107 protein-coding genes, 2 tRNA genes and 1 riboswitch (1 of these 110 cut by a window edge) are annotated in these 109,475 nt (G+C 67.6%); of the genes, 60 read left to right on the top strand and 49 right to left on the bottom strand.

Annotation, left to right across the window (positions count from 1 at the left end; translation table 11 throughout):
• Positions 1-183 precede the first annotated feature (183 nt).
• Positions 184-594, top strand: a complete 411-nt coding sequence (locus FZ938_RS19660; RefSeq protein WP_109156474.1) for a flagellar basal body-associated FliL family protein — start codon at positions 184-186, stop codon at positions 592-594.
• Positions 595-641: 47 nt separating this feature from the next.
• Here the strand turns inward: FZ938_RS19660 and oxlT (FZ938_RS19655) are convergent, their stop codons facing one another.
• Entirely contained in the window at positions 642-1,949 is a 1,308-nt protein-coding gene (oxlT, locus tag FZ938_RS19655; protein ID WP_149200146.1) for an oxalate/formate MFS antiporter, read from the bottom strand.
• 373 nt (positions 1,950-2,322) lie between these two features.
• On the opposite strand from oxlT (FZ938_RS19655), the gene FZ938_RS19650 reads away from it, so the two are divergent.
• Together FZ938_RS19650 and FZ938_RS19645 are read left to right on the top strand one after the other, a co-directional pair.
• The gene (locus FZ938_RS19650; RefSeq protein ID WP_149200145.1) at positions 2,323-2,967 is read left to right on the top strand and encodes a thiamine phosphate synthase; all 645 of its coding nucleotides are present in this window, start codon (positions 2,323-2,325) and stop codon (positions 2,965-2,967) included.
• Positions 2,968-3,123: 156 nt separating this feature from the next.
• Entirely contained in the window at positions 3,124-3,813 is a 690-nt protein-coding gene (locus FZ938_RS19645) for a GntR family transcriptional regulator (RefSeq protein WP_149200144.1), read from the top strand.
• A gap of 32 nt (positions 3,814-3,845) precedes the next feature.
• Here FZ938_RS19645 and pyk read toward each other — a convergent pair whose 3' ends face one another.
• Positions 3,846-5,312 (bottom strand): pyruvate kinase, encoded by a 1,467-nt coding sequence (gene pyk, locus FZ938_RS19640; protein WP_149200143.1) that lies wholly within the window; start codon positions 5,310-5,312, stop codon positions 3,846-3,848.
• A gap of 198 nt (positions 5,313-5,510) precedes the next feature.
• On the opposite strand from pyk, the gene FZ938_RS19635 reads away from it, so the two are divergent.
• The 3 genes from FZ938_RS19635 (at position 5,511) to FZ938_RS19625 (ending at position 8,732) form a co-directional block, all read left to right on the top strand.
• Positions 5,511-6,296, top strand: coding sequence for an NUDIX hydrolase (locus FZ938_RS19635; protein WP_149200142.1), 786 nt, complete (start codon positions 5,511-5,513; stop codon positions 6,294-6,296).
• Between the two features lie 142 nt (positions 6,297-6,438).
• Complete coding sequence (locus FZ938_RS19630; protein ID WP_149200141.1) at positions 6,439-7,020, top strand: NAD(P)-binding domain-containing protein; 582 nt, start codon at positions 6,439-6,441, stop codon at positions 7,018-7,020.
• Positions 7,017-8,732: a pyruvate, phosphate dikinase gene (locus FZ938_RS19625; RefSeq protein WP_149200140.1), complete on the top strand. Its 1,716-nt coding sequence runs from the start codon at positions 7,017-7,019 to the stop codon at positions 8,730-8,732. The genes FZ938_RS19630 and FZ938_RS19625 overlap by 4 nt, the downstream gene beginning before the upstream one ends.
• Positions 8,733-8,753: 21 nt before the next feature.
• On the opposite strand, the gene FZ938_RS19620 is transcribed toward FZ938_RS19625, so the two are convergent.
• Together FZ938_RS19620 and FZ938_RS19615 are read right to left on the bottom strand one after the other, a co-directional pair.
• Positions 8,754-9,683, bottom strand: coding sequence for a histone deacetylase family protein (locus tag FZ938_RS19620; RefSeq protein WP_149200139.1), 930 nt, complete (start codon positions 9,681-9,683; stop codon positions 8,754-8,756).
• Between the two features lie 71 nt (positions 9,684-9,754).
• Positions 9,755-10,213: a CBS domain-containing protein gene (locus FZ938_RS19615; RefSeq protein ID WP_149200138.1), complete on the bottom strand. Its 459-nt coding sequence runs from the start codon at positions 10,211-10,213 to the stop codon at positions 9,755-9,757.
• 394 nt (positions 10,214-10,607) lie between these two features.
• Here FZ938_RS19615 and FZ938_RS19610 point away from each other — a divergent pair, with 394 nt between their 5' ends.
• Positions 10,608-10,829: a hypothetical protein gene (locus FZ938_RS19610; protein WP_098737466.1), complete on the top strand. Its 222-nt coding sequence runs from the start codon at positions 10,608-10,610 to the stop codon at positions 10,827-10,829.
• Between the two features lie 89 nt (positions 10,830-10,918).
• On the opposite strand, the gene FZ938_RS19605 is transcribed toward FZ938_RS19610, so the two are convergent.
• A complete protein-coding gene (locus FZ938_RS19605; protein WP_149200137.1) occupies positions 10,919-11,362 on the bottom strand; it encodes a GNAT family N-acetyltransferase in 444 nt (147 codons plus the stop codon).
• Positions 11,363-11,876: 514 nt separating this feature from the next.
• Between FZ938_RS19605 and oxlT (FZ938_RS19600) the strand changes: the two genes are divergently transcribed.
• The 7 genes from oxlT (FZ938_RS19600) (at position 11,877) to FZ938_RS19570 (ending at position 19,155) form a co-directional block, all read left to right on the top strand.
• Positions 11,877-13,184 (top strand): oxalate/formate MFS antiporter, encoded by a 1,308-nt coding sequence (oxlT, locus tag FZ938_RS19600; RefSeq protein WP_149200136.1) that lies wholly within the window; start codon positions 11,877-11,879, stop codon positions 13,182-13,184.
• Between the two features lie 275 nt (positions 13,185-13,459).
• Positions 13,460-14,203, top strand: a complete 744-nt coding sequence (locus tag FZ938_RS19595) for a sulfite exporter TauE/SafE family protein (RefSeq protein ID WP_149200135.1) — start codon at positions 13,460-13,462, stop codon at positions 14,201-14,203.
• Between the two features lie 227 nt (positions 14,204-14,430).
• A complete protein-coding gene (locus tag FZ938_RS19590; RefSeq protein ID WP_149200134.1) occupies positions 14,431-15,459 on the top strand; it encodes a 2-dehydropantoate 2-reductase in 1,029 nt (342 codons plus the stop codon).
• Positions 15,460-15,536: 77 nt separating this feature from the next.
• A complete protein-coding gene (locus tag FZ938_RS19585; protein WP_149200133.1) occupies positions 15,537-16,022 on the top strand; it encodes a CBS domain-containing protein in 486 nt (161 codons plus the stop codon).
• Between the two features lie 131 nt (positions 16,023-16,153).
• Positions 16,154-17,323: a Re/Si-specific NAD(P)(+) transhydrogenase subunit alpha gene (locus FZ938_RS19580; RefSeq protein WP_149200132.1), complete on the top strand. Its 1,170-nt coding sequence runs from the start codon at positions 16,154-16,156 to the stop codon at positions 17,321-17,323.
• Positions 17,324-17,336: 13 nt separating this feature from the next.
• Positions 17,337-17,756 carry an NAD(P) transhydrogenase subunit alpha part 2 gene (locus FZ938_RS19575; protein WP_149200131.1) on the top strand — a complete coding sequence of 140 codons (420 nt, stop codon included), beginning with the start codon at positions 17,337-17,339 and terminating at the stop codon, positions 17,754-17,756.
• Between the two features lie 4 nt (positions 17,757-17,760).
• Positions 17,761-19,155 carry an NAD(P)(+) transhydrogenase (Re/Si-specific) subunit beta gene (locus tag FZ938_RS19570; RefSeq protein WP_149200130.1) on the top strand — a complete coding sequence of 465 codons (1,395 nt, stop codon included), beginning with the start codon at positions 17,761-17,763 and terminating at the stop codon, positions 19,153-19,155.
• A gap of 200 nt (positions 19,156-19,355) precedes the next feature.
• Here FZ938_RS19570 and uraD read toward each other — a convergent pair whose 3' ends face one another.
• Together uraD and puuE are read right to left on the bottom strand one after the other, a co-directional pair.
• On the bottom strand, positions 19,356-19,868 hold the full coding sequence (gene uraD / locus FZ938_RS19565) for a 2-oxo-4-hydroxy-4-carboxy-5-ureidoimidazoline decarboxylase (RefSeq protein ID WP_149200129.1): 513 nt from the start codon (positions 19,866-19,868) through the stop codon (positions 19,356-19,358).
• 8 nt (positions 19,869-19,876) lie between these two features.
• Positions 19,877-20,794 (bottom strand): allantoinase PuuE, encoded by a 918-nt coding sequence (gene puuE, locus FZ938_RS19560; RefSeq protein WP_149200128.1) that lies wholly within the window; start codon positions 20,792-20,794, stop codon positions 19,877-19,879.
• Positions 20,795-20,990: 196 nt separating this feature from the next.
• Here puuE and uraH point away from each other — a divergent pair, with 196 nt between their 5' ends.
• The 4 genes from uraH (at position 20,991) to FZ938_RS19540 (ending at position 25,175) form a co-directional block, all read left to right on the top strand.
• The gene (gene uraH, locus FZ938_RS19555; protein WP_149200127.1) at positions 20,991-21,341 is read left to right on the top strand and encodes a hydroxyisourate hydrolase; all 351 of its coding nucleotides are present in this window, start codon (positions 20,991-20,993) and stop codon (positions 21,339-21,341) included.
• A gap of 124 nt (positions 21,342-21,465) precedes the next feature.
• Entirely contained in the window at positions 21,466-23,235 is a 1,770-nt protein-coding gene (gene gcl / locus FZ938_RS19550) for a glyoxylate carboligase (RefSeq protein ID WP_149200126.1), read from the top strand.
• Between the two features lie 162 nt (positions 23,236-23,397).
• Positions 23,398-24,318 (top strand): LysR family transcriptional regulator, encoded by a 921-nt coding sequence (locus tag FZ938_RS19545; protein WP_149200125.1) that lies wholly within the window; start codon positions 23,398-23,400, stop codon positions 24,316-24,318.
• 113 nt (positions 24,319-24,431) lie between these two features.
• Positions 24,432-25,175 (top strand): SDR family oxidoreductase, encoded by a 744-nt coding sequence (locus FZ938_RS19540; RefSeq protein WP_149200124.1) that lies wholly within the window; start codon positions 24,432-24,434, stop codon positions 25,173-25,175.
• Here the strand turns inward: FZ938_RS19540 and FZ938_RS19535 are convergent.
• Together FZ938_RS19535 and FZ938_RS19530 are read right to left on the bottom strand one after the other, a co-directional pair.
• Positions 25,056-26,144, bottom strand: coding sequence for an AraC family transcriptional regulator (locus FZ938_RS19535; RefSeq protein WP_149200123.1), 1,089 nt, complete (start codon positions 26,142-26,144; stop codon positions 25,056-25,058). The genes FZ938_RS19540 and FZ938_RS19535 overlap by 120 nt on opposite strands.
• A 1-nt stretch (position 26,145) precedes the next feature.
• The gene (locus FZ938_RS19530) at positions 26,146-26,979 is read right to left on the bottom strand and encodes an IclR family transcriptional regulator (protein WP_149200122.1); all 834 of its coding nucleotides are present in this window, start codon (positions 26,977-26,979) and stop codon (positions 26,146-26,148) included.
• Positions 26,980-27,273: 294 nt separating this feature from the next.
• Here FZ938_RS19530 and FZ938_RS19525 point away from each other — a divergent pair, with 294 nt between their 5' ends.
• The 7 genes from FZ938_RS19525 to FZ938_RS19495 all read left to right on the top strand — a co-directional run bounded on the left by FZ938_RS19525 (position 27,274) and on the right by FZ938_RS19495 (position 35,901).
• Positions 27,274-27,963 carry a GntR family transcriptional regulator gene (locus tag FZ938_RS19525; RefSeq protein ID WP_108547871.1) on the top strand — a complete coding sequence of 230 codons (690 nt, stop codon included), beginning with the start codon at positions 27,274-27,276 and terminating at the stop codon, positions 27,961-27,963.
• A 42-nt stretch (positions 27,964-28,005) separates the two neighbouring features.
• The gene (gene oxc / locus FZ938_RS19520; protein WP_211101121.1) at positions 28,006-29,769 is read left to right on the top strand and encodes an oxalyl-CoA decarboxylase; all 1,764 of its coding nucleotides are present in this window, start codon (positions 28,006-28,008) and stop codon (positions 29,767-29,769) included.
• Between the two features lie 45 nt (positions 29,770-29,814).
• Entirely contained in the window at positions 29,815-31,089 is a 1,275-nt protein-coding gene (gene frc / locus FZ938_RS19515; RefSeq protein WP_149200121.1) for a formyl-CoA transferase, read from the top strand.
• A 245-nt stretch (positions 31,090-31,334) separates the two neighbouring features.
• Positions 31,335-32,534 (top strand): ADP-forming succinate--CoA ligase subunit beta, encoded by a 1,200-nt coding sequence (sucC, locus tag FZ938_RS19510; RefSeq protein ID WP_149200120.1) that lies wholly within the window; start codon positions 31,335-31,337, stop codon positions 32,532-32,534.
• 1 nt (position 32,535) lies between these two features.
• Complete coding sequence (gene sucD / locus FZ938_RS19505) at positions 32,536-33,411, top strand: succinate--CoA ligase subunit alpha (RefSeq protein ID WP_149200119.1); 876 nt, start codon at positions 32,536-32,538, stop codon at positions 33,409-33,411.
• 122 nt (positions 33,412-33,533) lie between these two features.
• The gene (locus tag FZ938_RS19500) at positions 33,534-34,481 is read left to right on the top strand and encodes an IclR family transcriptional regulator (protein ID WP_149200118.1); all 948 of its coding nucleotides are present in this window, start codon (positions 33,534-33,536) and stop codon (positions 34,479-34,481) included.
• Between the two features lie 421 nt (positions 34,482-34,902).
• Complete coding sequence (locus FZ938_RS19495; protein ID WP_149200117.1) at positions 34,903-35,901, top strand: NAD(P)H-quinone oxidoreductase; 999 nt, start codon at positions 34,903-34,905, stop codon at positions 35,899-35,901.
• Positions 35,902-35,930: 29 nt separating this feature from the next.
• Here the strand turns inward: FZ938_RS19495 and FZ938_RS19490 are convergent, their stop codons facing one another.
• The 3 genes from FZ938_RS19490 to FZ938_RS19480 all read right to left on the bottom strand — a co-directional run bounded on the left by FZ938_RS19490 (position 35,931) and on the right by FZ938_RS19480 (position 39,071).
• Positions 35,931-37,400, bottom strand: a complete 1,470-nt coding sequence (locus tag FZ938_RS19490; protein WP_149200116.1) for a hypothetical protein — start codon at positions 37,398-37,400, stop codon at positions 35,931-35,933.
• A gap of 12 nt (positions 37,401-37,412) precedes the next feature.
• Positions 37,413-38,126, bottom strand: coding sequence for a BON domain-containing protein (locus FZ938_RS19485; RefSeq protein WP_246458033.1), 714 nt, complete (start codon positions 38,124-38,126; stop codon positions 37,413-37,415).
• A 108-nt stretch (positions 38,127-38,234) separates the two neighbouring features.
• Entirely contained in the window at positions 38,235-39,071 is an 837-nt protein-coding gene (locus FZ938_RS19480; protein ID WP_149200115.1) for an N-acetylmuramoyl-L-alanine amidase family protein, read from the bottom strand.
• Positions 39,072-39,340: 269 nt separating this feature from the next.
• On the opposite strand from FZ938_RS19480, the gene FZ938_RS30655 reads away from it, so the two are divergent.
• The gene (locus FZ938_RS30655) at positions 39,341-39,508 is read left to right on the top strand and encodes a hypothetical protein (protein WP_167393191.1); all 168 of its coding nucleotides are present in this window, start codon (positions 39,341-39,343) and stop codon (positions 39,506-39,508) included.
• Between the two features lie 265 nt (positions 39,509-39,773).
• On the opposite strand, the gene FZ938_RS19470 is transcribed toward FZ938_RS30655, so the two are convergent.
• A complete protein-coding gene (locus FZ938_RS19470) occupies positions 39,774-40,160 on the bottom strand; it encodes a hypothetical protein (RefSeq protein WP_109074646.1) in 387 nt (128 codons plus the stop codon).
• Between the two features lie 222 nt (positions 40,161-40,382).
• Between FZ938_RS19470 and purU the strand changes: the two genes are divergently transcribed.
• The gene (gene purU, locus FZ938_RS19465; RefSeq protein WP_149200113.1) at positions 40,383-41,249 is read left to right on the top strand and encodes a formyltetrahydrofolate deformylase; all 867 of its coding nucleotides are present in this window, start codon (positions 40,383-40,385) and stop codon (positions 41,247-41,249) included.
• Between the two features lie 24 nt (positions 41,250-41,273).
• On the opposite strand, the gene FZ938_RS19460 is transcribed toward purU, so the two are convergent.
• The gene (locus FZ938_RS19460) at positions 41,274-42,077 is read right to left on the bottom strand and encodes a response regulator (RefSeq protein WP_149200112.1); all 804 of its coding nucleotides are present in this window, start codon (positions 42,075-42,077) and stop codon (positions 41,274-41,276) included.
• Between the two features lie 886 nt (positions 42,078-42,963).
• On the opposite strand from FZ938_RS19460, the gene FZ938_RS19455 reads away from it, so the two are divergent.
• Both FZ938_RS19455 and FZ938_RS19450 read left to right on the top strand, forming a co-directional pair.
• Entirely contained in the window at positions 42,964-43,467 is a 504-nt protein-coding gene (locus FZ938_RS19455; RefSeq protein ID WP_149200111.1) for a hypothetical protein, read from the top strand.
• Between the two features lie 355 nt (positions 43,468-43,822).
• Positions 43,823-45,457 carry an AMP-binding protein gene (locus tag FZ938_RS19450; RefSeq protein WP_149200110.1) on the top strand — a complete coding sequence of 545 codons (1,635 nt, stop codon included), beginning with the start codon at positions 43,823-43,825 and terminating at the stop codon, positions 45,455-45,457.
• Positions 45,458-45,466: 9 nt separating this feature from the next.
• Here the strand turns inward: FZ938_RS19450 and FZ938_RS19445 are convergent, their stop codons facing one another.
• Positions 45,467-46,330, bottom strand: coding sequence for a ChbG/HpnK family deacetylase (locus FZ938_RS19445; RefSeq protein WP_149200109.1), 864 nt, complete (start codon positions 46,328-46,330; stop codon positions 45,467-45,469).
• 82 nt (positions 46,331-46,412) lie between these two features.
• Complete coding sequence (locus FZ938_RS19440; RefSeq protein WP_149200108.1) at positions 46,413-47,375, bottom strand: DMT family transporter; 963 nt, start codon at positions 47,373-47,375, stop codon at positions 46,413-46,415.
• A 401-nt stretch (positions 47,376-47,776) separates the two neighbouring features.
• Between FZ938_RS19440 and FZ938_RS19435 the strand changes: the two genes are divergently transcribed.
• The 8 genes from FZ938_RS19435 (at position 47,777) to FZ938_RS19400 (ending at position 55,779) form a co-directional block, all read left to right on the top strand.
• Positions 47,777-49,375, top strand: coding sequence for an ABC transporter substrate-binding protein (locus FZ938_RS19435; protein WP_149200107.1), 1,599 nt, complete (start codon positions 47,777-47,779; stop codon positions 49,373-49,375).
• Between the two features lie 221 nt (positions 49,376-49,596).
• Entirely contained in the window at positions 49,597-50,607 is a 1,011-nt protein-coding gene (locus FZ938_RS19430; protein ID WP_109074654.1) for an ABC transporter permease subunit, read from the top strand.
• Between the two features lie 9 nt (positions 50,608-50,616).
• Entirely contained in the window at positions 50,617-51,540 is a 924-nt protein-coding gene (locus FZ938_RS19425; RefSeq protein ID WP_174757514.1) for an ABC transporter permease subunit, read from the top strand.
• Positions 51,541-51,544: 4 nt separating this feature from the next.
• Positions 51,545-52,534 (top strand): ABC transporter ATP-binding protein, encoded by a 990-nt coding sequence (locus FZ938_RS19420; RefSeq protein WP_149200106.1) that lies wholly within the window; start codon positions 51,545-51,547, stop codon positions 52,532-52,534.
• Positions 52,534-53,559 carry a peptide ABC transporter ATP-binding protein gene (locus FZ938_RS19415; RefSeq protein ID WP_149200105.1) on the top strand — a complete coding sequence of 342 codons (1,026 nt, stop codon included), beginning with the start codon at positions 52,534-52,536 and terminating at the stop codon, positions 53,557-53,559. Before FZ938_RS19420 ends, FZ938_RS19415 begins: the two co-directional genes overlap by 1 nt.
• A 92-nt stretch (positions 53,560-53,651) precedes the next feature.
• Positions 53,652-54,602, top strand: a complete 951-nt coding sequence (locus FZ938_RS19410; protein WP_149200104.1) for a lysozyme inhibitor LprI family protein — start codon at positions 53,652-53,654, stop codon at positions 54,600-54,602.
• A 97-nt stretch (positions 54,603-54,699) separates the two neighbouring features.
• Positions 54,700-55,188 carry a YajQ family cyclic di-GMP-binding protein gene (locus FZ938_RS19405; protein WP_149200103.1) on the top strand — a complete coding sequence of 163 codons (489 nt, stop codon included), beginning with the start codon at positions 54,700-54,702 and terminating at the stop codon, positions 55,186-55,188.
• A 183-nt stretch (positions 55,189-55,371) separates the two neighbouring features.
• Positions 55,372-55,779 carry a hypothetical protein gene (locus FZ938_RS19400; RefSeq protein ID WP_149200102.1) on the top strand — a complete coding sequence of 136 codons (408 nt, stop codon included), beginning with the start codon at positions 55,372-55,374 and terminating at the stop codon, positions 55,777-55,779.
• Between the two features lie 17 nt (positions 55,780-55,796).
• Here FZ938_RS19400 and FZ938_RS19395 read toward each other — a convergent pair whose 3' ends face one another.
• Positions 55,797-56,009: a hypothetical protein gene (locus FZ938_RS19395; protein WP_211101120.1), complete on the bottom strand. Its 213-nt coding sequence runs from the start codon at positions 56,007-56,009 to the stop codon at positions 55,797-55,799.
• A 376-nt stretch (positions 56,010-56,385) separates the two neighbouring features.
• Between FZ938_RS19395 and oxlT (FZ938_RS19390) the strand changes: the two genes are divergently transcribed.
• Positions 56,386-57,681, top strand: a complete 1,296-nt coding sequence (gene oxlT / locus FZ938_RS19390; RefSeq protein WP_149200100.1) for an oxalate/formate MFS antiporter — start codon at positions 56,386-56,388, stop codon at positions 57,679-57,681.
• 13 nt (positions 57,682-57,694) lie between these two features.
• On the opposite strand, the gene FZ938_RS19385 is transcribed toward oxlT (FZ938_RS19390), so the two are convergent.
• From FZ938_RS19385 to FZ938_RS19375, 3 genes are read right to left on the bottom strand one after another with little or no spacing between them, the layout of a single operon-like run.
• Positions 57,695-58,585, bottom strand: a complete 891-nt coding sequence (locus FZ938_RS19385) for a S49 family peptidase (RefSeq protein ID WP_149200099.1) — start codon at positions 58,583-58,585, stop codon at positions 57,695-57,697.
• A gap of 49 nt (positions 58,586-58,634) precedes the next feature.
• Positions 58,635-59,369 carry a tRNA1(Val) (adenine(37)-N6)-methyltransferase gene (locus FZ938_RS19380; RefSeq protein ID WP_246458035.1) on the bottom strand — a complete coding sequence of 245 codons (735 nt, stop codon included), beginning with the start codon at positions 59,367-59,369 and terminating at the stop codon, positions 58,635-58,637.
• Between the two features lie 32 nt (positions 59,370-59,401).
• On the bottom strand, positions 59,402-59,608 hold the full coding sequence (locus tag FZ938_RS19375; RefSeq protein ID WP_109865295.1) for a putative signal transducing protein: 207 nt from the start codon (positions 59,606-59,608) through the stop codon (positions 59,402-59,404).
• A gap of 117 nt (positions 59,609-59,725) precedes the next feature.
• Between FZ938_RS19375 and FZ938_RS19370 the strand changes: the two genes are divergently transcribed.
• The 3 genes from FZ938_RS19370 (at position 59,726) to FZ938_RS19360 (ending at position 61,209) form a co-directional block, all read left to right on the top strand.
• Positions 59,726-60,742, top strand: a complete 1,017-nt coding sequence (locus FZ938_RS19370) for a polyprenyl synthetase family protein (RefSeq protein WP_109153361.1) — start codon at positions 59,726-59,728, stop codon at positions 60,740-60,742.
• A 132-nt stretch (positions 60,743-60,874) separates the two neighbouring features.
• Positions 60,875-60,951: transfer RNA gene (locus tag FZ938_RS19365), tRNA-Pro, on the top strand.
• A 181-nt stretch (positions 60,952-61,132) separates the two neighbouring features.
• Positions 61,133-61,209: transfer RNA gene (locus tag FZ938_RS19360), tRNA-Pro, on the top strand.
• A 59-nt stretch (positions 61,210-61,268) separates the two neighbouring features.
• On the opposite strand, the gene FZ938_RS19355 is transcribed toward FZ938_RS19360, so the two are convergent.
• The 3 genes from FZ938_RS19355 to FZ938_RS19345 all read right to left on the bottom strand — a co-directional run bounded on the left by FZ938_RS19355 (position 61,269) and on the right by FZ938_RS19345 (position 64,187).
• Entirely contained in the window at positions 61,269-61,673 is a 405-nt protein-coding gene (locus FZ938_RS19355; protein ID WP_174757516.1) for a carboxymuconolactone decarboxylase family protein, read from the bottom strand.
• Between the two features lie 171 nt (positions 61,674-61,844).
• On the bottom strand, positions 61,845-62,645 hold the full coding sequence (locus FZ938_RS19350; protein ID WP_149200096.1) for a metallophosphoesterase family protein: 801 nt from the start codon (positions 62,643-62,645) through the stop codon (positions 61,845-61,847).
• Between the two features lie 99 nt (positions 62,646-62,744).
• A complete protein-coding gene (locus FZ938_RS19345; RefSeq protein ID WP_149200095.1) occupies positions 62,745-64,187 on the bottom strand; it encodes a tetratricopeptide repeat protein in 1,443 nt (480 codons plus the stop codon).
• Positions 64,188-64,311: 124 nt separating this feature from the next.
• Between FZ938_RS19345 and FZ938_RS19340 the strand changes: the two genes are divergently transcribed.
• Positions 64,312-65,574 carry an ABC transporter substrate-binding protein gene (locus tag FZ938_RS19340; RefSeq protein WP_149200094.1) on the top strand — a complete coding sequence of 421 codons (1,263 nt, stop codon included), beginning with the start codon at positions 64,312-64,314 and terminating at the stop codon, positions 65,572-65,574.
• 86 nt (positions 65,575-65,660) lie between these two features.
• On the opposite strand, the gene FZ938_RS19335 is transcribed toward FZ938_RS19340, so the two are convergent.
• On the bottom strand, positions 65,661-66,305 hold the full coding sequence (locus tag FZ938_RS19335; RefSeq protein WP_149200093.1) for a trimeric intracellular cation channel family protein: 645 nt from the start codon (positions 66,303-66,305) through the stop codon (positions 65,661-65,663).
• Between the two features lie 74 nt (positions 66,306-66,379).
• On the bottom strand, positions 66,380-66,940 hold the full coding sequence (locus FZ938_RS19330) for a hypothetical protein (protein ID WP_149200092.1): 561 nt from the start codon (positions 66,938-66,940) through the stop codon (positions 66,380-66,382).
• A gap of 162 nt (positions 66,941-67,102) precedes the next feature.
• On the opposite strand from FZ938_RS19330, the gene FZ938_RS19325 reads away from it, so the two are divergent.
• Both FZ938_RS19325 and cueR read left to right on the top strand, forming a co-directional pair.
• Positions 67,103-69,556 carry a heavy metal translocating P-type ATPase gene (locus tag FZ938_RS19325; protein ID WP_281399767.1) on the top strand — a complete coding sequence of 818 codons (2,454 nt, stop codon included), beginning with the start codon at positions 67,103-67,105 and terminating at the stop codon, positions 69,554-69,556.
• A complete protein-coding gene (gene cueR, locus FZ938_RS19320; RefSeq protein ID WP_425529374.1) occupies positions 69,556-69,954 on the top strand; it encodes a Cu(I)-responsive transcriptional regulator in 399 nt (132 codons plus the stop codon). The genes FZ938_RS19325 and cueR overlap by 1 nt, the downstream gene beginning before the upstream one ends.
• Before the next feature lie 188 nt (positions 69,955-70,142).
• On the opposite strand, the gene FZ938_RS19315 is transcribed toward cueR, so the two are convergent.
• Entirely contained in the window at positions 70,143-70,340 is a 198-nt protein-coding gene (locus FZ938_RS19315) for a hypothetical protein (protein ID WP_085083897.1), read from the bottom strand.
• A gap of 3 nt (positions 70,341-70,343) precedes the next feature.
• Entirely contained in the window at positions 70,344-70,529 is a 186-nt protein-coding gene (locus FZ938_RS19310; RefSeq protein ID WP_149200091.1) for a hypothetical protein, read from the bottom strand.
• Between the two features lie 147 nt (positions 70,530-70,676).
• Here FZ938_RS19310 and FZ938_RS19305 point away from each other — a divergent pair, with 147 nt between their 5' ends.
• Positions 70,677-72,107: an MFS transporter gene (locus FZ938_RS19305; RefSeq protein ID WP_211101119.1), complete on the top strand. Its 1,431-nt coding sequence runs from the start codon at positions 70,677-70,679 to the stop codon at positions 72,105-72,107.
• A gap of 5 nt (positions 72,108-72,112) precedes the next feature.
• Here the strand turns inward: FZ938_RS19305 and FZ938_RS19300 are convergent, their stop codons facing one another.
• The 4 genes from FZ938_RS19300 to metX form a co-directional block, all read right to left on the bottom strand.
• Positions 72,113-72,688 carry a PRC-barrel domain-containing protein gene (locus FZ938_RS19300; RefSeq protein WP_149200090.1) on the bottom strand — a complete coding sequence of 192 codons (576 nt, stop codon included), beginning with the start codon at positions 72,686-72,688 and terminating at the stop codon, positions 72,113-72,115.
• 128 nt (positions 72,689-72,816) lie between these two features.
• Complete coding sequence (locus FZ938_RS19295) at positions 72,817-73,071, bottom strand: DUF3072 domain-containing protein (RefSeq protein WP_149200089.1); 255 nt, start codon at positions 73,069-73,071, stop codon at positions 72,817-72,819.
• 76 nt (positions 73,072-73,147) lie between these two features.
• Positions 73,148-73,759, bottom strand: a complete 612-nt coding sequence (gene metW / locus FZ938_RS19290; protein WP_085083887.1) for a methionine biosynthesis protein MetW — start codon at positions 73,757-73,759, stop codon at positions 73,148-73,150.
• Positions 73,760-73,791: 32 nt separating this feature from the next.
• Complete coding sequence (gene metX / locus FZ938_RS19285) at positions 73,792-75,021, bottom strand: homoserine O-acetyltransferase MetX (protein ID WP_149200088.1); 1,230 nt, start codon at positions 75,019-75,021, stop codon at positions 73,792-73,794.
• Positions 75,022-75,215: 194 nt separating this feature from the next.
• On the opposite strand from metX, the gene FZ938_RS19280 reads away from it, so the two are divergent.
• Both FZ938_RS19280 and hisC read left to right on the top strand, forming a co-directional pair.
• On the top strand, positions 75,216-76,109 hold the full coding sequence (locus FZ938_RS19280; RefSeq protein WP_149200087.1) for a chorismate mutase: 894 nt from the start codon (positions 75,216-75,218) through the stop codon (positions 76,107-76,109).
• Positions 76,110-76,259: 150 nt separating this feature from the next.
• A complete protein-coding gene (gene hisC, locus FZ938_RS19275) occupies positions 76,260-77,351 on the top strand; it encodes a histidinol-phosphate transaminase (RefSeq protein ID WP_149200086.1) in 1,092 nt (363 codons plus the stop codon).
• A 158-nt stretch (positions 77,352-77,509) separates the two neighbouring features.
• Here the strand turns inward: hisC and FZ938_RS19270 are convergent, their stop codons facing one another.
• The 7 genes from FZ938_RS19270 to FZ938_RS19240 form a co-directional block, all read right to left on the bottom strand.
• On the bottom strand, positions 77,510-78,790 hold the full coding sequence (locus FZ938_RS19270; protein WP_149200085.1) for an amidohydrolase family protein: 1,281 nt from the start codon (positions 78,788-78,790) through the stop codon (positions 77,510-77,512).
• The gene (locus tag FZ938_RS19265; protein WP_149200084.1) at positions 78,790-79,713 is read right to left on the bottom strand and encodes an ABC transporter permease; all 924 of its coding nucleotides are present in this window, start codon (positions 79,711-79,713) and stop codon (positions 78,790-78,792) included. The genes FZ938_RS19270 and FZ938_RS19265 overlap by 1 nt, the downstream gene beginning before the upstream one ends.
• Positions 79,714-79,719: 6 nt before the next feature.
• Entirely contained in the window at positions 79,720-80,769 is a 1,050-nt protein-coding gene (locus FZ938_RS19260) for an ABC transporter permease (RefSeq protein ID WP_149200083.1), read from the bottom strand.
• Entirely contained in the window at positions 80,759-82,327 is a 1,569-nt protein-coding gene (locus tag FZ938_RS19255) for an ABC transporter ATP-binding protein (protein ID WP_149200082.1), read from the bottom strand. Before FZ938_RS19255 ends, FZ938_RS19260 begins: the two co-directional genes overlap by 11 nt.
• A 17-nt stretch (positions 82,328-82,344) precedes the next feature.
• On the bottom strand, positions 82,345-83,370 hold the full coding sequence (locus FZ938_RS19250) for a BMP family protein (protein ID WP_211101118.1): 1,026 nt from the start codon (positions 83,368-83,370) through the stop codon (positions 82,345-82,347).
• A 276-nt stretch (positions 83,371-83,646) separates the two neighbouring features.
• Positions 83,647-83,826, bottom strand: coding sequence for a DUF2256 domain-containing protein (locus FZ938_RS19245; protein ID WP_149200081.1), 180 nt, complete (start codon positions 83,824-83,826; stop codon positions 83,647-83,649).
• Positions 83,823-84,707, bottom strand: coding sequence for an IclR family transcriptional regulator (locus FZ938_RS19240; protein ID WP_174757518.1), 885 nt, complete (start codon positions 84,705-84,707; stop codon positions 83,823-83,825). Before FZ938_RS19240 ends, FZ938_RS19245 begins: the two co-directional genes overlap by 4 nt.
• A gap of 188 nt (positions 84,708-84,895) precedes the next feature.
• On the opposite strand from FZ938_RS19240, the gene FZ938_RS19235 reads away from it, so the two are divergent.
• Genes FZ938_RS19235 through FZ938_RS19205 form a run of 7 tightly spaced genes read left to right on the top strand, consistent with a single transcriptional unit; the run spans position 84,896 to position 91,639 of the window.
• Positions 84,896-85,990 (top strand): ABC transporter ATP-binding protein, encoded by a 1,095-nt coding sequence (locus FZ938_RS19235; protein WP_149200080.1) that lies wholly within the window; start codon positions 84,896-84,898, stop codon positions 85,988-85,990.
• A complete protein-coding gene (locus tag FZ938_RS19230) occupies positions 85,987-86,892 on the top strand; it encodes an ABC transporter permease (protein WP_149200079.1) in 906 nt (301 codons plus the stop codon). The genes FZ938_RS19235 and FZ938_RS19230 overlap by 4 nt, the downstream gene beginning before the upstream one ends.
• A gap of 7 nt (positions 86,893-86,899) precedes the next feature.
• Positions 86,900-87,694, top strand: coding sequence for an ABC transporter permease (locus FZ938_RS19225; protein WP_149200078.1), 795 nt, complete (start codon positions 86,900-86,902; stop codon positions 87,692-87,694).
• 42 nt (positions 87,695-87,736) lie between these two features.
• Positions 87,737-88,027, top strand: a complete 291-nt coding sequence (locus tag FZ938_RS19220; protein WP_149200077.1) for a (2Fe-2S)-binding protein — start codon at positions 87,737-87,739, stop codon at positions 88,025-88,027.
• Positions 88,024-89,424, top strand: a complete 1,401-nt coding sequence (locus FZ938_RS19215) for an FAD/NAD(P)-dependent oxidoreductase (protein ID WP_425529373.1) — start codon at positions 88,024-88,026, stop codon at positions 89,422-89,424. The genes FZ938_RS19220 and FZ938_RS19215 overlap by 4 nt, the downstream gene beginning before the upstream one ends.
• Positions 89,424-90,542 (top strand): NAD(P)/FAD-dependent oxidoreductase, encoded by a 1,119-nt coding sequence (locus FZ938_RS19210; RefSeq protein ID WP_149200075.1) that lies wholly within the window; start codon positions 89,424-89,426, stop codon positions 90,540-90,542. The genes FZ938_RS19215 and FZ938_RS19210 overlap by 1 nt, the downstream gene beginning before the upstream one ends.
• 35 nt (positions 90,543-90,577) lie before the next feature.
• Positions 90,578-91,639 (top strand): ABC transporter substrate-binding protein, encoded by a 1,062-nt coding sequence (locus tag FZ938_RS19205; RefSeq protein ID WP_149200074.1) that lies wholly within the window; start codon positions 90,578-90,580, stop codon positions 91,637-91,639.
• Positions 91,640-91,695: 56 nt separating this feature from the next.
• Here the strand turns inward: FZ938_RS19205 and FZ938_RS19200 are convergent, their stop codons facing one another.
• Positions 91,696-93,087: a class II 3-deoxy-7-phosphoheptulonate synthase gene (locus tag FZ938_RS19200; protein ID WP_149200073.1), complete on the bottom strand. Its 1,392-nt coding sequence runs from the start codon at positions 93,085-93,087 to the stop codon at positions 91,696-91,698.
• 304 nt (positions 93,088-93,391) lie between these two features.
• Between FZ938_RS19200 and FZ938_RS19195 the strand changes: the two genes are divergently transcribed.
• Positions 93,392-94,756 carry an AmpG family muropeptide MFS transporter gene (locus tag FZ938_RS19195; protein WP_149200072.1) on the top strand — a complete coding sequence of 455 codons (1,365 nt, stop codon included), beginning with the start codon at positions 93,392-93,394 and terminating at the stop codon, positions 94,754-94,756.
• 30 nt (positions 94,757-94,786) lie between these two features.
• On the opposite strand, the gene FZ938_RS19190 is transcribed toward FZ938_RS19195, so the two are convergent.
• The 4 genes from FZ938_RS19190 to FZ938_RS19175 form a co-directional block, all read right to left on the bottom strand.
• The gene (locus FZ938_RS19190; protein ID WP_149200071.1) at positions 94,787-95,692 is read right to left on the bottom strand and encodes a manganese catalase family protein; all 906 of its coding nucleotides are present in this window, start codon (positions 95,690-95,692) and stop codon (positions 94,787-94,789) included.
• 247 nt (positions 95,693-95,939) lie between these two features.
• A complete protein-coding gene (locus FZ938_RS19185) occupies positions 95,940-96,422 on the bottom strand; it encodes a hypothetical protein (protein ID WP_149200256.1) in 483 nt (160 codons plus the stop codon).
• Positions 96,423-96,596: 174 nt separating this feature from the next.
• The gene (gene gor / locus FZ938_RS19180; protein WP_149200070.1) at positions 96,597-97,964 is read right to left on the bottom strand and encodes a glutathione-disulfide reductase; all 1,368 of its coding nucleotides are present in this window, start codon (positions 97,962-97,964) and stop codon (positions 96,597-96,599) included.
• 91 nt (positions 97,965-98,055) lie between these two features.
• Positions 98,056-98,550 (bottom strand): flagellar basal body-associated FliL family protein, encoded by a 495-nt coding sequence (locus tag FZ938_RS19175; RefSeq protein ID WP_149200069.1) that lies wholly within the window; start codon positions 98,548-98,550, stop codon positions 98,056-98,058.
• A 405-nt stretch (positions 98,551-98,955) separates the two neighbouring features.
• Here FZ938_RS19175 and FZ938_RS19170 point away from each other — a divergent pair, with 405 nt between their 5' ends.
• A complete protein-coding gene (locus FZ938_RS19170) occupies positions 98,956-100,164 on the top strand; it encodes a nicotinate phosphoribosyltransferase (RefSeq protein ID WP_246458038.1) in 1,209 nt (402 codons plus the stop codon).
• A 54-nt stretch (positions 100,165-100,218) separates the two neighbouring features.
• Here the strand turns inward: FZ938_RS19170 and deoA are convergent, their stop codons facing one another.
• The 6 genes from deoA to FZ938_RS19140 are packed head-to-tail and all read right to left on the bottom strand — an operon-like array spanning position 100,219 to position 105,773.
• On the bottom strand, positions 100,219-101,538 hold the full coding sequence (gene deoA / locus FZ938_RS19165; protein ID WP_149200068.1) for a thymidine phosphorylase: 1,320 nt from the start codon (positions 101,536-101,538) through the stop codon (positions 100,219-100,221).
• Between the two features lie 3 nt (positions 101,539-101,541).
• Complete coding sequence (deoC, locus tag FZ938_RS19160) at positions 101,542-102,375, bottom strand: deoxyribose-phosphate aldolase (protein ID WP_149200067.1); 834 nt, start codon at positions 102,373-102,375, stop codon at positions 101,542-101,544.
• Entirely contained in the window at positions 102,372-103,205 is an 834-nt protein-coding gene (locus FZ938_RS19155; RefSeq protein ID WP_149200066.1) for a purine-nucleoside phosphorylase, read from the bottom strand. The genes deoC and FZ938_RS19155 overlap by 4 nt, the downstream gene beginning before the upstream one ends.
• A 15-nt stretch (positions 103,206-103,220) precedes the next feature.
• The gene (cdd, locus tag FZ938_RS19150; protein ID WP_149200065.1) at positions 103,221-103,640 is read right to left on the bottom strand and encodes a cytidine deaminase; all 420 of its coding nucleotides are present in this window, start codon (positions 103,638-103,640) and stop codon (positions 103,221-103,223) included.
• Between the two features lie 3 nt (positions 103,641-103,643).
• Positions 103,644-104,630 (bottom strand): ABC transporter permease, encoded by a 987-nt coding sequence (locus FZ938_RS19145; RefSeq protein ID WP_149200064.1) that lies wholly within the window; start codon positions 104,628-104,630, stop codon positions 103,644-103,646.
• 3 nt (positions 104,631-104,633) lie between these two features.
• Positions 104,634-105,773 (bottom strand): ABC transporter permease, encoded by a 1,140-nt coding sequence (locus FZ938_RS19140; RefSeq protein WP_149200063.1) that lies wholly within the window; start codon positions 105,771-105,773, stop codon positions 104,634-104,636.
• 186 nt (positions 105,774-105,959) lie between these two features.
• Here FZ938_RS19140 and FZ938_RS19135 point away from each other — a divergent pair, with 186 nt between their 5' ends.
• From FZ938_RS19135 to FZ938_RS19120, 4 genes are all read left to right on the top strand, one after another.
• Positions 105,960-106,292: a (2Fe-2S) ferredoxin domain-containing protein gene (locus tag FZ938_RS19135; protein WP_149200062.1), complete on the top strand. Its 333-nt coding sequence runs from the start codon at positions 105,960-105,962 to the stop codon at positions 106,290-106,292.
• A gap of 131 nt (positions 106,293-106,423) precedes the next feature.
• Entirely contained in the window at positions 106,424-107,338 is a 915-nt protein-coding gene (locus FZ938_RS19130) for a DMT family transporter (protein ID WP_149200061.1), read from the top strand.
• Positions 107,339-107,371: 33 nt separating this feature from the next.
• A riboswitch (TPP riboswitch) is annotated at positions 107,372-107,486 on the top strand.
• 71 nt (positions 107,487-107,557) lie between these two features.
• The gene (locus FZ938_RS19125) at positions 107,558-108,694 is read left to right on the top strand and encodes an ABC transporter substrate-binding protein (RefSeq protein ID WP_149200060.1); all 1,137 of its coding nucleotides are present in this window, start codon (positions 107,558-107,560) and stop codon (positions 108,692-108,694) included.
• A 4-nt stretch (positions 108,695-108,698) separates the two neighbouring features.
• Positions 108,699-109,475, top strand: partial view of a branched-chain amino acid ABC transporter permease gene (locus FZ938_RS19120; protein WP_149200059.1) — the 5' portion only. The gene runs 96 nt beyond the window's last position; 777 of the gene's 873 nt are visible here — the first part of the coding sequence; its start codon is at positions 108,699-108,701; its stop codon lies off the right edge, out of view.

Raw genomic sequence — 109,475 nt, 5'->3', positions numbered from 1 at the left:
TGAGCGCCGCCGGCCCACTGGCATTGGATGGGGCATCCAATGGCATTTGACCGGAATTTGTTGCGCGCCTAACATGATTTTCGTCGGGCATGGTCCCGATGGGAATCGGACCCCCGCGATGGGGGCGGAAAGGCGATCTTGCGGCTCGTTCGTCGCAACCGGCAGGGGGAAACGGTTTCCCTGATGCCGCTCGTTCTGACCGGCCTCCTGCTGACGCTGGCGGCGCTGGGTGCGGGCGGCGCGATGATCGCCGGCCGCAACCGGGCTCCGGCCCCGCAGGCGCAGACAGGTCCCGACAAGAAATACGCCGCCCTGCCGATGATGACCTTCAGTCTTGGCGGCGGCGATGCCCGGATGGTGGATGTGAAGGTCCTGCTGGAGATCGATCCGTCGGTGGACGGCAAGGTCGCCGACCCCTATGTCCCCCGCATCACCGACCGTCTGTCCGACCGTATGCGCCAGATCGACCCGCAGCAGCTGACCGGCGCCGACGGGGCGAAGCTGATGAAGAGCACCATCGCCGGCGTGCTCGACCGCGAACTGCGCGGCGTGCGGGTAAAGGAGATCCTGCTGGACCGCATGGTGGTCAGGTAGGGCCGGCAGCGCTGCCGGCCTACCTTGGACGAGGTCATTGGACGAGGTCAGTCGGCCAGCCGGGTGGTCAGGCGCGGGGCGGTGCTGCTGGCCGCCGCGACATAGCGGGCGCGCAGCGGCTTCAGGACGAACAGGGCGAGGAAGGCGGCCAGCGCGTTGACGATGGCGACGCTGTAGAAGACGGTCTGCCAGCTGCCGGTCGCTTCCACCATCAGGTTGCCGACGGGGACCAGCAGGGCCGCCACGCCCTTGGCGGTGTAGAGCATGCCGGCGTTGGTCGCGGCGAAACGCGAGCCGAAGGTGTCGCCGCAGCAGGCCGGGAACAGGCTGAAGATCTCGCCCCAGGCGAAGAAGACCAGCCCGGTCAGGATGACGAACGCCACCGGATCGGCACCATAGGCGCTGAGCGCCATCACCCCGACCGCCTCGATGGTGAAGGCGATGAACATGGTGTTCTCGCGCCCGATATGGTCGGACACCCAGCCGAAGAAGGGCCGCGTGATGCCGTTCATCACCCGGTCGATGGACAGGGCGAAGGTCAGGGCCGGCAGGGTCAGGCCCAGGATGCTGACCGGCGCGTCGACCAGACCCATGTCGGCGGCGATGGGGCCGAGCTGGGCCGTCACCATCAGGCCGCCTGCGGCGACCATGGTGAACATGCCGTACATGATCCAGAAGACGGGGGTGCGCAGCATCTCCTGCGGGGCATAGTGGCGGCGCTGCGGGGCGGCCGTGCCGCGGCTCTGGCCGTATCCCATTTTCGGCGGGTCGGTCATGAAGCAGGCCAGCACCAGGATCACCAGCCCCTGGCCCAGCCCGAAGGTCATGAAGGTGGTCTCGAAGCCGGAGGTCTCGATCATGGTGGCGATCGGCACGACCGTCAGGGCGGAACCGGCACCGAAGCCGGCTGCGGTCAGGCCGGCGGCCAGCCCGCGGCGGTCGGGGAACCATTTCAGCGCATTGCCGACACAGGTGCCATAGACGCCGCCGGCGCCAATGCCCCCGATCACCGCCGCCAGATAGAGCAACGCCAGCGAATCCGCCACCGCGTTCAGCGCCCAGGACAGGGCGCACAGCGCGCCGCCCACCAGCACGACGATGCGCGGACCGAATTTGTCGACGAACCAGCCCTCCACCGGCACCAGCCAGGTTTCGGTGACGATGAAGATGGTGAAGGCCACCTGGATCGCCGTGCGGCCCCAGCCATGCTTGTCGTCGATCGGCTCGACGAACAGGGTCCAGCCATATTGCAGGTTGGCGATCATCGACATGCAGACGATGCCGATGGCCAGCTGCATCCAGCGCCCGCCCCAGGGTGCGACCCGGGCCGTTTTGCCGTGCGTCTCACGCACCATGTCCTTCCTCCCCAATGCACCCGACATGTTCTGAACGGCGTCTTCTGTTCGACATCTTCTATTCGGATGTCCGGACCTGTATTTTCGTCCCTGTTCTTGATTTCTGGTGTCCGGTCCGAAAAAGGCCGTGGGATGGAACCTCCCACCACCAACTTGTGGTTGCTGGCATGCCAAATGCCCCATGCCCGCCTTCACGATCATCAGTTTGACTGACTATGTCAATACGAACCATTTGCCGACGCAGTGACATGCATGCGAATTGTCCATGTGAATCCGCTGGAATTCCGCGATCCGGAAAAAGCGGCGGTTCGCGGCTGGCCGAAAGCACTACGTCATTGCGATAAAGCTCGGTCGAACAGGAGGAAGCCGTCCTATGCCGTTGCCCGACCCGCCGCTGCTGGTCATCACCGACCGCCGTCTGGCCGAGCGGCCGTTGCCGCAGGTGGCGGAACGCCTGTTCGCCTGCGGCGTGCGCTGGCTGTCGTTGCGGGACAAGGATCTGCCCGATGCCGAGCGGGTGGAGCTGGCTCGCGCATTGATGGTACGCGCCCGTCGGTGGGGGGCCTGCGTCACCCTGCATGGCGACCCGGCGCTGGCGGCGGCGGCCGGGGCGGATGGGGTGCATCTGCCGTCCGGCGGCGATCCGGCGGCGGCGCGTGCGCTGCTGGGGCCAGGGGCGCTGATCGGGGTGTCACTCCACGACTCGGACGGTGCCGAGGCGATGGAGCGGGGCGGGGGGCGGGCTGATTACGTGACGCTGTCGCCGATCTTCCCGTCCGCCAGCAAGCCGGGCTACGGACCCTGTCTGGGTGCGGCGGGGCTGCGGCGGTGGGTAGAACTGGGCGTGCCGGTGATCGGGCTGGGCGGCATCGACCACGCCGGCAGGGTGGCCGAATGCCGGGCTGCCGGGGCCGCGGGCGTGGCGGTGATGGGGCTGGCGATGCGCGACCCGCAAGCGCTGGCGCCGCTGCTGGCAGCGCTGGAGCCCAACAACGCAGCCTTGCCGTCCTCCGGTTGACCTCTGGCGCGTTCCACGCCGGTCGCCCTGGATATTTCAACGGCTTGCATGCATCTGGTATGTAGGATACGAAAATGCCGGAAGCCTAATGCGTAACCATGCTAGGGCTTACCGGGTGCGCCGCGACCGCCGGCGAGACATGAGGACATCCACTCCATGACCTTTCCCGCTCTCAACGTCCAGCCCCTCGACACCGGAACCACCTTCCGCAGTCAGGTCTACCACGCGCTGAAGCAGGCGATCACGGAGATGGACATCTACGACCATGACCGAGAGATCCGGCTGGACGAACGGCAGCTCAGCGACAAGCTCGGCGTCAGCCGCACCCCGATCCGCGAGGCGCTGACCCTGCTGGAGCAGGAGGGCTTCATCCGCCTGCAACCGCGCCGCGGCATCTTCGTCGTCCGCAAGACCAAGACCGAGATCATCGAGATGATCCAGGTCTGGGCGGCGCTGGAAAGCATGGCCGCCCGCATGGCCGCCGAACATGCCCCGGCGGAGGAGATCCACAAGCTGTGGGACCTGTTCGGCAGTTTCGAGCAGCGCAGCCCGAAGGACCATGTCAGCGAATATTCCGACGCCAACATCGCCTTCCACAAGAGCATCATCCAGCTGAGCGGGTCGAAGCTGATCCAGGACGTCACCGACAACCTGTTCATCCACATGCGGGCGATCCGCAAGCTGACCATCGGCCAGGAGGACCGGGCCGAACGCTCCATCCACGACCACCGCGCCATCATCAAGGCCCTGGAAGAGCGCAACGCCGACCTCGCCGAACGGCTGGTGCGCGAGCACACCATGGGTCTTGCCGCGCATGTGGAAAAGCATTGCGACTTCCTGGAGTGATCGCGCGGTCAGGGGGGCGTTAGCCCCCCACCTCAGACCGTCACCGCCTCTCTCTGCGCCGTCTCCACCTTCGGCGCGTCGTCGCCGTCGATGGTCACCACCCGCAAGGAATTCGTCTTGCCCGGCGTCCCGAACGGCACGCCCGCAGTGACCACCAGCGACTGGCCGGAGCTGCCGATGCCGGTTTCCGCCGCCGCGGTCAGCGCCCGCCCGACCATCTCCGAGAAATTCGCCACGTCGTCGGTCAGCACGGCATGGACACCCCAGGCCAGCGACAGCCGACGCGCCGTCGCGTGGTTGGCGCTGAGGCCGAGGATCGGCACACCCGGCCGTTCGCGCGACGCGCGCAGCGTGGTCGATCCGGTGGTGGTGTAGGTGACGATGGCGGCGGCGCTGATGGTTTCCGCCACCTGTCGCGCCGCGGCGGTCAGCGCGTCGGGGGCGGTCGCCTCCGGGTTGGGATGGTCGGCGTCCATGATGCGGCGATAGAGCGGGTCGCCCTCCACCCGCCTGACGATGCGCTCCATCATCGCCACCGCCTCGACCGGATAGCGGCCGGAGGCGGATTCGGCGCTCAGCATCACCGCGTCGGCCCCGTCATAGACGGCGTTGGCGACGTCGGAGGCCTCGGCGCGGGTCGGGGTCGGCTCCGACACCATGGATTCCAGCATCTGGGTGGCGACGATCACCGGCTTGCCCATGGCGCGGCTGAGCCGGATCATCTTCTTCTGCAGAGCCGGCACGTCTTCCGGCGGCAGTTCCACGCCCAGGTCGCCGCGCGCGACCATCACCGCGTCGGACAGCTCGATGATCCGGTCCAGCGTCGGCAGGGCGGCCGGCTTCTCGATCTTGGTCATCACATGGGCGCGGTTGCCGATCAGCTCGCGGGCCTCCAGGATGTCCTCCGGACGCTGGACGAAGCTGAGGCCGATCCAGTCCACCCCCAGGTCGAGACCGAAGGCGAGGTCGCTGCGGTCCTTCTCCGACAGGGCGCTCAGGGCCAGCGCCGCGCCCGGCACATTGACGCCCTTGCGGTCGGACAGGGTGCCGCCGGCCACAACCTCCGTCTCGGCGAAGTCGGCGCCGCAATCCAGCACGCGCAGCCGGATGCGCCCGTCGTTCAGCAGCAGGTCGAGGCCGGGTTCGAGGCTGGCGAATACCTCCGGGTGAGGCAGGCAGACACGGCGGCTGTCGCCCGCCGTGCGGTCGAGGTCCAGGCGGAAGCGGTCGCCGATGGCGAGATCCACCGGTCCGGACCCAAAGGTCCCAACCCGCAGCTTCGGCCCCTGGAGGTCGAGCAGGACGCCGATCGGCCGGCCCAGCGTCTTTTCGGCGGCGCGGATGCGGGCGTAACGCTCCGCATGTTCGGCCTGGGTGCCGTGGCTGGCGTTCAGACGGAAGACGTTCACGCCCGCCCGGGCCAGGGCCGTGATCTGGCTTTCCGACGAACTGGCGGGACCCAGCGTGGCGACGATCTTTGTGCTGCGGTGAAACGGCATGACGACAGCCTTCCTCCGCCCGGCCCTTTGTGAAAAGGGGCGGGTCTGGCGAATGATGGTGAGCGGGTGTGGTGTTGCCCGGATGCTGGAAGTCCTAGGCCGGACGGTCAAACGGCACCCGCCCCTTATTCCGCATCGTGAGAGTGGTTCTTCCCGCCGCGCATGGACAGCCGGACCGCCCGTCGGCGACAGTGGTGCATGTCCGAGACCGCCCCTCAGAACCCTGTTTCCCCCCATCCGGCCGCCACGCTGATCCTGCTGCGCGACGGCCCGGACGGGTTGGAACTGCTGGTGATGGAGCGTCATGCCGGCCTGCGTTTCGCCCCCGGCGCCACCGTCTTTCCCGGCGGCCGGCTGGAGGCGGCGGACCATCATCCGTTGTGGCGCGCCCGCTGGCCGGAGGGGGAGCCGCCCGCCGACCTCGCGCACCGCGTCGCGGCCCTGCGGGAATGCGTGGAGGAGTGCGGCATGCTGCCGACCCGCGATCCGCTTCCCTCCGCGGCGCTGGCGGACCTGCGCCGCGGGCTGGCGGCGGGGGAGGGCTTCGCTGCGGCGCTGGCGCGGGTCGGAGTCGCCCCCGCGCTCGACCGTTTGGCCGTGCTGGCCCGCTGGATCTCGCCCGAAATGCTGCCGCGCCGGTTCGACACCCTGTTCTTTCTCGCCCCGGCACCGGATGGGCAGGACCCGGTCTGCGACGGCGGGGAGGCGGTCGGCGTGCTGTGGGCCACCCCGCGCCGTCTGCTGGCGGAGGAGGAGGCCGGCCGGCGCCGGCTGGTCTTCGCCACCCGGATGACCCTGCTGCGGCTGGCGGACTGCGCCGACATGGCGGCGGCGATGGCCAGCGGGGCGGTGTCCGGCCAGGACTTGCCGACGCCGATCATGCCGCGGCTGGTGGAAACGGCGGCCGGGCCGGTGTTCCGGATCCCGGCCGGCTGCGGCTTTTTGCCACTGGAGACCTCCGCCGGAAATGTTAGGCTCGGGTAAGATTAGATAAGTCGAGGCGGGTTTCCGCGATGTGAAAATTGCGCGATCGTGCTATTGTGCGATGCGGGAAGCGCAATCAATCTCCACCCTGACGCTCGGCGCCGGATGACGGCGGTCGAAGCGGAGGCTGGAGGATCGCAGGATGGATGTCGGGTTCATCGGAGACGGGATGATGGCCGAAGCGATCATGGACAGGCTGCGGGAGGCCGGGCACCGGCTGCACCGCCACCCCCATGGCCGCGGCGACTTCCGCCACCGGGCCGGCAGGTGCGACGTGGTGATGATGCTGTTGCCCGATGCGCCCGCGGTCGAGTCCGCCCTGTTCGCCGAGGACGGCTTTGCCGCCGCCCTTTCGCCGGGCGCGCTGGTGATCGACCTGTCGGTCCTGCCGCCGGCGGAGGCTTCGGCCAACGCTTCCCGGCTCGCCGATCTGGGCGTCCCGCTGGTCGATGCGCCGGCAGGTGCCGGTCCCGTCATCGATCTCGGCGGCAGCGACGCGGCCTGTGCGCGGGCCGAACCACTGCTGCGGCTGTTTACCGATGGCGTCGTCCGTGCCGGCGGTCCCGGTTCGGGGCAGCGGGTGCGTCTGATCCGCATGTCGGACGGGAAGCCGTCGGGCATGAAAATGACGGACAGGAACATCGACGATCCGGATGGACTGCACCGGCTGCTGCGTCTGATGGCCTTCGACGGGCCGGCTGAATCCAGGTTGGGCACATCATGAACACCTCCACCGCTCCCGACATCGCCCCGATGCGCCGCCCGGCCGCCAGCCTCTTTGCGACCGCACATGACATGATCGTCCCTTTCGGGGCCGGTCTTGCCGTCGGCCTGGTCTCCGGGCGGGCCGATGTGGAGCGGCTGGGCAACAAGGGCGCGCGTCTGGTGGAGATGGCGGCGCTGGGGATTCCGGTGCCGCCGGGCTTCGTCATCGCTGCGGAGGCCGGGCACGGGCTGGGCGCGGATGATGCGCTGCCGGCGGGACTGCTGAAGCGGATCGACGACGCCGTCCTGGCGCTGGAGCGGCAGGCGGGCGGACGTTTCGGGGACGGCGACCGGCCGCTTCTGCTGTCGGTCCGCTCGGGCGCTGCGGTGTCGATGCCCGGCATGATGGACAGCATCCTGAATCTCGGTCTCAACGACAGAACCGTGCAGGGGCTGGCTTCTTCGTCGGGCGATGCCCGCTTCGCCTATGACTGCTATCGCCGGCTGGTCCAGTGCTTCGGCTGCGTGGTGATGGGGGTGCCTGGCCACCGGTTCGAAGCGCTGCTGGACGAATACAAGGAGGAGCGCGGGCTTCAGCGCGACGGCGAGCTGACGGCGGAGGACTGGCGCAGCCTGATGCCGCGCTTCCTGCGGCTGGTGGAGACGCGCTGCGGCCGTCCCTTTCCGCAGGATCCGGCCGAACAGCTGCGTCTGGCGGTGGCGGCGGTCTTCCGTTCCTGGATGAACCCGCGGGCGGTCGCCTTCCGCGCCCTGCACGATGTTCCGGAGGATCTGGGGACGGCGGTGACGGTGCAGGCGATGGTGTTCGGCAACCGCGGGCCGGAGTCCGGCACCGGCGTTCTGTTCACCCGCGATCCCTCCACCGGCGCGCCCGGCCTGTGCGGCGAATTCCTGGCCGATGCCCAGGGCGAGGACGTCGTGTCCGGCACCTGCGATCCCGACCCGCTGAGCGCCAGCCAGCCCAACCCCGACCGCTCCATGGAGCGCCGCATGCCGGCGGTCCATGCCGAGCTTTGCCGGGTGGCCGAGCGGCTGGAGCAGGCCTTCGGCGACATGCAGGACATCGAGTTCACCGTGGACGGCGGGCGCCTGTTCATCCTGCAGTCGCGCAGCGGCAAGCGGTCCTCCGAAGCGGCCGTCCGCATCGCCGTCGACATGGCGGAGGAGGGGATCATCAGCCGCGACGAGGCGGTGCGCCGCGTCGATCCGCAGGCGCTCGATGAGCTGCTGCGCCCGACCCTGACGCCCGAAGCGCTGGCCGCCGCCATCGCAACCGGGCTTCCCGCCTCGCCCGGCGCGGCGACCGGCCGGGCCGCCTTCACCACCGAGGACGCGCTGCGGCTGGCGCGCGGTGGGGCGCCGGTGATCCTGTGCCGGCCGGAAACCTCGCCGGAGGACATCCACGGCATGCAGGCCGCCGTCGGCATCGTCACCGCCCGCGGCGGCTTCACCAGCCACGCCGCCACCGTCGCCCGCGGCATGGGCCGCCCCTGCGTCTGCGGCGCCCGCGGGCTGCGCATCGACCTGGAAGAGGGGGTGATGCGGGCCGGCGAGGTGACGGTCCGCACCGGCGACCTGCTGACCATCGACGGCAGCAACGGCGCCGTCGTGCTGGGGACCGCCGCCCTGCAGCGGCCGGCGCCGGACGGTGCGACCGCCCGGCTGCTGGACTGGGCGCGGGAGTACGGGGTGGGGCTGGCGGCGGACTGAGGAAAGGCGGGCAGGCGGGCGTTATGCCCGCATCAGCGCCGTCAGATGCGCCGCGCAGCCTTCCGCCAGTCCGGTCGCGTCATAGCCGCCTTCCAGCGCCGAAACCACCCGGCCGCCGCAGACACGGTCGGCAAGTTCGACCAGCTTGCGCGTGACCCATTCGAAATCCTCGGCGGTGAAGCCGAGCTGGGCGAGCGGGTCGCGCTTGTGAGCATCGAAGCCGGCGGAGATCATCAGCAATTCCGGCTGGAACGCCTCCAGCGCCGGCAGGATGGCGCGCTCCACTGCCTGGCGGAACTCGACGGAGCCGCTGTAGGGCTCCAGCGGCAGGTTCAGGATGTTGCCGTTGACGCCGCGCTCCCACGAATTGCCGGTGCCGGGATAAAGCGGCGACTGGTGGGTGGAGGCGAAGAACAGGTCGGGGTCGTCGGCGAACATCGCCTGGGTGCCGTTGCCGTGATGCACGTCGAAATCGACCACGGCGACGCGGGTCAGCCCGTGCACCTTGCGGGCATGCTCCGCCCCGATGGCGATGTTGTTGAAGACGCAGAAGCCCATGGCACGGGCCGGTTCGGCATGGTGGCCGCAGGGGCGCACCGCGCAGAAGGCGTTGGTCGCCTCGCCGGCCAGCACCGCGTCCACCGCGGCGCAGACCGATCCGGCCGCGCGCAGGATCGCGCCGCGCGACCCCGGCGACAGCAGCGTGTCGCCGTCCAGCCGCCGATAACCGTCGGCCGGCACCGCGGCGAGCACGGCATCGACATAGCTGCGGTCATGCACGCGCGAAAGCTGCTCCACATCGGCCTCGGGGGCCGACCGGCGCTCCAGGTCACGGAACTCCGGCCGGTCCAGCACTTGCCACACCACGGCCAGCCGTTCCGGCGCCTCCGGATGACCGGGGCCGGTGTCATGCGCGAAGCAGTCGGGATGGGTGAAGATCAGGGTGGTCATGGGGCGGCCTCTCCCATAGGAAAGGCGCCGCCGGACAGGATGTGCCGGCGGCGCCATGTTCGGGGAATGGTTCAGTGGGTGTAGCTGGTGGTGGCCGGCGGCGGCTCCGCGACCGAGGCGACGGTGCCTTCAAGCTCCTGCAAATGCAGACGGGTGAAGTCGCGCGCGCTGACGACGCCGACCAGATGGCCGTCCTCCAGGACCGGAAGATGGCGGATGTGGTGCTTGTCCATCAGTTGCAACGCCTGCTGGACGCTGTCGGACGGGGTGCAGGTCACCGGCTGGCGCGTCATCAGCTGCGACACTGGCATGGACAGCAGCGAACCGCCGCGCTCCAGCAGGGCATGGACGACGTCGCGCTCCGACAGGACGCCGGCAAGCGTGTTGCCTTCGGTGCGGCAGACATCCTTGACGATCAGGGCGCTGATGTTCTCCGCCTTCATCAGCTTGACGGCCTCGGCGACCGTCGCGCTGGTCCGCACGGCGACGACGCGGGATTCCTTGGTGCGCAGGATATGTTCGACCTTCATGGCGTGACTCCTGATCGGCTGGCGGCTGGCAGGAAAACCGTCTGTCGGGCGGCTCCCCTCGGGGCGGCAGGGCGCCCGGCCGGGCGTCGTGCTATGAATATGGTATGCCAGATACAGTACGCCAAGCAAACAATTTCGGCGTCGGCCTATGCGATGGTGCAGCGCATTCGGAATCGCTTTGTCGGAACCGTAATGCGAAAGCACAAGAGGCAAAATGTTTGACATGCGGTATGTTTGTTATGCACACGAAACACCGGAGGCATGCGGTATGCGCATGTCCGGCATCGTGTACCTTGTATACCAAAAAACTTGAACCGCATGCTGCGGCGCGTCATAACGGAATGGTCACGCCGAAGCCGACCAAACAAAAAAGCACCCCCGAGACACTGGAGCGATGAACATGTTGGAAATGCTGGTTCTGGCGCTTGTGCTGTCCGTCTTCGGCGGCACGGTCCATTACATCCTGTCGATGCAGATCGCCAACGCGGGCAAGTCGCAGCGCGATTTCTCCTCCGCGCCGCTTCGCCTCGCCAACCCGACCGAAGCCGATCTCAAGGAGCCGGAAGACGAACTGCCGCCGGGTCCGGCCTGGGCAAGCTTCCCCCGCGCCTTCTGAGCTGCGGTTCCCCACCTGACAGATCGTAAGAAAGACGGCCCTTCCAGGCCGTCTTTTTCGTTTCGACTCCAGTCCGGCATGCAGTCCGCTCAGGCGAGCGGCAGCACCAGCTGGAAGCTTTTGATGGTCATCCGCTTGCGGTGATAGAAGCGGTGGGCCTCGCCACGCTGGATGCCGGAGATGATCTCCATCTGGGCGCAGCCACGCGCCCGCGCCTCGCCGGCCAGCCAGTCGAACAGCTTGTCACCCAGCCCGTAGGACCGCTTGGCGGAGCTGGTGACCAGATCCTCCACATACATATAGCGACCGCGTGACAGTGTCTCGTGGACGCGGAAGCCGCCGCAGCCGGCGATCTCGCCGTCCAGCCGCAGAAGGGCGAGGTTATAGCCGTCATCCATCTGGCGGCGAATCTGCGCCCGGTAGGCCTCGGGGTCGGTCATGTGGGTCCGCAGCTCCTTCATGATCGGGTAGCTGGCGGCGATATCGGCATCGTCACGCGCCACGACGATCTCGATGTTCTGCTGCTGGTCCATGGCGGTCGACTCCTTATCAATATGGGTTCTGCCGGGAAGGGCGTCAGCGCCGGCGGCGGAGACCATGCCGGCCGGCGGTTGCCGGGCCGAACTGTGCCGTCGGAGCTGGCATACCATATGCCAATAGATTGTCCGGCCAAAAGCTGCGCCGCCCCGCTTTCCGCGTGCCGGAAAATCGAAACGCGACTCTCGCCCCCGGCGCCTGGACGAATGCAGCCTGCGGAAACAGTTCGCCCAACCCACTAATCGCTTGTCAGGTGTCCGGCATCTGGTATACCATATTGATAATTCCAGATCGGATCAGGACTGCACCGGTCTGGCGGGAGGCGAAAACCCGTCACCCAAGCAGCGCAGCGCCCCGAGGCCGCATCCTCGCCGCGCTGCCAAGCAAAAGCGAACAACAGCGTCAAATCTCTGAAAGCATCTAAGAAGACGCTCAAAGTAAAAGCCTAAGCATCAAAACAGAAGCGACGCCCGAATCGGCAGAGAACCGCTTCCTAGGAGGAGATAGAAGATGCAGCATACGAATTCGGAGGCGCAGGGAGCACCGCTCGGCGGCCGCTGGATGCAGTTGGTTATCGGCGTGATCTGCATGTCGATGATCGCGAACCTGCAATATGGCTGGACGCTGTTCGTCAACCCCATCGATGAAAAGTACCATTGGGGCCGTGCCGCCATTCAGGTCGCCTTCACCATTTTCGTCGTGACCGAAACCTGGCTGGTGCCGGTCGAAGGCTGGTTCGTCGACAAGTTCGGTCCCCGCATCGTCGTCGTGGTCGGCGGCATTCTTTGCGCGCTGGCCTGGGTCATCAACTCGTTCGCCGACTCGCTGGCGCTGCTCTATATCGGCGCGGCGGTGGGCGGCGTCGGTGCCGGCGCCGTGTACGGCACCTGCGTCGGCAACGCGCTGAAGTGGTTCCCGGATCGCCGCGGTCTGGCCGCCGGCTTGACGGCTGCCGGTTTCGGCGCCGGTTCCGCCGTGACGGTCGTGCCGATCGCCAACATGATCCAGACGTCCGGCTTCCAGCAGACCTTCCTGGTGTTCGGTCTCGGCCAGGGCCTGATCGTCTTCGCGCTGGCCTGGTTCCTGAAGGAAGCCGACCCGGCCCTGCTGCCGAAGGGCAAGAGCAACGTCTCGCAGAGCCGTCGCAACTACACCCCGCAGGAGACGCTGAAGTCGCCGGTCTTCTGGGTGATGTACCTGATGTTCGTCATGGTCGCCGCCGGCGGTCTGATGGCCACCGCCCAGCTCGGCCCGATCGCCAAGGACTTCCACCTCGACGGCGCCCCCGTCAGCATCATGGGCCTGACCCTGCCGGCGCTGACCTTCGCTCTCACCATCGACCGCGTGCTGAACGGCGTGACCCGTCCCTTCTTCGGCTGGGTGTCCGACCATATCGGCCGTGAGAACACGATGTTCGTCGCCTTCGCCATCGAAGCGGTCGGCATCCTGGCGCTGAACCAGTGGGGCCACAACCCGGTCGCCTTCGTCGTCCTGACCGGTCTGGTGTTCTTCGCCTGGGGCGAAATCTACAGCCTGTTCCCGTCCTGCTGCGCTGACAGCTTCGGGTCGAAGTTCGCCACCACCAACGCCGGGCTGCTCTACACCGCCAAGGGCACTGCCTCTCTGGTCGTTCCCTTCGCCAACGTCATAGTGGCCTCTAGCGGGTCGTGGCAGACGGTGTTCTTCTTCGCCGCCGCGGTCAACGCCATCGCCGCCTTCATGGCCCTGTTCGTCCTGAAGCCGATGCGTGCCCGTCAGATCGCCGAGGACACCGTCCAGCCGGTCAGCGGCAAGCTGGTGACCGAAGGCGCCGACTGAAAGGGAAAGGGAGTTCCCGCCGACCGGGGGGCCGGCCGGGACTCCGGATAAAGGGCGGTGCATATCACCGCCGAACGACAAGACAAGCCGGCACCGGGACCACCGCATTGGTCCCGGTGTCGGTTTGTCGCGTTTTGGGAGGCCGCTTCATGAACCGCATCGGAGGGTGAGCGTCACAAATCACGCATCCCGGCAAAGCCCGCTTCAAAGGCTGATATTCTGTATACAGAATACGATTCGCATCGTCAACACCGATCGAAAGGGGTGGATCGATCATGCTGGGTATCGTCGTCCTGATGCTGGCGGCCTTTTCCTCGGGCGCGCTGAATGCCGTTGCCGGCGGCGGCGCCTTCATCACTTTTCCGGCTTTGCTGTTCGCCGGGGTGGCGCCGGTCGCCGCCAACGCCTCCAGCACGGTGGCGCTGTTTCCCGGACAGGCTGCCAGCAGCTGGGCCTACCGGCGGGAGATCGCGGCGGGCGGGCAGGTGAATGTTCCGGTCTTCGCCGCGCTCAGCCTCGTCGGCGGACTGATCGGCGCGCTGCTTCTGCTGCTGACGCCGAATGCGGTGTTCGCGCGCTTCGTGCCGTGGCTGCTGCTGTTCGCGACAGCCGTCTTCGCCATCGGCGCCTATGCGCCGGGCATCGTGTCCAGGCTGCGGCTTGGCGGGCGCAGCGTGCTGGTGGTGCAGTTCCTGATCTCCATCTATGGCGGCTATTTCGGCGGCGGCATCGGCTTCCTGATGCTGGCTGCGCTGACCTTGTTCGGGCTGCGCGACATCCACGCCATGAACGGGCTGCGGCTGTTGCTGGCGATGCTGATGAACGCCGCAGCCGTCGGGACCTTCATCGTCGCCGGAGCGGTGTCCTGGCCGGAAACGCTGGCGATGGCGGTCGCGGCAATGGCTGGCGGCTATGCAGGCGCGATGGGAGCCAAGCGGGTCGATCCGAAGCTGCTGAAAACGCTGGTGGTCATCATCGGAACAGCGTTGACCCTCTACTTCTTTGCGAAGGGAGCCTGATTCGGTCGGGTAGGCATCCGATTCCGCAATCTTCGACCGTGCCCCCACATTCCGCATTGACATACGGTATGTGGTATACCAAACTCCAAACACAGTTTGCGCGACAGACTGTTGGATGCCGCTGCAAAGCAACCGGTCCGCCGATGGATGCGGCCGGTGTGGGCAGGCTGGCGTCGTCCAGCCCCACAGCATTCAAAAAGTGAAATCGGGGGAGAGGGGAATCCGGCATGAAGATCTGCATCTACGGATCCGGGGCCATCGGCGGCTATCTCGGCGTGCGCCTGCACCAGGCGGGTGCCGAAGTCAGTCTGGTGGCGCGCGGTGCGCATCTGGCGGCGATGCGCGAGAACGGCGTCACCTTGCTGATGGGGGAGGAGAAGACCGTCGTCCACCCCCGTTGCACCGACAACCCGGCCGAACTCGGCCCGCAAGACTATGTGATCATCGCGCTGAAGGCCCACTCCGTCCCCGGTGTCGTGCCCGCGATGCAACCGCTGCTCGGTGACGACACCGCCGTCGTCACCGCGGTCAACGGCATTCCCTATTGGTATTTCCACGGCACCGGCGGCGAGTTCGACGGCCGCACCCTGGAGACGGTGGATCCGGGTGGGGTCCAGTGGAACGGCCTGGGGCCGCAGCGCGCCATCGGCTGCGTCGTCTATCCGGCGACCGAGGTGGTGGAGCCCGGCGTCATCCAGCATGTCTACGGCGACAAGTTCTCGCTCGGCGAACCCGACGGGTCGAAGTCGGAGCGCATCGTCGCCCTGTCCAAGGCGATGGAGGCCGGCGGCCTGCGCGCCCCCGTGCTCGACCGCATCCGCGACGAGATCTGGCTGAAGCTGTGGGGCAACCTGTGCTTCAACCCGATCAGCGCGCTGACCCACGGCACGCTGGAAGGCATCTGCGGCGATCCGGACACCCGCGCCGTCGCCAAGGCGATGATGCTGGAGGCCAAGGACATCGGCGACAAGCTGGGCGTCCATTTCCGCGTCGATGTGGAGCGCCGCATCAACGGCGCCGCCGCGGTGGGCGCGCACAAGACCTCGATGCTGCAGGATCTGGAGCGCGGCCGGCCGATGGAGATCGATCCGCTGCTGTCGGTGGTGCAGGAGATGGGCCGCATGGTGGGCGTGCCGACACCGACCATCGACGTGGTGCTGGCGCTGGTGAAGCAGCGGGGCGAGAACGCCGGCTGCTACAGCCGGCCGCAGCCCGCGGCTCCCGCTGCCGCACCGGAAGCGGTCGCGGCCCAGTAAGCAAAGCAGGTGGCGCGGCCGGCGCCCAGCCCGAAGGGACCATGGGGCCGGCCGCATCGAACAGGGGGAGGAGCGTCATGAAGGTCGAGGACATTCTCCGCAAGAAGGGCACGCGCATCGGCATGGTGCGCATCAATGAAACGGTCGCCACCGCGCTGCGCCTGATGAAGGCGGAGAACACCGGCGCGCTGGTGGTCAAGGACGTCTGCCGCACCGAAGGCAATACGGTGGTCGGCGTCATTTCCGAACGCGACGTGGTCCGCGCGCTGGTCGACCGCGGGCCGGGCATCCTGGATCAGGCGGTATCGGCGCTGATGACGCGCGATCCCTATTGCTGCAGCCCGTCGGACACGGTGCGTCACGTGCTGAGCCTGATGGACGAGCACGGCATCCGCCATGTCCCGGTGCTGGAGGGCACGACCCTGGTCGGCGTCGTCAGCGTCCGCGACCTGATCCGCCGCCAGTTGGAAGAGCTGCCGGTGGACAATCTGCCGGCTGTCGAACTGCCCATCGCGGCCTCGGCCGCCGAAAGCTGGGACTTCCCGGTCGTCGCCAACCAGTGACCGGTACCGGTGGGGCCGGCGCAGATCGGTTGCCGGCCCACCTGCCTTTGCCGCTTCGGCGCTAGCCCGCCCTGATCCGGAAGCGGGTGGATTTTGCCCGCCGCCATGGCCGGCCTTCGAAAGCAAACGACATGAAGATCGCGATACCCAGGGAGCGCCGCCCGGGCGAGCGCCGCGTCGCCGCGTCTCCCGAAACCATCAAGAAATTCAAAGCCCTTGGACTGGACGTGGTGGTGGAGAGCGGGGCCGGTCTCGGCTCCAGCATCACCGACGCGGCCTATGAGGCGGCCGGTGCCGCGATTGCCGCCGACGAGGCGTCGGCGCTGGCCGATGCCGACATCGTGCTGAAGGTGCAGCGCCCGCTGATCGCCGGTGAGGGCGATGTGGACGAGCTGGCGCTGATGGCCAAGGGCGCGCTGCTGTTCGCCATCCTCAACCCCCACAACAGCCGCGACCATGTGAAGGCCTATGCCGATGCCGGCGTGAATGCCTTCGCCATGGAATTCATGCCGCGCATCACTCGCGCCCAGGTCATGGACGTGCTGTCCTCCCAGGCCAACCTCGCCGGCTACAAGGCCGTGGTGGATGCCGCCAGCGAGTATGGCCGCGCCTTCCCGATGATGATGACCGCCGCCGGCACCGTGCCGCCGGCCCGCGCCTTCATCATGGGCGTCGGCGTCGCCGGTCTGCAGGCCATCGCCACCGCCAAGCGGCTCGGCGCCATCGTCTCGGCCACCGACGTGCGCCCGGCGGTGAAGGAGCAGGTGCAGTCGCTGGGCGGCAGCTTCGTCGCCGTCGAGAACGACGAGTTCAAACAGGCGGAGACCGCCGGCGGCTATGCCAAGGAGATGTCGGACGATTACAAGCGCCAGCAGGCCGCCTTGGTCGCCGAGCACATCAAGAAGCAGGACATCGTCATCACCACGGCGCTGATCCCCGGCCGCAAGGCGCCGATCCTGGTGACGGCGGAGCATGTGGCGTCGATGAAGCCGGGCTCGGTCATCATCGATCTGGCGGTGGAGCAGGGCGGCAACGTCGAGGGCGCCAAGCTGGGCGAGGTGGTGACCACGGCCAACGGCGTGAAGATCGTCGGCCATGCCAACTACGCCAGCCGCATCGCCGAGAGCGCCTCGCTCCTGTACTCCAAGAACCTGCTGGCGCTGTTGACGTCGCTGCACGGGAAAGAGACCGGCGTGGCCGTCAACTGGGACGACGAGATCGTCAAGGCCATCGCGCTGACCCGCGACGGCGCCATCGTGCATCCTGCCTTCGCGGACGCCCGCGAAGCGCAACCCGCGTGAGGAGGCGGATCCCATGGAACACCCGGATCCCGCAAGCAACATCGCCGCTTTCCGTGAAACGCTGGCGAACCTGAGCAATCAGGTCGATATGCTGGCCGCCCAGGTCGCGCACAGTGCGCAGCCCGTCACCGAGGCCGCCGGCGGCCATGGCAGCTTCTTCGTCACCGGCCTGACGGTGCTCGTTCTGGCCTGCTTCGTCGGCTATTACGTCGTCTGGCGCGTCACCCCGGCCCTGCATTCGCCGCTGATGGCCGTCACCAACGCCGTGTCGTCGGTCATCATCGTCGGCGCCCTGATCGCCGCCGGACCCGCGGGGTTCGACTTCTCGAAGGTCCTGGGCTTCCTCGCCGTCATCCTGGCGTCCGTCAACATCTTCGGCGGCTTCCTCGTGACCCAGCGCATGCTCTCCATGTTCAAGAAGAAGGGCAAGTAAGACCATGGAAACCTTGTCGGCCCTTCTCTATCTCGTCGCCTCTATCTGCTTCATCATGGCGCTGCGCGGGCTGTCCAGCCCGGAGACCTCGCGCCAGGGCAACATCTACGGCATGGTCGGCATGACCATCGCCATCCTGACCACGCTGGCCTCGCCCATCGTGCAGTCCTATTGGATGATCGTGCTCGGCATCGCCATCGGCGGCGCCATCGGCTACGTCGTCGCCAAGAAGATCGAGATGACGGCGCTGCCGCAGCTGGTCGCCGCCTTCCACTCGCTGGTCGGTCTGGCCGCCGTCTTCGTGGCGCTGGCCGCCTTCTACTCGCCGGAGGCCTATGGCATCGGCGTTCGTGGCGCCATCGCCAAGGGCTCGCTGATCGAGATGGCGCTCGGCACCGCCATCGGTGCGATCACCTTCACCGGCTCGCTGGTCGCCTTCGCCAAGCTGCAGGGTCTGGTCACCGGCAAGCCGCTGGTCTTCCCGATGCAGCATCCGCTGAATGCGGCGCTGGGCGTGCTGACCGTCATCCTGATCGGCTGGCTGGTGCAGTCGAACGCCGATGCGGCGCTCTGGCTGATCGTGGCGGTATCGCTCGCTCTCGGTTTCCTGCTGATCCTGCCGATCGGCGGCGCCGACATGCCGGTGGTCATCTCGATGCTGAACAGCTACTCCGGTTGGGCGGCCTGCGGCATCGGCTTCACCCTGCAGAACAACCTGCTGATCATCACCGGTGCGCTGGTGGGGTCCTCGGGTGCGATCCTGTCCTACATCATGTGCAAGGGCATGAACCGCTCGATCTTCAACGTCATCCTCGGCGGCTTCGGCGGCGAGAGCGCCGCTGCCGGCGGTCCCGCCAAGGGTCCGCAGGGTTCGGTCAAGGCCGGCTCGGCCGAGGACGCCGCCTACATCATGAAGAACGCCCAGTCGGTGATCGTGGTGCCGGGCTACGGCATGGCGGTTGCCCAGGCCCAACATGCCTTGCGCGAGATGGCCGACAGCCTGAAGCACGAGGGCGTGGATGTGAAGTACGCCATCCACCCGGTGGCGGGCCGCATGCCCGGTCACATGAACGTGCTGCTGGCTGAGGCCAACGTGCCGTATGACGAGGTGTTCGAGCTGGAGGACATCAACCGCGACTTCGGCACGGCGGATGTGGCCTTCGTCATCGGCGCCAATGACGTGACCAACCCGGCCGCCAAGACCGATCCGACGAGCGCCATCTACGGCATGCCGATCCTGGACGTGGAGAAGGCCAAGACGGTGTTCTTCATCAAGCGCGGCATGGCTGCCGGTTACGCCGGCGTCGAGAACGAACTGTTCTTCCGCCCGAATACGATGATGCTGTTCGGCGACGCCAAGAAGGTCACCGAAGAGGTCGTCAAGGCGATGGAAGCGTAACGGGGGGTTCTTACGGAAAAAGCGCGCCGCTCCGGATGGGGCGGCGCGCTTTCTTTTTTGGTGAAATATCGGCTTCGAGTGCCCCCTCCCTAACCCTCCCCCGCCATTGGCGGTGGAGGGGACTGCCGCCGCTTCGCGTAAGGCACCCTCTCCCGCGGAACGCGGGGGAGGGTTGGGGAGGGGGCAATCGTCAGCCGACGCTATCCCACCACCAGATCGTCCAGCCGGAACCCCGCGATCCTGTAGATCTCCTCCAGCGCCCGGCCGAACTCCACCTCAGGCTCGTTCGCCACGCGCCCGCGCATCGCCGCCAGGATCTCCTGCTTGCTGCTGAAGCGCACCGCCATGATGAAGGGGAAGCCGAAGCGCTCGCGATAGGCGCGGTTCAACTCGCGCTGTTCCTGCGCTTCGGCTTCCGTCAACTCGTTCAGGCCGGCCTTCGCCTGTTCGGTCTGCGAAAAGGCGGTCAGGTTGGCGGCGCGGGTCGCGCGGTCGGCAAGGTCGGGGTGGGCGAGGATCAGCGCGCGCTGCCGCTCCGTCCCGGCGTTCCGGACGATGTCGGTCATCGTCGCACGCAAGCTGTCCGCATCGGCGAAGGGGCGTTTGTCCCAGGCGGCTTCGGCCACCCAGGGGCTGTCCTCGAACACCGCGCCCAGCGCCGCGACGAAGGCGGCGCGGTCCATCCGGTTCAGATCGTCCAGGCTGTAGGGCATCGAGGGCCTCACTTCGCGATGTAGGGATGTTCGGCGATCCAGTGGCGGGCGATGTCGAGCCGGGTCGCCACCCATGCCTTGTCGTGACTGCGCACATAGTCGAGGAAGCGCGCCAGCGCGGCGGCGCGGCCGGGGCGCCCGACCAGACGGCAGTGCAGGCCGATGGACATCATCTTCGGCGCCGTCTCGCCCTCCGCATAGAGAGTGTCGAAGCTGTCCTTCAGATAGGCGAAGAACTGGTCGCCGCTGTTGAAGCCCTGGTTGGTCGCGAAACGCATGTCGTTGGCGTCGAGCGTGTAGGGCACGATCAACTGCGGCCGGCCATGGCTGTCGTCCCAATAGGGCAGGTCGTCGGCGTAGGAATCGGCGTTGTAGACAAAGCCGCCCTCCTCCGCGACCAGCCGCCAGGTGTTCGGGCTGCACCGACCCAGATACCAGCCGAGCGGCCGCTCGCCGGTCACGCGGGTGTGGACCTCGATGGCGCGCAGCATATGCTCGCGCTCCACCTCGGGCGGCAGATGCTGATAGTCGATCCAGCGCCAGCCATGGGTCGCGATCTCCCAGCCGGCGGCCTTCATCGCGGCGACCACCTCCGGATTGCGCTCCAGCGCCATGGCGACGCCATAGACGGTGACCGGCAGGTTGCGCTCGGTGAACATCCGATGCAGCCGCCAGAAACCGGCGCGCGAACCGTATTCGTAGATCGACTCCATGTTCATGTGGCGGGCGCCGGGGATCGGCTGGGCGCCGACGATCTCCGACAGGAAGGCCTCCGACGCGGCGTCGCCATGGAGGACGCAATTCTCGCCGCCCTCCTCGTAATTGACGACGAACTGCACCGCCACCCGGGCGCCGCCCGGCCAATTGGCCTGCGGCGGGGTGGCGCCATAGCCGATCATGTCGCGGGGGTAGGCGGTCTCGGTCATCGTCGTCTCGCTCTTACGCTGCGGTCGAAGCGGGGACTACGCTAAGCCATTGGCGGCAGGGGGTTCAATCGGCAGTTTGGGCGGCGGATTGGGCGCGGGACCGAAGACAGTTTCCGGATTTCGGAGGGTGGGCAGGGGAAGGAGGTTGGGCTTAAGCTGCGGCATCCAAAGATGCATCGTCCGGGAGACCGCACCCATGGGCCGCCTGACCACCCACGTCCTCGACATCGCCGCGGGCCGTCCGGCGCCGGGCATGCGCATTCGCTTGACGGCGCTGGATACCGGCGCCGTTCTCGGCGAGTTCGCAACGAACGCCGACGGCCGGCTCGATGCCCCGGCGCTCCAGGGCGGGGATTTCAAACCCGGACGCTATGAATTGCTGTTCATGGCCGGCGAATATTTCCGCCGCATCGGCGCCATCTCCGGCGACGGCCCGGACTTCATCGACGAGGTGCCGCTGCGCTTCGGCATCAAGGATGCCGCCCAGCACTACCATGTGCCGCTGCTGGTTTCGCCCTGGGCCTATTCCACATATCGCGGCAGCTGACGCCCTCTGCCCCCTTCGCGCCGCTTTCCAGCCTGTGGAAAAGGCAACCCATTGATTTGCCGCACCCACCATCCGCGCGCTTAGCTGTCCTCAGGAATAATCGCGTTTGGTGAGGAGTCGAGCGATGGCGAGAATGACGGCGGCGGAAGCGGCGGTGCGGGTGCTGGAGCGGGAGGGCATCGACGTCTGCTTCGGCGTCCCCGGCGCCGCGATCAACCCCTTCTACGCGGCGATGCAGCGGCGCGGCACGATGCGCCATGTGCTGGCCCGCCATGTGGAGGGCGCCTCGCACATGGCCGAGGGCTACACACGGGCAAATGCCGGCAACATCGGCGTGTGCATCGGCACCTCCGGCCCGGCCGGCACCGATATGATCACCGGCCTCTATTCGGCGATCGCGGACTCGATCCCGATCCTGTGCATCACCGGACAGGCGCCGCGCGCGCGCCTGCACAAGGAGGATTTCCAGGCCATCAACGTGCCGGACATCGCCCGGCCGGTGACGAAATGGGCGCTGACCGTTCTGGAGCCGGCCCAGGTGCCCTACGTCTTCCAGCAGGCCTTCCACCTGATGCGCAGCGGCCGGCCCGGCCCGGTGCTGATCGACCTGCCGATCGACGTGCAGATGGCGGAGATCGAGTTCGACGACGAGGCCTACGAGCCGCTGCCGGTCTACAAGCCGGCCGCCACGCGCCAGCAGGTTGAAAAGGCGCTGGCGATGTTCGCGGCGGCGGAGCGTCCGCTGGTGGTGGCCGGCGGCGGCATCATCAATGCCGATGCGTCGACCAAGCTGGTGGAGTTCGCCGAGCTGCTGGGCGTGCCGGTGATCCCGACGCTGATGGGCTGGGGCACCATCCCCGACGACCATCCGCTGATGGCCGGCATGGTGGGGCTGCAGACCGCCCACCGCTACGGCAACGCGACGATGCTGAAGTCCGACTTCGTGCTGGGCATCGGCAACCGCTGGGCCAACCGCCACACCGGCTCGGTCGAGGTCTACACCAAGGGCCGCAAGTTCGTGCATGTCGACATCGAGCCGACCCAGATCGGCCGGGTGTTCATGCCGGATCTCGGCATCGTCTCGGACGCCGGCGCCGCGCTGGACATGTTCATCGCGGTGGCGAAGGAGTGGAAGGCCGCCGGCAAGTTCAAGGACCTCGGCGCCTGGGTCAAGGACTGCCAGGGCCGCAAGCGGTCGATGCACCGCCGCAGCGACTTCGATCAGGTGCCGATGAAGCCGCAGCGCGTCTATCAGGAGATGAACAGCGCCTTCGGCCAGGACACCACCTACGTCACCACCATCGGCCTGTCGCAGATCGCCGGCGCGCAGTTCCTGCACGTCTACAAGCCGCGCCACTGGATCAACTGCGGCCAAGCCGGCCCGCTGGGCTGGACCCTGCCGGCGGCGCTCGGCGTCCGGGTGGCCGATCCGAAGCGGCGCATCGTCGCCCTGTCCGGCGACTACGACTTCCAGTTCATGATCGAGGAGCTGGCGGTCGGCGCCCAGCACAAGCTGCCCTACATCCATGTGCTGGTGAACAACGCCTATCTCGGCCTGATCCGGCAGGCGCAGCGTGCCTTCCAGATGGACTTCCAGGTGCAGCTGTCCTTCGAGAACATCAACGCGCCGGAGATCGGCGTCTATGGCGTCGACCATGTCGCGGTGGCCGAAGGGCTGGGCTGCAAGGCGATCCGCGTCACCGAACCCGACCGCATCCAGGACGCCTTCGTCCAGGCCCAGGCCTGGATGGACGAGTATCAGGTGCCGGTCGTCGTCGAGCTGGTGCTGGAACGGGTGACCAACATCTCCATGGGCACCGACATCGACAACGTCACCGAGTTCGAGGAGACGCTGGACCTGCCGGTGGAGGAGAGCGAGACCGTTCTGGTCTGACGATCCTATCCGTCTGACGAAAGCCGCCGGGGTGCTGACGCGCTTCGGCGGCTTTCTTTTTTGACGGATTTGCTGCATCGCGCAAATTCCTTCGCCGCGGAGTGCGTGCTAGCGTTCCTGCCGTCCCGTAACTCATCGGTCCAGCAGGGAGTCCGAGCGAGCATGGCGTTGCTTGAGAACATGCGCATCTTCGTCCGCGTCGTCGAACTGGGCAGCCTGTCGGCCGCCGGACGGAACCTGCGCATGTCGCCGGCCATGGTCAGCCACCGCATCCAACAGTTGGAAACCCATCTCGGTGTCCGGCTGCTGAACCGCACGACGCGGCAGTTGCAGGCGACCGAGACAGGCATGGACTTCTACCAGAGCTGCCTTGAGGTGCTGGAGGCGGTGGAGCGTGCGCACAGCAGCATCGCCGCCGGGTCCGGCGTGCCGTCGGGCAGCGTGCGGGTGACGGCGCCGCTGGGTTTCGGCCGCCGCATCCTGTCGCCGCTGGTGCCGGACTTCTGCGCCACCCACCCGCTGGTGGAGGTGCGGCTGCGCCTGTCCGATCATCTGCTGGACCTGCTGCGCGAGGCGGTGGACGTGGCGGTGCGGATGGCGGCGCTGAAGGATTCCAGCTTCGTCGTGCGCAAGATCGCGGACGTGCGGCGCGTGCTGGTGGCCGCCCCCTCCTACCTGTCGGAGCGCGGGGTGCCTTCGATGCCGGCGGACCTGTCCGGCCACAACTGCCTGCTTCTGCGCTTCCCCGGCACGCAGCAATATCAATGGAGCGTGCTGGCGAACGGCGAGCCGGTGAAGCTGCCGGTGTCGGGCCGCTTCGACGCCGATGACGGCGACGTGCTGACCGGCTGGGCGCTGGACGGCCGCGGCATCGCCATGAAGCCGCTGTGGGAGGTGGCCGACCACCTCGCCAGCGGCGCCCTGGTCCCGGTGCTGCCGGACTTCCCGCCGGAAGCGGTGACGCTGGCCGTGCTCTATCCCCACCGCGCGCTGGTGCCGGCCAAGGTGAGGGCCTTCGCCGACCACATGGTGCCGAAGATCAAGGCGGCGCTGACGGCGATCTCGCCCGATACGATCATATAGGGCGGTGAGTACGGTCATTTCCTGAACGATCGCGCAGATCTTGCGAACGCCAGCGCATTCAGCGTTCGGCGCCCGGCGTCTATCGTTTCCGTCCCCTACAACGGAGACGACTCATGAACACCTCGACACCCACTCCGAAGGTCGTGGCGATCACCGGTGCCAGCAGCGGTATCGGCGAGGCGACGGCCCTGCGTCTGGCCGCGTCCGGCGCGAAGCTCGTCCTCGGCGCCCGCCGGGCGGACCGGCTGGAAGCGCTGGCTCGACGCATCGCGCAGGCCGGCGGCGAAACGGTCTTCCTGCCGACCGATGTCCGTCGGCGCAATGACCTGACCGCTCTGGTCGGGCTGGCGTGCGAGCGGTTCGGACGGCTCGATGTCCTCATCAACAATGCCGGGATCGGTCCGATCTCGCCGCTCGACGAGCTGCGGGTCGAGGATTGGGAAGACATGGTCGACGTCAACATCAAGGGCGTGCTCTACGGCATCGCCGCGGCGCTGCCGGTCTTCCGCGCCCAGGGAAGCGGCCATTTCGTCACCACGGCATCGACCGCCGCGCACCGCACGGTGCCGACCATGGCCGTCTATGCCGGAACGAAGGTCGCCGTCCGTACCATCTGCGAAGGGCTGCGCCAGGAGGCCGGCGAGACCCTGCGGGTGACGGTCGTGTCGCCGGGCTTCGTTCGCACGGACTTTATCGACGGCATCAACAATGCGGAGGTGCGGGCGCGGGTTGCCGCATCACGCGACACGCTTGGGATTCCGGCGGACGCCGTCGCCCGTGCCATCGCTTTTGCCATCGACCAGCCTGCCGATGTCGACATCAACGAGATCATCGTGCGCCCCACCGCGCAGGCCTGATCGCCGCGCCGAAGGCCCGGTTGCCGCATGCCGGTTGCGGTAGAGGCTCGGCGCCATCCCGAAGGTCCGCTTGAAGGCATTGCTGAAAGCGCTTTCCGACATGTAGCCGAGCGAGAGCGCCAGGGCCGACACCGGCGTCGTGCCGCAGCACAGCTCCCGTTCGGCCAGCCGCATGCGCCAGTTCAGCAGATAGGTGAGCGGTCCGACGCCGGCTGCCGCCTTGAAGCGTACGGCGAACACCGTCCGCGACATGCCCGACGCCCGCGCCAGTTCCCCAAGCTGCCAGGGGCGACCGGGGTCGCCGTGCATCAGCCGCAGGGCGGGAACGAGGCGCGGGTCGCGCAACGCGCCGGCCCAACCGTGACCGAGCGGACCGGATGTGGCGAGATGGGCGCGGATGATCTGGACGAACAGCATCTGCGCCAACTGCGCGGCTACCAGCGTGGTGCCCGGCCGTCCTCCGGCCAATTCCACCCCGAGCTGGTCGAGCAGCCAGCGCATGGCCGGCGCCTCCGGCGCTCCCGACCGCACATGGATCAGCGGCGGCAACACGTCGCGGAGCAGGTGGCCACGGATTGGATCGAGCGTGACATGCCCGCCGACCGCCAGGAACTCCGCGCCGTTGCCGACCGTCACCCGGTCACCCTGTGCCGGATCGCCGGCCGCCGCGGCGAAGGCGACGGCGCCGTCCACCGCCGGCAGGTCAAGGTCGCTGCCGAGCCGAAAGGGCCGCTCCGCGCCCAGCATGACCACATCGCCGGTGTCGAGGTGCCGCGGCTCATCGATCCCGTCCACGGCCAGCCAGCCGTTGCCCGTCATGATGGCGATGAACTTGATCATCCCCGGCGGCGGAAAGCGCAACGCCCAGTTCCCGCCAGCCTCCAGCCGGCCGGACACGGCGCAGCGGCTGCCCGCCAGCGTCAGGATGTCCGAGAGTGGATCGCCGTCCGCAAAAGGGCGGACCTCCACCTCACACCCCCCGTGAGCGCACCAGCAGCACCCGCGCCTCTTCCGCCGCGCGGGTCAGGTGGGGCAGGAACTGCACCTCCATCTCCGGGCAGGTGACGCGGGCGGCCTGGGCGCTGATGTTCATCGCCGCGACCACACCGCCGGTGGCGGTGCGGATCGGCACGGCGATGGAGCGCAGCCCCAACTCCAGCTCCTGGTCCACCAGTGAGAAGCCGCGGTCGCGCACCCGCTCCAATTCGCGCTTCAGGGCGTCGGCTGCGGTTATGGTCCGCTCCGTGTAGGGCTTCAGCGGGACCCGCGCCAGATAGGCGTCCAGTTCCGACTCCGGCAGCGCCGCCAGCAGGACGCGGCCCATCGAGGTGCAATAGGCGGGAAGGCGGCTGCCGACATTCAGCCCGACCGACATGATCCGCTTGGTCGCCGCCCGGGCGATATAGACCACGTCGTCCTCGTCCAGCACGGCGGCGGAGCAGGATTCCTGCACCGCCCCGCTGACCTGTTCGATCAGCGGGTCGAGGATCGTCGCCAGCGGGGCCGACGACAGGAAGGAATAGCCCAGCGCCAGGATCTTCGGCCGCAGATGGAAGGTTCGGCCGTCCGATCCGGCATAACCCAGCTGCATCAGCGTCAACAGGCAGCGCCGCGCCGCCGCCCGCGGCAGCCCGGTGATCTTGGCGATGTCGGCGATGGTCAGGTTCGGCTCCCGCTCCGTAAAGGCGCGAATCACCGACAGCCCACGGGCCAGAGAGGTCATGAAGTTCGGGTCGGACGCTTCCTCCGCCGCGCCGGACGACGGCTCGTCCGCGGCCTTGGCCAGATGCTGAGTGTCGGCCATGCGATGGCTCCTTCCCCGAAGAGCGGTCCTGGGACCGCCAAATTAGGGCGATTACCGCGCAATAGCCAGAAAAATCGAACAAAACTGCCCGAAACTCAGTCTGCGGCAGAAATAGTTCGAGGTGCCCGCAATTGATGTTGCGGGTGTCTGGCATCTGGTATACCGTATCGATAATTCAAAACGACGCGCGCTCACAACGACGCACCAGAGGGCGATCATCCGAACGCTCGCACAGGAACGCTCACGACAACAAGCGGCGCCGATGGCGTCGGCGCGCAAAGGGTCGGAAACGTGATGAACCGAGAACGATTCAGTGTCGAACCCCTCGAACAGGGGATGAGCTTCAAGGCGAAGGCCTACCAGTCGCTGCGACAGGCCATCACGCAGATGAACATCTACGGCCAGAGCAGCGAGATCAGGTTGGACGAACGCCGGCTGTGCGAAGCGTTGGGTGTCAGCCGCACCCCGGTGCGTGAGGCTATGGCGCTGCTGGAACAGGAGGGGTTCATCCGCTCCCAACCGCGGCGCGGGATCTTCGTGGTGCGCAAGACGAAGGCCGAACTGGTGGAGATGATCACGGTGTGTGCCGCCCTGGAAGGCATGGCGGCACGCCTGTTCGTCGAAAACGCCACCACGGAGAAGCTGGAACTCCTGCACGCCGCGTTCGACAAATACACGAAAGCCGAGTTGGCGGAACATGTCGCGGAGTATTCCGACGCCAACATCGTCTTCCATCAAAGCATCGTCCAGGCTTCGGGCTCCACCCTGATCTCGGACCTGACCGACCGCTTCTTCATCCATATGCGTGCGATCCGCCGCGCGACGATGGGCCTCGGCGACCGTGCCGACCAGTCCATCCACGAGCATCGGGACATCATCGAGGCGCTTGCCGCCCGCGATGCCGATCTCGCGGAGCGCCGCGTCCGGGAACACACGCTCGGTCTCGCACAGTACGTGGAACGGCATTGCGCCTTCCTCGACTAACCGATCTTGAACCTTTTGGAGCCTCGGGGAGGAGTCACCCATATGTCTACTGCGGCTGCAACGATCACTAAGAACCAGGCCACGGAAGCATCTGTTGTCGAAGACGCGCCGGCGCTGACCGACGGCTTCCAGCTCGTCATCGACGCGCTCAAGCTCAACGACATCAACAACCTGTATGTCGTCCCCGGTATTCCGATCTCCGACCTGCTGCGCATGGCGCAGGCCGAGGGCATGCGCGTCGTTTCGTTCCGCCATGAACAGAATGCCGGCAACGCCGCCGCCATCGCCGGTTTCATGACCAAGAAGCCGGGCGTCTGCATGACGGTTTCGGCGCCGGGCTTCCTGAACGGCCTGACCGCGCTGGCGAACGCCACGACCAACTGCTTCCCGATGATCCTCATCAGCGGCTCGTCGGAACGCGAAATCGTCGACCTGCAGCAGGGCGACTATGAGGAGATGGACCAGCTCGCCATCGCCAAGCCGCTGTGCAAGGCCGCCTTCCGCATCCTGCACGCCCAGGACATCGGCATCGGCGTGGCGCGTGCCATCCGCGCCGCCGTGTCGGGCCGTCCGGGCGGCGTCTATCTCGACCTGCCGGCCAAGCTGTTCTCGCAGGTGATGGACGCCGCGGAAGGTGCGAAGTCGCTGGTCAAGGTGGTCGATCCGACCCCGGCGCAGTATCCGTCGGCCGACGCGGTCAACCGCGCGCTCGACCTGCTGAAGGGCGCCAAGCGCCCGCTGGTCATCTTCGGCAAGGGTGCGGCCTATGCGCAGGCCGACGAGACGATCCGTTCCTTCGTCGAGAAGAGCGGCATTCCCTTCCTGCAGATGAGCATGGCCAAGGGCCTGCTGCCCGACACCCATCCGCAGTCGGCCGGTGCCGCCCGCTCGCTGGTGCTGCAGGAAGCCGACGTGGTCATGCTGGTCGGCGCGCGGTTGAACTGGCTGCTGTCGCACGGCAAGGGCAAGACCTGGGGCAAGCCCGGTTCGAAGAAGTTCATCCAGGTCGACATCGAGCCGCGGGAGATGGACAGCAACGTCGAAATCCATGCTCCGCTGGTCGGCGACATCGCGTCGGTCATGGAAGTGCTGCTGAAGGGCATCGAGGGCGGCCTCACCCCGCCGACCGAGTGGATGGCCACCGTCGCGGCCAAGCGTGAGCAGAACGTCGCCAAGATGGCGCCGAAGCTGATGAGCAACGCGTCGCCGATGAACTTCCACGGTGCACTGGGCGCTCTGCGCCGCGTCATCAAGGAGCGGCCGGACGCCATGCTGGTCAACGAGGGCGCCAACACCCTCGACCTCGCCCGCGGCATCATCGACATGTACGAGCCGCGCAAGCGTCTGGACGTTGGCACCTGGGGCGTCATGGGCGTCGGCATGGGCTATGCCGTCGCCGCGGCGGTGGAGAGCGGCAAGCCGGTTCTGGCGGTGGAAGGCGACAGCGCCTTCGGCTTCTCCGGCATGGAGGTGGAGACGATCTGCCGCTACAACCTGCCGGTCTGCATCGTCATCTTCAACAACAACGGCATCTATCGCGGGACCGATATCAACCCGACCGGTGGGGCCGACCCGTCGCCGATGGTCTTCGTCCCCGGTTCCCGTTACGACAAGATGATGGAAGCCTTCGGCGGCGTCGGCGTCCATGTCACCAACCCGGACGAGCTGTACCGCGCGGTCAACGAGGCGATGGACAGCGGCCGTCCGACCCTGATCAACGCCGTCATCGATCCGGCGGCGGGCACCGAAAGCGGCAACATCGGCAGCCTGAACCCGACCAGTTCGGTCCGCAAAATGCCGTCTTAAAAGAAACGCCGACCACACGACACTAAAAAGCAGGGGGAGAGATACATGGGCAAGGCACTTCAGGGCGTGCGGATTCTCGACTTCACGCATGTGCAGTCGGGGCCGACCTGCACCCAGTTGCTCGCCTGGTTCGGCGCCGACGTCATCAAGGTCGAACGGCCGGGCGAGGGTGACATCACCCGCAGCCAGCTGCGCGACCTGCCGGACGCCGACAGCCTGTATTTCACCATGCTGAACCACAACAAGCGGTCCATCACCCTCGACACCAAGACGCCCAAGGGCAAGGAGGTGCTGGAGGCGCTGATCAAGACCTGCGACGTGATGGTCGAAAACTTCGCCCCCGGCGTGCTCGATCGCATGGGGTTCACCTGGGAACGCATTCAGGAACTGAACCCCGCGATGATCGTCGCGTCGGTCAAGGGCTTCGGCCCCGGGCCGTTCGAGAACTGCAAGGTGTACGAGAACGTCGCCCAGTGTGCGGGCGGCGCCGCCTCGACCACCGGCTTCGACGACGGCCCGCCCATGGTCACCGGCGCCCAGATCGGCGACAGCGGAACCGGCCTGCATCTGGCGCTTGGCATCGTCACCGCGCTCTACCAGCGCAAGGAAACCGGTCGGGGCCAGAAGGTCCTGGCCGCCATGCAGGACGCCGTGCTTAACCTGTGCCGCGTCAAGCTGCGCGACCAGCAGCGTCTGGCCCACGGGCCGATGAAGGAATATCCGCAATACCCGAACGGCGAGTTCGGCGACACGGTGCCGCGCGCCGGCAACGCGTCGGGCGGCGGCCAGCCGGGCTGGATCCTGAAGTGCAAGGGCTGGGAGACCGATCCCAACGCCTACATCTACTTCATCGCCCAGGCCCCGGTGTGGAAGTCGATCTGCAAGGTCATCGGCAAGGAGGAGTGGATCACCGATCCCGACTACGCCACCCCGGTGGCCCGCCTGCCGCGCCTGATGCAGATCTTCGGCACGGTGGAGGAATGGACCAAGACCCTGACCAAGTTCGAGGTCATGGACATCCTCAACAAATACGACATCCCCTGCGGCCCGATCCTGTCGATGAAGGAGATCGCCGAGGACAAGTCGCTCTACGAGACCGGCACGCTGGTCGAGGTGGAGCATCCGACCCGCGGCAGCTACCTGACGGTCGGCAACCCGATCAAGCTGTCCGACAGTCCGACGGAGGTCACCCGCTCGCCGCTGCTGGGCGAGCACACCGACGAAATCCTGCGCGACGTCCTGGGTTTCGGTGAGCGTGAGATCGTAGAAATCCGCGACAGCGGCGCCATCGGTGCCGTGGAGCGGTTAGCGGCGGAGTAAGGTCCACTCCACGCAAACTTAGTCCCTCCCCCGCCCAGCGGGGGAGGTTAGGTGGGGGTCTAACGCCACCACCAATAGTGTCTTCAAATACTCCACCGCGCCTCCCTCTCCCCCGACCGTCCCCTTCCCGGTCGCCTGAGAGCCGAAGCCGGCAGTTTTTAAAATCCGCCGCCCGTCTGCCGAAGAATTCCCGGCTCCCCGCGGTCTCCAAAAGACAATTCCCGACTGGGACAGAGACGAAAACCATGAACATTCACGAATATCAGGCCAAGGATCTGCTGCGGGGGTACGGCGTCGCCGTTCCGCGCGGCGGCGTGGCCTTCACCCCGGAAGAGGCTGCATCGGTCGCCCGTGAACTCGGCGGTCCGGTCTGGGTGGTGAAGTCGCAGATTCACGCCGGCGGCCGTGGGGCCGGCCGGTTCCAGGACAACCCGAACGGCAAGGGCGGCGTCCGCGTCGTCAAGTCGGTCGAGGAGGTCGCCTCCAACGCCGCCGAGATGCTGAACCACGTGCTGGTGACCAAGCAGACCGGCCCGGCGGGCAGGCAAGTCAAGCGCCTCTATGTCGAGGAAGGCGCCGACATCAAGCGCGAGCTGTATCTCGGCCTGCTGATCGACCGTGCCACCGGCCGCGTCACCATCATCGCCTCGACCGAAGGCGGTATGGAGATCGAAGAGGTCGCCCACAACACGCCGGAGAAAATCGTCAAGGTCGCCGTCGACCCGGCCACCGGCATCCAGGGCTACCACACCCGCAAGGTCGCCTTCGCGCTGGGCCTGGAAGGCAAGCAGGTCGGTGCCGCCGCCAAGTTCATCCAGGCCGCCTACAAGGCGTTCGTGGATCTGGACTGCGCCATCGTCGAGATCAACCCGCTGATCGTCACCGGCGCCGGCGACATCCTGGCGCTCGACGCCAAGATGAGCTTCGACGACAACGCGCTGTTCCGCCACAAGGACGTCGCCGCACTGCGCGACGAGGCGGAAGAGGATCCGGCGGAGATCGAAGCCGCCAAGCATGAGCTGAACTACGTCAAGCTCGACGGCAACATCGGCTGCATGGTGAACGGCGCCGGCTTGGCGATGGCCACCATGGACATCATCAAGCTGTATGGCGCCGAGCCGGCCAACTTCCTCGACGTCGGCGGCGGCGCCACGAAGGAGCGCGTCACCGCGGCCTTCAAGCTGATCCTGTCCGACAGCGCGGTCGAAGGCATCCTGGTCAACATCTTCGGCGGCATCATGCGCTGCGACGTGATCGCCGAGGGCGTGGTCGCCGCGGCGCGCGACGTGCAACTGCATGTCCCGCTGGTGGTGCGCCTGGAAGGCACCAACGTCGATCTGGGCAAGAAGATCCTGGCCGAATCCGGCTTGCCGATCCTGTCCGCCGACAATCTGGACGATGCAGCCAAGAAGATCGTCGCCGCCGTCAAGAAGGAGGCCGCGTAACATGGCTGTTCTCGTCGATAAGAACACGAAGGTGATCTGCCAGGGCTTCACCGGAGCCCAGGGCACCTTCCACTCCGAACAGGCCATCGCCTACGGCACCAGGATGGTCGGCGGCGTCACGCCCGGTAAGGGCGGGGCCAAGCACCTCGATCTGCCGATCTTCGACACCGTCTCCGAGGCGGTCGAGAAGACCGGCGCCAACGCCTCGGTGATCTACGTGCCGCCGCCCTTCGCGGCCGACGCGATCCTGGAAGCCATCGACGCCGAGATCCCGCTGGTGGTCTGCATCACCGAAGGCATCCCGGTGCTGGACATGGTCCGCGTCAAGCGCGCCCTGGACGGCTCCAAGACCCGCCTGATCGGCCCGAACTGCCCCGGCATCATTACGCCGGACGAGTGCAAGATCGGCATCATGCCGGGCCACATCCACAAGCGTGGCAAGATCGGCATCGTGTCGCGCTCCGGCACGCTGACCTATGAGGCCGTCGCGCAGACCACGGCGGCCGGCCTCGGCCAGACCACCTGCATCGGCATCGGCGGCGACCCGGTCAACGGCACCAACTTCGTCGACAGCCTGGAGCTGTTCGTGAAGGACCCGGAGACCGAGGGCATCATCATGATCGGCGAGATCGGCGGCGACGCCGAAGTCCGCGGCGCCGAGTTCATCAAGGTATCGGGCACGAAGAAGCCGGTCGTCGGCTTCATCGCCGGCCGCACCGCTCCTCCGGGCCGCCGCATGGGCCATGCCGGCGCGGTGATCTCCGGCGGCAACGACACCGCCGACTTCAAGATCGACTTCATGAAGTCGGTCGGCATCGCCGTCGCCGACAGCCCCGCCAGCCTGGGCTCCACCATGCAGGCCATTTTCAAAGGTTGACCGATACCCGCGGGACCGCCGTCCGCGACGGTCCCGCGGTTTCAGCGAAGCTTCTGTCACTCACGCCATCAGCCGCAACAGACAGGCGCAGCCAAAGCGCCGGACCCCGAGGGAGATGGGACATGAAAGCGCAAGCCCGCACGAGCAGCATGACCTCCAACAGCATGACGGCCGGCACCATGGCACGCCGCATCATTCACGACGACCCCAGCGAGGGCGCCGCCGCGATCATCAAGACCGCGATCATCGAGACGCCGCGGGTGAAGAACGACAACGGCAAGGACGCCAAGGCCGATCGGGGCCAAGTGGTCCAGTCGCTGTGCCGCGCGCTGAACATCCTGACGATCCTCGGCTCCAATGACGGGCCGATGACCCTGACCGAACTGTCGGAGGCTGCGAACCTGTCGCCCTCCACCACCCATCGCCTGCTGACGACCCTGCAGTACGAGCGCTACGTCCGCTTCGACCAGAGCGCGCGCGGCTGGGTGGTCGGTGTGCAGGCCTACATGACCGGCGCCAATTTCCTGAAGACCCGCAATCTGGTCGACGTCGCCCGTCCGCGCATGCGCCGCCTGATGGAGGAGAGCAGCGAGATCGTGAACCTCGCCGTCGAGGAGAATGGCGAGGCGCTCTATCTGGCCCGCGTCGGCGGCCCCCGCGCCGCCCAGGTCGCGGTTCCGCAGACCGACCGCACGCTGCTGCACTGCTCCGCCGTCGGCAAGGCGCTGCTGGCCGGCATGCCGGAAACCAAGGTCCAGACCATCGTCACCCAGCGCGGCATGCGCCAGTTCACCCGCAGCACCCTGTCGTCGCTGCCGGCGCTCTACCGCGACCTGACGCTGGTCCGCACCCGCGGCTATGCCCTGGACCAGGAGGAGCGGGTGTCCGGCCTGCGCTGTGTCGCCGCCCCGATCTTCGACGAGAATTCCCGTGTGATGGGTGCCCTGTCGCTGTCCGGCTCCAGCCGGCGCATCGAGGACGCGCGGCTGCGCGCCCTGGGCGAGATGGTCAAGCGCGCCGCCGCCGCGGTGACGCAGGAACTGGGCGGCCGCGTGCCGGTTCCCAACTGACCCGTCCATCCAACGGACAAGCAGACGCCCAGGCAAAGAAACGCCAAGAGCTGACGGCAGGTGGTGCACGTTGGCATTCCTCCCTGGCGCACTCAGGGCCGCGTTCCTCACGGGACGCGGCCTTTTTTCTTAAGAAAAGAGCCATTTCCACGGAATGGAAAAGCGGCTTTTTTCTCGGGTAAATCGGATCGATCGGTGCGATTGTCTGTCTCGGGAAAGGCGTTCCTTTCTCATCGGGCGGATGTGTTGTTTTGCATGTTCGCGCTTCTCTCGGAGACTGGCCGTGCTGTGTGCAGCACGGCCATTTTTTTGACTTTTCCGCAGGGCGAAATCGGATCCATCGCTGCGTGGACGGGCGGTCCGCCACGGCGACACAGTGCCCCCAAACCCGTTACGACGACAGGGCAGGGGAACGATCCGAATGACAGACTCCAGAAGCATGACGGCCATCGAGGTGAGCCAGCCCGGCAAGCCGGAGGTGCTTGTCCCGGCGCGCCGCCCGGTCCCGGACCCGGCGCCGGGCGAGATCCGCATCGCCGTCCAGGCGGCCGGCGTCAACCGGCCAGACGTGCTGCAGCGGCTGGGCAAGTACAATCCACCGCCGGGCATCACCGACATCCCCGGCCTGGAGGTGGCGGGCACCGTCGACGCGCTGGGCGAGGGGGTGGAGGGTTGGCAGGTCGGCGATCCGGTCTGCGCCCTGCTGGCCGGCGGCGGCTATGCCGAGTTCTGCGTGGTGCCGGCGGCCCAATGCCTGCCGACTCCCGCCGGCCTGTCGATGGCCGAGGCGGCGGCCCTGCCGGAGACCTTCTTCACTGTCTGGTCGAACGTGTTCGAACGCGGCGCCCTTCAGCCCGGCGAGGCGTTGCTGGTCCATGGCGGCACGTCCGGCATCGGCACCACGGCGATCCAGCTGGGTGCGGCCTTCGGCGCCCGCGTCTTCGCCACCGCCCGCGGGCCTGAGAAATGCGATGCCTGCGTCCGGTTGGGCGCCGAACGCGCCATCGACTATGCCGAGGAGGATTTCGTCGCCGTGGTCAAGGAGGCGACCGGCGGCGCCGGCGTCAATGTGGTGCTGGACATCGTCGGCGGCGATTACGTCGCCCGCAGCATCGACGCGCTGGCGGTCGAGGGTCGCTATGTCTGCATCGGCTTCGTCCGCGGGGCGACGGCCAACGTGAACTTCTTCCCCGTCATGACCAAGCGGCTGGTGCTGACCGGCTCCACCCTGCGGGCGCGCCCGATTGCCTACAAGCAGGCGGTGGCCGACCAGTTGAAGGCCCACGTCTGGCCGCTGATCGAGCAGGGCAAGGTCAAGCCCGTTGTCCACGAGGTCTTTCCGCTCGCCAACGCCGCCGACGCCCACCGGCTGATGGAGAGCAACCAGCATGTCGGCAAGCTGGTGCTGGCGGTGGGGTGAGGGAGCTTCCTCACCCTCGATCCAGCCCCCTAATCCAACATCGGCAGGCCGGTCTCGATCCTGACCAGTGCGGCCAGCAGCGGGGCGCCGATGTCGCGGCGGACGAAGTTGCTGGCCTTTTCCGCCGCGTTGATCGCCTGCTGGAAGGTGCGGCGCCAGCGGTCGTCGTTGTAGAAGGCCTTTTCCGCCTTGGCCCGCTGCGCCAGCAGGCCGGGGCGGCGGCCGGCGGCATCGTCCGCCAGCTTGGTCAGGCGGTTCATCAGGTCGTTGGCGACGGCCGGCTCGCCGCGCTTCATCGCCCCTTCGATCAGCTCGGCATAGGCCTCGCCACGGGTGTCGATGTCGGTGACCTGTTCCGCATAGGCGACGGCCATCGCCGTCTCGCCGCGCTTGGCCAGCCGCCCGAGCACCGCCGGGATCGTCCAGGGGTTCTCGTCCTGCACGGTGCTGAGCAGGCCCAGCGCCAGCTTCGGCTCGCCGATGTCGGCCGCCGCCACCGCCAGCTCCGGCGGGCAGCAGTCGCCGCGGGTTTCCTTGAATTTGGAGAACTGCGTCTCGACCGTGTTCAGGAACAGGGTGCGGGCCTGCGCCTCCTTGCCCGCGCGCAGCAGCGTCTGGGCGACCAGCCCCAGCTCCCACGAGCAATTGTGGCTGGAGGCATAGCCCTTGGCCTCGTCGGCCAGCGCGTTGGTCAATGCCGCGTCGCCGCGCCAGGACGCCGCCTTGGCGATGTCGGCGAGGTTGTAGATCCGGGTCGAGCAGTCGTTGATCTGCCGCGTGATGTCGAGCGCCAGCGACGTCTGCCCCATCAGCGACAGGGCGCGGGCGACGAACAGATCCTGGCCGGAGCTGTCGGCGACGCCGCCGCGGCGCACCGCGCTGACGAAGGGCGCCATGATCTCCTTGGCCCGGCCGGTGTCGCCCAACTGCTGGTAGGCGACCGCCAGCGACAGCCAGTCCCAGCGCGCGGCGGTAATCGGCGTCTCCACCGGCGGCAGCATCTCGCCGATGCGGTGGAGGAAGCACAGGCTGTTCAGCGCGTCGTTGCAGACCAGCGCCCGGATGCGCGAGCGGAATTCGTAGAAATCGAAGTCGCCGACGAACTGGTTGGTGACGAGCTGCACCGCCAGCGGACTGTCGGGGTATTTCGTCACGATCTCGTTGAACAGCTTGTCGGCCTCCTTCAGAAGGCGCGACTCCTCGGCGACGTCATAGGTGTTGTCGGCCTGCCGGATCAACTGCAGCGCCTGGACGAACAGGCGGTTGGCCGGACCCGGCGTGCCGGCGGCGGGGGAGTCCGCCCCGCCGCCATCCTGATCCTGGGCCATCACATCTTGCGCCACCACGTCCGGGGCCCCCGGATTGCCCTGCGTCGCCCCCTGCGCCGCCGCATCCTGCGCCAGAACGGGACCGGCCGCGACCGCCGCCGGCAGGATCAGGGCTGCGGCGACGGCGGCGGTGCGGAGAACGGCGAGGACGCGGGATAGGGCGGAGGCCATGGCGGTCGGGTTTCAACCCTGGAGGTTTGAGAGCAGACGGACGTAGCTGACGACACGCTGAACATTGGGCACCGAACGGGCGTGCTGGAGCACGTTGTTCAGCTCTTCCTGTGAACTGGCGACACCCATCAGATAGACAACACCATCGACGGTATCGATGCTGTAATTTTGGCTATGAATATTCGCATCGAACGTGATCCGGCTGCGAATCTGGGTTGAAATCCAGGTGTCGCGCGCGGTGTCCACGATGCTGGACCCGTTGTCGATCTGGATTTCGTTGATGACTTCCTTGACGCCGTCGGCCTGCCAAGCGAGACGCACCGCGTCGAGGCGCATCTGCGCGTCGGCGGCGCGGCCGGTCAGCAGCACGCGGCCCTGGTCGACGGTCAGGCCGATCCGGTTGGTCAGGTCGATCGAATGCTGCAGCCACAGCGAATTGATGCGGGCGCGGATTTCGGTGTCGCTGACGAAGCCGCTGAAGCCGCGCTCCTGCGAGGCCACGACGGCGGCGCCGCCCGCGGTGCCCAGCACCAGCGGCCCGCAACCGGACAGCGACGTCCCTGCGACGCAGGCAAGCGCGAACATCGTCCAAAGGCGGCTCAAACCCGTCACAGCGTGCCTCCCTTCGCCTGCGTGTCGAGCGCCGGGAAAATGCGGCGCGCGGCCGGAAAAAGTCACGGCGGAACGGTCTTTGCAATGGGGAAATTCAGGGCTTTCACCAGTCATCGTCACTTTGTCCCGAGGTGATGCACGGATGTTGCAGTCGCTGCGATTGCGAAGGAGCGGCTGCGGCGGAAGTTTCGCCGCACAGCTTCATGCAGTCTCGGGGCAAAATCAGGCGAAAGCTGGGCTGGAGAGCACGCGTGCGATCTCGCGGGCCAGGACGCGCGAAACGACCCGCCGCGCCGTGGCGTCGCGCAGGATTTCCTCGTCCCTCGGGTTGGACAGGAAGCCGGTCTCAACCAGCACCGACGGCACGTCCGGCGCCTTCAGCACCGCGAAATTGGCCGAGCGCATCGGGTTTTCCAGCAGGTGCAGTTCCTTGCCTGCGCCTTCCACCAGAAGCTGGCGGGCGGCCAGCGAGGCATGGCGGGTGTGGCGCGCCGTCAGGTCCAGCAGTATGTCCTTGACGATCCGGCCGCCGCCGAGCGATCCCGGCTTTCCGAACCGGTCTGCCTGATTTTCCTGTTGGGCGAGGCGCGAGGCGAAGGAGTCCGACGCTTTTTCCGACAGGATGTAGGCCGACAGTCCGCGGGCATCGGCATTGGGGGCGCTGTCGGCGTGGATCGACACGAACAGGTCGGCCCCGGCCTCGCGCGTCAGCGCCACCCGCTCATCCAGCGCCAGGAAGCGGTCGTCGCGCCGCGTCAGCTTTACCGCGACGTTGGTCCGGTCGGCCAGGATGCGTGCGACCTCGTGGGCGATGTCGAGCGTCACCTCCTTCTCGAAGGTTCCGCGGGTGCCGATCGCGCCGGGATCGTTGCCGCCATGGCCGGGATCGAGCATGACCAGCCGGGGCCGCGACGGTCCGCCGCCGGCCGGTTTGCGGCCGGGTCGCGGCTCCGCAGCCAGGGCCGAGCCCGGCGGCTGGGCCAGGGCAAGTGCCGCCGTGCCGAAAGCGGTTAACCAAAGTTTGCTCAGCCCGAGCCCAAGCAGCTGTCGTCGATCCATCGCCAGAAATACCATGCTGCAAAGGTGGGGAGACCGCAGCGTCAGGTCGCCCGACCCGCTGCGTCACCCGTTGGTCTAGCCCGATTCATTAACCAATGCGGCTGCAAAAAAGTATTGTCAAGACCGGGCAGGTTACCGTTTCTGAATATTTGTGAGCCTCCGGTCATATGGGCACACTTGAAAGGCTGAGAATTCGACAGAGGTGATTGGTTGCTTGATGACCGATTGAAAAAGCGCTAAAATTTTAGCGATCAGCTCGGGAGGTGTCGATGTTGAGGAAAGCCCTGTTCAACATCATCCGGCAAGAGCAACGCGATATCGAGGACAAGCTCGAACGCGAGGAACAGCAGCCCAGTCCTGACGTCCGCCGGATCGTCGGCCTGCGGCAAGAGGCGACCAGCCTGCGTCGTGAGTTGGAACATTTCCACGACGTCTAAGTCCTGGTGACGGTCATCATCCGGCCACCGGGCGTCGCCATGGAAGGTTGCCACTGAATATGTGACCGATCGGTCGCGCCCCTTCTCCGCAGGATCGCGGAGGAGGGGATTTTTGTTTCTGCCTCCCGGCGGGGGCCGCTCTCGGCCGTCATCCCCGCGCAGGCGGGGAACCAGGAAACCTTTCTGGGAAACTGCTGAAATGGCTGGATTCCCGCCTGCGCGGGAATGACGGCCGAAGGAGCTTTCCTTAAAAAATGCCCGCGCCTCACCCCAGCTTGGCGTATCCGCGCTCGATCACCCGTTCGGCGGCTTCATAGACGGCCAGCATCTCCTCGTAGGCCGCGCGCAGGCGGGCGAGGTCGGTGACGGTGGAGGAATCGGGATGCCGGGATTCGGACATCTTCAGGCCGGCGCGGATATAGTCGGCGCGCAGTTCCGCCACCCGCACCGCCATGCGCAGGAAGCTGTCGCGGTCCAGGTTCGGCAGTTCGCGCCCGATGACCTCGCAGTTGGCCTCCAGGATCGCCGCATCCATGTTTTCCAGGAAATGGCGGATGCGCTGGCTGCGGCTGCTGTCGGCGGCATCCGCCGTCATCAGCTTGTCGACCTTGCCCTTGGTGTATTCACCGATGATCTTGCCGCCGGTTGCCATGGGTAACCCCGCCTTCCCGATGCCGGCCAGTCCGGCCGCCGCCGATTGTCGCACCGCCGGCGCATCTGCGCCAGAGCGGCGTGGGGAGGGCGGGTTCGGGGGCAATCCTGCGTGACGGTGCAGCCATGTGCGCATCCGCTCATGAAGCGGGTGCAACATCGCGGCGTTCGTGCTAGGGAAGCTTCCCCCCTTATTCTTGCTGTACGCCATGGTGGACGCGCGATGTCTGAGACCGGCTCCGACTATATCCTCACCGTTTCCTGCCCCGACACCGTCGGCATCGTCTTCGCGGTGTCCGGCTTCCTGGCGGAGCGGAGCTGTAACATCATCGACAGCGCGCAGTTCGGCGACCGCATTTCCGGCCTGTTCTTCATGCGAGTCAGCTTCAACGGCAACCCGGCCGGGCCGACGAAGGAGCAGCTGGAGGCCGAGTTCGCCGCTCAGGTGGCGGAACGCTTCGGCATGACCTGGCAGATCCACGATGCTCGCCGCCGGCCGCGCGTGCTGATCATGGTGTCGAAGTTCGGCCACTGCCTGAACGACCTGCTGTACCGCTACCGCACCGGCTACCTGCCGATCGAAATCCCGGCCATCGTCTCCAACCACCGCGACTTCTACCAGCTGGCGGCGTGGCACAACATCCCGTTCCACCATCTGCCGGTCGGCCCCGACAACAAGGCGCATCAGGAAGCCCGCCTTCTGGAGATCGTGGACGAGGAGAAGGTCGACCTCGTCGTGCTCGCCCGCTACATGCAGGTGCTGTCGGGGGCCTTGTGCGAGCGGATGGCCGGTCGGGTCATCAACATCCACCACAGCTTCCTGCCCAGCTTCAAGGGGGCCAAGCCCTACCATCAGGCCCATGCGAGAGGCGTGAAGCTGATCGGCGCCACCGCGCACTATGTCACCTCCAACCTCGACGAAGGCCCGATCATCGAGCAGGAGGCCGAGCGCGTCGACCATACGATGACGCCCGACGACCTGGTGGCCATCGGGCGTGACATCGAGAACATCGTGCTGGCCCGCGCCGTCCGCTATCACGTGGAGCACCGCGTGCTGCTGAACGGCAACAAGACGGTGGTCTTCCGCTGAAGCCGGATCAGGCGGTGCCGCCCCTCAGTGGGGCTGCGCCGTCTCGTGGGCGTCTTCCGGCTGGGGCATGAACACCGCGCGGGTGATCGCCTGTTCGATCTGGTCGCGGGTGAAGGGTTTCGGGATGACCGGACCCAGATGCTCCAGTCCGTGCTTGGCCAGATCGTCCGGGAAGGCGGTGACGAAGATCACCGGCAGGAACCGGCGGGCCCGCAACGCGCGCGCCACCTCCAGCCCGTTGTCGCCGTCGGCGAGCCGGATGTCCATCAGGGCCAGCGTCGGCCGGTGTTCCGCCGCCAGCGACAGCGCCTCGTCCATCGTCGCCGCGTTGCCGCAGACGATGTGGCCCATGCCGCGCACCGTTTCCGCCAGATCGAAGGCGATGATGGCATCATCCTCGACGATCAGGATGGTGGCGGTCAGCCGGGCGCGGACACGCTCGCGGGCGTGGTTCAGCCGCTCCATCGCGTCTTCCGGGGCGATGCCCAGGACGGCCGCAGCCTCGCTGACCGGCAGATCCTCCAGATTGACCAGAAGGTAGAGCCGACGGTCGGTCTCCTCCAGCGTCATCAGCGCCGATTCGACCGGATGGTACGGCGCCACCGCCGGGGGCGAGCCTTCTTCGTCCTGCAACTCGTTCAGATGGCGATAGAGCGTGCCGCGCGACAGGTCGCCGCCCCGGCCGGTTTCAGCCTCGTCCGCCTCCAGATACCATTCCAGGGTGCGGGTCACCAAGGCGTCCCCCCGCCCGTTCGTCCCGGTCAGCGCGCGGGCATAGCGGCGCAGGTAGGGCAAATGCTGCATGAAGTGACCGGTGTACTGCTCCATCTCTCTCCCCGTGCCTTTCTGCGGCGCGTGTTCCTGGCATCCACCCGACATGCCGCCCCGGATACCCGATGCGGCCGGTGCAACCCGATCCTTCCGGGCTTGGGTGTTCGGCGACGAATCCCGGCGACGAATTCCGGCAGTCGGTTCCCGTCGGAGATCGCGACGCCATCGACGCTGCTTCCACAGCAGACTGACGCATTGCGACCCGTAACGGTCAAATTCATATGGCGCAGTCCACGGCCTAACGGGAGTGAACCCGAAAGATTTATTCGAGATACCCGCAACGGATTACTCAGTATGCATGGTATGCAACAGGGCATGACAGGGCCCGGCCGGCCCTGCCGGCGGTCTATGACCACCGCCGCATAGGGGGTTGCGGAGGGGAGGATTTAACCGTTCCGAAAGACTTACCGGCCTACTCTGACTTTGCCCTCCGGCATCTGCTGTGCAGCTGCCGTGTGAGGGCGAGGCGAGTGTTCCCGATCCTCGAACGCGCCGGCCACCCCCAGGCCGGCGCGTTTTTCTTTCCGCACACTTTGACTTTCCGGTAGCGCGTTCCGGCAATTGGAAAAAACCAAGCACGGCGCCCGGGAACCAACCGGCAGGAGCCGTGTTGGAACCGCCAATGGTGTGATTCCTCCCTGAACCGCCAGTCCTTTCGCCGCCGGGCGCCGCCGCGACATCATGCGGACGGGCGCCGGCGGCGAATTTTTATCTGGATGGATAACGGCCCTGTCACCGCTTTCATTTCGTCAATTGGTGACTTTCACCACCCGACGCTTGCAACCCGTTTAATCCAACGTTAAGGACATCGGCACACGGTTGGGGTTGGGCGTCATCGGGTCCGGGTTTGTGCATGGAAGACCAAGAGTTGGATCGGTCCCTGATGGATGGCATTCCGCCGGATGAACTGGCCGACTTCGTCCGGTGGCGGCAACGCGTGCGCGGCACGAACATTTCCGAAAAGACGCTGCTGGCGACCGACTATCTCAATCACTTCAACGAAATCGTGATGCTGATCGAGATGATCCCGGACATGCCGGACATGCTGGAGGAATGCCGCATCTGGCAGCCCAAGAGCTATGCCGAGCATTTCCGCGACAGCGGCTTTTCCGACAAGGAACTGGCGATCGAGGCCTACGGCCATGTGCCGTCAAAGTTCCTCCGCCCCTTCGAGGACACCATCGCACAGGCCCATCAGGTGATCGCCCACACGCTGGAGCGGATCGGCACCGACATCGACAGCGGCGATCCCGACAAGCTGCGGATGGACTGCCAGGCCTCCGTCGCGATGATCCACCGCATCATCCAGATCGCCAACGGCATCATCCACGGCACCGCCCATGTGATGGAGCAGGGCGAGATCGACATCTATCTGCAGAACGGCTGAAAATTGGTACGCCGACCCGTACTTTCGGCCCGAATCATGCGTCTTACCAACGAAAAACAGGCGTTTTCAGTCACTTGTCCCGGCACGAATGGCGATTGATGGTGCACCCACCATTCGTTCGTTGCATGGCTCACTTGCGCCCCCTGGCACTATAGTCGGAGCATAAAAGATAAGACGGAGGCGTGTTCATGCGTCCTCTGCGGGGGGAGATGGAGCATTGCCCATGAAGGGATGCGCATTCGCGCCGGCCGATGGTATGGCCGTGTCTGAACCGCGCGTGTGGCGGCCGGTTCCGCCCACCGATCACGCCGGCCCCATCCTCCCCGTCACCCAATGGGGGGAGGCAGCACCGCGCATGACGCCATCCGGACATCTGGACAGCTTCACCCGTGACCGGCTGCCGGCGCCGGCGCAACGCCCCGACCTGATTCTCGAACGCCCCGAACTCCAATACCCGAAGCGCCTGAACGCCGCCTCCGTCCTGATCGACGGCTGGCGCGAGCGCGGCTGGGACGGGCGTCCCTGCCTGATCGGCGGCGATGGCGAGGTGTGGAGCTATGGCCGGATGCGCGACACCGTCGACCGCATCGCCCGTGTCCTGACCGAGGATTACGGGCTGGTCACCGGCAACCGCGTCCTGCTGCGCGGTCCCAACACGCCGATGCTGGCCGCCTGCTGGCTGGCGGTCATCAAGGCCGGCGGCGTTCTGGTGCCGACGATGCCGCTGCTGCGCGCGCCGGAGCTGGCCGACGTGCTGAAGCGCGCCTCCATCGACATGGCGCTGTGCGACACCCATTTCCTCGACGATCTGGAAGAGGCGGCGCTGCCGTCGCTGCGCATCATCGGCTTCCGCGACGGCGAGCTGGAACACCGCATCGCCACCAAGCCGGCCGGGTTCGAGGCCGCCGACACGGCGCAGGACGACGTGGCGCTGATCGCCTTCACCTCCGGCACCACCGGAACGCCGAAGGCGGCCGCTCATTTCCACCGCCATCTGCTGGCGATTTCCGACCTGTCGCCGCGCTCCGTGCTGGGGACGACGGCCGAGGACGTGTTCTGCGGCTCGCCGACGCTGGCCTTCGCCTATGGGCTGGGCGGGCTGCTGCTGTTCCCGCTGCGCATCGGCGCGTCGGTCATCCTGCTGGAGCGCGGAACCGCCGACCGGCTGCTGGAGGCCGCCACCCGCCATCGGGCGACGGTGATGTTCACCGTGCCCACCGTCTATCGCGGCATGATCGGCCGCATGGCCGCCGACCCCGGGCTGGCGAAGGGGCTGTCCTCCCTGCGCCTTTGCGTCTCCGCCGGGGAGCCGCTGCCGCAGCAGACCTTCGAGGGCTGGCACGACGCCACCGGGCTGCAGATCCTCGACAGCCTGGGCACCACCGAGCTGCTGAACGCCGTGCTGCACGCCGTCCCCGGCGACGTCCGGCCGGGGTCCACCGGCAAGCCGGTGCCGGGCTACGAGGCGATGGTGGTCGACGACCAGTTCCGCCGGCTGCCCCCCGGTCAGGTCGGGCGGCTGGCGGTGCGCGGCGCGACCGGCTGCCTCTATCTCGACGATCCGCGCCAGGAAAGCTATGTCCATCAGGGCTGGAACCTGACCGGCGACGCCTTCCACGTCGATGAGGACGGCTTCTTCTGGTATCACGCCCGCACCGACGACCTGATCGTCTCGGCCGGCTACAAGATCTCCGGCCTGGAGGTCGAGAACATCCTGCTGAGCCACGAGGCGGTGCAGGAATGCGCGGTGATCGCCGCCCCCGATCCCGTGCGCGGCACCATCCCCAAGGCCTTCGTCGTGCTGCGCGACGACATCCGCCCCGACGAGCGGCTGGCGGAGGAACTGCAGAGCTTCGTCAAGGAGCACATCGCGCCCTACAAATATCCACGCGCGGTGGAATTCCTCGACGCGCTGCCGCGGACGGAGACCGGCAAGGTCCAGCGCTTCAAGCTGCGCCGCCGGGCCTGGCAGCCGGACGACGAGGATTAGGGCGACCCTTTACCGGGGAAAGCCGGCGAAGCGGGTCAGGCGGATGTTGCGCGCCTGCAGCAGGGCGGCGAACGCCGGGCCGCGCAGATAGTCGTATTCGGCGCGCCGCGGCTCGACCAGCGTGTCGACGCGGCGCAGTTCCTCGTCGGGCAGGCCGGGGTGGACCATCACCAGGGTCCGGCCGCCGATGCCATCCAGGAAGCGCGGCATCAGCCCGGCGAAGGGCCGGTTGCCGGCGAAGTCGTAGACTCCGGCGAAACGGTCGTTGGCGGGAATGCCGCGCGTCCGCACCATGCGCCTCAGCCCGCCCCCCAGCCCGCCGATCAGCAGCGTCTTCGGCACCGCCACGCCCCGGCGCAGCACCGCAGCCACCGGCTCCCCGCACAGGCGGACGTAGGCGCCGGGCAGGGTGGCCAGCGCCTCCACCACCGCATCGCGCACGCCTGGCAACTGGTGGATGTGCTGGTGGCCGTCGATATAGTCGGGCGGCGCTCCCCAGGCGTCGGTGAAGGCGGCGATCTGGCGTGACAGTTCGTCACGGATTTCCGCCCGCGCCGCCACCGTGTTCAGTTTCCCGCGATAGGCCCAGCCCATCAGCCGCCCCAGCGGCGGCAGCCGCCCGTCCGGCGCCAGCGTCGGCATGGCCCCCAGCGGCGGCTGGTCGGTCAGGGTGAAATGCAGCCCGACATCGGCCTTGTCCTTCAGCTCGCGCAATGCCGTGGCCCCCTCTCGCCAATGCTGGCAGAGGCTCATGACGGAGGTCGCGGTCAGCCGCCCCTGGGCGATGAGGTCGCGGATGGCGGCGTTGACGCCGGGGGCCAGACCATAATCGTCGGCGCAGAGCAGGAGCGGGGTGGGCGCGGTATCGGGCATGACCGGACGGAGGCAGGATGCGGAGTTCCGGCCAAGATGGGCGGGCGACCCCGATCAGGCAATACCGATCAAGCGATACCCATCAAGCCGCTTCGGTCGCCGGCTCCGCCGCCGGTTTGCGCGCTTGCAGGGTGGCCAGCATCACGCCGGGCAGGACCAGCGCCACCCCCATCAGGTGAAAGCCCTGCAGCGGTTCGGCCAGCAGAACCCAGGAGGCCAACGCCGCCCACAGAGGCGAGACGTACAGCGCGGTGGAGGCGCGCGCGGCGCCCATCATCGCGATGGTCTTCTGATAGGCCAGCAGCGCCAGGACCGACGCGAACAGCGCCACCGCGACGATCGACAGGATGGTGGAGACGGAGAAGGGCACCGGCCGCACCGCCACCGTCTCCCACGCATAGAAGGGAGCCAGCACCAGCACCCCGGCGAAGGCGTTGGCGGCGAAGGCGGTGACCACCGGCAGGGGTGTGCCCGATTGCCGCAGCAGGATGGTGTAGACCGACCAGGACACCGCCCCGGTCAACACCAGCAGGTCGCCGGAATTGAAGGACAGGTGGCGCAAGGCGTCGAGATCGCCGCGGGTCAGGATCACCAGCACGCCGGCCATCGCCAGCAGGATGCCCAGCACCTGCCGCGGCCGGATCGCATCGCCCAGCCAGACGGCGGCCAGCGCCAGGATCATCGCCGGGCTGGTGGCATAGATCAGGCTGGCGTTGGTGGCGCTGGTCCGCTCCAGCCCGTAATAGACGATGGCGCCCGAGATCCCCTGGCCCAGCACGCCCAGCAGCAGGTAGCGCCGCCACTGCCGCTTCAATTGAACCCGGTGGGTCAGCAGCCCCGGCAGGGCGAAGGGCAGCACGATCAGGAAGGCGATCAGCCAGCGCCAGAAGGCCAGCCCGATCGGCGGCACCACATGCGCCACCGCCCGCCCGACCACCGGGTTTGAGGCCAGCAGGGCGGAGCCGACGATGTAGAGGCCGTAGGCGGCCACCGGGCCGGCCAGCGGGCCGGTTCGCAGGAAGGACGGCAGGAGCGGAAGCGACATCGCCGGACCGGTATCCGAAAAAAGGTTCCATGACAGGTGCAACCGAGCCTAGCATGAGGCGAGATGGCACCCTTCACGACGGCTGTGCATGGCTGCCGTCCGACTCCCGGCGGCTGCGGGCATTGCCGGAATGGTCCACCCGGATAGCCTGATTCGCAGGGGAAGGAAGCTATCGATTCGGTCAACCGGATGGTTGGCTTTGCAACTGTTTCGTTTTCAGGGGCGAAAATGTGTCCATACGGACGTATTGGTGCCCAAAAATATGCTCTGCGCCGCGGTATAGCCACGTATGCATGTTGGCGTTGACAGGCGCCTTTGCCACGCGCCAAATGGCGACGCTATTTCCAAAAGCGTTCTGGCAAATTTCCGTACGCTCCAACCGGAATCGGGAGGCAAGACGAATGAAGCGCATCCTGCTGGGTGCCGGGCTTGGTATGGCCGCGGCGCTGGCGCTGTCGGCGCCGGCCCAGGCGGCGAAGACCCTTGTTTATTGTTCCGAGGGTAGCCCCGAAAACTTCAACCCCATGTTGAACACGACCGGCACCAGTTTCGACGTTGCTCTCCCGGTCTACAACAACCTCGTCCAGTTCGAGCATGGCGGTACCAAGGTCGTTCCCGGCCTGGCGGAATCCTGGACCATCTCCGACGACGGGCTGGTCTACACCTTCAAGCTGCGGGCCGGTGCCAAGTGGCACAGCGTCGGCGATTTCAAGCCGACCCGCGACGCCAACGCCGACGACGTGATCTTCTCGTTCGAACGCCAGTGGAAGCCGGATCATCCCTTCCACAAGATTTCCGGCGGCGCCTACGACTACTTCAACGACATGGCGATGCCGAAGTTGTTGAAGTCGATCGAGAAGGTTGACGACCTGACGGTCAAGTTCACGCTGAACGCGGTCGAGGCGCCGTTCCTGGCCAACCTCGCCATGCCGTTCGCGCCGATCATGTCGGCCGAGTACGCCGCGATGCTGCTGAAGAAGGGCACGCCGGAGAAGCTGGACCAGGTCCCGGTCGGCACCGGTCCCTTCCAGTTCGTCGCCTACCAGAAGGACGCCGTCATCCGTTACAAGGCGTTCGAGCAGTATTGGGGCGGCAAGCAGCCGCTCGACAACCTCGTCTTCGCGATCACGCCCGACGCGGCGGTCCGGCTGGCCAAGCTGAAGGCCGGCGAATGCCAGGTGATGCCGTACCCGAACCCGGCCGACATCGACAGCATGAAGAAGGACAGCTCGATCGTCGTCCAGGAGCAGGAAGGCCTGAACGTCGGTTACGTTTCCTTCAATGTGACGAAGAAGCCGTTTGACGACGTGCGCGTCCGCCGCGCCGTCAGCATGGCGATGGACAAGAAGGCGATGGTCGCCGCGGTCTATCAGGCCGCCGGCGTCCCGGCCAAGAACCCGATTCCGCCGACCATGTGGTCGTACAACGACTCGATCGAGGACTATCCGTACGACGTCGAGCGGGCGAAGAAGCTGCTGGCCGATGCCGGCTATCCCAACGGCTTCGAGACCGACCTGTGGGCGATGCCGGTGCAGCGCCCGTACAACCCCAACGCCAAGCGCATCGCCGAGATGATGCAGGCCGATCTGGCCAAGGTCGGCGTCAAGGCGAAGATCGTGCAGTACGAGTGGGGTGAGTACCGCAAGCGGATGCAGCAGGGCGAGCACCAGATGGGCATGCTCGGCTGGACCGGCGACAACGGTGATCCGGACAACTTCCTCTACACCCTGTTGGGCTGCGAGGCGGCCCGTCCGGGCGGCAACAACCTGTCGAAGTGGTGCAACAAGGAGTTCGACGACCTCGTCGTCCAGGCCAAGCGCACCAACGACATCGCCGCCCGCACCAAGCTGTACGAGCAGGCGCAGGTCATCTTCAAGGAAGAGGCCCCCTGGTACACCATCGCCCATTCGGTGGTTTACATGGGCCTCGCCAAGAACGTCGTCGGCTACAAGATGGATCCGTTCGGCATCCATCGCTTCGAAGGCGTCGATCTGAAGTGATGCGTGGCGCACCCCTGCAAAAAGGGGGTGCGGCGATGGCTGTTTTAGGTTGGAGGCGTGGGTTTCCGCGCCTCCAACCCTTTGAACAGAGTGGCATTCCCAACCCTGCGCAAGTGGGGGAGGGCCGGAGTGGGGGCAGGTGCCCCTGATGGAACGGGGCGTTGCCAAGTCAGCGCTCCGTTCCAGTTTTCACCGTAGTTTTAAAAAACGAGTACCCGTCGATGCTTCGCTTCATCCTGACGCGGGTGAGCTTGGTGATTCCGACCTTTCTCGGCATCACCTTTCTGACCTTCATCCTGATCCGGCTGGTTCCCGGCGACCCCATCGAGGTGCGAGTCGGCGAACGGGGTATCGCACCCGAGCGGCTGGCCGCCTTCCGTCATGAACTGGGTCTCGACCAGCCGCTCTGGCAACAGTTCCTCGACTATGTCGGCCACGTGCTGTCGGGTGATTTCGGCCTGTCGCTGGTCACCCACAATTCGGTGCTGAGCGAGTTCCTGACGCTGTTTCCGGCGACGCTCGAACTGGCGCTGTGCGCCATGCTGTTCGCGACGCTGATCGGGCTGCCCGCCGGCATCCTGGCGGCGGTGAAGCGCGGATCTCTGTTCGACCATGGCGTGATGGGCGCCAGCCTGACCGGCTATTCGATGCCGATCTTCTGGTGGGGCCTGCTGCTGATCCTGTTCTTCTCGGTCGCGCTGGGCTGGACCCCGGTGTCGGGCCGCCTGGATCTGGTCTATTACGTGGAGCCGGCGACCGGCTTCATGCTGATCGACACGCTGATGGCCGGCGATTACGACGCGTTCCGGTCCGCGCTGTCCCACCTGATCCTGCCGACCATCGTGCTGGGCACCGTGCCGCTGGCGGTGGTGGCGCGCATGACGCGGTCGGCCATGCTGGAGGTGCTGGGCGAGGATTACATCCGCACCGCCCGCGCCAAGGGGCTGGCCGACGGCCGGGTCATCGGCATGCATGCGCTGCGCAACGCGCTGATCCCGGTGGTGACCGTCATCGGTCTTCAGGTCGGCACGCTGCTGGGCGGCGCCATCCTGACCGAGACCATCTTCTCCTGGCCGGGCGTCGGCAAATGGCTGATCGAATCGATCAACCGCCGCGACTATCCGGCCCTGCAGGGCGGTGTCCTGCTGATCGCCACCTCGGTAATCCTGGTCAACCTGCTGGTGGACGTGCTTTACGGCGTCCTCAACCCCCGCATCCGTCACGCGCGGTGAGGCCAATCCATGTCCGCTGAATTTTCGACCAATGCAGAACCCGCCACCCCCGAACCGGTGGCCGTGTCGCGCCCGCCGCACCCGCTGACCGAGTTCTGGTATCACTTCCGCCAGAACAAGGGCGCGCTGGGCGGTCTGGTGGTGATCCTGCTGATCGCGCTTATCGCCATCTTCGCCGGCGTCATCGCCCCGCACGATCCCGACATCCAGTACCGCGATGCGATCCTGACCCCGCCGGTCTGGCAGGATGGCGGCACCTGGACCTACCTCCTCGGCACCGACGACATCGGCCGCGACATGCTGTCCCGCCTGATGTACGGCGCGCGGCTGTCGATGATGATCGGCCTGATCGTCGTCACCCTGTCGCTGGCTGTCGGGTTGGGGCTGGGGCTGATCGCCGGCTTCTTCGGCGGGATGGCCGACGTTCTGATCATGCGCGGCATGGACATCCTGCTGGCCCTGCCCTCGCTGCTGCTGGCCGTCGTGGTGGCCGCCATCCTCGGGCCGGGGCTGGTGAACGCCATGCTGGCGGTGTCGGTGGTGGTGATCCCGCACTATGCCCGCCTGACCCGCGCCGCGGTGATGGCGGAGGTGAACAAGGATTATGTCATCGCGTCGCGCGTCGCCGGGGCCGGGCCGATGCGCCTGATGCTGATTGTGGTTCTGCCGAACTGTCTGGCGCCGCTGATCGTGCAGGCGACGCTGGGCTTCTCCACCGCCATCCTGGACGCGGCCGCACTGGGCTTCCTCGGTCTCGGCGCCCAGCCGCCGACGCCGGAATGGGGCACCATGCTGGCCTCCTCGCTGCAGTTCCTCCAGCGCGCGCCCTGGGTCGTGACCTGGCCCGGCATCGCCATCCTGGTGACCGTGCTGGCCTTCAATTTGTTGGGCGACGGTCTTCGCGACGCGCTCGACCCCAAGCTGAAGCGTTGACCTCATGCCTCTTCTCGACATCAAGAACCTGTCGGTCGAGTTCACCACCCGCGCCGGCACCTTCCGCGCGGTGGATGGCATCGACCTGACCGTGGACGAAGGCGAGGTCGTCGGCATCGTCGGCGAATCCGGCTCCGGCAAGTCCGTGACCTCGCTGGCCGTGATGGGGCTTCTCGGCTCCAACGGCCGGGTGGTCGCCGACCGGATGACGTTCGCCGGCAACGACCTGCTCACCATGCCCGCCGCCCAGCGCCGGAAGATCACCGGCAAGGACGTCGCCATGGTCTTCCAGGAGCCGATGACCAGCCTGAACCCCTGCTTCACCGTCGGCTTCCAGATCATGGAGACCCTGCGGGTGCATGAGGGGCTGTCCGGCAAGGCGCTGCGCAACCGCGCCATCGCCCTGCTGGAGCAGGTTGGCATTCCGGCGCCGGAATCGCGCCTGTCCGCCTTCCCGCACCAGCTGTCGGGCGGCATGAGCCAGCGCGTGATGATCGCCATCGCCATCGCCTGCAACCCGCGCCTGCTGGTGGCGGACGAGCCGACGACCGCGCTGGACGTCACCATCCAGAAGCAGATCCTCGACCTGCTGGTCCAGTTGCAGCGCGAGCGCGGCATGGCGCTGATCCTGATCACCCACGACATGGGCGTGGTGGCGGAGACAGCGCAGCGCGTCGTCGTCATGTATGCCGGTCAGGTGGCGGAGACGCGGCCGGTCGGCGCCCTGTTCGAACGGCCGCGCCACCCCTACACCGGCGCCCTGCTCGACGCCCTGCCGGAGCGGGCGCTGGGCAAGCGCCGGCTGCCGACGATTCCCGGCATGGTGCCGGGCATCGCCGACCGGCCGGCCGGCTGCCTGTTCAGCCCGCGCTGCCGCTTCGCCGACGCCCGCTGCCGTGCCGAGCGCCCGGCCCTGTTCGATGTGGACGACGGGCGCGCCCGCTGTTTCTACCCGCTGCCGGACGGCCATCTCGCCGCCGGGGAGGCGCTGTGATGAGCACCCAGACCGAACCCCAGAACGGGCCCCATATCTTCGAGGCCGCGGCCGAGCGAACGGTCGTGCTGGAGGCGCGCGATCTGCGCAAGCACTATGCGGTCAAGCGCGGCGCCTTCAAGCCGCTGGCGACGGTGAAGGCGCTGGACGGCGTGTCCTTCCGCCTGCAGGCCGGCAAGACGCTGGCGGTGGTCGGCGAGTCGGGCTGCGGCAAGTCGACGCTGGCCCGCTCCGTCACCATGATCGAGCCGCCGACCTCGGGCGAGCTGCACTATGACGGCCGCGACGTGGTCGGGCGCAGCGCGGCGGAGATGAAGGAGCTGCGCCGCACGGTGCAGATGGTCTTCCAGAACCCCTACGGCTCGCTGAACCCGCGCAAGACGGTCGGATCGATCCTGACCGAGCCGCTGGTGATCAACACCGCCATGGACAAGCACGAGCGGCGCGACCGCGCGGTGGTCATGATGGGAAAGGTGGGCCTGCGTCCCGATCAGGTCGACCGCTACCCGCACATGTTCTCCGGCGGCCAGCGCCAGCGCATCGCCATCGCCCGCGCCCTGATGCTGAACCCGCGCGTCGTCGTGGCGGACGAGCCGGTGTCGGCGCTCGACGTGTCGATCCAGGCGCAGGTGCTGAACCTGATGATGGATCTGCAGGAGGAGCTGAACCTCGCCTACCTGTTCATCTCCCATGATCTCAGCGTCGTGCGGCACATCGCCGATTCGCTGATGGTGATGTATCTGGGCAAGCCGGTGGAGCATGGCGCCAAGGATGTGGTCTTCACCCGGCCGCGCCATCCCTACACCCGCATCCTGCTGGCGGCGACGCCGCGGGTGAACCCGGACCTGCGCATGGACCGGGTGGTGCCGAAGGGCGAATTGCCGTCGCCGCTGAACCCGCCGCCGGGCTGCGCGTTCCACAAGCGCTGCCCCTTCGCCACCGACCGCTGCGCCGCGGAGGTTCCGCCGCTGCGCACCGTGGACGAGCGGCTGGTCGCCTGCCATTACGCCGAAGAGATGAACTGACCGGCAGCGGACGAAATGACCCCGGCCGCTCTTGCCGCGGCCGGGTTGCCTCTGTTCCACTGTCGCAGTCTCCTTCGACCGGACACCGCAACATGGCCCGTCATTTCGCCGCCGCGTCCGCCTGCCTGCCGATCCTGCTTGCACTTGCCGGTCCGGCGGATGCCGCCAGCTTCGACTGCGGCAAGGCCGGCAGCGCGGTCGAAAAGTCGATCTGCTCGACCCCGGCGCTCGACGCCGCCGACGCGGCGATGGGCGCCGGCTACGAGGCGCTGCTCGGCGATCTGGCTGCCGACGAGGCGGGACGGAGCTTCGCCCGCGCCGGACAGCGCGCCTGGACCTTACGGCGCAACCGCGCCTGCGGCTTCGACGCCAAGGCCGGCAGCAATGCCGGTTCGGGCTATGACGATCCCGCCGATTGCCTGCAGGCGGAGACCGAACGGCGGACGAGGCAGCTTGCCGCCCTGCGGGCCGACCCCGCCCTGGGCGCGCGGCTGCGCACGAGGGTGCTGACCGAAGGACGTCCCGGCTCCAGCCTCCATATCAAGGCCGAACGGCCGGAGATCGCCGATCCGGCCCATCCCGGGGTGGTGGCTTTCAACGACACGGTGCGCCGCTTCGTCGATGGCGAAATCCGCCGGTTCCGCGAAAGCTCCGCCGATCTGCCCGACCGGATCGAAGCCGAATTGATCCTGACCGCCGACAGCTATGTCGTCACCCCCGCTCTGCTGTCCGTCCAGTTCCGTGGCGAGGGGGTGCAGGGCAACGGCTTCCGCTATGCCGCCGCGCTGACGGTGGATTTGGTGCGCGGGGATGTGCCGACCCCGGCGCGGATGTTCGGCGCGGAATCCTGGCTGACGGTGGCCATCGCGGCCTGCCGTAGAGAACTTGCCGCCGATCCGGATCTGGTTCCGGAATGCGACGGCCCCGACCTGCGGGATCCGCGCAGTTGGCGCTTCGAACCGGATCGGGCGGTGGCGACCCTGCTGCTGCCGGGCAAGGAACTGCGGGAAATCGCCATTCCCTTCCATCCGCCGACCCGTTGACGGGAACCCGGCCTCAGCTGTCTGTTGAGTGTGGCGGCCGTCTTCTTTACGGTGCGGCCGATTCGTTCTTCAGCCGTCCTATAGGGAGAGAGCCGCCATGCCGTCCTTCGACATCGTGTCCAAGACGGACGTCCACGAGGTCGACAACGCCATCGCCGGCGTCCGTCGCGAGATCGAGACCCGGTTCGACTTCAAGGGCTCCAAATGCACGGTCGAGCGGACCGAGAACGAGATCGTTCTGCTCGCCGACGATGCCACCAAGCTGGAGCAGATGCAGGAGCTGCTGCGCGTCTACGTGACCCGCCGCAAGCTGGATGCCGCCGCGCTGGACTTCTCCGCCAAGCCGGAGCGGGCGGCCGGTGACGCGCTGCGCCATGCCGTGACGATTAAGCAGGGAATTGCGCAGGATCTGGCGAAGACCATCGTCAAAGGGATCAAGGACAGCAAGATGAAGGTCCAGGTCTCGATCCAGGGCGACGAGCTGCGGGTGACCGGCAAGAAGCGCGACGACCTGCAGGACGCCATCGCCCTGGTCAAGCGGCTGGGCATCGAACAGCCGCTGCAGTACCAGAACTTTCGCGACTGATCGGCCGCGATTGATGGGCAAGGCTTGCCGGCCGCTGGGAAACTTCTGCCGGGCGGCTGGGTAATTTTTGCCGGTCAAATCGTCGCAGGGGTGGCCGTGAACCTTGCGCTCCGCCGGTTTTGTTGATGGCGTGATTTTTGCGTGTAGCCCTGCGGTTCGCCACTAACCGCAGGGAATCGTCCCATGTCGATGATGGCCAACAGCGAGGCCACGCAAGCCATGCGCATCAGGGCGGAAGACGTCCTGGAGCGCAAAGGGACGTCTGCGTCCCGGCAGGCGGGTGCGCTGGCCGGCCAGTTCGCGGCGATGCTGGAAACCCTGAACGGGGTGGGGGAGGCCGGTGCCTCCGGCGCCGACGGCACCGGGGTGGTGCCGAACGCCCAGCCCTCCGTCCGTCTCGGCGTCGGCGCCGTCACCCTGTTCGCCCAGGAAGACGGGCAGGGCGACGCCGCCATGGACCCCGCCGCGGCGGTGCCCGACCCCCAGGACCCGGCGACCGCGATGCAGGTGGTGGAAAGCGCCATCCAGGCCGGCGACGGATCGAACTTCCGCTGGCTGACCACTCTGCTGACGCAGAACTCCGCGGCGTAGCGCTTTAAGACGACCGCTCAGAAACCCCGCCCGAACTCGGCCCAGGACTGCGCGACATCCGGCGATTCCGGCTTGCGCTTGCCGCCGCCGTGACGGGTGCGGAAGCCGGCGAACAGTGCCGCCATTTCGATCCGCGGCAGGGCCTCGGCAAAGGTGAACCCGGCGGGAGCGATTCCGGCTGGCGCCAAGGTGGCGGGACCGGCGAACAGACGGCTCGGAATGCTCGACATCATGTGATTTCCCCTTGCTGCGGCACCGTTCGTCGGCGCCGTCGACCATGAGCGGATCATGCGCCCGGCCCTGCACCGCAGCAAGATATTCTGTATACCAGATACTGTATTTCAAATATGTGTTCGCTGCATGGCTCGGCCTTGACAGTTTTGTTCGCTTGCCAAGCAATGTGCGCATGCCTGCAATCGCGAAAAAGCGAGCCTTTTCAAGGCATTCCACGATGTGGAAAAGGATAACGCATTCGGTATCCGGTATTTGGAATACGTATTGTTGAGGCGCACAGTCATCTCCGAACGGCGCATGATGCGGTGCGATACGGATGGACCGCCGCACTCCGAGGACCCTGCGCCCCCACGTTCAACGGGACTTTGGGGCATGACCACAGAGACGACCGAAGACCGCGGTCTTCTGACAAACAAATGGTTCCAGCTCAGCGTCGGCCTGCTGTGCATGGCGATGATCGCCAACCTGCAATATGGCTGGACGCTGTTCGTCGATCCCATCGACGCCAAGCATGGCTGGGGGCGTGCAGCCATCCAGATCGCCTTTTCCATCTTCGTCTTCACCGAAACCTGGCTGGTCCCGGTCGAAGGCTGGTTCGTCGACCGCTACGGCCCGCAGGCGGTGGTGCTGGTCGGCAGTCTGCTGGTCGGCGGCTCCTGGGTGATCGACAGCCAGGCTTCCTCGTTGCCGATGCTCTACACCGCGGCGGTGATCTCCGGCATCGGCGCCGGCTGCGTCTATGGCACCTGCGTCGGCAACGCCCTGAAATGGTTCCCGCAGCAGCGCGGCCTGGCCGCCGGCGTCACCGCCGCCGGATTCGGCGCCGGTGCGGGCGCGACGGTCATTCCGATCGCCAACATGATCGCCAACCAGGGCTACGAGCATGCCTTCCTGGTCTTCGGCATCGGGCAGGGCGCGGTGATCTTCATGTTGTCCTTCTTCCTGCGCAAGGCGCCGAAGTCGAACGCCATGGCGCGCAAGACCGGCCCGGCCCAGACCAAGATCGACCATCCGCCGGCCCGCGTCATCCGCACGCCGGTCTTCTGGCTGCTCTATGTGATGTTCGTGATGGTGGCGTCCGGCGGCCTGATGGCGGCGGCCCAGATCGCGCCGATCGCCCATGACTTCCACGTCGCCGATTCGCCGATCAACATGTTCGGCTTCATCCTGCCGGCCCTGACGCTGGCGATTTCGCTGGACCGCGTGCTGGACGGCGCCGGACGGCCCTTCTTCGGCTGGGTGTCCGACCGCATCGGCCGCGAGAACACCATGTTCATCGCCTTCGGCACCGCCGCCATCGCCATCGTCCTGGTGACGCAGCTGGGCCGCAACCCGGTGGCGTTCGTGATCTTCACCGCGATGTTCTTCTGCGTGTTCGGCGAGATCTACAGCCTGTTCCCGGCGACCGCCGGCGACACCTTCGGCTCGAAGTTCGCGACGACCAACGCCGGCATGCTCTACACCGCCAAGGGCACGGCGGCGCTGCTGGTCCCGCTCAGCAGCATCATCGCCGGCCATTTCGGCTGGCAGGCCGTGTTCTACATCGCCGCCAGCTTCAATCTGGTGGCGGCGATCCTGGCGATGTTCGTCCTGAAGCCGCTGCGCGCCAGCTTCATCCAGGCCGACGATTACGGCTTGCAGTCGGCCGCCGTCACTGCGGACCGGTGACGGCAGACATCCGTCAAAGCCCCAGCTTCGCCCAGGCCGCCCAATCGTCCAGCGACTTGCGGGCGGCCGCCACCAGGGCATCAGCGAAGGCCTCATGCGCCCCGGCCTCCAGTGTCGGGGCGTTGCCGTTTCCAGCCCGCAGCCCCAGCCGCCGCAGCATGCTGCGCTCCTGCTGCACCACGCGCAGCCGCACCCTCTCGCCGAAACGTCCACGCATCACCGAGCGCAGATCGCCCAGCCCGTCGATCAGCCCGAGAGCCAGCGCCTTGCGCCCGGCCCAGAAGGCGCCGGAAAACAACTCCTCCTCCGATCCGGTCAGCCGCGTGCCGCGCCGTGCGCGCACCATCGCCTTGAACGCCTCGTGCACGTCGGCCTGCAGCGCCTTCAGATGGGCGACGCCGTCCTCGCGCTCCGGCGAGAAGGGGTCGAGCAGCACCTTCTTGTCGCCGGCGGTGTAGAGCCGCCGCTCGATGCCGTGGCGCTCGATCAGCGCATGCAGCCCGAAGCCCGACGACACCACGCCGATGGAGCCGACGATGGAGCTTTCGTCCGCCCAGATTTCGTCCGCCGCGCAGGCCAGCCAATAGCCGCCCGACGCCGCCGCGTCCTCGCAGAAGGCGAAGACCGGCACCTTCTTCTCCTCCGCCAGATCGCGGATGCGCTTGGCGATCAACGCCGACTGCACCGGCGACCCGCCCGGAGAATTGATGATCAGCGCCACCGCCTTCTGGTCCTTCGGCGCGAAGGCGCGTTCCAGCAGCGGGGCGACGCCGGCCAGCGACAAGCCGGAGCGGAAGGGGCCGCCCTGGCCGATGACGCCGGTCAGGCGGACGACGGACACCAGCGGCCCGGCCTTGCGCCAGGGGCCGAAGGGGAGTTTGGCGAGGAGGGATTGCAGGCTCATGCCGGCAGAGATGGGATTGAAGTCTTCCGATTGAAAGGCTCCGCCCCCGTTAAATAGCCAGCGCTTCGGCGTCCCTCAGGATCCGCTCCGCCGCCGGGCTGTAGCCACCTTCGGCCTTGTGCACGGTCAGGCCGGCGGTCAGGCGGGCGGGCGCCTTGCCGCCCTTGCGGGCGACCAGCAGCAGCCGCTTGGCCTCCACCCCCGGCTTGGGCCACAGCGGCACCAGGACGAGGCTGCCGAACCGGCCACGCAGCGCGTGCAGGATGTCGTCGATCCGGTCGGCGCGATGAACCATCGTCAGCGTGCCGCGCGGCTTCAGCATGCGGTCGGCGAAGCGCACCCAGTCGGCCAGCCCCGCCGGCCCTTCCACATTCGCCGCGGCCTTCCAGTCGTCGGGCGGGACGCTGGCGGCACCCGCCTTCAGATAAGGCGGATTCATCATCACACGGTCGAATCCGACGGTTCCCAGTGCCTCGGGCGGGGCCAGCAGGTCGCCCTGGACCACCGTCACCCGATCCGCAACGCCGCTGAGCGCGGCATTGCGGCGGGCGAAGTCGCAGGCGTCGGCCCGCTGTTCCAGCCCGACGACCGCCACGCCCGGCACCCGGACGGCGAGGCACAGTGCCGCAGCCCCGGTGCCGGTGCCGACATCCAGCACGCGCTCGCCGGCGGCGGCGGCGGTGATCGCGGCGAGGAAGACAGGATCGATGGCGGCGCGATAGCCGCCGTCCGGCTGGTGCAGCCTGACCCGGCCGTTCAGCAGGAAGTCCACCGGTGTTTCCACGCTTTGTTCCGGAGTCGTAACGATATGGCTGCTCACGCTTCGCCGGCCTCGCGCAGGATGCGGACGGCCTGTGCGGCGTCTTCCGTGTCGACCATCAGCCGCCGGGGAATGGCGCCGATGGAGCCCTCCAGGATGCTGGTGTGGCTGTCCAGCACGATGGCCTCGATGCCCGCGTCGGCCAGCAGGGCGACCAGCCAGGACAGGCGGACGGGGTCGGTGGTGCGCAACAGTTCGGTCATGGTGTCTCGGAAGAACGGGCGTCTCGAAAGAACGGGCCCCTGCGGACTTGACCGAAGAGGCTAGGCCGTTATGCTCCCTAGCGCAAATTCTGGCGTCAATCACCCGTGGAGTCGACCTTGGCGGTCGTGACCAACTTCGAGCCGAAACGGCGCAAGTCTACCCCGCTCGACGACCTGACCGCTTTGGTGGCCGAGGACCTCAGCGCCGTCAACCAGATCATCCTCGACCGCATGCAGTCGCAGGTCGAGATGATTCCCCAGCTGGCCGGCTATCTGATCGCGGCCGGCGGCAAGCGCCTGCGGCCGGTGCTGACGCTCGCCGCCGCCAACATGTGCGGTTATCAGGGGGAACATCACCGGCTGCTGGCGGCGGTGGTGGAGTTCATCCACAGCGCCACCCTGCTGCACGACGACGTGGTCGACGAAAGCGACCTGCGCCGCGGCATGGCCTCGGCCAACGCGGTGTTCGGCAACAAGGCCAGCGTGCTGGTCGGCGATTTCCTGTTCTCCCGCGCCTTCGAAATGATGGTGGAGGTGCAGTCGCTCGACGTGCTGCGCATCCTGTCCGGCGCCTCGGCCATCATCGCCGAGGGCGAGGTGCTGCAGCTGCGCACCACCAACGATACCGAGACCAGCGAGCAGGCCTATCTCGAGGTCATCAAGGGCAAGACGGCCGAGCTGTTCGCCGCCGCCTGCCGCGTCGGCGCCGTCGTCGCCAACCGCCCGCAGGCGGAGGAGCTGGCGCTCTACGACTACGGCATGAATCTCGGCATCGCCTTCCAGCTGGTCGACGACGTTCTGGATTATTCGGCCCTGCAGGCGAAGCTGGGCAAGACGGTCGGCGACGATTTCCGTGAGGGCAAGATCACCCTGCCGGTCGTGCTGGCCTTCCGCCGCGGCAACGACGAGGAACGCGCCTTCTGGCGCCGGGTGATGGAGGAGCTGGACCAGAAGGACGGCGACCTGGAACGTGCCCAGGCGCTGATGGCCCGCCACAACGCCCTGAAGGACACGGTGGAGCGGGCGCGCCATTACGGCTCCATCGCCCGCGACAGCCTGGGCCTGTTCGCCGACGGGCCGATCAAGCAGGCCCTGCTGGAAGTCATTGATTTCGTGATCGATCGCGATTTCTGACGGCGTCTCCGCCGGGCCGGGAGGGGGCCGGATCTTTTTGGACGATGACGCATTTTTTGCGTTGCGCGCCGGAGCGTGAGCGTTTATACACCCCCTCCACCGGCGGACGACACCGCCCGCCGGTGCCATGATCGGAGAGTAGCTCAGCCTGGTAGAGCACTGCTTTCGGGAGGCAGGGGCCGGAGGTTCGAATCCTCTCTCTCCGACCAACAAGACAAGGGCTTCCGGAGAAATCCGGGAGCCCTTCGTCGTTTCGGGGCTCCGCCAGGCATGGCAGAACGGCATGGCAAAAATGCAGCGGTCAGGCTGTGACTTTGCATTGCACGAACGGCCGGAACCGTTTATACACCCGCTCCACCGGCGGACGGCACCGCCTGCCGGTGCCATGATCGGAGAGTAGCTCAGCCTGGTAGAGCACTGCTTTCGGGAGGCAGGGGCCGGAGGTTCGAATCCTCTCTCTCCGACCAACAAGACAAGGGCTTCCGGAGTGATCCGGAAGCCCTTTGTCGTTTCGGACCGGTGCCGATCAGGCGGCGCGCTGCTGTTGCGACATCTGGCTCCGCACATGGTCGCAGGCCTGATCGACCTCCCGTGTGAAGGTGTCGTAATCCACCTGCATGCCATTCAGGTAGGCGCTCCAGCCCGCGCTGGACTTCGCGTAATGAACGGCGGCCTCGATCTCGTCCTGCGTTGCGCCGAACAGTTTGGCGAGCGCCGTATGATAGAAGGCGCAATACCGGCACTTCATGACGGCGGCAATCCCCAGACCGATCAGTTCGCGATACTTCTGTGGGATCGGCCCGTCATCGACCTGCACGGCCTTGAACAGGCGCCATTCGGCTTCGATGGTGGCGTCGGGCAGTTCCTTGAAGAAGGATGGAACCAGCCCGAAGATGTCGGTGATTTCCTGGTATACGGCTTGGCGATCCATATGCCCCTCCCTGAGGTGAGGCGTGGGCATGCCGCAAGATGTGCGGGCACGCTCGCGTCGAAGGCGGCCATTATGCGCCGTGAAACGTCGGCTGGACCTTTCCATGGCGGCAGATGTGCTTTTTAGTCCTTGTTCCGGCGCCGATTCCCCCAATTCCGGCCAGAGCCCCCCTCACACCGTGCACAAGAACCGCCGGTCCGTCCCTTCCAAAACCAGGGCGGTCAGGCGGTTGGTGGCGTAGGCGCCGGTGTCGATGCCGATGCGGTTGGACAGCAGTTCGGGCTCCGGCGCGATGGTGTGGCCATGGACGACCACCTTGCCATGATCGGCGCGCGACACCAGGAAGGCCTCGCGGATCCACAGCCGGTCCTGGTCCTCCTGCCGGTCGAGCGGGACGCCGGGGCGGACGCCGGCATGGACGAAATGATAGTCGCCGATGGTCAGGTGGCAGCGCAGACCGGTCAGGAAGGCGCGGTGATGGGCCGGCAGCAGGCTGTTCAGCATCATCTGCGCCTGCTGCAGATGCTCCATCGGCGCATCAGGGTCAGGGGCGGGGATGCCGTAGCTCTCCAGCGTCGTATCGCCGCCATAGGTCAGCCAGCCGGGCGCGACGCGCAGGTCCGACAGGAAGCCCAGCATGGTGTCCTCGTGGTTGCCGCGCAGGAACACCGCGCCGAAGGCCGGCGGCAGCCCGCAGGCGAGCCGTTCGATCACCAGCCGCGAGTCGGGACCGCGGTCGACATAGTCGCCGAGGAACACGAGGTATTTCAGCAGGTTCGGCGCCTGTTCGGCATCGCGGACGATCTGGCCCAGCATCTGGTCGAGCAGGTCGAGCCGGCCATGGATGTCGCCGACCGCATAGACGCGCATGCCGCGCGGCACCGATGCCGGTCCCGCCCGGCCGCCAAAAGGACCGGCCGAGGGAGCGCCCGAAATGGCCTCCGCCCACAGTTTGCGTGCCAAGCTCAACACGAGATCGTTCTCGAATTCGTCACATCCCGTCCCCTCACCTGTGTCCGGGCCGTTTCCCCTTCAAGGGGTTCCCGGCGTTGCACCGCATTTGCGCCGCTTTCAACCCATCGGCGATGCCGCCAGATCGCGCGACGACAGCAGCGGCCGGCGCAGCCGTCCGGCGGCGATGTCGGCGCGCAGCGCCTCGCCGTCCGCATTCCGCACGCGCTCCAACTCCGCCCGGTTCGCCTCGAAGAAGGGATTCTGCTCCGACGAGTTCGCCGGCCGGGCATGCTCCAGATGGTAGAGCGGTCCCGGCACCCGCTCGACGCCGAGCCCGAGCCGGCGGAAGCGCTCGACGATCTCGTCGTCCTCGAAGCCCCAGGACAGGAAGGCCTCGTTGTAGCCGCCGTTGGCGAGCAGCCGTTCCCGGTCGAAGAAGGCGCCGCCGCCGGGGGAATTGCGGTGCATCAGCGGGAAACGTGGGCAGACGGCGTTCAGCGGGGCCGCCGACAGGGTGTGGCCGAAGCGCAGGACCTCCCGGCCCATGATCCAGAAGAACAGCCCATTGTAGGGAAAGACCAGCCCGCCGCCCCGCCGCACGGCGTCGCGCGCCAGCACATACTGCACCGGGTCCACCACGATGTCGGTGTCGTGCAGGGCGACGATGGGCGTGTCGGCCGCCTCGGCCATGCGGTTGATGAGGTGGGCCTTGTGGGTGAAGGGCGTGTCGTTGCCGCGCAGATGCAGATGGCGGCAGCGGGCGGCCAGTTCGGGGCCCAGCGCGTCCGGAACGTCGCTCGGCCCGTCCTTGTCCTCGCCGATCAGCAGGATGGCGTCGACATGCTTCAGCAGGAAGCCGACGATCCAGCGCAGGTTGCGCCTGCGGTCGTCGCTGTCGGCGCGGAACGGGATCAGGATGGTGGTGTCGCGCAGATCGTGCCGTCCGTCCGGCAGCCGTGCCGCCATCGCCGCACGGCGGATTTGGAAGGCCTCCTCCTGCCGGGCCAGCCTTTCCCGCGACAGGTCGTCGGCGGGATTCAGCGCCAGCGCCATCTCGTAGAAATGCACCGCGGCGCCGGGCCGGCCCAGATCCGCTTCGATGTCGCCATGCTGGCGCCAGCCGGCGGGATAATGCGGGTGGCGATCCAGCAACGTGCCCAGCACCGCCAGCGCCTCGTCCAGGCGGCCGGCGCCCTGCAGGGCTTCGCTCAGGTGATATTCGGCATCGGGAAAATCGGGGCGCAGCGCCAGGGCGCGGCGGTAGGCGACGATTGCCTCCTCCGTCCGCAGGGCTCGATGGTGCAGGGTTCCCAGGTTGAACAGCGCGTCGGCATCGGGCGTCCGCTCCACCGAGCGGGTCAGCAGGTCCAGCGCCCGGTCCATGTCGCCCCGGCGGCCGGCGATGAAGCCCATCCGGTGCAGCGCCTCGGCATTGCCGGGGTCGGCATCGAGGATGCGGGCATAGAGGTCCTCCCCCTCGTCGAGGCGCCCGGATTTCAGGTGGTCGAGCGCGATGGCGAGCGCCTCGTCGAGGGTGACGGTCCGGCTGCCGTTGGGCATGAAGGTCATTCCGTTGCGTATTGAAGGACTTCGACGATTCCACTTTGACACGGAGGGGGCCGGCGGTGGACTCTTCGGTCGAACCGAACCGCTTTGCGACCAGCCAAAAGGCATCCGCAGCACCATGACCAACGATCATAAGAACCGCTCCACCGGAGGACTCGCCCTTTCCCGCCGCACGCTGGGCCAGGCCGCCATCGCCGGCGGCGTGCTGGCCGGCTTCGGCCGCGCCCCGGTTTTCGCCCAGGACACCACGCTGAAGGTCGGCGTGCTGCTGCCGCGCTCCGGCCTGCTGGCCCAGGCGGGTCAGGCCTGCCAGCGCGGCGCCGACATCGCGCCGGCGGTGCTGTCCGACCTCGGCTACAAGGTCGAAGTGATGTCGGCCGACACCGAATCGAACGCCGACGTCGCCCGCTCGCGCACGGAAAAGCTGATCAACGACGGCGCCCATGTCATCGTCGGCGCCTTCGACAGCGGCCAGACCGCCGCCGCCGCCCAGGTCTGCGAGCAGCGCGGCGTGCCGCTGGTGATGAACATCGCCGCCGCCGACAAGCTGACGGAGCAGGGCTACAAGACCGTCTTCCGCAATTTCCCGACCTCCACCATGCTGGTGTCGAACGGGATGTCGCTGATGAAGGACCTGTTCGCCGCCACCGGCACCACGCCGAAGACCGCCGTCTTCCTGCACGCCAACGACACCTTCGGCATGGCGAACAAGGCCGCCATCGACGCGCTGTTCCCCAAGCTGGACATGCCGTTCCAGATCGTCGAATCGATCTCCTACGACCCGCGGGCGCAGGATCTGGCGGTCGAGGTGGCGAAGGCCAAGGCCACCGGCGCCGAGCTTGCCATCGTCACCACCCGCGCCAACGACGCCATCATGATGGTGCGCGAGATGGTCAAGCAGCGCTGGGAGCCGAAGGGCATCGTCTCCCCCGGTTCGCCCGGCCTGTATGACGAACAGTTCTACAAGGTGCTGGGCAAGTACGCCGACTACGCCATCACCAACCTGCCCTGGTACGACCCCAAGGCGGCGATGACCAAGCGGGTCGAGGCGGCCTTCAAGAAGCAGTTCCCGAACGACCGGTTCGAGGGCTACGCCTTCAACGTCGCCTTCACCTTCGAGGCGATCCTGATCGCCGCCGACGCGTTCAAGCGCGCCGGCACGGCGGAGGCCTCGGCGATGCTGGCGGCGCTGCGCCAGACCAACCTGTCGGACAAGCTGATGGTCGGCCCGGCGATCACCTTCGACGAGAAGGGCCAGAACACCAACCTGATCTCCGCCTGCATCCAGAACCACAAGCTGCGCCCCACCGTGGTTCTGCCCAAGGCCTCGGCGGAAGCGGAGCCGGTGTTCCCGATGCCGGGCTGGGGCAAGCGGGCTTGATGTAAAGGTCTCCTGACTCTCCCTCTCCCCCCCGGGGAGAGGGTCGGGGTGAGGGGGAGAGAGGGCGATCCAGGGGAAGAGCCCCCTCAGCTCCCTGGCGCCCGCGGCGCGCTCCAGCCCCGCATCACGCTGACGACGCGCAGCACGAACACCGCCAGCGCGCCGACCACCGCGACCGGCACCGGCGGCAGGTCCAGACGATTGCCGGCGATCACCACCGCCGCCCCCAGCAGGGAGGCCATGGCATAGATCTCCTCGCGCAGCACCCGCGGCACCTCGGCGACCAGCAGGTCGCGCATCGCCCCGCCGCCGCAGGCGGTCATCACGCCCAGCAGGGCGGCCGGCAATGGGCTCAGCCCATAGGACAGCGCCTTGCCGCAGCCGGCGACGGTGAACAGCGCCAGCCCGGCGGCGTCCAGCACCATCACCGGCTTGCCCAGCCGGTTGATCGGCTGGTGGAACAGGAAGGCGGTCACCCCGGCGGCGAGCGCCACCATCAAATAGCGGTCGTCATGCAGGCTGGCCGGCGGCAGCGCGCCGATCAGCAGGTCGCGCATCACGCCGCCCGCCAGCGCCGCGGCCAGCGACAACACCATCACCCCGAACAGGTCCAGCCGCTTGCGCACCGCCAGCGTCCCGCCGCTGAGCCCAAAGACGAACACGCCGATGAAATCCATCACCGTCAGCAGGTCGGAAAGGTCGGTCGGCATTGGAATGGGAAGCGGCGGCATGGTCGGGCTCTGGGGGAAATCGTCTGCCCAACGATTGAGCACAGCCGCCCCCGCCGCGCCAAGCGAAACCTCCGCTACACCGTGTCGGGCGCCGACAGCCGGATGCTCATCCGCCGGGCCTCCAGCATGAAGGCGCGGGTCATCTGCAACAGGTCGGTGCGCCAATAGAGCTGGGTCAGCGGCTCGTCAAGGAAGCCTTCCGGCAGCATGGCGTAGCAATAGGTCTCTACCACCCGCAGGTCATGGTCCCAGGGATCGACGCCGTCGCGCCAGCCGATGGTCCAGCCGGCATGGCCGGCGCCAATGGCCCAGCGTTCGAAATGCGGGGCGATGGTGTTGCTGTCGATGGGATCCTTCACCGGCACCTGATAGATGGCGACAAAGCGCCAGACATTCAGTTGAAGCCGCATCAGCAGAGAATCGCCGAAGGCGCCGATGCGATAGATGCAGTCGGGGGAGCCGGGGGCGTGGCTGAAGCCAACCTTCGCCCGCCGCAACTCGGCCAGCGGCGTGGCGGACGGGGCGTCGGCCAAAGGCGGGGTCTCATACTCCACGGCACGCAGATCCTCGACCACGTCATGGGTCAGCAGGTGGGAAACGCGGCTCTGCGCCTCGGCGATGGTCAGGCGGGTCAAGGGGGCGGTCCCTTTCTGCTGGTGGCTGAGGGTCAGGACACGAACGCCCCACCCGGTGTTTTGTTCATGAGTCTGCGGTTCTGCGTCGATAGGCCCCTTGACCTTCCAATGGCTGGAAGCTCCATATCACTCCATGCCGAGCGGAATCGAAGGAGAACCGGCATGACCACGACCCAGCACAACATCAGCCCGACGGCGACCCCCGCCGGCCCGATGGCCGAACTCGACCTTGGCGTGTCAGGTATGACCTGCGCCTCCTGCGTCCGCCGGGTGGAGAAGGCGCTGGGCCGGGTGCCGGGCGTCACCGCCGTCTCGGTCAATCTGGCGACGGAGCGGGCGCGGCTGACCTTCGCCGGCCCGCCGGACGTCAAGGCCGCGGCCGACGCGGTCGAGGCCGCCGGCTACCACGCCGAAAAGCGGGAGTTCGACCTGTCGGTCACCGGCATGACCTGCGCCTCCTGTTCCGGCCGGGTGGAGAAGGCGCTGAGCCGGCTGCCGGGCGTCGACCAGGCTTCGGTCAATCTGGCGACCGAGCGCGCCCATGTCGTCGCCTATGCCGGCAGCGTCGACATTGCCGATCTGGTCGCGGCGGTGGAGAAGGTCGGCTATGGCGCCGCCCCCGTCGGCCAGGGCGGCGAACAGGCGGAGGAGGAGGCGCGGGCCGGCCGTAGTCGGCGCGAGCTTCACCATGTGCTGATCGCCGCGGCACTGTCGCTGCCGCTGCTGGCCGGCATGGTCGGCGACCTGTTCGGGGCCGACTGGATGCTGCCGGCATGGACGCAACTGTTCCTCGCCAGCATCGTGCAGTTCTGGCTCGGCGCGCGCTTCTACCGCGCCGGATGGAACGCGGTCCGGGCAGGGGCCGGCAATATGGATTTGCTGGTCGCGCTCGGCACCTCGGCTGCCTGGGGGCTCAGCCTCTACCTGATGCTGACGGCCCATGACGGGCACGAGCCGCATCTCTATTTCGAGGCCTCCTCGGTCCTCATCACCTTCGTGCTGTTCGGCAAATGGCTGGAGGCGCGGGCAAAGGGCCAGACCGCGGCGGCGATCCGCGCGCTGATGGACCTTCGTCCCGCCACCGCCCGCCTGCGCCGCGACGGGGTGGAGACCGAAGTGCCGGTGGAGCGTGTCCATGTCGGCGACCATGTGGTGGTCCGCCCCGGCGAGCGGGTGCCGGTCGACGGCCGGGTGGTCGAGGGCTCCGGCGGCGTCGACGAATCGATGCTGACCGGCGAGAGCCTGCCGGTCGACAAGGAACCGGGCGCCCGCGTCACCGGCGGTTCGATCAACGGCGATGGCCTGCTGGTGGTGGAAACGACGGCGGTCGGCACTGAAACCATGCTGGCGCAGATCGTCCGCATGGTGGAGGGCGCCCAGGCGTCGAAGGCGCCGATCCAGCGGCTGGTCGACCGGGTCAGCGCGGTGTTCGTCCCGGCGGTGCTGGCGGTGGCGGCGCTGACGCTCGCCGGCTGGTGGATCGTCGGCGGCGATCTGGAGACGGCCATCGTCACCGCCGTTTCGGTTCTGGTCATCGCCTGCCCCTGTGCGCTCGGTCTGGCGACGCCGACCGCGATCATGGTCGGCACCGGCGTCGCCGCCCGCCATGGCATTCTCATCAAGGATGCCGAGGCGCTGGAGCGCGCCCATGCCCTGACCGCCGTCGCCTTCGACAAGACCGGCACGCTGACGGAGGGCAAGCCGCGCGTCACCGACCTGATCCCGGCCGAAGGCGTCGATGGCGAGACCCTGCTGCGCCTCGCCGCCGCGCTCCAGGCCGGCAGCGAGCATCCGCTGGCCCATGCGCTGCGCGACCGCGCCAAGGCGGCGGGCATGGCGCCGGAGGCAGTCACCGACTTCCGCGCACTGGCCGGCCGCGGCGTTTCCGGCTCGGTGGCGGGGCGCCGCCTGCAACTCGGCAACGCCCGTGCGGTGGAAGAGGCCGGCTTGCAGCTGGGGCCGCTGGCCGAACCGGCCGATGCGCTGGCGGCGACCGGCCGCACCCTGTCCTGGCTGATCGAAACCGGCGAGCCTCCGCGCCTGCTCGGCCTCGTCGCCTTCGGCGACACGGTGAAGGACAGCGCGGTCACCGCCGTCGCCTCGCTAAAGGCGCAGGGGGTGGAGCCGGTGATGGTGACCGGCGACGGCTGGGGCGCCGCCCGTTCCGTCGCCGCGGCGCTGGGCATCGAGCGGGTGTTCGCCGAGGTGCTGCCCGGCGACAAGGCCGCCGTCGTCGCGACGCTGAAGGGGGAGGGCAAGGTCGTCGGCATGGTCGGCGACGGCATCAACGACGCACCGGCGCTGGCCGCCGCCGATGTCGGCATCGCCATGGCGACCGGCACCGACGTGGCGATGCACAGCGCCGGCGTCACCCTGATGCGCGGCGATCCGCGTCTGGTCGCCGGGTCCATCGACGTGTCACGCCGGACCTATTCGAAGATCCGTCAGGGGCTGTTCTGGGCCTTCGCCTATAATGTGATCGGCATCCCGCTGGCGGCGTCGGGCAACCTCAGCCCGGTGCTGGCGGGGGCGGCGATGGCGCTGAGTTCGGTCAGCGTGGTGGTGAACGCCCTGACCCTGCGCGGCTGGGCTCCGCCGAAGAACGGAGACGCATGATGAAGGACGGCATGACCATCGGCGACGCCGCCAAGGCGTCGGGCGTCAACGCCAAGCTGATCCGCTATTACGAATCCATCGGTTTGATCCCGGAGGCCGGGCGGACGGCGTCGGGCTATCGCGTCTACAGCGACCGCGACGTGAATGTGCTGCGCTTCGTCAAGCGGGCACGGACGCTAGGCTTCGGGATCGAACGCATCCAGAAGCTGGTCGGGCTGTGGCAGGACCGCTCCCGCTGCAGTTCGGAGGTGAAGCGGATCGCGCTCCAACACATCGACGAGTTGGAGGCGAAGATCGCCGAGTTGCAGGCGATGCGCGACAGCCTGCACGAGCTTGCCGATGCCTGCCACGGCGACGAGCGGCCGGACTGCCCGATTTTGAAGGATTTGGCGTCGTGAAGTGAACTCTCACACCCAATGTCCCCTCTCTCCCCCGGGGAGAGGGCTAGGGTGAGGGGGACGCACGGCGAGGATATTCAAGTGTCGCGCAGTCCCGGTACGCAGTAAATCCACCCTGCGCATCCCCCTCACCCCGACCCTCTCCCCAGGGGGGAGAGGGGGAGATCCCGGTGATGAGAGGGCGTTATTTACCGTTTCGTCTTCGGGTCGTGCGTGTGGTGGATGTCGCGTTCGCCACCGCCGCCGGACGTGCCGGAGTGGCGGGTGTTGGTGGGTTCGCCCGGATGCGGGTGCTTTTCCGGTGCAGGCGCCGGCTTGTCGGCGTTCTGCTGGCTGCTGCCGGGCCCGCCGTGATGGCGGTCGGTCGCGTCACTATGCTTGCTCATGCCTCACCGATCCTGCTGATAGCCCTGGTGGGTGGTGTTCTGCCGGGTGTTGGCGGTCTGGCCCTGTTCCTTGGGGTTCGGAACGTCGCGCTTGCCGGCTTCAACCTCCGTCGACGCGCCGGTCGCCGGCTCGCCGGGACCCTTGTCGCTGCGGCCCTGGGGCGGGACGGGCGGAATGTGCTTGGTCATGATGGCGCTCCTTCCTGTTGGCTCGCGTTTCCTTCCAACAGGAGGGCGGGGGAGGGGTTCCGGTCGGATAGAGACCCACCCGCGCGCTCGGCTGTCGCAATGCTTTCATGCGAAATTGCTGCGACCGCACAGCGTGGATCGGACTCTATGCTGATCCCCATGCCAGATCTTCCCGTCCAGCCTCTCCCCGCCGCAGCATCCGCCGTTCGCCAGCCGCCCGTCGCGGTGTCGGACGGGTTGCCGACCCCGCAGCGCTATTGGGCGATGGCGGCGATGACCGTCGCGCTGATCATGGCAGTGCTGGACGGGGTGGTCGCCAACATCGCCCTGCCGACGATCCAGCGAGAATTCGCGGTCGATGCCGCCGGCGCGATCTGGGTGGTCAACGCCTATCAGCTGGCGGTCACCGTCTCGCCGTTCCCGCTGGCCTCGCTGGGCGACATCATCGGCTACCGCAAGGTCTACTGGTTCGGTCTGGCGGTCTTCACCGTGGCCTCGCTGGCCTGCGCGCTGTCGCCGAACCTGCCGGTTCTGACCGCCGCCCGCGTGTTGCAGGGCATCGGCGGCGCTGGGATCATGAGCGTCAATCTGGCGCTGGTCCGCCACATCTACCCCTCCACCCATCTGGGGCGCGGCGTCGGCTACAACGCGATGATCGTCGCGGTGTCCTCCGCTGCCGGCCCGAGCATCGCGGCGCTGATCCTGTCGGTGGCGTCCTGGCCCTGGCTGTTCGCGGTCAATGTGCCGCTGGGGCTGGCGGCGCTGGTGGTGGCGGCGCGGGCGATGCCGGTGTCCAACCCGGCCGGGCACCGCTTCGACTGGCTGAGCGCGGCGCTGAACGCCGCCACGCTCGGCCTGCTGATCGTCGGCTTCAAGGGGGTGGACGGCAGCCAGCCCGCCTGGCAGGTCGCGGTGGAACTGGCGGCGGCGCTGGTGCTCGGCACGATTCTGGTGCGGCGCGAGCTGGCGCAAGCCGCACCGCTGCTGCCGGTGGATCTGCTGCGCCGGCCGGTCTTCGCCCTGTCGGTGGTGACTTCTGTCTGCTCCTTTGCGGCGCAGAACATCGTCTTCGTCGCCATGCCCTTCTTCTTCGAGGACGTGCTGCACCGCTCGCTGGCCGAATCCGGGCTGCTGATGACGCCCTGGCCGCTGATGGTGGCGCTGGTCGCCCCGATCTCCGGCCGACTGGCCGACCGCTACGAGCCGACGCGGCTGGCGGCGGCCGGGCTGGCGCTGTTCGCCACCGGCCTTGCCCTGATGGCGCTGCTGCCGCCCGATCCGTCGACGCTGGATATGGTCTGGCGGATGGCGCTGGCCGGCTTCGGCTTCGGCCTGTTCCAGACCCCGAACAACAAGGTGCTGGTCAGCAGCGCGCCGAAGGAGCGCAGCGGCGGCGCCAGCGGCATCCAGGCGACCGGCCGGCTGCTGGGCCAGACGCTGGGCGCCGCCACGGTCGGTCTGGTCTTCACCGCCATCGGCAAGGCGGACGGCAGCGTCGTCGTGCTGTGGCTGGGCGCCGGGCTGTGCCTCGTCGCCTGCCTGACCGGCATCTTCCGCCGCCGCCCGGCCGCCGCCTGACCGGCTTATTCCTTGTCGGGCTGCTGGCTTTCGGGTCGGGTCAGCGTCGGCTCGTCGCCATAAGCGAAGGTCGGCGCCTTGGCGAAGTCCGCCTGCCCGATGTTCAGCACCGGACCGGTCGGACCGTTGCCCAGCATGTTGGCCGGCAGAGCCACCAGCTTCTCGCCCAGCCCCAGCACCTCGTTCGGTGCCACGACGATGCGGTCCACCCGGTCGCCGGTCTGGTCCATGGTGAAGTCGAGGATGCGGCCGGCGGGCTGGCCGTCATTGGTGCGCAATTCATTCCCCACCATCGCCCGCGCCTGATCGGGGTTGAGCGCTGCCGGCGGCAGGGCCGCCACCGGCGGCGACGCTTGCCCCGAACCCGCCGGCGGAGCGGGGTTCTGCACCTCATGGGAGGGAGCCTCGCCACCAACCCCCGTCGGAGAGGTGATCGCTCCGGTCGCCGGCTGATCGTCCGGCCGCGGCGCGGTCATCAGCGGCGGCGAGGCGTTGGCGCCCGGCGCCGGAGTGGTCTGGGCAATGGCGGTGCCGGTCAACAGCAGCGCCGCGGCCGGCAGGAGCAACAGGGGGCGGAGCATAAGGGCGACCCTTCCGTTCGGATTCGGTATCGCCCTGGTTAACAGCGGAACATGCCCTGGGGTTGCCGGTAAGGCCTCGCATAAGACTCCCTCTCCCGGGGCGGGAGAGGGCGCCCATCCCCAACCCGCTACTTTCCGCGCCCGGTCTTGTCCTGAAGCGCGTCGATCCGCTTGGATGCTTCCGCCTTGGACAACCCGTCTTCGAAGGACTCGCCGGCTTCCTCGCTCAGCGTCTTCAGGTAGGACGCCTGGGCGCCGGTCATCGGCTCGTCGCCGGTAGTCCAGTCGTCGGGGTTCTTGTCGCGGTTCGAGGTGTCGGCTCCGGTCTTCGGGTTCTCGTGCTCGGAATGGGTCCGGCGGTCCTCGGTGTGCTTGCTGGTCATGATCCGTGCCTCATCAGAAGGAACGTATCAAGAACAAGCGTGAAGGCGGGAAGTTCCCGCCCTCACCGGAAAACCGTCACCCGCCGTTGCCGCGCAGCAGGAAGACTCCCTGTTCGCCCAACAGGTTGGCGAGGCCGGAATGGGCGTGGCTGGTCACCCGGCCGGCGCGGTCGATGATGCGGGTCTGCTCGATGGTGATGCCCATCTCCTCCGTCAGGACGACGAAGTCGCGCAGCGTGCAGAAATGGATGTTGGGCGTTTCCCACCACTGGTAGCCCAGCTTTTCCGTCACCGGCATGCGGCCGGTCAGCATCAGCTGCAACCGCACCCGCCAATAGCCGAAATTGGGGACCGACACGATGGCGCGGCGGCCGATGCGGCACATCATCTGCAGCACGTCGCGCGGCTGCCGCATCGCCTGCAGGGTCTGGCCCAGGATGACGTAGTCGAAGGCACCGGCCGGATAGTCCTTCAGGTCGGTCTCGGCATCGCCCTGGATCACCGACAGGCCGTGCGCCACGCATTGCCGCACGCCGTCCATGCTGAGTTCGATGCCGCGCCCGTCGACGTTCTTGGCATGGGACAGATAGTCCAGCAGGGCGCCGTCGCCGCAGCCGACGTCCAGCACGCGGCTGTTCGGCTCCACCATCTCGGCGATCAGCTTCAGGTCGTCGCGAATGTCCACCATGGTCGGTCGTCCAGTCCCAATCCCAATGCCAATCAGCGCGCGCGGCGGCGGACGGACAGGCCGCGATGCTCGGCGCAGCCCTCCAGGAAGCCGTGGATGACCTGATGGAACTCCGGCTCGTCCAGCAGGAAGGCGTCGTGGCCCTTGTCGGTCTCGATCTCCACGAAGCTGACATTGGCGGCGACGGCGTTCAGCGCATGCACGATGGCCCGCGATTCCGAGGTCGGGAACAGCCAGTCGCTGGAGAAGCTGGCGAGGCAGAAGCGCACCGGCGTCGTCTTGCCCCCCGGCCGGAAGGCGTTGGCCAGCGTGCCCCCGGCATCGGCGGCGAGGTCGAAATAATCCATCGCCCGCGTGATGTAGAGGTAGGAGTTGGCGTCGAACCGTTCGACGAAGGCCGCCCCCTGGTAGCGCAGGTAGCTTTCCACCTGGAAATCGGCGTCGAAGCCGTAGGTGACCGCCTTGCGATCCTGCAGGTTGCGGCCGAACTTGCGGTGCAGCGCCGCTTCCGACAGGTAGGTGATGTGGGCGGCCATGCGGGCGACGGCCAGACCGGCCTCCGGCTTGGTGCCTTCCAGCAGATAATTGCCGCCGCGCCAGTTCGGGTCGGCCATGATCGCCTGCCGCCCGACCTCGTGGAAGGCGATGTTCTGCGCCGAATGACGGGCGGCGGTGGCGATGGGCACCGCGGCAAATACCGATTCGGGATAGGCCACGGCCCATTGCAGCACCTGCATGCCGCCCATGGAGCCGCCGACGACGCAGAACAGCTTCTCGATGCCCAAATGCTCGACCAGCAGCTTCTGCGCCCGCACCATGTCGCCGATGGTCACCACCGGGAAGGACAGGCCATAAGGCTGGCCGGTGGCGGGATCGATGTCCTTCGGCCCGGTGCTGCCCAGGCAACCGCCCAGCACGTTGGAGCAGATGACGAAATAGCGGTCGGTGTCCACCGGCTTGCCGGGACCGACCAGCATCTCCCACCAGCCGGGCTTGCCGGTGACGGGGTGCTTCTCCACCACGAAATGGTCGCCGGTCAGGGCGTGGCAGATCATGATGGCGTTGGATTTGTCGGCGTTCAGCGTGCCGTAGGTCTGGTAGGCGATCTGGAAGCCGCCGATCTCCACCCCGCTGTCCAGCCGCATCGGCCGGTCCACCGCCAAACGCACGCACTTGCCCGGCATGACTTGGTCATTGGGGGCCGGACCGTCGGGAGCCGGGGTGACCAGGGGAGGCTGCGGCGCGGAGGTGGGCGCGGACATGTCGCTTCGTGCCTTAAGAAGCGGTTCCAGCCTTTGGACGCCTTGCGGCGCCTCGGCGGAAACCGTCGATGAGCTGTGGCGGAACGGGAGGGTATAGCTACGAAGCCAAGCTTCGGAGTGTCAATGTTTTCTTTGATTTCGCGGCGCATGCGGACTACTACTAACCGGCTTTGCATTCGATGGTTTTCTGACCCATGGCCGCCCGGACCCCGCTCGACGATTTGCGCCGCGAGATCGACCAGATCGACGACGCGATCCATGACCTGCTGATGCGCCGCGCCGCCGTGGTGGAACGCATCGGGGCGGCGAAGGGCAATGGCGCCGCGGAAAACGGCACGCAGCCGATCATTCTGCGCCCGGCGCGGGAGGCGACGATCCTGCGCCGCCTGATGGCCCGCCATGCCGGCTCCTTCCCCGCCCAGGTCGTGGTGCGCATCTGGCGGGAGATGATCACCGCCTTCACCCGCATGCAGGGGCCCTTCGCCGTCGCCGTCTATGCGCCGGAGGACCGGCGCGGCTTCTGGGACGTCGCCCGCGACCATTTCGGCGGCTTCGTGCCGATGACCGCCGTCAACACCCCCGCCGCCGCGCTCCGCGCCGTGTCGGAGGGGACGGCGACCGTCGCCGTGGTGCCCTATCCGGCCGAAGACGATTCGGACCCCTGGTGGCGCTTCCTGGTGTCGGCCGACGCCGGCCGGCCGCAGGTGGTGGCGCGCTTGCCCTTCGGCGGGCGCGGCAATGCCCGCGGCGAGAACCGCGACGCGCTGGCGATCGCCGCCGTCCCGCACGAGCCGACCGGCGACGACCGCACGCTGCTGAGCATCGAGATCGGCGGCGACCTCAGCCGCGGCCGTCTGAAGGATTCGCTGGAGGCCTGTGGCCTGCCGCCGGTCAGCTTCTGCACCTGGCATCCGGCCGGCCACGCCACCGGGATGAGCGGCGGCGGCCCGTCGGTCCATCTGGTCGAGATCGCCGACTTCGTCGGACAGGCCGACCCCCGCCTTGCCAAGCTGCTGGAACGGTCGGGCGACATCCCGGTGCGGGTCAACGTCGTCGGCGGCTACGCCGTGCCGCTGCATCTGGGCTGATGCGCGCTTTTGGGGCGAGCCGCCGGGGCGGCTCCTGCCTTATCCTGCTCCCCCATTTTCCGGGATGGAACACCGACGCCGGAACTGTTCCATCCTGTTCCAACCCATCCCACCCAAACCCATCCCATTCAGTCGGAAGGTAAGCAGACCATGACCCAGCCGAACGGCCCGCAGCCGCGTCCGGGGATTCTCGACATCGCCGCCTATGTCGGCGGCGAGCATCAGGGTCATATCCGTCTCGCCTCCAACGAAGGAGCGCTGGGGCCGAGCCCGAAGGCGATGGAAGCCTATTCGGCGGCGGCCACCACCCTGCACCGCTATCCGGACGGCGGCTCGGCCGCCCTGCGCGGCGCCATCGCCAAGCGCTTCAACCTGGACGCCGACCGCATCGTCTGCGGCGCCGGATCGGACGAGATCATCAGCCTGCTGATCCGCTCCTACGCCGGGCCGGGCGACGAGGTGCTGTATTCGCAGTATGGCTTCCTGATGTACCCGATCGGCGCCAAGTCGGTCGGCGCCACCCCGGTGACCGCGCCGGAGGACGGGCTGACCGCCAGCGTCGACAACCTGCTGGCCCGCGTCACCCCGCGCACCCGTCTGGTCTTCCTCGCCAACCCGAACAACCCGACCGGCACCTACCTGCCGGCGTCGGAGGTGGCGCGGCTGCATGCCGGCCTGCCGCCGGACGTCATCCTGGTCATCGACGCGGCCTATGCCGAATACATGAACAAGGACGACTACACCGCCGGTGAGGAGTTGGTGGAGAAGTTCCCCAACGTGGTGATGACCCGCACCTTCTCGAAGATCTTCGCGCTGGGCTCGCTGCGCATCGGCTGGTGCTATGGCCCGGCCGCAATCGTCGACGTGCTGAACCGGGTGCGCGGCCCCTTCAACGTGTCGACCGCCGCCCATGTCGCCGGCATCGCCGCGGTGGAGGATGCCGAATTCCTCGACCGCTCCCGCCGCCACAACGAGCAGTGGCGCGAGTGGTTCTCCGCCACCGTGCGGGACCTGGGCCTGACGGTTCACCCCAGCGTGACCAATTTCGTGCTGGTCGATTTCAAGGGCCAGCCCGCCGGCAAGGACGACGCCGAGGCCGCCCGCCAGTTCCTGAAGGCCCGTGGCATCCTGGTCCGCCAGATGCCCTCCTACGGCCTGCCGAGCTGCCTGCGCGTGACCATCGGCACCGAGCAGGAAATGCGCGCGGTGGCCGACGCGCTGCGGGATTTTTTGAAGGCGTAAGGGCCTTGTAAATCCGGGAAAATCTCCCTCTCCCCCCCGGGGAGAGGGTCGGGGTGAGGGGGATCCACCCCGTGCCTATCCCGAGAAACCTTGCCGCGCTCCCCCCTCACCCTAACCCTCTCCCCGGGGGGGGGAGAGGGGACTCTGGCTTGCGTGTCTCACCCCCGGTTCAGCAGGAAATCGACCGTTTCCGGCCGGCCCGGCAGGTTCAGCTTCGCCTGCACCGGCTCGCAGCGGCTGACGATCCGGCCGCGGCGCAGGACGAACAGGCGGGCGGCGCGGGTGCGGATCGCCTCCACCGGGTTTCCTGCCTGGAGCACCACCAGATCGGCGTTGCAGCCCGGCTCCAGCCCATAGCCGTCCAGATGCAGCAGGCGGGCCGGGTTGACCGTCACCGCGTCGAAGGCGGCCTTGATGCCGTCCTGGCCGGTCATCTGGCCGACATGCAGGCCCATATGCGCCACCTCCAGCATGTCGCCGGAGCCCAGCGGATACCAGGGGTCCATCACGCAATCGTGGCCGAAGGCGACCGTCAGGCCGGCGGCCATCAGCTCCGGCACGCGGGTCATGCCGCGGCGCTTGGGATAGGTGTCGTGACGGCCCTGGAGGACGATGTTGATCAGCGGGTTGGCGATCACCCCCAGCCGCGCCTCCGCCATCAGCGGAATCAGCTTGGAGACATAGTAGTTGTCCATGGAATGCATGGAGGTCAGGTGCGACCCCGTCACCCGGCCCTGCAGCCCCAGCCGTTGCGTCTCGTAGGCCAAGGTCTCGACATGGCGGGACAGCGGGTCGTCGGTTTCGTCGCAATGCATGTCGACCAGCAGCCCGCGCTCCGCCGCGATCTCGCAGAGCAGGCGGACCGAGGCGGCGCCGTCGGCCATGGTGCGCTCGAAATGCGGGATGCCGCCGACCACGTCGACGCCCATGTCCAGCGCCCGGACCAGCAGCTCCTCCGTGCCGGCTGAGCGCAGAACGCCGTCCTGGGGGAAGGCGACCAGTTGCAGGTCGAGGTAGGGGGCGACGCGCTTCTTCACGTCCAGCAGGGCTTCCACCGCCAGCAGCCGCGGATCGCAGACGTCGACATGGCTGCGCACCGCCAACAGGCCGCGCCCGACCGCCCAGTCGCAGTAAGCGAGCGCCCGCTCGACGATGGCGTCCTGCACCAGCTGCGGCTTCAGCTCGCCCCACAATGCGATGCCTTCCAGCAGGGTGCCGCTCTGGTTCACGCGCGGCAGGCCGTAGCTGAGCGTGCTGTCCATGTGGAAATGGGAATCGACGAAGGGCGGGGTGACCAGCCGGCCGGTGGCATCGATCTCCGCCGCCGCCTCGCCCGCCAGATTGGCTTCGACGGCTGCGATGCGGCCACCCCGGATGCCGATGTCGATGCCGCTGCGGCCATCCGGCAGGGTGGCGCGGCGCAGGATCAGGTCGAACATCAGCGTTCTCCTTTGCGATACGGAATCATCAGGGCGCGCGGGTAGGAGGCCCGGCGGGCCACCAGCACCAGCGCCAGGATGCTCAACAGATAAGGCATCATCAGGAACAGCTGGTAAGGCAGGACGCCGCCGCTCGCCTGCTGAAGCCGCAGCTGCAGCGCGTCGAACACAGCGAACAGCAAGGCGCCCAGCATAGCCTTGCCCGGCCGCCAGGAGGCGAAGACCACCAGCGCGATGCAGATCCAGCCGCGCCCATTCACCATGTTGAAGAAGAAGGCGTTGAAGGCCGACAGCGTCAGGAAGGCGCCGGCCAGCGCCATCAGCGCGCTGCCCGCCATCACCGCGCCGATGCGGATGGCGGTGACGTTCAGCCCCTGTGCCTCCGCCGCGGCCGGATTCTCGCCGACCATCCGCACCGCCAGCCCGACCGGCGTGCGGTACAGCACATAGGCGACCACCGCGACCAGCAGGAAGGCGAGGTAGGTCAACGGCGTCTGGGCCAGGGCTCCCGGCAGGGCCAGCGGCTGGAACGGCTCGATGGTCGGCGGGGTGCTGGCCTGCGGCAGGACGAGGCGGTAGACGAAATAGGACAGGCTGGTGCCCAGCAGGGTGACGCCGATGCCCGTCACATGCTGCGACAGGCCGAGCGGCACGGTCAGCGCCGCGTGCAGCAGGCCGAGCAGCGCGCCGCAGGATGCGGCCACCAGCACGCCGGTCCACAGGTCGGCCCCCTGGTAGACCGCCATCCAGCCGGCCATGGCGCCCAGCGTCATAATGCCTTCGATGCCGAGATTCAGCACGCCGGCACGCTCGCACAGCAGCTCGCCCAGGGTGCCCAGCACATAGGGGGTGGCGATGCGCAGCACCGCTGTCCAGAAGGCGGCCGACAGCAGGATGTCGAGGATGATCGACAGGAAATCCATGACCCCTTACCCCCGCCGCAGCCGGTAGCGCGCCAGCAGTCCGGCGACCAGCATGCACAAGAGGCTGGCGGCGACCAGGACATCGGCGATGTAGTTGGGAACCGGCATGGCGCGGCTCATGGCGTCGGCGCCGACGAAGATGCCGGCGATGAACAGCGCCGCACCCACCACGCCGATGGGGTGCAACTGCGCCAGCATGGCGACGACGATGCCGCTGTAGCCGAAGCCCGGCGACAGGTCGAGCGTCAGGTAGCCCTTCAGCCCACAGACCTCCGCCGCCCCGGCCAGACCGGCCAACCCGCCCGACAGCAGGGCGGTGCGCAGCATCACCCGCGTCACCGGCATGCCGGCGAAGGCGGCGGCGCGCGGGTTGGCGCCGACCGCGCGGTTCTCGTAGCCCCAGATGGTCCGGGTATCGACCAGCCACAGCAGCACCGACAGGCCGAGCGCGATGGCGAGCCCGGCATGCAGGCGGGTGCGCTCCACCAGCTTGGGCAGTTCCGCCGCTTCGGCGACCGGCGCCGACTGCGGCCAGCCCATGCCCATCGGGTCCTTCAAGGCCCCTTCCAGCAGCATCGACACCAGCAGCAGGACGACGAAGTTCAGCAGCAGGGTCGTCACCACCTCGTCGACGCCGAAGCGGACCTTCAGCACGGCGGGACCGAGCAGCGTGACGCCGCCCGCCGCCATGCCGGCGATCATCACCACCGGGATCAGCGCCCAGGCCGGCAGGTCGAGCATGCCGCCGCCGACCACCACGGCGGCGAGAGCGCCCATGTAGAGCTGTCCCTCCGCGCCGATGTTCCACAGCTTGGCGCGGAAGGCGACGGCGGCGGCGAGGCCGGTCAGGATCAGCGGGGTGGCGCGGGTCAGCGTCTCCGTCAGGGCGAAGCGGGAGCCCACGGCGCCTTCGAACAGCAGGCCGTAGGCGCGCAGAACCGGCGCGCCGGTCCAGGCGACCAGCAGGGCGCAGAGCGCCAGCGCCGCGACCACGGCGCCCACCGGCGCCAGCAGCCGCAGGGCGAGCGGGGTATCGGTGCGCGGTTCAAGCCGCATCAACAGTCTCCGGCAGGATGTCGCGCAGGATGTCCCAATGCCCGGCCATCAGCAGGCCAAGCTGGCTGACCGACACCCGGTCATGCGGCAGAAGCGGGGTGAGGCGCCCGTGATAGGCGACGGTGACGCAATCGGCCAGTGCCAGGATCTCGTCCAGATCCTCGGAGATCAGCAGCACGCCGGCCCCGGCGGCGCGGGCGTCGAGCAGCCGGCTGTGCACATAGGACACCGCGCCGATGTCGAGCCCGCGCGTCGGCTGGCTCGCCAGGATCAGGTCCGGCCCATGGGCCAGCGTGCGGCCCAGGATCAGCTTCTGCATGTTGCCGCCCGACAGCAGCTGTGTCCGGGTGTCGGGACCGGGGCAGCGGACGTCGAACTCCTTGATCACCTCGCGGGCGTAGGCCCGTGCCGCACCCCGCCGCAGCACGCCGAAACGGGAGAAGGTGGCATCGTGGTAGCGCTCGGCGATCAGGTTCTCCCACACCGCCATGGCGCCGACGAGACCGGCGCTGTGCCGGTCCTCCGGGATGCGGGCGACGCCGCGCCGAACCATGTCGGCGGGGTCGCCATGCTCGACCACGCTGCCCTTCAGCGACAGCCTGCCGGAGTCGGGACGGATCAGGCCGCTGACCAGTTCGGCCAGCGCCGTCTGGCCGTTGCCGGACACGCCGGCGATGCCGACCACCTGATGGCGCCGCACCGTCAGATCGACGCCGTCCAGCAGCGGACGGCCATGGTCCGATGCGACGGTGACACCCGCCAGTTCCAGCACCGGCTCGCCAGGGCTGAGCGGGGTGGGGGCCGGCGGCTTGACGCTGCGGCCTACCATCAGTTCGGCCAGCTTGGCGCGGTCGGTGGAGGCGGTGGCGTGGGTGGCGACCAGCTTGCCGGCGCGCAGAACGGCGACGGTATCGCTGGCGGCGAAGACCTCGTTCATCTTGTGGCTGATGAAGACGACGGCGAGCCCGTCGGCGGTCAGCCGCCGCAGCGTTTCGAACAGCCCGGCCGATTCCTGCGGCGTCAGCACCGCGGTCGGCTCGTCCAGGATCAGGATGCGGGCGTCGCGGTAGAGCGCCTTCAGGATCTCCACCCGCTGGCGCTCGCCGACCGACAGGTCGCCGACCAGCGCGTCCGGCCGCACCTCCAGCCCGAATCGTTGGGAGAGGTCGAGCAGCCGGCGTCGGGTGGCTCCCCGGTCGGAGCGCAAGCGCCACAGCGATTCAGTGCCGACGGCGATGTTGTCCAGCACCGACAGATTGTCCGCCAACGTGAAGTGCTGGTGGACCATGCCGATGCCGGCCTTCAGCGCGGCGCGGGGCGAGCCCGGCGGCAGGGGGCGGCCGAACGCCTCGATGCTACCCTCGTCGGCGACGTAATGGCCGAAGAGGATGTTCATCAGGGTGGTCTTGCCGGCGCCGTTCTCGCCAAGCAGGGCCAGCACCTCGCCGGCGCGCAGCGTCAGCGAGATGCCGTCGTTGGCCAGCAGCGGACCGAACCGCTTGGAGATGCCGGCGAGCCGGAGGACGACCTCCGGCCCGCCTTTCACGGGTGATGACATTGCAAATACGCCGGGCGTCACATCGTCGACTTCGGCTCGGCGTCGTTGACCTTCACGGTGAACTTGCCGTCACGGATCTGCTGCTCGCGCTCCGTCACCTTCGCCTTGACGGCGTCGGGAACCTTCGACTCGAAGGTGCCGAGCGGCGCAAGGCTGGAGCCCTTGTGCGCCATCATGCTGTAGGGGCCGTAATCCTCGGCCTTGTAGCTGCCGGCCTTCACCGCGGCGATGGCGCGCTCCACCGACGGCTCCATGTGCCACAGGGCGCTGGCGACGACGGTGTCCGGATATTGCGGCTGGGTGTCGATGACGTTGCCGATGGCGAGCACCTTGCGCTCCTTGGCAGCATCGGACACGCCGAAGCGTTCGGCGTACATCACGTCGGCGCCGCGGTCGATCATGGCGAAGGCGGCTTCCTTGGCCTTCGGCGGATCGAACCAGGAGCCGATGAAGCTGACGGAGAACTTGACCTGCGGGTTGACCTCCTTGGCGCCTTCCATGAAGGCGTTCATCAGGCGGTTGACCTCGGGGATCGGATAGCCGCCGACCATGCCGATCACGTTCGACTTGGTCATGCCGCCGGCGACCATGCCGGACAGGTAGGCGGGTTCCTGGATGTAGTTGTCGAAGACCGAGAAGTTCGGCTCCTGCGGCTTGAAGCTGGAGCCCATGACGAAGGCGGTCTTCGGATAGTCCTTGGCGACGGCGCGGGCGGCGCGCTCCACCCCGAACACCTCGCCGAAGACCAGCTGCTGGCCGGCCTCGGCATACTGGCGCATCACGCGCTCATAGTCGGTGTTGGCGACCGACTCGGCCCAGACATACTCGATGTCGCCGCGGTCGGCGGCGGCCTTCAGCGCGACATGGATGCGGCTGACCCACTGTTGCTCGATCGGCACGGTGTAGATGCCGGCGACCTTCAGCTTGCTCTGCGCCAATACCGGCAAGGAGCCGCCGGCAGCCGCCGCGAAGGCCACCGCGGCGGCGCCGCACAGCACCGCACGGCGCGTCATTCCCCAGGCCGTCTTCCCCGAAACCGTCATCGCCCGATCCCCCATCCCCCGAACCGACATCGTTTGAGTCCCCTTCGTCGCTGAGTATCGTTGGCTGCATATCGCTGGCAGCAGGGCGGCTGACCCGCAAAGAGCATGATTACTCGGGAATGCTTCCGCGATCCATGAACCCCTGCGGGCCGCGCATGCAAGTGCAACGGGAATGCCATCCGCCGGAACCGCCGCCCGCCTTGCGGATGCGGTAATCCGGCAGGCCAGAATGCTGGCATGTGATTGAAAAAAGGGCAACTCTTGTTGGCGGTTCGGTCAGGATCGCGGCATCGCGTCCTTCGGACCTTCACCGCGCTTGCGGGCGTCGCCGCGGCAGCGCTCGGAGCAGTATTTCACCTCGTCCCACACCCGCTCCCATTTCTTGCGCCAAGTGAAAGGGCGTTCACAGACCGGGCAGGTCTTGGTCGGCAGGTCGGCCTTCCTGACGCCCTTCATGCCGGGCCGCCGCCCAGAATTGCGGCGGGACGGCGGAGGACGGGATCGAAGGGGTTCAACTGTCGGCTGATGGCGGCGGATTCGCGTTTCAGGATGTCGACCACCACCGGCAAACGCTCTTCGTTCAGCCGCTCGCTGATCGTGCCGACGCTGAGCGCGGCCACCGCGTGGCCGTCGCGGTCAAGCACAGGAACCGCCACGCCCGACATGCCCGGCAGCAGGCCGGTGGAACGGCTGGCATAGCCGAGATCGCGCACCCGTGCGATCTCCGTGCGCAGATACACCTCGTCGATGATGCCCACGCCCTGCATGCGCGGCAGGTTGAAGCGGATCACCTCCTCCCGCTCCTCCTCATGCAGGAAGGCCATGATGGCAAGGCTGCCCTGGCCGACCCCCAGCGTCACCCGGCCGCCGATGTCGCCGGTGAAGGAGCGGATGGGGAAGGGCCCCTCGCTGCGGTCCAGGCACACGGCGTCGAAGCCGCTGCGCACCAGCAGGAAAATGGTGTCGCGCAGGGTCGCCGACAGCCGGAGCAGGATCGGCCGGCAGATGTCGCGCAGGTTGTTCGGGTTGCCGGCCTGGGCCGCCAGACCGAACAGGTCGATGCCCAGCCGGTAGCGCTTGGTCGCCTTGTCGGCCTCCGCCATCCCCTCCTCCACCAGGATCTTCAGCAGGCGGTGGACGGTCGGCGGGGTAAGGTCGAGGGCGCGCGAGATGTCGGTCAGCCGCGCCCCCGTTTCGTTGGAGGAGGCCAGCAGGCGCAGGATCGCCAACCCGCGCTGCAGGCTGGATTTGCCGCCCGCTTCTTCCAATGAGCCGGGGGCGCCGGCATTTTCGCCACCGGAACCCTTGTTGGGCTTGCTGCGGGTGTCGGCGCTCATTTCCAGCCTCTTCCTGAAAATCGGTGATGTTGGCTGCCCCATCTATTCCGCATATCGGAAGCTTTTGCAAAATCTTTTCTATCTATGGAAAAAGCGGATTGACGCGACCCGGGGTGCGGCGGAACCATCGGGGCAACAGGTGAGGCCCGGAGACCGAGGCCAATTTTCGCAAGAGGGAGAATTCCCCCGTGTCGTTCCTCGAATTGAAAAACATCACCAAGCGTTACGGCCCGCTGACCGCGGTCGGCGATGTCTCGCTGTCGGTGGAGAAGGGGGAGTTCGTCTCTCTGCTCGGCCCCTCGGGCTGCGGCAAGACCACGACCCTGCAGATGATCGCCGGTTTCGTCGAACCGTCGGCCGGCACGATCCGGCTTGACGGGCGCGACATCACGCGGGCGAAGGCGAACAGCCGCGGGCTGGGCATCGTGTTCCAGAGCTACGCGCTGTTCCCGCACATGACCGTGTTCGACAATGTCAGCTTCGGGCTGGAGATGCAGCGCGTGCCCAAGGGCGAGCGCAAGCCCCGCGTCGAAGAGGCGCTGTCGCTGGTCCACCTCTCCCCCTATGCCAAGCGCTACCCGCGCGAGCTGTCGGGCGGCCAGCGCCAGCGCGTGGCCCTGGCGAGAGCCCTGGTAATCCGCCCGCCGGTGCTTTTGCTGGACGAGCCGCTGTCGAACCTGGACGCCAAGCTGCGCGAGGCGATGCAGTTCGAACTGCGCGAGATTCAGCGCAAGGTCGGCACCACCACCGTCATGGTCACCCACGATCAGGCGGAAGCCTTCTCGATCAGCGACCGCGTCGTGGTGATGGAGGCCGGGCGCATCACCCAGATCGACCAGCCCTATCGCATCTATGAGCATCCGGAGACGGAGTTCATCTCCCGCTTCGTCGGCAAGACCAACCTGCTGCCGGGCAAGGTCGTCACCGCGACTGGCGCCGGCGCCACGGTGTCTTTGGCCGGCATCGCCGTGCCGGTCGAAGCCGCCGGCCTGTCGGTGGGCGAGACGGTGACGCTGTGCATCCGGCCGGAGAAGCTGCACCTGACCGTCCCGGCGGACGGGCTGCTGACCGGTCGCGTCGCCGACCGCTTCTTCCTGGGCAGCCAGTGGCTCTATCACATCGACGGGCCGCTCGGCACGCTGATGGTGGTGACGGCGAACGACGGTTCCACCCCGGCGGAGCCGGGCGCGACGGTCGGGCTGGAATGGTCGCCGTCGGTCGTGCGTGTCCATCGCGGCGCCATGGCGGAGGCGCCGGATGTGGCGCTCGAGGTGACGGGATGAGCGCCACCGTTCCCGACACCGCCCCGGCCTCGCCGGACGAGGAGACGCATGAGCGCCGTTTCCCCACCGCGCCGCTGTTCCTGTCGGCACCGGCGGCATTGCTGTTCGCCGCGCTGGTGCTGATCCCGCTGTTCCTGACGGCGCTCTTGTCCTTCAACCAGTTTGACTATGCGACCGGGCGCACCAGCGGCTTCACGCTGGAACATTACCTGTCGGTCCTGACCGACGAGTATTACCTGGAAATCTTCCTGCGCACCTTCCGGATTTCGGCGCTGGCGACCGCCATCTGCGTGGTGATCGGCGTGCCCGAGGCCTACATCCTCAGCCGGATGAGCAACCCCTGGCGGTCGATCTTCCTGCTGGTGATCCTGGCGCCGCTGCTGGTCTCGGTGGTCGTGCGCGCCTTCGGCTGGAGCATGCTGCTGGGGCCGGAAGGGCCGGTGAACGCCGCGCTGATGGCGTTCGGCATCGGCCGCATGCGGCTGCTCTACACCGAAGGCACGGTGATCGTGGCGCTGGTCCACGTCATGCTGCCCTTCATGGTCATCCCGGTCTGGACCTCGCTGCAGAAGCTGGATCCGGCGGTGGAGCAGGCGGCGCTGTCCTTCGGCGCCTCGCGCGGCACGGCCATCGTCCGGGTGGTGGCGCCGCAGATCCTCCCCGGCATCCTGTCGGGAAGCCTGATCGTCTTCGGCCTCAGCGCCAGCGCCTTCGCCATCCCCGGCCTGCTCGGCGGGCGGCGGCTGAAGATGGTCGCGACGGTGGTCTACGACCAGTATCTCAGCGACCTGAACTGGCCGATGGGTGCCGCGGTCGCCGCCCTTCTGCTGATCGCCAACCTGATCGTCATGCTGACCTACCACCGTCTGGTGGAAGGCCATTACCGCCGCCGGCTGGGGTGAGGATGCCATGACCCGCAACGGACCCGTCGCCCTGATCTTCCATACGGCAGTCGTCATCTTCATGCTGGCGCCGCTGGCCATCGTCTGCCTCGTCGCCTTCACGCCCGAGAACACGCTGTCGCTGCCGACCAACGGCTTCTCGCTGCGCTGGTTCGATGCGGTGTTCCACCATCCGGACTTCGTCCAGTCCTTCTGGAACAGCCTGTGGCTCGCCGTGCTGTCGGCGACGCTGGCGGTGGTGCTGGCGGTGCCGGCGTCCCTCGCCATCACGCGCTGGGAGTTTCCCGGCCGCGGTTTCCTGAATGCACTGTTCCTGTCGCCGCTGATCATCCCCCATCTGGTGCTGGGCGTCGCCATGCTGCGGCTGTTCGCCATCGTCGGCGCGACGGGCAGCTTCGGCTGGCTGGTGGCGGCGCACATCGTGATCGTCACGCCCTATGTCATGCGCCTGCTGATCGCGGCGATTTCCGGCTTCGACCGCAGCGTGGAGCAGGCGGCCTTCTCGCTGGGAGCCAGCGAGGCCACCGTGTTCCGCCGCGTCACCCTGCCGATGATCCTGCCCGGTGTCACCGGCGGCTGGCTGATCGCCTTCATCAACAGCTTCGACGAGCTGACCATGTCCATCTTCATCACCTCGCCGTCCACGGTGACGCTGCCGGTGCGGATGTACATGTACGCCACCGAATCCATCGACCCGATGATGGCGGCGGTGTCGGCTCTCATCATCGGCATCACCGCGGTCGCCGTTCTTCTGCTCGACCGCGTCTATGGGTTGGACCGCATCCTGGTCGGCCAGCACTGAGCATCCGTTCCGGCCGTCCTTTCTCTTCGGAGACCAGTCATCATGGCTTTGCTGCAGCGTGTGGCCGAACAGGGCCGGCGCGTGGTCCGCTTTACCCTCGACGGGCGCCCGGTGGAGGCGCTGGAGGGCGACACCGTCATGACCGCAATGCTCACCAATGCCGAGCGGCTGCGCCGGACGGAGTTCGCCGACAGCCCGCGCGCCGGATTCTGCATGATGGGCGCCTGCCAGGATTGCTGGGTGCGGACGGAGGAGGGCGAGCGCCTGCGCGCCTGCGGCACCTTCATCGCCGATGGCATGCGCCTGCTGAGCGGCGGGGAGTGGACGTCGTGAGCGAACATCTCCCTTCGGCTGGTTTGGCCCCCGTCATCGTCGGCGCCGGCCCGGCCGGCATCCGCGCGGCGGAACAGTTGGTCGCCGCCGGTCTGCGCCCGGTGGTGGTGGACGAGGCGGCGCGCTGGGGTGGCCAGATTTACCGCCAGCCTCCGGACGGCGGCTTTACCCGGCCCAAGAACGCGCTGTACGGCTTCGAAGCGGGCAAGGCCGACGCGGTCCACCGCGCCATGGCGGCTATCCGCGACCGGGTGGATTACCGCCCACGCACACTGGTGTGGAACTGCGAGGCGGGCGCGCTCGACCTGCTGTGCGACGGGGCGAGCGAGGCCTTGCCCTTCAGCCATCTGATCCTGGCGACGGGGGCCACCGACCGCGTGCTGCCCTTCCCCGGCTGGACGCTGCCCGGCGTCTTCACGCTCGGCGGGTCGCAGGTGGCGCTGAAGTTCCAGGGCTGCGCCATCGGCCGGCGGGTCGCTTTCCTCGGCACCGGGCCGCTGCTCTATCTGGTCGCCTACCAGTATCTGAAGGCCGGGGTCGAGGTGACTGGGGTGTTCGACACAACGCCCTTCGCCGTCCAGGCCCGCGCCACCGCCGGCATGCTGCGCGATCCGGCGACGCTGGCGAAGGGGCTGCTGTACGTCGGCTGGCTGCGCGCCCATGGCGTGCCCATCCACAACGGCGTGCGCCCGGTGCGCGCCGAGGGGACGGAGCGGGTCGATGCGCTGGTCTGGCGTGATGCGCGCGGTCAGGAACGGCGCACGGACTGCGATGCCGTCGCTTTCGGGCTTGGCCTGCGGTCGGAGACCCAGCTTGCCGACCTCGCCGGCTGCCGCTTCCGCTTCGACGAGGCCGACCGGGCGTGGCTGCCGGAGCGTGACGGGGCAGGGCGCAGCTCGGTTCCCGGCGTCTATCTGGCCGGCGACGGCAGCGGCATCGCCGGTGCCGATGCGGCGGAACTGGCGGGGGAACGCGCGGCGCTGGCCCTGCTGGAGGATCTCGGCCGGCCGGTCGAGGCTGCACGGGTGAAGGAGTTGGACGGCCGGCTCGCCCGCATCGCCGCCTTCCGCCGCAGCCTGTCGGCGGCCTTCCCCTTCCCGGCGGACTGGGCCGACGCCATCGCCGACGACACGATGATCTGCCGCTGCGAAGGCATCACCGCCGGTGCGGTGCGCGAGGTCGCCCGCAGCGGACAGGCCCGCGAGATGAACCGCGCCAAGGCGTTGACCCGCGCCGGCATGGGCCGCTGCCAGGGCCGCATGTGCGGCGCCACCACGGCGGAACTGCTGTCCCGCACGCTCGGCACCGGTCCTGACGGGGTGGGGCGCCTGCGGGCACAGCCCCCGATCAAGCCGCTGCCGGTTTCCGCGGGCGCCCAGCGGCGGGAGGTCGCGTGATGCGGGAACGGATCGAGTGCGATGTCGCCATCGTCGGCGGCGGGATCGTCGGCGGGTCGGCGGCGCTGTTCCTGCGGCAGGCCGGCCTGTCGGTCACCCTGCTGGAGCGCGACTGGTGCGGCGCCAAGGCGAGCGGCGTCAATTTCGGCGGCGTGCGCCGGCAGGGCCGCCCGCTGGAACAACTGCCGCTGTCCCAGCGCGCCCACGCCATCTGGGGCCGGCTTCCGGAACTGCTTGGCACCGACGCCGAGTACATCCGCTCCGGCCATCTGAAGTTGGCGCGCAGCGAAGCCGATCTGGAGTCGCTGATCGCCTACCGCGAGCGCAGCCAGGGTTTCGGCCTCGGGCTGGAGATCATCACAGGCGAGGAGTTCCGCCGGCGCTGGCCGGCGCTTGGCGACCGTGCGCTCGGCGGGTCGCTCTGCCCAGAGGACGGCCACGCCAACCCGCGCCTCGTCTCCCCCGCCTTCGCCCGCGCAGCGGCCAAGTTGGGCGCAGTGGTGCGCGAGCAGACGCCGGTCGACCGGGTCGAGAAGGACGGCGACCGCTTCGTCCTGCTGAGCGGCGACGCGTTGGAAGTCCGCGCCCGCCACCTGCTGAACACCGCCGGGGCCTGGTCATGGCGGGTGGCGGAGGCGTTCGGCGAACCGGTGCCGCTGGAATCGCTCCACCCCAACATGGCGGTGACGGAGCCGCTGCCCCGCTTCCTCGACGTCAACATCGGGGTGGAGGGCGGCGGCGTCTATGGCCGGCAGGTGCCGCGCGGCAACATGGTGGTCGGTGGCGGGCGCGGCTTCGCGCTGGACGCCGACCGCGCCCGTCCGCAGCGCGACGCCGTGCTGACCCTGATGCGCGACGCGGCGGAGCTGTTCCCGCAACTGCGCCATGCCCACGTCATCCGCTGCTGGACCGGGGTGGAGGGCTACACGCCCGACCGCAACCCGGTCATCGGCCCCAGCCGCACCACCCCCGGCCTGTTCCACGCCTTCGGCTTCTCCGGCGCCGGCTTCCAGATCGGCCCCGGCGTCGGCCAGACGCTGGCCGAACTGGTCACCAGCGGCGAGACGCCGATGCCGCTGGAGGCTTTCCGCATCGACCGCTTTGCACCAACCGCTTAAAGACTTCACCCACTTTGGCCCAATGGAGGACATGCATGCCCAGCTTGCGTAACCTGTCGCTCACCGGTCTCGCCACGGTTGCCATCACGGCGGCCGCCGCGCTCTCCACCCCCGCCGCCGCCCAGACCAAGACGGTCTATATCGGCATGAACGGCGGCACGATGGAGAAGACCTACACCGAGCATGTCTTCCCCGCCTTCGAGAAGGCGACCGGCATCAAGGTGGTGGTGGTCCCCGGCACCTCGTCCGACATCCTGGCCAAGCTGCAGGCGCAGAAGGACAATCCGCAGATGCACGTCGTCTTCCTGGACGACGGGCTGATGTACCGCGCCATCGGCATGGGCCTGTGCCAGAAGATGGACAGCTCGCCGGTGCTGAACGACGTCTATCCGTCGTCGCGCATGAAGGGCGACATGGCGGTCGGCGTGAACATGGGCATGACCGGGCTGGCCTATAACAAGGCGATGTTCGACGAGAAGGGCTGGGCGCCGCCGACCAGCTGGATGGATCTGGCCGACCCCAAGTACAAGGGCAAGGTCGTCGTCCAGTCGGCCGCCAGCAGCTCCTTCGGCCTGCACGCCTTCCTGATGTACAACCGCATCAAGGGCGGCACCGAGGCCAACGTCGATCCGGGCTTCACCACCTGGCGCAAGACCATCGGCCCGAACGTGCTGGAATACATCCCCAGCTCCGCCAAGATCGCCGAGATGGTCCAGACCAACGAGGCGGCCATCTTCCCGCTGACCCCGACCGGCGTCGGCAGCCTGAAGGCCAAGGGCATCCCGGTGGAATACGCCCAGCCCAAGGAAGGCTCGGTCGTGCTGATGGTCGGCGAATGCGTCGTCGCCAAGAACCCGGACAACGAGGCCGCGCAGAAGCTCGCCGCCTATCTGCTGGGTCCGGAAGCGCAACTCGCCGCCCTGCAGTATGGCGCGCAGATCCCGTCCAACACCAAGGTCACGGCGCCGGCCGACGTCGCCGACGAGATGAACAAGTTCCAGGGTTACATGAAGAACGCCGTCACGGTGGACTGGGACGTCATCAACGAGAAGCGCCCGGACTGGAACCAGCGCTGGAACAAGGAAATCGAACGGTAATCGGGGCATGAAAAAGGGGGGCGCCAAAGCGCCCCCCGATTTGCTTCCGCAGCTGGTTATTCGGCAGCCATCGCGGCGCGGCGCTGGGCCTCGCGGGTTTGGCGGCCTTCCTTCAGCTTTTCCGACAGCAGGAAGGCCAGTTCCAGCGACTGGCTGGCGTTCAGACGCGGATCGCAGGCGGTGTGGTAGCGCAGGGCCAGATTGTGGTCGGTGATCGCCTGGGCGCCGCCCGTGCACTCCGTCACGTCCTGGCCGGTCAGCTCGAAGTGCACGCCGCCGGCATGGGTGCCTTCGGCCTGATGCACCTCGAAGAAGCCGCGCGCCTCGGCCAGCACCCGCTCGACCGGACGGGTCTTGTAGCCGGTGGTCGACTTGATCGTGTTGCCGTGCATCGGGTCGCAGGACCACACAACGGTGCGGCCTTCGCGCTGGACCTTGCGCAGCAACGGCGGGAACTTCTCCGCCACCTTGTCGGAACCCATGCGCACGATCAGCGTCAGGCGCCCGGCCTCGTTGGTCGGGTTCAGGATGTCGATCAGGCGGATCAGCTCGTCCGGGTCGGTGGTCGGGCCGCACTTCAGGCCGATCGGGTTCTTCACCCCGCGCAGGAACTCGACATGGGCGCCGTCGGGCTGGCGGGTGCGGTCGCCGATCCACAGCATGTGGGCCGACACGTCGTACCAGTCGCCGGTGGTGCTGTCGACGCGGGTCAGCGCCTGCTCGAACGGCAGCAGCAGCGCCTCGTGGCTGGTGAAGAAGTCGGTCTCGCGCAGCTGCGGCGTGGTCTCCGCGGTGATGCCGCAGGCGGCCATGAAGGCCAGCGTCTCGTCCAGGCGGTTGGCCAGCTCCTGGAAATGCTCGCCGGCCGGCGACTTCTCGACGAAGCTCAGCGTCCACTGATGGACCTTATGCAGGTCGGCGTAACCGCCCTGGGCGAAGGCGCGCAGCAGGTTCAGCGTCGCGGCGGCCTGGGTGTAGGCCTGCATCATGCGTTCCGGATCGGGAACGCGGGCATCGCTGGTGAAATCGAAGCCGTTGATGATGTCGCCGCGGTAGGACGGCAGCTCGACCCCGTCGATCGTCTCCATGTCGGCCGAACGCGGCTTGGCGAACTGGCCGGCCATGCGGCCGACCTTGATGACCGGAATCGAGGCGCCGAAGGTCAGCACCACGGCCATCTGCAGCAGGACGCGGAAGGTGTCGCGGATGTTGTTGGGGTGGAACTCGGCGAAGCTCTCGGCGCAGTCGCCGCCCTGCAGCAGGAAGGCCTGGCCGGCGGCGGCCTCGGCCAGCTTGGCCTTCAGCCGGCGGGCCTCGCCGGCGAAGACGAGCGGCGGATAGGAGGACAGACGCTGTTCGACCGCCTCGACCTTGGACTGGTCGGGATAAGTCGGCAACTGCTTCGCCGGTTTCGTCTTCCAACTGGCGGGTGTCCAACGCTCGACCATGACGCGCCTGCTCTTCCTTGACGATTGCGGAACGGGGGCCGGGCGGGCGGCGAACGACCGGCGGCGAAACCCGTGGGGGGTACTCTATAGCGCGACTCGCGGTAACTTTTCCACAGTTTAGGCCCGCCTGCCGGCAATGCTGTGCCAATGGGACAGGTCGCCTGCCACCGTGGGTGATTTCAGATGAAAGGAACTTCGCCCCGCATTCGCCCCGACCCCCGATATATAAGGGCCGCTGGCGGCCTGCGCCCGCGGCCAGTATACATCGGGGGGAAACCGACCACGCCCGAGAGGAGCCTCCCCGGTGAAAGCGACATCCTGGCGGGCAAAGCGCCTATCCTCCTGGGCGCAGGCCCTGGGGGTCTACCGCGACCCGCGCGTGCTGGCGATCCTGTTCCTGGGCTTCTCCGAAGGGCTGCCGCTCGCGCTGACCGGCGCCACGCTGAATGTCTGGCTGACCGAACAGGGGGTCAGCCGCACCAACATCGGGCTGTTCGCGCTGGTCACCATGCCCTATGCGCTGAAGTTCCTGTGGGCGCCGCTGATCGACCGGCTGCGGCTGCCGGTGATGACGCGGCTGTTCGGGCGGCGGCGCGGCTGGGCGCTGACGGCGCAGGCGGCGCTGATCGCGGCGCTGCTGGGGCTGGGCACCACCGATCCCGGGCAGGATTTGTGGTGGACGGCGATGTGCGCCGTGCTGGTCGCCTTCTGCTCGGCCAGCCAGGACATCGTGGTCGATGCCTATCGCGTCGAGGTGCTGGAGGAGCATCAGCAGGCCGCCGGTGCCGCAGTGCTGGTGCTGGGCTATCGCTTCGGCATGATGGCGGCGGGGGCGGGCGCGCTCTACATCGCGCAGTACCACGGCTGGCGCACGGCCTACGAAGTGATGGCGGCGCTGGTTCTGGTCGGCATGGCCACCATCCTGCTGTGCCGCGAGCCGAAGGAGCCGCCGCCCAGCGCCCGCGAAAAGCTGATCGCGGAGTGGCTGGGTCACCGGCCGCACCTGTCGGGCCGCAGCGCCGTCGTGCTCGCCTGGATTTACGGGGCGGTGGTGGCGCCCTTCGCCCAGTTCATGGAGCGGCGCGGCTGGGTGGTGATCCTCGCCTTCATCGCCAGCTACAAGCTGGGGGAGGTGCTGGCCGGCCAGATGTCCTCGACCTTCTACATCAGCCTGGGATTCACCAAGGTGGAGATCGCCAACGTCAGCAAGCTGTTCGGGCTGTGGGCGACCATCGCCGGCGGGCTGCTGGGAGGGTTGCTGGTGGGCAAGGTCGGGGTTCTGCGCGGCCTGATGATCGGCGGCATCCTGCAGATGGTGTCGAACCTGGGCTATGTCGTGCTGGCCTGGAATGGCAACGACGTGTCGACCCTGGCGATGACGGTGGCGGTGGAGAATGTCTGCGCCGGCATCGCGACCGCGGCCTTCGTCGCCTATCTGTCCAGCCTGTGCAACGTCGCCTACACCGCGACGCAATATGCGCTGCTGTCCAGCCTGTACAAGCTGGGCGGCGACCTGTTCGGCGCCTCGTCCGGCTGGCTGGCGGAGCGGATGGACTGGGTCAGCTTCTTCCTGCTGTCGATGGCGGGCGCTGTGCCGGCGCTGTGCCTGCTGGTCTGGCTGATGGGCCTGCACCGCCGCGAGGAAGAGGCCGCCGTCCCCGCACAATGACGGGGACGGCGACGGGGATGCCGGAGGAGCTTAGCGTTCGCCGGCGGTCGTCTTGGTCTTGCCGGCGCCCGGCCCGGCGCCCAGGTCGGCGCCGGTGGTCGGGTCGGAGTCCGGCTTCGACATGGTGCGGGCGGCCACGGCGTTGACCGCCGCCAGTTCCGACGCGGCGAGCTTGACCGTCGGGTTGCCGTCGCCGCCGTTGACCGGGGCGTCGCCCATCTTGACGTCGACGAAGTCCCACTGGGCGCCCTGGTTCCAGGGGCCGCGCATGTCGCCTTCGCCCTGGCTCGTGTTGTAATACTTGTCGGTGTATTCCGGCTTGCCCGGCAGCTTGCCCGGCGGGAAGTTGTTGTCGATGGCGTAGAGCGCCTTTTCGAAGCTCTTCTGGTGGGCGATCTCGCGGGTCATCAGGAAGCCCAACGCGTCCTTCACGCCCGGGTCGTCGGTGACGTTGATCAGCCGCTCATAGATGATCTTGGCGCGCGCTTCCGCCGCGACGTTGGAGCGCAGATCGGCCGTCGGCTCGCCGATGCTGTCGATATAGCCGCCGGTCCACAGCTGCCCGGCCGAATTCACCAGGGCCGGCCCGCCGCCATACAGCAGCGACAGGGTGTGGCTGCCGTTGCCCTGGGTGATGTTGGCATAGAGGTCGGTGGTCGCCTCCGCACCTTCGGCCAGCTTGCCCTTGGCACCCTTGGTCAGCATGGCGACGATGGAACCGATGATTTCGAGGTGGCTCAACTCCTCGGTCGCGATGTCGATCAGCATGTCCTTGCGGCCCGGATCCTCATCGGCCAGACCCTGGGTGAAATAGCGCATGGCCGCTGCCAGTTCGCCCTGCGGGCCGCCGAACTGCTCCAGCATCAGGCTGGCGAGCACCGGGTTCGGCTCAGACACGCGGACCGTGTACATGAGCTTTTTGTTGTGCATGAACATGCGAGGGATTCCTCCTGCGTCAGATGGCCCGCTTTGCAGGGGCCGCGGATCGGTGCGACCGGGTCCGGACCGGATCGCTCCCTGCCCTCAACCGAGGATCTTTAGAAGCGTTCCAGGAGAAATACCTGTTTCGGAGAGTTATGACGGACGGGTCCTGACGCTGGCTGGAAATATTGCCTTCCGTGCAGGTCCGACCGGGACAGCGGGGCGTCCGCGGTGATGGGGCCCCCGCTGCCGTCGCCGCTGGTTACTGAGCCTGGGCGCGACAGGCTTCCAGGGCGGAAATCGCCTTGCGGGTGTCGTCCAGGTAATAGGTGTAGGCGTAATCGTCGCTCTTGCCGTCGATCTCCATATAGAGTTCGCGGCCGTTCATCAGGGCATCGATCGCCTTCGAGGTGGCCGGAATGCCGACGACGGCCATCGTCTTGTCGATGGCGGCACCCGGGACCTTGTCGCTCCACTTCTTATCGACCGACAGGGAGATGGTGAGGTCTTCCTTCTCTTTCAGCTTCCAGCCGGAATCGCTGAAGATCAGCACCATGGCTTGGCCTTTGTTCGTATAGGCCAGAGCGATGGCGGCGGTGTCCTTCGAATCGGTCTTCCATTCCTGGCTGATGGCGCAGTCCTTATCGATCTTGACGTCCCACACGCCGATCTTGGTCTGAGCGTGGGCAGTACCGATCGAGGCGAATGCCGCAACGCAGGCAGCCGCTGCAAAAATTCCGCGCATGTTCACAGTCATTCCCTGGGAAAATTGTTCGTACCACCATGGTAGGTACTACAATCGGGGTAGGTCCAGGGATTTCCGGTCCTTGCACCGGAATATAATGGGGCCATGAGCGGAGAACTCCGATCATGGCCCGTCGCTGATAGCCCGCCACTGCGTATTGGTACGATTGACCGTTCAGATTTTCTTTTCCGGCTCCGCCTTCTCGCGCATCAACACGAATTCTTCTGCGGTGGAGGGGTGCAGCGCGATGGTGCGGTCGAAGTCGCGCTTGGTGGCACCGCAATTCATGGCGATGGCCATCGGCTGCATCATCTCCGGCGCGTCCATGCCCATCATGTGGCAACCCAGCACCCGCTGGCTTTCGCCGTCCACCACCAGTTTCATCAGCACCCGCTCGTCACGGCCGGACAGGGTGTGTTTCATCGGCCGGAAGCCGGCCTTGTAGATGTCGACCTGCGGGTATTTGGCGCGCGCCTGCATCTCGGTCAGGCCGACGGTGCCCAGCGGCGGCAGCGAGAACACCGCGGTCGGCACATTGTCGTAGCCAATGTGCATCGGGTTGTCGTTGTACAGCGTTTCGGCCAGCGCCCGGCCCTCGGCAATGGCGATGGGGGTCAGCGCCATGCGGTCGGTGACGTCGCCAATGGCATAGATGTTGTCGACGGAGGTCCGCGACCATTCGTCGACCGGGATCGCGCCGGCCTCGTTCAGCGTGATGCCGACCTCTTCCAGCCCCAGATTCTTGGTGTTCGGCCGGCGGCCGGTGGCGGCCATCACCAGTCCGGCGGAATGCTCGCGTCCCATATGGTCGGTCAGGGTATAGCCGCCGGGCCCCTTTTCCAGCTTCGCCGGCTTGCAGCGCGAGATGATGTTGATGCCGCGCTTGCGCATCTCCTGCGCCAAGGCGACGCGGATGTCGTCGTCGAAGCCGTTCAGCAGGTCGTCGCCGCGGATCATCAGCGTGACTTCGGCGCCCAGACCGCGGAAGATGCTGGCGAACTCCACGGCGATGTAGCCGCCGCCGATGATCAGCACGGAATGGGGCAGCGTTTCCAGATGCAGCGCCTCGTTGGAGGTCGCGGCATGCTCCATCCCCTCGACCTGCGGCAGCGTCGGCCAGCCGCCGGTGGCGACCAGGATGTTGCGGGCGGTGTAGCGCTTGCCGTCGACTTCCACCGTGTGGCGGTCGATGATCCGGCCGAACCCCTCATAGAGGGTGACGCCGGAGTTCTTCAGCATGTTGATGTAGATGCCGTTCAGCCGGTCGATCTCGCGGTCCTTGCGCGCGATCAGCGTTTCCCAGTCGAAGGTCGGCGTGTGCGAGTTCCAGCCATAGCCGGAGGAATCCTCGAAACCGTCGCGGAACTGGGCGGCGTAGACCAGCAGCTTCTTCGGCACGCAGCCGCGAATCACGCAGGTGCCGCCGACGCGGCTTCCCTCGCAGATCGCCACCCTGGCGCCGTAGGACGCCGCGCGCCGGCTGGCGGCGACGCCCCCGGACCCCGCCCCGATGGTGAAGAGGTCGAAATCGAACTCGGCCACGGCCGTCTCCTTCCGCAACTGGACCTTTAACCCACGAACGAATGTCGTCGGGCAGGATATGGGGTCGGGGCAGGCGTTGGGAAGCGCGCCCTCAGCGCAGCAGCATGTCCTGGATCAGCACTTGCCGAAGCTTCAGCGGACGCATGGTCTTGTTGGCGACGTAGCGCACTGCGTCCTTGACATAGACCTGCCCCTCCGCCCCCCGCAGTTCGGCGGGGTCGACCTCCAGCAGGCGCCGTTCGATGGCGTCGGCGATGCGCGGCAGATGCGGCGTGACTGTTTCCAGCGGGGTCGACGGGTCGAATTCCAGAACGGCGCGCAGCCGCAGTTCCTGCAGCCGGCGGCCGTCGTTGAGCGTGACGGTCAGGGTGGGCAGAGCGGCATAGACGGCCGGCGCCGCCATGATGCGGGCAGAGGAATAGGCGCCCTGGGCGGGGGCCGGGCGCAGAAGCAGCGCACTGCCGATCCCGGCGCCGGCGAAGGCCAGCATCAGCCCCAGCAATGCCAGGACGATCCGGTTTCCGGTTCCATCGAAGGCGGGCAGGTTGCCTTGGCCGGCTTCGGCAGAGACTGATGCCTTGGTCATTCCGCCCTGCTGAGTTGTTGCCGCCGAACCGGTCCGAAAACTCTAAAAGCGCGGAAGTGGTAGGTCAAATAAAGGTATTTTATCTGGTTTTTCCTTTGATTGTTGAGGGATGGAGGAGGATCGACATGCCCCATAGCCGGACTTCCTTTCCGAGCATTCGATGTTTTTCCAGCAGACCGGCACATCATTCCCGTCGAAAAATGCAACGCTGCCATCCGCCGCGGGTTGACAGGGTGGGAAGCCTCTTCCCCCGCCCGGCCGGGGCGTATAATGCTGGGATTCCAACACAACCGGCCGGCTGGCCCTGCCCGGCGGCCGGACCATCCATAACGATGTACCGCAAAGCCATGCGCACACACAGGCGCGGACAGGCGTAGACAGGGGCGGAAGGCGAGGGTGATGGGTATGAGCGACAGCGATAACCGATCGGTTGGCAGCCGGGCAGCAGGCATCCGGCCGGCCGGCATCCAGACAACCGGGAGCGGGCCGACTGCCCTTCATCCGTCCTCCGCCGCGGTTCCCGACTGGACGGACACCTATTTCCGCCGCACCAAGGAGGCGGTGGGCAAGTTCGGCGACAAGACCGTCACCTACGCCATCTTCATGCGGCGCCCGGTGGTCTGCGCTCCGCGCCTTGCGGTGGAATGGCTGGAGTCGGTGGCGCGGGAACGCAACACCAGCTTCCGGATCGAGTTGAACTACCCCGAGGGCAAATGGGTCGGTGCCGGCGAGCCGATCATGTACATCACCGGCTCCTTCTATCATCTGGTCGATTGCGAGACGATCCTGCTGCAGAAGCTGGGACCGGCCAGCGTCGCGGCCTACAACGCCTTCACCATGTGCGCCGACCTGCCGAAGGTCGCCTTCCTGGCCATGGACGCCCGCCATTGCGCCGGGACGGAGATGGCGGAGATGATGGCCTATGCCGCCTCCGTCGGATCCGACCGGGCCAAGCGCAAGGTCGGCGCCAAGGGCTTCGTCGGAAACGCCACCGACGCCACCGCCTCCTATTTCGGGCAGGACCGGGGCATGGGCACCATGCCGCACGCCCTGATCGGCTATGCCGGTTCGACCGTGCGCGCGGCGGAGATGTTCCACGAGACCTTCCCCGACCTGCCGCTGACCGTCCTGGTCGATTATTTTGGCCGCGAGATCACCGACGGCCTGGAGGTCTGCCGCCGCTTCCCGCAACTGGCCGCCCAGGGCAAGCTGTCGCTGCGGCTCGACACCCCCGGCGGTCGTTTCGTCGAGGGGCTGGACCCGCCCGGTTCCTATGCCGTGCTGGAGCGGCATGCGCCGCATGCGATCCGCGGCTATCGTGATGAGACGCAACTGCGCTACCTGATCGGCACCGGTGTTTCGGCCGCGGCGATCCACTATGTGCGCGAACGGCTGGACGAGGCCGGTTTCCCGGCAGTGAAGATCGTCGCCAGCAGCGGCTTCGGCCCGGCCAAGTGCCGGCTGATGGCGGAGGCCAACGCCCCGGTGGACGTGATCGGCACCGGCAGCTACCTGCCTGAACGTTGGACCGAGACCTACGCGACAGCCGACATCATCGAGTATGACGGCGAACGCCGCGTGAAGGTCGGCCGCGAGTTCCTGTTCCGGCGGTAACGTCCAACGAACCCTGCATCGCCCTCTCCCGTCCCGGGAGAGGGCGATATTCATTCACCCCAAGCGTTTCGCGATCAACGGCCCACGTACCGGTGCCGTCTCGCTCACCGTGACCGACGCACGCAGGCGGCGTTCCGCCTCGTCGGCCTGGGCTTCCGTGCGGGCGTGCAGGATCGCCAGCGGACGTTCCGTCGGACCCACCGCGTCGCCCAACCCGGCCACCTCGTCGAAGCCGACCGCGAAGTCGATGGCGTCGGTGGTCTTGGTGCGGCCGCCGCCCAGCGCCACCACCGCCATGCCGACCCCGCGGGTGTCGATGGCGCCGACGAAGCCGCTGCGCTCGGCAAAGACCGGGCGGACGATGGGCGCGCTTTCCAGATGGCGGTCCGGCTGCTCCAACAGGTCGGCCGGCCCGCCCAACGCCTCCACCATGCGGGCGAACCGCTCCGCCGCCGCACCGCTGGTGATGGAGCGGTCGGCCATGGCCCGCCCGGCCGCGGCGTCCGGCGCCAGACCGGCAAGTGCCAGCAGTTCCGCCGCCAGCGCCGCCGTCACCTCGTAGAGCCGCGCTTCGGCCGGTTCGCCGCGCAGGATGGCGAGGCATTCGCGCATCTCCAGCGCGTTGCCGGCGCTGCGGCCAAGCACCTCGTTCATGTCGGTCAGCAGGGCGACCGCCGGCAGGCCGGCGCCTTTGGAGACGGTGACGATGCTCTCGGCAAGCGCCTCGGCGTCTTCGAACCGCTGCATGAAGGCGCCGCTGCCGAACTTGACGTCCATCACCAGCGCGTCCAGCCCGGCGGCGAGCTTCTTCGACAGGATCGAGGCGGTGATGAGGTCGAGCGATTCGACCGTCGCCGTCACGTCGCGGATGGCGTAGAGCCGCTTGTCGGCCGGGGCGATGTCGTCGGTGGCGCCGATGACGGCACAGCCCACCTGCTTCACCACCCGGCGCAGCAGGTCGTTGTCGGGCTTGGCGCGATAGCCGGGGATGCTCTCGAACTTGTCGAGCGTGCCGCCTGTGTGGCCGAGTCCGCGCCCCGACACCATCGGCACGAAACCGCCGCAGGCGGCCAGCATCGGCGCCAGGATAAGGCTGACCTTGTCGCCGACGCCGCCGGTGGAATGCTTGTCGATCACCGGGCCGGGCAGGGCCAGCGAGCGCCATTCCATCACGGTGCCGGAATCGCGCATGGCGCAGGTCAGCGCCACCCGTTCGTCCAGGCTCATGCCGCGGAAGAAGACGGCCATGGCGAAGGCCGCCGCCTGGGCCTCCGACACGCGGCCGTCGGTGATGCCGCGCACGAAGTCCTGGATGGTGGCGTCGTTCAACGGCTGGCCGTCGCGTTTGGCGCGGACGATCTCCTGCGGAAGCATGCCTCAGTACCCTCCCGCCGGTGCCGGTTCGCGCTCGCCCTCGCCCTCACGTTCGCCATGGCCGGCGGCGGCCAGCAGCGCGTCGAGCAGGCTGGAGGCGCCGAAGCGGAAGGTCTGCGGCGTCGCCCAGCCATCGCCCAGGATATGGTCGGCCAGCGCCAGATAGCGAGCCGCCTCCGCCGCGTCGCGGATTCCGCCGGATGCCTTGAAGCCGACCGGCTTGCCCGATTCATAGATGCTTTCGAGCATCACCGCCGCCGCCGGCAGGGTGGCGGCCGGCTGGGTCTTGCCGGTGGAGGTCTTCAGAAAATCGGCACCGGCGGCGATGGCGTCGCGGGCCGCCCAGGCCAGCAGGTCGGCATCGGGAAAGGCGCCCGACTCCAGGATCACCTTCATCAGGGCCTTGTCGCTGCAAGCCTCGCGGCAGGCCTTCACCACATTCATCGGCTGGGTGCGGGCGCCGTCGATGAAGGCCTTGTAGGGCAGCACGACGTCGATCTCGTTGGCGCCGTCGGCGATGGCCCGCCGGGTCTCCGCCGCAACCGAGGAGGCATCGGCCTCGCCGGTCGGGAAATTCACCACGGTGGCGACCTTCACCGGCGTGTCGTCCAGCGCCTTGCGCGCGGTGGGGACGAAGCGCGCCCAGACGCAGACGGCGGCGACCGGCCCCACGGGGGTGACCGCGCGGGCGCAGAGATCCTGCACCACCCGGTCGCTGTCGTCGCCGTTCAGGCTGGTGAGATCGAGCATGCCCACGGCACGGCGCGCCAGATCGGCGTCGGACGGGGCGTTGGCGCTGGCGTCCAGCGCGCTTTGCAGGTCGGCAGACAGTTTCATGACCGGGACCCGTCCTTCTCATGCAGGCGTTCGAGGAAGCCGACCAGCAGGCGCTCCAGGTCGGCGGCTGCCGCCGAGGCGGCGGTCAGGGTCTGGTGATGGTCGACGGGCCCGTCGCCGAGCCCGACGCCCAGATTGGTGACGACGGCGCAGCCGACGACCCGCAGGCCGCAATGGCGCGCGACGATGCATTCCGGCACCGTGGACATGCCGACCGCGTCGGCGCCCAGCAGCTTCATCATCCGTACCTCGGCCGGCGTCTCGAAGGACGGTCCGGGATAGGCGGCATAGACGCCCTCCGCCAAGTCGATGGACTGGCTGGCGGCGACATCCTTCAGCAGGTCGCGCAAGTCCGGGTCCCAGGCATCGGTCATGCTGGGGAAGCGCTCGCCGAAGGCCTCGTCGTTCGGACCGGTCAGCGGGTTGGAACCCAGCAGGTTCAGGTGATCGCTGATCGCCATCAGCCGGCCCGGCCCGACCTCCAGCCGCAGGGAGCCGACGGCGGCGGTCAGCACCAGCGTGTCGCAACCGGCCAGCTTCAGCGCCCGCACCGCGGTCTTCAGCGCGTCGAAACCGTTGCCTTCATAGGCATGGACGCGGCCCTGCATGCAGGCGACCTCGACCCCGCCGAGTTGCCCAACGACCAGCCGCCCGGCATGGCCGGACACGCTGGGGACCGGGAAGCCGGCGATCTCGCCGTAGGGGATGGATACGGCATCGGCGATGCGGTCGGCGATGCCGCCCAGGCCGGAACCCAGCACGATGCCGACCCGCGGCCGGTGGCCGGAGGCACGGTGAAGGATGTCCGCGGCGGCGCGGGCTGCCGTCATGTCGGGAAACTCCGCTCAGAAGGCTAAATTGGTGGGACCGAACGATTCGGGCAACAGGGTCTCCAGCGAAAAGGTCCGCCGCAGGCCGGCCGGATCGCAGATGTGGATCGGCGTGTCCGGCGTCGCGAATTCGCGGATGCGCTGGCGGCAGCCGCCACAGGGGGTGCAGATCTCCTCCGCCCCCGCTTCGCCGCCCATGACAACGATGGCGCGGATGCGGCGGTCGCCGGCGGTGACCATGGCGCCGATGGCGCTCGATTCGGCGCATTGGCCCTGCGGGTAGGCCGCATTCTCCACATTGCAGCCGGCGAAGATGCGCCCCGATTCGCCGAGAATGGCGGCGCCGACCTTGAATTTGGAGTAGGGGGCATGAGCGTTCTCGCGCGCGGCACGGGCCGCTTCGATCAACTGCGGCAGCTCTGCGGTGTCGGCCATCGGCTAGCGTTCCTTCACATAGGGGATGCCGCTCGCCTTCGGGGCGATGGCCTTGCCGACGAAGCCGGCCAGCAGCAGGACGGTCAGCACATAGGGAAGCATCTGGATGAACTGCACCGGGATGACGCCGATGCCCGGCAACTCCACCCCCTGCAGTCGCACCTGCACCGCGTCGGTGAAGGCGAACAGCAGGCAGGCGAACAGCGTCGGTCCCGGTCGCCATTTGCCGAAGATCAGTGCCGCCAGCGCCAGATAGCCCTTGCCGGCGGTCATGTCGCGGACGAAGCCGGCGCCGTGGCCGGTGGAGAGATACGAGCCGGCCATTCCCGTCAGCGCGCCTGTCACCAGCAGCGCCTGATAGCGCAGCTTCGCCACCGACAGGCCGGCAGTGTCGACCGCCGCCGGATTCTCCCCCACCGCCCGCAGCCGCAGCCCGAAGCGCGAGCGGTAGAGCACCCACTGGGTGGCGATCACCAGGACCAGCGTCACCCAGATCAGCACATTGTTGCCGTTCAGCAATTCGCGGTAGACCGGCCCCAGCACCGGCCCCAGCACCGGCACGCCGGCCAGTGCGTCGACCCCCGGCAGTTCCACCGCGGGAATGCGCGCCTGATTGGGCAGAAGCGGGGTCTGGCCGCCCTGCTGGAACCAGGCATAGGCCAGCGTCGGCGCCAGTCCGGCGACCAGGATGTTGATCGCCATGCCCGACACCACCTGATTGCCGTTGTGGGTGATGCAGGCGAAGCCGTGGACCAGCGCCAGCGCCACCCCGGCGGCGATGCCGGCCAGCAGCCCGAGCCAGGGATTCAGCGTCGTCGACGCGACGGCGGCGGAGAAGAAGGCACCGGCCAGCATCTTGCCCTCCAGCCCGATGTCGACCACGCCCGACCGCTCGCAATACATGCCGGCGAAGGCGGCCAGCACCAGCGGCGTCGCCACCCGGATGGTGGCACTCAACAGCTGCAACGCCAGAAGAAGCGCGTCCTCCATCGCTCAGCCCCTTCCCGTATCTGCCGCGGCGGTGCCGCGGCGGCGGAACAGCGTCTCAACCTGCGGCTTGAACAGGTTCTCCATCGCACCGGCGAACAGAATGACCAGACCCTGGATGACCATCACCAGCTCGCGGTTGATCGTGGGGTATTCGAAGGACAGCTGGCCGCCGCCCTGCGCCAGAACCCCGAACAGCAGGGCTGCCAGAATGATCCCGACCGGGTGGTTGCGTCCCATCAGCGCCACGGCGATGCCGACGAAACCGACGCCGCCGGTGAAGTTCAGGATCACCCGGTGCTGCACGCCCAGGATCTCGTTCACCCCGACGAAGCCGGCCAGCGCGCCGGAGATCAGCATGGCGATGACGATGTTCCGTGCCGGCGAGATGCCGGCATAGACCGCCGCCCGCTCGTTCCGGCCCACCGTGCGCAGCTCGTAGCCCCAGCGGGTGCGGCGCAGGAAGATGTGGAACAGCAGGCAGCAGGCCAGCGCCCACAGGAAGGACAGGTTCAACGGCGAGGCCGGGATGGTGATGCCGAACCAGCCCAGCGCCCGGTCCATCGACGGCAGCCAGACGCCGGGATCGAACTCGCGGGTTTCCGGCGACTGGCTGCCGGGGCGGATCAGCACGTCCACCAGCAGCCAGGTCATGATCGACGCGGCGATGAAGTTGAACATGATCGTCGTGATGACGATGTGGCTGCCGCGCTTGGCCTGCAGCCAGGCCGGAATGAAGGCCCAGGCGGCGCCGAACAGCGCGGACGCCAGCACCGCCAGCAAGGCCACCACCGGCCAGGGCCAGCCGGTCAGCGCCAGCGCCACCAGCCCGGCGCCCAGCCCGCCCAGATAGGCCTGCCCCTCGCCGCCGATGTTGAACAGCCCGCAATGGAAGGCGATGGCGACCGCCAGCCCGGTGAAGATGTAGTCGGTGGTGTAGTAAAGGGTGTAGCCGATGGCCTCCGGGTACCCCAGGGCCTCCGACAGCAGCAGCGACAGCACGTCGACCGGATTCTCGCCGATCACCAGGATCACCAGCCCCGACAGCACGAAGGCCGCGACGAGGTTGAGGACCGGCAGCAGCGCATATCCGACCCAGCCCGGCACGGCGCCCGGCTGACCCTTCCCCGACCCGCTCAGCAGCACCGGCGTCTCCTGGATTGCCCCTTGGCGGGGATTCTTAACCGCCAATGCTCTGCCGACCAAGCATTTCATCACGCCGGAATCACTGGGGCTGCCGTGGGTTAGAAGGATTACAAAAACTCTTGCCGCAGCGCAGCAATCTGGCATGCTTCTAAACCATAGGAATTTTATGGTTATGGAGCATGCCCGATGCCGCTCGACATTCCGCAGACCTTTCGTCACCACGTCTTCTGCTGCGCCCAGCAGCGCCCGCCCGGCCATCCGCGCGGCAGCTGTGCCGCCAAGGGCGCCCATCCGCTGTGGCAGCGGCTCGACCAGAAAATCCAGGCGAAGGGTCTGGCCGATGTCGGCATGGCGATGACGGGCTGCCTCGGTTTCTGCTCCGCCGGGCCGCTGATGGTGGTCTATCCGGAGGGCATCTGGTACCGGCCGGAAACGGCGGAGGACATCGACGAGATCGTCGAGTCGCATCTGGTGAACGATGCGCCGGTGGAGCGGCTGGTGATGGTGTTGACTAGGTGAGGGGAGGGGGCATACGAAGCCAACACTTCCAAGATCCCACGCCTACCAGACCTGCGGTTGCGGCATTGGGACGCGGGCGGATTTGCCCATAATGTGGGCAACATCCGCCATTGCCGTTCTGAACCAATTCCATGACCGATGCCGAGACCGCCGACCTGCTGCCTGCCGAGGCCGATTCGGTTCCCTATGCCGTCGGCTGCTTCCTGGGGGCGATCCTGCTGTTCGCGGCGATGGACACGCTCATCAAGTTCCTGACCGCCGATTACCCGGTGCCGCAGCTGATGTTCGTGCGCTCGCTGGTCGCCTTCCTGCTGGTGGGCGGCTACACGCTGTGGCGTGGCGGTGGGATCGCGGCGATGCGGACCAAGCGGCCCTGGGGGCATGTCTGGCGGGCCTTCGCCGGGCTGATCTCGATGGGCTGCTTCTTCTATGCGTTCCGCGAGCTGCCGCTGGCCGATGTCTATGTGCTGAGCTTCGCCGGGCCGCTGTTCATCACCGCGCTGTCCGCTCCGCTGCTGGGGGAGCCGGTGGGCTGGCGGCGTTGGGCGGCGGTGGTGGTCGGGTTCGGCGGCGTGGTGGTGATGGCGCAGCCGTCGGCCGGGGCGCCGTTGGTGCCGGTGCTGGTCGGGCTGTGCGCCGCCCTGTTCTATGCGCTGGCGGCGCTCGCCGTGCGCGGCCTGTCGCGGACGGAGACCAGCGCGTCCATCGTGCTCTATCTGCTGCTGACGACGACAGTGGTCAGCGGGGCGCTGACGGTGCCGGTGTGGACGGCGCCGACCGGCTTCGCGCTGGGGTTGATGGCGCTCGTCGGCGCGATCGGCGCCGGGGCGCAGGTGCTGCTGACCCAGGCCTTCCGCCGCGCGCCTCCGGCGGTGGTGGCGCCCTTTGAATATACCGGCATGGTCTGGGCCAGCCTGTTCGGCTGGATGGTGTTCGGCGACCTGCCAACCGTGCCGGTGATCGTTGGCGCCATGGTCATCATCGGCAGCGGCCTCTACATCCTGCATCGTGAAACCGTGGTGGCGCGCCGCCGGCTGGGTTCTTGACAGGACGGGGCCGGCGACGACACTCTCGCCGCCTGTTCACGGCTGGGGTGCCCCTGCCTTCGCTGGATCGGCGGATGCGGGGGCTGAGACAACACCCATCGAACCTGATCCGGGTCATGCCGGCGAAGGGAGCCGACCGGAACCCGACGGATCAGCCGCAAATGCCCCGTCCCCTCCGCGTCGCTCCGGTTGCCGGTGCGAGTTGAGGAGTTTTCGGTCATGCGGCGCGCGCTTCCCCTTCTGATCGGCCTGCTGGCGGCCACGTCCTGCCTGTCTCCGGCGGCGCGGGCCGACGACACGCTGTCCTTCCCGGTGCTGGTTCCGCTGACCGGCTTCCTGTCGCTGGAAGGCACCAGCCAGCGCAACGGTGCCGTCCTGGCGCTGAAGCAGACGCCGGCCGGCGTCGCCATTGCGTCGGAGGTCGTCGACACCGGCACCTCGCCCGAGGCGGCGGTGACGGCGCTGGAGCGTGCGGCCGGCAGCGGCACGGTCGGGGCGGTCGCCGCCAGCATGCTCGGCACTCAGATGCTGGCGATGCTGCCGCTGGCGCAGGAGTTGAAGCTGCCGCTGGTCACCGTGTCGGGCACCGCGTCGATCACCGAGCAGGGCAACCCCTGGGTCTTCCGCTTCTTCCCTGGCGACGCCGTGACCAAGTCCGCCCACGCCCGCTATGTGGTGGAGGAGTTGGGCAAGCGGCAGCCGGCGATCATCTATCAGACCACCGCCTATGGGCAGAGCGGCAAGGCCCATCTCGACGCCGCCTTCAAGGCGCTGGGCGTGACCCCGGTGTTCGAGGAGGGGGTGGACCCGGCGGCCAAGGACCTGCTGCCGGTGCTGACCAAGGCGCTGGCCGCCAAGCCGGACGTGCTGGTGCTGCACCTGCATTCCGGCCCGACCGCGCTGCTGCTGCGGCAGGCGGCGTCGAGCGGCGTGACCCTGCCAATCGTCGCCGGCTCCGCCATGCATCAGCCGAGCACCGCTGCCCTGTTGGAACCGGCGGAGTTGAAGGGCGTCTGCGCCGAGACTGCGGCCTCGCCGATTTCAGGCGACACGCCGGAGGTCAAGGCCTTCACCGATGCCTACCGCACCGCCTTCGGCAAGGACCCGGACGCCTTCGCGCTCGGCCAGTATGACGGCATGACGATGGTGCTGGAGGCGGTGAAGGCCGGCGCCCGGACGCCGGACGCCATCCGGAAAGCACTGTCGTCGGAGACGTTCAAGGGTCTCGCCATGACCTACAAGTCCGACGGCAAGGGCAACATGGCGCATTCCGCCGTCATCGTCTGCTATGACGGGACCAGCCGCGTGCCGACGCTGGTGAAGCGGTACGCCGACCCGACACTCGCGGCGAAGTGAGCGGATGGCGGCGTTTCAACTGCTGGTCAACGGGGTGGCGCTGGGGGCGGCCTATGCCCTGGTGGCGTTGGGCTTCGTGCTGGTGCTGAACGCCACCTCGGCGGTGAACTTCGCCCAGGGCGACCTCGTGATGGCCGGCGGGCTGTTGGCGGTGGCGCTGGCGCCGCTGATCCCGTTGCCGGGCATCGTCCTGCTGCCGGTGGTGCTGGTGCTGATGGCCGCGCTGGGGTTGCTGATGGCGCTGGCGGCCTATCTGCCGCTGCGGCGCCGGCCGCCGGTTTCGGTCTTCATCAGCACCATCGCGGTCGGCATCATCCTGCAGAACGGTGCGGCCATCCTCTTCGGGCCGGAGCCTCGCGCCGCACCGCCGCTGTTCGGGGACGACACCCTTCATATCGGAGGGCTGGCGGTGCCGGAGCAGTCGCTCGCCATCGTCGCGGTGGCGGCCCTGCTGATCGGCGCGCAGCAATGGGTTTTCGCCCGCACCCAGCTTGGCCGCCGGCTGCGCGCGACGGCGCAGGATCCGGAGATGGCGCGCGCCTGCGGCGTGCCGGTCACCGCCATGATCCTGGTGACCTTCGCCATCGGCGCCGCCTGTGCCGGGGCGGCGGGGCTGCTGCTGGCCAACCGCTATTTCGTCACGCCGACATCGGGCGGGGACCTGATCCTGAAGGCCTACATCGCGGTGACGGTGGGCGGCTGGGGCTCCGTGCCGGGCGCGGTAGTGGGGGCGCTGTTGATCGCGCTGTTCGAGGTGGGGGTGTCGTCGGTGCTGTCCTAT

It is taken from the genome of Azospirillum oryzae (assembly GCF_008364795.1).
Taxonomy (GTDB): Bacteria; Pseudomonadota; Alphaproteobacteria; order Azospirillales; family Azospirillaceae; genus Azospirillum; species Azospirillum oryzae.
The sequence above is the reverse complement of the archived record's forward strand: the minus strand, read 5'-3'. Positions and strand labels throughout refer to the sequence as shown.

Excerpts from the sequence above, each read along its gene's own strand:
- FZ938_RS19310 (WP_149200091.1), bottom strand. The coding sequence starts at position 70,529 with ATGACCAAGCACATTCCGCCCGTCCCGCCCCAGGGCCGCAGCGACAAG.
- FZ938_RS19420 (WP_149200106.1), top strand. The coding sequence starts at position 51,545 with ATGCCTCTTCTCGACATCAAGAACCTGTCGGTCGAGTTCACCACCCGC.
- FZ938_RS19135 (WP_149200062.1), top strand. The coding sequence starts at position 105,960 with ATGCCGCTCGACATTCCGCAGACCTTTCGTCACCACGTCTTCTGCTGC.
- FZ938_RS19615 (WP_149200138.1), bottom strand. The coding sequence starts at position 10,213 with ATGAAGGTCGAACATATCCTGCGCACCAAGGAATCCCGCGTCGTCGCC.
- FZ938_RS19265 (WP_149200084.1), bottom strand. The coding sequence starts at position 79,713 with ATGGATTTCCTGTCGATCATCCTCGACATCCTGCTGTCGGCCGCCTTC.
- FZ938_RS19500 (WP_149200118.1), top strand. The coding sequence starts at position 33,534 with ATGAAAGCGCAAGCCCGCACGAGCAGCATGACCTCCAACAGCATGACG.
- FZ938_RS19295 (WP_149200089.1), bottom strand. The coding sequence starts at position 73,071 with ATGACCAGCAAGCACACCGAGGACCGCCGGACCCATTCCGAGCACGAG.
- FZ938_RS19250 (WP_211101118.1), bottom strand. The coding sequence starts at position 83,370 with ATGACGGTTTCGGGGAAGACGGCCTGGGGAATGACGCGCCGTGCGGTG.
- FZ938_RS19125 (WP_149200060.1), top strand. The coding sequence starts at position 107,558 with ATGCGGCGCGCGCTTCCCCTTCTGATCGGCCTGCTGGCGGCCACGTCC.
- FZ938_RS19405 (WP_149200103.1), top strand. The coding sequence starts at position 54,700 with ATGCCGTCCTTCGACATCGTGTCCAAGACGGACGTCCACGAGGTCGAC.
- FZ938_RS19340 (WP_149200094.1), top strand. The coding sequence starts at position 64,312 with ATGACCAACGATCATAAGAACCGCTCCACCGGAGGACTCGCCCTTTCC.
- FZ938_RS19200 (WP_149200073.1), bottom strand. The coding sequence starts at position 93,087 with ATGGTCGAGCGTTGGACACCCGCCAGTTGGAAGACGAAACCGGCGAAG.
- FZ938_RS19630 (WP_149200141.1), top strand. The coding sequence starts at position 6,439 with ATGGATGTCGGGTTCATCGGAGACGGGATGATGGCCGAAGCGATCATG.
- FZ938_RS19335 (WP_149200093.1), bottom strand. The coding sequence starts at position 66,305 with ATGCCGCCGCTTCCCATTCCAATGCCGACCGACCTTTCCGACCTGCTG.
- FZ938_RS19400 (WP_149200102.1), top strand. The coding sequence starts at position 55,372 with ATGTCGATGATGGCCAACAGCGAGGCCACGCAAGCCATGCGCATCAGG.
- FZ938_RS30655 (WP_167393191.1), top strand. The coding sequence starts at position 39,341 with ATGTTGAGGAAAGCCCTGTTCAACATCATCCGGCAAGAGCAACGCGAT.
- FZ938_RS19485 (WP_246458033.1), bottom strand. The coding sequence starts at position 38,126 with ATGACTGGTGAAAGCCCTGAATTTCCCCATTGCAAAGACCGTTCCGCC.
- oxlT (WP_149200100.1), top strand. The coding sequence starts at position 56,386 with ATGACCACAGAGACGACCGAAGACCGCGGTCTTCTGACAAACAAATGG.
- FZ938_RS19210 (WP_149200075.1), top strand. The coding sequence starts at position 89,424 with ATGCGGGAACGGATCGAGTGCGATGTCGCCATCGTCGGCGGCGGGATC.
- FZ938_RS19460 (WP_149200112.1), bottom strand. The coding sequence starts at position 42,077 with ATGGAGCAGTACACCGGTCACTTCATGCAGCATTTGCCCTACCTGCGC.
- metX (WP_149200088.1), bottom strand. The coding sequence starts at position 75,021 with ATGTCCGCGCCCACCTCCGCGCCGCAGCCTCCCCTGGTCACCCCGGCT.
- FZ938_RS19645 (WP_149200144.1), top strand. The coding sequence starts at position 3,124 with ATGACCTTTCCCGCTCTCAACGTCCAGCCCCTCGACACCGGAACCACC.
- FZ938_RS19415 (WP_149200105.1), top strand. The coding sequence starts at position 52,534 with ATGAGCACCCAGACCGAACCCCAGAACGGGCCCCATATCTTCGAGGCC.
- cueR (WP_425529374.1), top strand. The coding sequence starts at position 69,556 with ATGAAGGACGGCATGACCATCGGCGACGCCGCCAAGGCGTCGGGCGTC.
- FZ938_RS19580 (WP_149200132.1), top strand. The coding sequence starts at position 16,154 with ATGAAGATCGCGATACCCAGGGAGCGCCGCCCGGGCGAGCGCCGCGTC.
- FZ938_RS19355 (WP_174757516.1), bottom strand. The coding sequence starts at position 61,673 with ATGGATCGCCAAGCCGTATACCAGGAAATCACCGACATCTTCGGGCTG.
- FZ938_RS19495 (WP_149200117.1), top strand. The coding sequence starts at position 34,903 with ATGACAGACTCCAGAAGCATGACGGCCATCGAGGTGAGCCAGCCCGGC.
- FZ938_RS19440 (WP_149200108.1), bottom strand. The coding sequence starts at position 47,375 with ATGTCGCTTCCGCTCCTGCCGTCCTTCCTGCGAACCGGCCCGCTGGCC.
- FZ938_RS19305 (WP_211101119.1), top strand. The coding sequence starts at position 70,677 with ATGCTGATCCCCATGCCAGATCTTCCCGTCCAGCCTCTCCCCGCCGCA.
- FZ938_RS19260 (WP_149200083.1), bottom strand. The coding sequence starts at position 80,769 with ATGCGGCTTGAACCGCGCACCGATACCCCGCTCGCCCTGCGGCTGCTG.
- FZ938_RS19255 (WP_149200082.1), bottom strand. The coding sequence starts at position 82,327 with ATGTCATCACCCGTGAAAGGCGGGCCGGAGGTCGTCCTCCGGCTCGCC.
- FZ938_RS19480 (WP_149200115.1), bottom strand. The coding sequence starts at position 39,071 with ATGGATCGACGACAGCTGCTTGGGCTCGGGCTGAGCAAACTTTGGTTA.
- FZ938_RS19245 (WP_149200081.1), bottom strand. The coding sequence starts at position 83,826 with ATGAAGGGCGTCAGGAAGGCCGACCTGCCGACCAAGACCTGCCCGGTC.
- FZ938_RS19490 (WP_149200116.1), bottom strand. The coding sequence starts at position 37,400 with ATGGCCTCCGCCCTATCCCGCGTCCTCGCCGTTCTCCGCACCGCCGCC.
- FZ938_RS19230 (WP_149200079.1), top strand. The coding sequence starts at position 85,987 with ATGAGCGCCACCGTTCCCGACACCGCCCCGGCCTCGCCGGACGAGGAG.
- FZ938_RS19530 (WP_149200122.1), bottom strand. The coding sequence starts at position 26,979 with ATGGCCGACACTCAGCATCTGGCCAAGGCCGCGGACGAGCCGTCGTCC.
- FZ938_RS19430 (WP_109074654.1), top strand. The coding sequence starts at position 49,597 with ATGCTTCGCTTCATCCTGACGCGGGTGAGCTTGGTGATTCCGACCTTT.
- FZ938_RS19540 (WP_149200124.1), top strand. The coding sequence starts at position 24,432 with ATGAACACCTCGACACCCACTCCGAAGGTCGTGGCGATCACCGGTGCC.
- sucD (WP_149200119.1), top strand. The coding sequence starts at position 32,536 with ATGGCTGTTCTCGTCGATAAGAACACGAAGGTGATCTGCCAGGGCTTC.
- FZ938_RS19625 (WP_149200140.1), top strand. The coding sequence starts at position 7,017 with ATGAACACCTCCACCGCTCCCGACATCGCCCCGATGCGCCGCCCGGCC.
- FZ938_RS19660 (WP_109156474.1), top strand. The coding sequence starts at position 184 with ATGCCGCTCGTTCTGACCGGCCTCCTGCTGACGCTGGCGGCGCTGGGT.
- FZ938_RS19635 (WP_149200142.1), top strand. The coding sequence starts at position 5,511 with ATGTCCGAGACCGCCCCTCAGAACCCTGTTTCCCCCCATCCGGCCGCC.
- purU (WP_149200113.1), top strand. The coding sequence starts at position 40,383 with ATGTCTGAGACCGGCTCCGACTATATCCTCACCGTTTCCTGCCCCGAC.
- metW (WP_085083887.1), bottom strand. The coding sequence starts at position 73,759 with ATGGTGGACATTCGCGACGACCTGAAGCTGATCGCCGAGATGGTGGAG.
- FZ938_RS19190 (WP_149200071.1), bottom strand. The coding sequence starts at position 95,692 with ATGTTCATGCACAACAAAAAGCTCATGTACACGGTCCGCGTGTCTGAG.
- FZ938_RS19385 (WP_149200099.1), bottom strand. The coding sequence starts at position 58,585 with ATGAGCCTGCAATCCCTCCTCGCCAAACTCCCCTTCGGCCCCTGGCGC.
- FZ938_RS19300 (WP_149200090.1), bottom strand. The coding sequence starts at position 72,688 with ATGCTCCGCCCCCTGTTGCTCCTGCCGGCCGCGGCGCTGCTGTTGACC.
- FZ938_RS19445 (WP_149200109.1), bottom strand. The coding sequence starts at position 46,330 with ATGCCCGATACCGCGCCCACCCCGCTCCTGCTCTGCGCCGACGATTAT.
- oxc (WP_211101121.1), top strand. The coding sequence starts at position 28,006 with ATGTCTACTGCGGCTGCAACGATCACTAAGAACCAGGCCACGGAAGCA.
- FZ938_RS19240 (WP_174757518.1), bottom strand. The coding sequence starts at position 84,707 with ATGAGCGCCGACACCCGCAGCAAGCCCAACAAGGGTTCCGGTGGCGAA.
- FZ938_RS19170 (WP_246458038.1), top strand. The coding sequence starts at position 98,956 with ATGAGCGACAGCGATAACCGATCGGTTGGCAGCCGGGCAGCAGGCATC.
- FZ938_RS19575 (WP_149200131.1), top strand. The coding sequence starts at position 17,337 with ATGGAACACCCGGATCCCGCAAGCAACATCGCCGCTTTCCGTGAAACG.
- FZ938_RS19410 (WP_149200104.1), top strand. The coding sequence starts at position 53,652 with ATGGCCCGTCATTTCGCCGCCGCGTCCGCCTGCCTGCCGATCCTGCTT.
- FZ938_RS19605 (WP_149200137.1), bottom strand. The coding sequence starts at position 11,362 with ATGGACCAGCAGCAGAACATCGAGATCGTCGTGGCGCGTGACGATGCC.
- FZ938_RS19270 (WP_149200085.1), bottom strand. The coding sequence starts at position 78,790 with ATGTTCGACCTGATCCTGCGCCGCGCCACCCTGCCGGATGGCCGCAGC.
- uraD (WP_149200129.1), bottom strand. The coding sequence starts at position 19,868 with ATGCCCTACAGCCTGGACGATCTGAACCGGATGGACCGCGCCGCCTTC.
- FZ938_RS19325 (WP_281399767.1), top strand. The coding sequence starts at position 67,103 with ATGACCACGACCCAGCACAACATCAGCCCGACGGCGACCCCCGCCGGC.
- deoA (WP_149200068.1), bottom strand. The coding sequence starts at position 101,538 with ATGCTTCCGCAGGAGATCGTCCGCGCCAAACGCGACGGCCAGCCGTTG.
- frc (WP_149200121.1), top strand. The coding sequence starts at position 29,815 with ATGGGCAAGGCACTTCAGGGCGTGCGGATTCTCGACTTCACGCATGTG.
- FZ938_RS19375 (WP_109865295.1), bottom strand. The coding sequence starts at position 59,608 with ATGACCGAACTGTTGCGCACCACCGACCCCGTCCGCCTGTCCTGGCTG.
- FZ938_RS19455 (WP_149200111.1), top strand. The coding sequence starts at position 42,964 with ATGGATGGCATTCCGCCGGATGAACTGGCCGACTTCGTCCGGTGGCGG.
- FZ938_RS19650 (WP_149200145.1), top strand. The coding sequence starts at position 2,323 with ATGCCGTTGCCCGACCCGCCGCTGCTGGTCATCACCGACCGCCGTCTG.
- sucC (WP_149200120.1), top strand. The coding sequence starts at position 31,335 with ATGAACATTCACGAATATCAGGCCAAGGATCTGCTGCGGGGGTACGGC.
- FZ938_RS19225 (WP_149200078.1), top strand. The coding sequence starts at position 86,900 with ATGACCCGCAACGGACCCGTCGCCCTGATCTTCCATACGGCAGTCGTC.
- FZ938_RS19585 (WP_149200133.1), top strand. The coding sequence starts at position 15,537 with ATGAAGGTCGAGGACATTCTCCGCAAGAAGGGCACGCGCATCGGCATG.
- FZ938_RS19205 (WP_149200074.1), top strand. The coding sequence starts at position 90,578 with ATGCCCAGCTTGCGTAACCTGTCGCTCACCGGTCTCGCCACGGTTGCC.
- FZ938_RS19450 (WP_149200110.1), top strand. The coding sequence starts at position 43,823 with ATGACGCCATCCGGACATCTGGACAGCTTCACCCGTGACCGGCTGCCG.
- hisC (WP_149200086.1), top strand. The coding sequence starts at position 76,260 with ATGACCCAGCCGAACGGCCCGCAGCCGCGTCCGGGGATTCTCGACATC.
- oxlT (WP_149200136.1), top strand. The coding sequence starts at position 11,877 with ATGCAGCATACGAATTCGGAGGCGCAGGGAGCACCGCTCGGCGGCCGC.
- puuE (WP_149200128.1), bottom strand. The coding sequence starts at position 20,794 with ATGACCGAGACCGCCTACCCCCGCGACATGATCGGCTATGGCGCCACC.
- FZ938_RS19220 (WP_149200077.1), top strand. The coding sequence starts at position 87,737 with ATGGCTTTGCTGCAGCGTGTGGCCGAACAGGGCCGGCGCGTGGTCCGC.
- FZ938_RS19620 (WP_149200139.1), bottom strand. The coding sequence starts at position 9,683 with ATGACCACCCTGATCTTCACCCATCCCGACTGCTTCGCGCATGACACC.
- FZ938_RS19470 (WP_109074646.1), bottom strand. The coding sequence starts at position 40,160 with ATGGCAACCGGCGGCAAGATCATCGGTGAATACACCAAGGGCAAGGTC.
- uraH (WP_149200127.1), top strand. The coding sequence starts at position 20,991 with ATGGGCCGCCTGACCACCCACGTCCTCGACATCGCCGCGGGCCGTCCG.
- FZ938_RS19425 (WP_174757514.1), top strand. The coding sequence starts at position 50,617 with ATGTCCGCTGAATTTTCGACCAATGCAGAACCCGCCACCCCCGAACCG.
- FZ938_RS19345 (WP_149200095.1), bottom strand. The coding sequence starts at position 64,187 with ATGCCCAACGGCAGCCGGACCGTCACCCTCGACGAGGCGCTCGCCATC.
- deoC (WP_149200067.1), bottom strand. The coding sequence starts at position 102,375 with ATGAAACTGTCTGCCGACCTGCAAAGCGCGCTGGACGCCAGCGCCAAC.
- FZ938_RS19570 (WP_149200130.1), top strand. The coding sequence starts at position 17,761 with ATGGAAACCTTGTCGGCCCTTCTCTATCTCGTCGCCTCTATCTGCTTC.
- FZ938_RS19145 (WP_149200064.1), bottom strand. The coding sequence starts at position 104,630 with ATGGAGGACGCGCTTCTTCTGGCGTTGCAGCTGTTGAGTGCCACCATC.
- FZ938_RS19130 (WP_149200061.1), top strand. The coding sequence starts at position 106,424 with ATGACCGATGCCGAGACCGCCGACCTGCTGCCTGCCGAGGCCGATTCG.
- FZ938_RS19155 (WP_149200066.1), bottom strand. The coding sequence starts at position 103,205 with ATGACGGCAGCCCGCGCCGCCGCGGACATCCTTCACCGTGCCTCCGGC.
- FZ938_RS19175 (WP_149200069.1), bottom strand. The coding sequence starts at position 98,550 with ATGACCAAGGCATCAGTCTCTGCCGAAGCCGGCCAAGGCAACCTGCCC.
- FZ938_RS19280 (WP_149200087.1), top strand. The coding sequence starts at position 75,216 with ATGGCCGCCCGGACCCCGCTCGACGATTTGCGCCGCGAGATCGACCAG.
- oxlT (WP_149200146.1), bottom strand. The coding sequence starts at position 1,949 with ATGGTGCGTGAGACGCACGGCAAAACGGCCCGGGTCGCACCCTGGGGC.
- FZ938_RS19545 (WP_149200125.1), top strand. The coding sequence starts at position 23,398 with ATGGCGTTGCTTGAGAACATGCGCATCTTCGTCCGCGTCGTCGAACTG.
- gcl (WP_149200126.1), top strand. The coding sequence starts at position 21,466 with ATGGCGAGAATGACGGCGGCGGAAGCGGCGGTGCGGGTGCTGGAGCGG.
- cdd (WP_149200065.1), bottom strand. The coding sequence starts at position 103,640 with ATGGCCGACACCGCAGAGCTGCCGCAGTTGATCGAAGCGGCCCGTGCC.
- FZ938_RS19525 (WP_108547871.1), top strand. The coding sequence starts at position 27,274 with ATGAACCGAGAACGATTCAGTGTCGAACCCCTCGAACAGGGGATGAGC.
- FZ938_RS19435 (WP_149200107.1), top strand. The coding sequence starts at position 47,777 with ATGAAGCGCATCCTGCTGGGTGCCGGGCTTGGTATGGCCGCGGCGCTG.
- FZ938_RS19595 (WP_149200135.1), top strand. The coding sequence starts at position 13,460 with ATGCTGGGTATCGTCGTCCTGATGCTGGCGGCCTTTTCCTCGGGCGCG.
- FZ938_RS19590 (WP_149200134.1), top strand. The coding sequence starts at position 14,431 with ATGAAGATCTGCATCTACGGATCCGGGGCCATCGGCGGCTATCTCGGC.
- FZ938_RS19395 (WP_211101120.1), bottom strand. The coding sequence starts at position 56,009 with ATGTCGAGCATTCCGAGCCGTCTGTTCGCCGGTCCCGCCACCTTGGCG.
- pyk (WP_149200143.1), bottom strand. The coding sequence starts at position 5,312 with ATGCCGTTTCACCGCAGCACAAAGATCGTCGCCACGCTGGGTCCCGCC.
- FZ938_RS19315 (WP_085083897.1), bottom strand. The coding sequence starts at position 70,340 with ATGAGCAAGCATAGTGACGCGACCGACCGCCATCACGGCGGGCCCGGC.
- FZ938_RS19610 (WP_098737466.1), top strand. The coding sequence starts at position 10,608 with ATGAACATGTTGGAAATGCTGGTTCTGGCGCTTGTGCTGTCCGTCTTC.
- FZ938_RS19185 (WP_149200256.1), bottom strand. The coding sequence starts at position 96,422 with ATGCGCGGAATTTTTGCAGCGGCTGCCTGCGTTGCGGCATTCGCCTCG.